Below are 83,336 nucleotides of genomic sequence, written 5' to 3'. Positions count from 1 at the left end.
GACGCGTCGCGCTGTCGATTCACGTAACCACCTGTCCCGTTATGCCGGAATTCTTTCGAGCAGGTGCGTCACCCGTTCCTGCTGTCCCGCTTTTCTCGGGCCGCAGCAACTGCACTGGCTTGCAGTGAAGATAGCGGCGAGGCGCTTACGGGTGCAGTCGCGCAGTACCGGCAATCCTTCCATCGCCCAGTAGACAGAAAGAATCCCCCGCACAGGACCACGCTAATTAACCGATAAGAAAGCAAGGAAAGGCAATGCCGTAGATACACGGAGATAACGCGCCGCGGAGGCAGAGAAAAGCGGGAAAGACCAGAAAAGATAGAAAAAAGGATACCTAACCAAAACAAGAAACCAGAATATGAATGAACCACATGGGTAGACGAACCCGTCTGACGCCCGTATAATCCCGTCATCCTGACCGCGAACATCGCAGCTACATAAGCCAAGTTAGAGGGGATTGAGTGCAAATTAGCAGCAATCCGCATTTAGCCTGCCGCAGGTAACAATCCAACCCCAGGGGCCCCAAACCCCGCCGGCCAAAGCAAGCCCATCGGCAGCTCAAGCCGGCCACATCGATGGATCTGGCACCAGTCGTTACTCACTGGCAAGCCACCGAGGGCAAAAAGCAACCCACCGCCCAAAGCCCTCGCGCCGGGCAAAAAAACCGGCGTCACTCGGTTCACTTCGCGGCACAAGCCGCGTCCCGAACTTCCCATTCGCAGCGTCATCACGACGCCTTTGCGGCGCGGCCATTCCCGCGCGCTGCTCGAACAAGGAGGCGCATCTCCATGATTCAACGTCCTGCCAGGCTGATCGGCAGTCTTGTAGCCATCGGCATTGTCATCGCGCTGTTGTACCGCGCGATCGACCCCGGCGCGCTGCATCAGCACGCGCCCGATCTCGTCTACTACACGAAAAGGCACCTGCTGCTCGTCGGCTATTCGATGGCGCTCGCGCTGCTGGTCGGCATCCCCGCTGGCGTGCTGCTGAGCCGCCCTTCGCTCGCGCGTCATGCCGAACGTTTCATGCAAATCTTCAACATCGGCAACACGATTCCATCGTTGGCGGTGCTGGCGATTGCACTCGGCATCTTCGGCATCGGCGATATACCGGCGCTGGTCGCACTGTTCCTCGCGTCATTGCTGCCTATCACGCGCAACGCTTACGAAGGCATGAAAAACGTGTCGCCCGCCTTGCGCGAAGCGGCGCGCGGTTTGGGTATGACGGGGTGGCAGTCGCTGCTGCGCGTCGAGCTGCCCAACGCGATGCCGATCATCATCGGTGGCGTGCGTACGGCGCTGGCGATCAACGTGGGCAGCGCGCCGCTCGCGTATCTGATCGGCGCTGACAGCCTCGGCACGCTGATTTTCCCCGGCATTTACCTGGACAATCAGCAGCAGCTTCTGCTCGGCGCCGCGGCCACCGCGATTCTCGCGCTGGTGCTCGACGGCATTGTCTCGGCCGGCAGCCGCTACCTGCTCGCACGACGCGGGGTGACGGCATGATGAATCTGTTGAAGCGCGGCCGCTGGATCGCAGCCGGCGCGCTGCTCCTGGCCAGCTTCCACGCAAGTGCGGCCACCTTGGTGCTCGGCGGCAAGAACTTCACCGAGCAATATGTGCTGACCGAAATCACCGCGCAGTATCTGCGCGCGAAGGGTTACACGATCGATGCCCGCACCGGTCTCGGCAGCACACTGCTGCGTAGTGCGCAGGAGAACGGTCAGATCGACGTGGTGTGGGAATACACCGGCACGGCTGCGATCGTCTACAACAAGATCACCGAAAAGCTCGATTCGAATACGATGTACGAACGCGTCAAGACACTCGACGCCAAACGTGGCCTCGTCTGGCTCGATGCATCGCCGCTGAACAACACGTACGCGATCGGCTTGCCCGAGCAGGTGGCGCGGCAAACCGGCATCCGCACGATCTCGCAGCTCGCGGCCAGGATCGACGCCGAGCCGAATAAGAAGCACGTGTTCGCAATGGATGCGGAGTTCGCCAATCGTCCGGATGGTCTGAAGCCACTCGAAGCCGCCTATGGCATTCAGTTCAGCCGCGCGGAAACGCGGCAGATGGACCCAGGTCTCGTCTACACCGCGTTGCATAACAACCAGGTGTCGATCGGTCTGATCTACACGACCGATGGCCGCGTGAAGGGTTTCAATATCACGCCGCTCGAAGACGATCGCCACTACTTCCCCGCGTACAACGCAACGCCGGTGGTGCGCAAGCCGATCCTCGACCGGAACCCGCAACTCGCGACGCAGTTGAACGCGCTGTCCGCCGCGCTGAACAACGACACCATGCTGGAGATGAACAAGCAGATCGACATCGACGGCAAATCGGTGCGCGAAGTGGCGGCGGAATTCCTGCGCACGCACAAGCTGCCTTGAGCGGAGACCTTTGATGAACGTATTCGACTATTTATCGGCCAACTGGCCGGAACTGCTGCAACTGACCGCGCAACACGTGTGGCTGGTGGGTATCGCGGTGGGCTGCGCGATTCTGGTCGGCGTGCCCCTAGGTATCCTGATCAATCGCCACGAGTGGCTCGCGTCGCCATTGCTGGGCGTGGCGACCGTGGTGCTGACCCTGCCGTCGATCGCGTTGTTCGGTTTGATGATTCCGGTGTTCTCGCGCTTCGGCCAGGGCATCGGCGCGGTGCCGGCGATCACCGCGGTGTTCCTCTATTCGCTGCTGCCAATCATGCGCAACACCTACCTCGCGCTGCGCAATGTGGACGCGGGGATCAAGGAAGCCGGCATCGGTATCGGCATGACGGTCTGGCAGCGGTTGCGCCTCGTCGACTTGCCGCTCGCGGTGCCGGTGATTCTCGGCGGCGTGCGCACGGCGGTCGTGATGAACATCGGCGTGATGACGATCGCGGCGGTGATCGGCGCGGGCGGCCTCGGCACGCTGATCATCCGCGCGATTGGCCAAAGCAACATGATGAAACTATTGGTGGGCGCCGTGCTCGTGAGTGTGCTCGCGATCGTCGCCGACCTGCTGCTGCAAGCATTGCAACGCTTGCTGACACCGAAGGGAGTGCAAAAGACATGATCGAACTCGATCAACTGACCAAAACGTTTACGCAGAAGGACGGCCAGCAGGTACGCGCCGTCGACTCGGTGAGCCTCACCGTCGGCGAAGGAGAAATCTGCGTGTTTCTCGGCCCGTCGGGCTGCGGCAAGACCACCACGCTAAAGATGATCAACCGTCTGATCGCGCCGACTTCGGGCCGCGTGCTGATCAATGGCGAGGACACCTCGGGTCTGAACGAAGTCGAATTGCGCCGTCACATCGGCTACGTGATCCAGCAGATCGGCCTGTTTCCCAACATGACGATCGAAGAAAACATCACGGTCGTGCCGCGTCTGCTCGGCTGGGACAAGAAGCGCTGCCGCGAGCGCGCGACCGAGTTGATGTCGATGGTCGCGCTCGAGCCGAAGCAGTATCTGAAGCGCTATCCGCGCGAGTTGTCGGGCGGACAGCAGCAGCGGATCGGTGTGATTCGCGCGCTGGCGGCCGATCCGCCGGTGCTGTTGATGGACGAACCGTTCGGCGCGGTCGACCCGATCAACCGCGAGTCGATCCAGAACGAGTTCTTCCAGATGCAGCGTCAGTTGAACAAGACCGTGATCATGGTGAGCCACGACATCGACGAAGCGATCAAGCTCGGTGACCGCGTGGCCGTGTTCCGCCGTGGCCAGCTGGTGCAATACGATCACCCGGACACGCTGCTCGCGCATCCGCGCGATGAGTTCGTCGGCGCGTTTGTCGGTCAGGACAGCACGCTGAAGCGTCTGCTGCTGGTGAAGGCCGGCGACGCCGCGACGCAACCGGAAACCGCGCGCGCCGACACGCCTGTCGCACGCGCCTTCCAGATGATGGACGACAGCGACAGCCGCTATCTGACCATCGTCGACAACAACCGGCAGGCGCTCGGTTACGTTACGCGCCGCGCGGCGCGCGCCGGGCAGGGCGTGTGCGGCGAGCATCTGAGCGAGTTCAAGGCCACGGTGAGCGCCGACGAGCATCTGCGCATCGTGCTGTCGAAGATGTATCAGTTCAACTCGTCATGGATGCCGGTGATGGACAGTGACGGACGCTATGTCGGCGAAGTCACGCAGGATTCGATCGCCGATTATCTGAGTTCGGGCCGCTCGCGTCGGCAGTCCGGTCAACCGGCCATCGTGTCGCCTGCCGTTGCCGCGGCCGAAGCGGCCGAAGCGGCAGCCGCGCAGGCCGCCGCGGCGCACGCTTGAGGTCCGCCACAAGCTAGTCAGGCCGCCCACCGGCCTTCGCTCGATCTCGGCGCGAAGGCCGCGTATGCCGCCAGAACCGCCGCGCCTGGAAGACGACGCGCGCGCAAAAATCCTGATGTATCGATGGACGCCTTAACGTAGATCAGGCAGATCGCGCTGGGTCCCATCACGAATGGACGGCAGCGCACGATCGGTATATAACAACGTGAAAGATGGCGTGTTCACCGGTGCTTCAACAGGAGAGATGTTTCATCATGACGCAAGACGTAACACCTAAGCCGCCCACGGGCGACCGGCCCGAGCTGGAACACCTCGATGCCGCGCTCACGCATGTGGAGCGGCAAGTATCGTCGGGCAGCATTGCTTCGGGTGCTGCAAAGGGCATTCTGTACAGCCTGATCGAAACGCTCGGCGCGTTCGTCGGCGATCCCGATCTGCCGGAGCATGCGCGTTCGGGTTACGAAGGCCTGCTGGAAACCGCTCGCGAGTTGCGCGCAAGGATTGAGCACTGAGAAAGTGGGGCGTTCACGCTTGCACGCTGCTGTCGGCGCTCAACGCATCGACCCATTCCGGCGGCCCGGAGGTGATTTCCAGCTGCGGCGTGCCGTGCCAATCCGCGCAACGCTGCAACGCGCGGCGCAGATCGCCCGCAAGGCGCGCACTCAGGCGCACGCCGGGTTCGATGTGCAGCGACTTCAGTTCGAACACGCCGCTGGTCCGATGTGCTTTGGCATCTACGCGGCCGACCAGACGGCCTCGGCTCAACAGCGGTAGAACGAAGTAACCGTATTTACGTTTCGCCGCGGGTGTATAGCATTCGATCGCGTAGTCGAAATCGAATAGCGCGGCGGCGCGCTTGCGGTCCCACACGACCGGATCGAACGGCGAGAGCACCGTGGTGGCGCTCGAAGCGAGTTTGCCGTTGGCCGCATCGTCGATCATCGACGCGAATTCGTGGTGGACGAAGGTGTCCTGTTTCCAGCCTTCCACTTGTACGGGAATCAGCTCGCCCTGATCGGCGAGCGCATGCAGTTCGTCGCGATACGGACGGCGCGGCAGCCGGTAGTAATCGGCAACCCAATCGGCCCGCGCGACGCCGAGCGCGCGGCAGGTGCGACGCAACACTTCCCGGGTGACGGTTTCCGCCGGCGGCAGATCGCGTGCGTCGTCCCAGTCCGGCAGCACGCGCTCGGTCAGATCGTAGACACGGTGAAAATTGCGCCGCTCGGCCACCATCAATTGCCCGATCGCGAACAGCACCTCCAGGTGGCGCTTCTCCGGCTTCCAGTCCCACCAGCCGTTGCTCTTGCCCGCTTCGCGAGCGAAATCCGCTGAGCGCACCGGGCCGGTCGCACGAACATGCGCGAGCAGGCGCTCGATGTCCTTGCGATGCTTCTTGTGCCACTCAGCCGCGTATTTCCAGCCCATGCCGCTCGGATCGAGCATGCGGTGGCGCAGCAGACCGTAGTCTTCGGCCGGCACGAAACAGGCTTCATGCGACCAGTACTCGAACAGTTTGCCTTCAGCGAGGTGCTCGTCGAGCCACTGCTGCGGATACGCGCCGAGCCGGCTGAACAGTACGAGGTAAGGGCTGCGCGCGACGACGTGGATCGTGTCGATCTGCAATTGCGCCATGCGGTGAATCGCATCGAGCACGTCGGCTTTGATGGCCTTGCGGCGCGGCGGCGTCAGCAAACCCTGCGCGGCCAGATGCAGGGTGCGGGCGGCGGATAGCGAAAGGGTCTTCACGCGAGTGTCGGTCAGTGAGTGACTGCGTTGGGGAGCGGACGCGAGATCCGGCGCCGGGATCGGCAGTCGCTACTTTAGCGTGAATACGGCAGACGAATCGGAGCAGGGCGGTGGATCAGGGTGCAGGCGCCGGGAAGCCTGCCGAAGCGCGAGCCGGTTCAGGCGCCCAGAGCGACTGCCTCGCCCGCCGATACCGCCAGAAACTGATGGATCTGCGAGACCACGGCTGCGCCTTCCCCGACTGCCGCGGCGACCCGTTTGGTCGACCCGGCGCGCGCATCGCCGATCGCGTATACACCTTCGACGGTCGTGCCGAGATCGCAGGTCGATGCGCCGTCGGCGCTGATGCCAGTCAGCACGAAGCCCTTGGTGTCGAGTTCCACGCCGCAGGTGCGCAGCCAGTCGGTATTCGGGTCCGCGCCGGTAAAGAGGAACAGGTGCCGCGTGTCGAACCGATCGGTGCCGTCGGGCAACGGCTTCTTCAATGCCACCGACGCGAGGCCGCTTTCATCCGCGTCGAGCCTGCCGATCTCCGAGTTGGGATGCACGAACACATTCGGCAGCGAGCGGATGCGGTCGATCAGGTAGCGCGACATGGTGGCTTCAAAGCCGCTCCGGCGAATCAACACGTGGACTTTGGCGGCGTGCGTCGCCAGATAGACGATCGCCTGGCCCGCCGAGTTGCCGCCGCCCACCAGCACGATCTCCGCGCGCTTGCACAGCTTGGCTTCGACCGGCGACGCCCAGTAATAGACGCCGCGCCCGTCGAGGCGTTCGAGGCCTTCGAGTTCGGGGCGCCGGTACACTGCGCCGCTCGCAATCACGATCGCGCGGGCAGCGATGTGGCCGCCGCACTTGAGTTCCAGCCGATGCGGCGACTCCGCGCAATGCAGCGCCTTGACGTGGACCGGAATCGCGACATGCGCGCCGAACTTCTGCGCCTGCACGAACGCGCGGCCCGCCAGCGCCTGGCCGGAGATGCCGGTCGGAAAGCCGAGATAGTTTTCGATTCGCGAACTGGCGCCCGCCTGGCCGCCCGGCGCGCGGCTGTCGAGCACGATCACCTGCAGTCCTTCGGACGCCGCATACACCGCGGTGGCGAGGCCTGCGGGGCCGGCGCCGACGATCGCGACGTCGTACACGACCGAATCGTCGAGATCGGGCAGCAAGCCGAGACAGCTAGCGAGTTCCGGCATGCTCGGATGGCGCAGCACCGAGCCGTCCGGGCAGATGACCAGCGGCAGGTCTTCTTTTTGCGCGGCGAACTGTTCGATCAGACGCAGCGCGTCTTCGTCGCGCTCGTCGATCACCGAATGAGGATGGCCGTTGCGCGACAGGAAGCCTTGCAACAAAACGAGCCGCGAGTCGGTGCTGTTGCCGATCAGGATCGGGCCGCCCGCGCCTTTTTCGATCAGCGCGACGCGGCGCAGGATCAGCGCTCGCATGATGCGCTCGCCAAGTTCGGCTTCGGCGACGATCAGCGCGCGCAGCTTGGCCGGCGGGATCAGCAGCGCGTCGACCGGACCGAGCGCCATGCCGTTGACCAGCGCGGGCCGTCCCGACAGTTGCCCGACTTCGGCGAGAAAGTGCCCGGCGCCATGTTCGGCGATCGAGACTTCACGTCCGATGCCGTCGCGCTGATACACCTTTACGCTCCCGTTCAGCACCACGAACATGCCGGGGCCGGTATGGCCGGTCTCGAACAGCAGATCGCCGGCCTCCCAATGGTGTTCTTCGCCGAACCGGCGCAGGCGCTTGATTTCCTCCGACGTAAGTTCCGGAAACATCTGGTGCTTGCGCGTCGCGAGCGACGAAAACGGCGCATCGGCGACTACGGCTTGTTGTCCTTCAGCTTCTTGAGTCGAAAGCATTGAACCGCTCCTTCTGTCTTCATCCTGATTGTTCGACGGCGAAGCGGCGCGGGCGCACGATGGCGCTAATGCGGGTGCGCGCTGCGCTACACGGCCTTCGGCGCGATATCGTCGACCGCCACGTCCGGCGGCGGCGTATCGGGCAGCGCTTCCACCGCCTTGCCCGAGTCGCGCCAGGCTTCCATGCCGCCGCGCAGCGGCAGCACATCGGCGAAGCCGGCTTCGTTCATCTGCTTGGCCATCCATGCCGCGGAAATCTCGTTCGGGCACGAACAGTAAATCACCACCTTCTGATCGCGCGGGTACTTCGCGACGATCTCGTCGAGTTGCCGCTCGTCGGCGAAGAGCGAGCCCGGAATCACGAACGGATCGAGCTTACGCTTTTCATGCGAACGGATATCGAACAGCACCGGCGTGCGGCCGGCCGCGACCAGTTTCGCCAGCTCGTCGACTTCGATTCGCGCGGACGCGAGCTTCGAAATCAGTTGGCGCCGGCGCATCCAGCGATAACCGGCGTACAACAGCAGCAAAGCGACGGCGACCAGCGCAGCCGTACGGCCGAGGCGCCCGGCGGCGGCGAACAGCATGTCGATCTGCTTCGCGAACAGCGCGCCGACGATCAGACCCGTGCCGGACCATAAAGCGGCGCCGACGCTGTCATATGTGAGGAACGTGCGGTAGCGCGTGCCCATCGCGCCGGCCATCGGAATCGACACGATCGACAGGCCCGGGACGAACTTTGCCACGGCTAGCACGCGCACGCCCCAACGTCCGAAAAATCGTTCTGTCTTTTTCACGCAAGTGTCGCGCGACAGCGAAAGGCGGCAGATCGCCTTCAGCGTGTTGCCGCCGTATAGACGCCCGGCGAGATACCACGCGCTGTCGCCGATCAGCGTGGCGAATATCGACAGCACGAGCACGGGCATCAATTGCGTGCCCACCGAGCCGGGATGCATCGCGGCCATCGCGCCGAACAGGACGAGCGACGGCATTGCCGGGACAGGCAGCCCCAGGGAGGCGGCCAGCACATTGGCGAAAATGAGTGCCGGCCCGTATTGCTCGACGAGATCATGTAGCATCGGCTTACATCCGCAGCCCTTTCAGGAACGGAATAGGTGGGGGAAACAATAGAGAATGCAAGGATTATGGACGCATTTTCAATACGTGCAAACGCTCAGCAACGATACCTGTTATTCGGGTGCGGCAAGTGCTGATGCGGCGCGCCGATTGACCGTCCGGCCGGACCTCCGCCGATTAAAACGGGTATTAAAAAGGTGAATAACTTGAGGTAAGGCCTGCTCGGCGCGCGTGCGCAGCGGCAGTGAAAGCCAGTCGCGAAAGCGAATTAAAAGCGGCGAATTAAAAGCGCGCGTGGATCAGATCGAAATGAATTGAAGCGCGCGGTGGCGCGTGGCCACCCGGCACCCGCGAGACAGCGCGATGCCGGGCGCCAGAGCGTTATTGACGATGATTGTGCTGTTCGCCCGGCAACTCCGCGCCATGCGCGCGAATCGCCGCAATCAGTTCCGCAGGCGTGATTTCGTAGCGCACTTCGCGGTGAATGCCTGGCTTGCGCTCATCGACTTCGATCAGAAGAATGCCTTTGCCGTCTTCTGTCGATTCGAGGCGCAGCGAGCGGAGTTCGCGCGCCGTTGCGTCGTCGTATTCGGTGAGCAGGGCCATTGACCCGGAGGACCCGGTAGTGCGCATCGAGGTTGTCCTTGTTCCGTTGTTGATCGAACCAATTGTACGGGCAGGATGGAGCGCCGTCTGTCGTGCCGCGCTCACATCGGGATATCCGCCCGTTCATTCAACTGCCTGCGGGTGCCGCCCTGCGCGCCCTCTTGCGGGTCGCACGGAGCCGCTCGCCGCGCGGTGCGTGCTGCGCCGCGATGATAGCCAGTTTAACGCGACTCTTCGCAACGGCGGATGCATTTTTCGTGCCCTGCGGCGGTGCAATCCTTCTTCCTGGCTGTCATGTTGCTGACGCGCGCTTCGGTTAGCAAGTTTGCGGACCTGTTTTGATTTATCGCGGCGATCCCGGCGGCTCGTTCAGGCTAGCCAACTCACGCAGGTCGGGCGCGCGCAGCGGCGCGTCGGCGGCGAGGAAAAACTCGTCGAGCTGAGGCGGGGCGGCGGTGGTGCCGCTCAACATCGCGTGCGCCTGGCCGCGATGATGGATCTGATGGACGAAAACATGCGGCAATACGCTGCCGATCTTTTCGCGCTGCACGCCGACAGCCGGGCCGCGGTCGATCCGCACGTCGCGTTGTAAAGCATCGTCGGTCAGCGATTCGCAGAAGGCCAGCAATTGCCGGTCGCTCTCTACTTGTGCATCCCGCAGGTCGGCTGCGCGCGGATAGGGCAATTCGTTGTCGAAAATGGTGAGCCCCTTGCCGCCGTCGACCAGCGCGTCGAAGTAATACCGATCGACCAGCAGAATGTGATTCAACGTGAGCTGCAACGACGGAAAGAAACTCACCCTGCGCCCGGCGAAGGCCTCATCGGTCAGCGTGAGACAGGCGCGGTACAGGCGCAGATTCGACCACGCGTTGTTGCGCGCCATGGCGGTGTAGTGGGAAGACAGCGGATTGATGTGCGGCGCATCGGAAGCGGTCACGTCAGTCTCCGGTGATGGTGGATCGTGTTGCCTGCACCTCGCAAGGCTTACTGGCAAATGCGGGCGAATGCAGGCGCAGTCTGCCTAGCGTAGCATCGCTTCGCGCCGGGTGCGCCTCGGTGCCGCGCCGTGCCGGGTTACAGCGACGCGCCAAACCCGTGCCGATTGCTCCCGTATTTCCTCACCGTTTGCACGGCTGCCTCGATCGACGGCTACGCTCAGCCGCGAGCACGGCCTCAAGGTTCGCCACCGAACAAGCGACCAGGAAACAACGGGCAGAAAACGGACAAAGAACGAGCAGAAAACGGGCAAAAAAAATAGCCCGTCCAGAAAGGGACGGGCCACTAAACGCCGTTGTTACTCGGGTCAGCCAGCCCACACAATCCACTGGGCGCTGACGGTTCCATCCTGGTGTGTCAATACCGGGCTGTCGAGGTGGGAGTAACGCCGATCTATCAGATCAATGTCGTGTCTATCAGATCGATGTCGTTTCTTCCTGCTCGATATCGCGCGCGATGGCGTGTGCAGCATTGCGCGAGACTTCGTGTGCCTCCGCGCGCGCCTGATTGTGCGCGGCGGCCTGGCGCTTAGCCGTTAATGCAGGGATGCTTTATGCGTGATGAATACTCGCGGTGACCTCCGTACTCGAGAAGCGATACGTACCCTTGCCGGCTTCCTTTGCGTCGTACAACGCCGCGTCGGCGCGCTTCATCAATCGTTCGAAGGACTCGCCGCTCACCGCGAACGCGATGCCGATGCTGGTGCCGATGCTGACTGCATCGCCTGTCGATAGCCAATACGGCCTGGCGATCTGGCGGATAACGCGTTGAGCGAGTGCGACGGCGCCGGACGAGGTTGCATTCTCGAAGACAACGGCGAACTCATCGCCGCCGAGTCGCGCCACCAACTCCTCACATTGAAGCAACTCCCTCAACCGGTCTGCAACGGTGACCAGTACCTCGTCTCCGGCATGATGACCGAACCGGTCGTTGACCTGTTTGAAGCCGTCCAGGTCGAGACACATTACCGCCACTGCCGCTTCGCGGTTCGACGCGCAACGGCGGAGAATCCCTTCAATCTCGTCGCGCAGTTCGCGGCGATTGGGAAGACCCGTGAGCGGGTCGTGACGCGCCAGATAGAGGATTTTCGCTTCGGACTCCCGGCGCTCCGTGACGTCTTCGATAATGATGACAGCGCTTCCATCCGGTACCGGGTTTCGGGTCATCTCGAGCTGGCGGCCGTCGTTGAGTTCCATATCGAAGGGACTCCCTTCATTTGCTAGCCATACGGCGCACTGCTCGACAAGTTGCCTTCTGAGCGTTTCTCCAAACTTCGCCAGTCCCACGTGGCCGATAAACTCAGGGAGCGGGACGTTGAGCTTCAACATTTCGACAGTCGCGCCGAACAGATCGGCGGTTCGGCGGTTGGCAATAATCACCTTGCCGGCGCTATCGATCGTGCATAGCCCGTGAGGCATATGCGCCAAGGCGGCGTCGAATCGGGCTGCAAGTTCAGCATGCCGCTGTTCCGCCGTCATCAGGGCAACGAGCACCTCGTAGTGTCGGCGGACAACCGAAGCCATTGCGGCGATGTACATGAGGACCGGCGGCACGAGAATCCACGACCCGCTGCGAGGCGCGAGCAGCGCGCCCAGCGCAATGGGCGATGCGCCCAGGCAAATCTGTGCGATGGCCAGACGGGGCAACGCCGCATTTCTCGACGCGATGCCGCCGAGAATTCCGGCGGTTACCATGACGGCGAGCGAGGCTAACTCCGCATCCGCGGACATGACACACGCCATCGTCCCGATGCCGAACAGGAAGCAGGCCAGCAGCGAAACCGGTGCGTAGTGCATTGCCCACGGACCGGGATGAGCCGCTTCTGTCCGGTTGCGCACGACGTAAGCACGGGCGATGCCGAGCCGTGCGGCGAGGAGGCATAGATCCGCTATCAGCCATAGAGCCGCCCACATCTGATGCAGACGGACGAGGGCAACGAACGCAACAAATGCACTGGCGAGGCCCGACAGGAGCAGTGGCCGCGTACGCTCAAACAAAGTCGATAGCAGTGACGCCCGGAGTGCGGCTGTCACTCGTCCGTGACCCGACGACGGCGTCGCAAGAATTGAATCGAGGATGAACGTCCTGCCTGACATGGTGTGCCCGCGCAGTGAAGGTTAGTTTCCGGGCCGCGTCGATTGACGGCCGCTCCCTGCGTTTACGGCGGGAGCGGCTGTTTTCTTGATGAGTGTAGCTACTTATTCCGCATGCCGGGCTATTCATCTGATCAATACGCGACCGGTCGGCTCTTCTCTTATATTTCCGGTCGACTGCGACGTGCTGTCCGCCATCAACCTGTTCACCGGGCACGGGCCGCGTCGGAAAGGGTCGGCTGCGGGTTTTTGCGCCAACAACGCCCGCAGCTTATCGGGCAATCAAACCAAGCCGGTCATGTAATACACCGAGATCACAAAGAACACCGCCAGCGTCTTGATCACCGTCACCGCGAAGATGTCGCGATACGACTGGCGGTGCGTCAATCCCGTCACCGCCAGCAGCGTGATCACCGCGCCGTTGTGCGGCAGCGTGTCCATGCCGCCGCTCGCCATCGCGACGACCCGGTGCAACACTTCCATCGGGATATGCGCGGCTTCCGCGCCCTTGATGAACACGTCGGACATGGCCGCGAGCGCGATACTCATGCCGCCCGACGCCGAACCCGTGATGCCCGCCAGCGAGCTCACTGAAACGGCTGCATTGACGAGCGGATTCGGAATGCTCTTCAACGCGTCGCTGACCACCAGAAAACCGGGCAGTGCGGCGATCACACCGCCGAAGCCATACTCCGACGCGGTGTTCAACGAGGCCAGCAGCGCGCCCGCCACCGCCGCCTTGGTGCCGATCGCAAAACGCTCGCGCACGCGGCCGAACGCCGTCACCACGACCATCACGACACCGAGCAGCAACGCGCCTTCGACGGCCCAGATTGCAACCACGCTCTTGATCGTTGTCGTGACCGGTGCATGGACGCCCGGCAGGATGTCCGGTGCGACCGTATACGACGCGCCGTACCAATTGGGAATCCAGCGGGTCAGCAGGAAGTTCGCCACGCCGACCAGAATGAGCGGCGCGACCGCCAGCAGCGGATGCGGTAGTTGCTTCGATTCGACGCGCTCCGGTTCGTTGACGAGATTGGTGCCGTAACCTTCGCCGGTCGCCATTGCGGCACGGCGGCGCCATTCCAGATAGGTCAGCCCGACCACGATGATGAACAGCGAGCCGATCACGCCGAGCGTCGGCGCGGCCCAGGACGTCGTCTTGAAGAAGGTGGTCGGGATGATGTTCTGGATCTGCGGCGTGCCCGGCAGCGAATCCATCGTGAACGAGAACGCGCCGAGTGCGATCGCGCCAGGCATCAGGCGCTTCGGAATATTGCTCTGGCGGTACAGCTCGGCCGCGAACGGATACACCGCGAACACCACCACGAACAGCGACACGCCGCCATAGGTGAGCAGCGCGCACACCGCGACGATCACCGCATTGGCGCGCGAGCGGCCGATATAGCGAATCGCCGCGGCCACGATCGACTCCGAGAAACCGGACAATTCGATGACCTTGCCGAACACCGCGCCCAACAGGAACACCGGGAAGTAGAGCTTCACGAAGCCGACCATCTTCTCCATGAAGATGCCAGAGAACACCGGTGCGACGGCGGCGGGTTCGGTCAGCAGCACCGCGCCGAGCGCGGCGATCGGGGCGAAAAGAATGACGCTGTAGCCGCGATAGGCGGCAAACATCAGAAACGCCAGTGCGGCGAGGACGATGACAAAGGACATTGAGTCTCCAAAGCTTGGTTGTTCTACGTGTACGCCGTCCCGAGGGTGCGACGGCCCGGCGCCCGCGAGCGCAGGTTCCGTGCCACGCACGCCGCAGCGGCCCGCTGCCTGATTCCGCAGACCAAAGCTCGAAACGTGACGCGGCCGATTGTACCCAAACGTCTCTAAAGCTGGACGCAAAATAAGCCGACCTGGGTAAACTCCTTATGTGGCGGGATTGCTGGCGATCTCTCCGTTGAGATAAGCTTGTCTACCAAACGAGACAAGCACAAATAAAACGTTAGCCGGAGACAGCGACACCATGATGAACGACTGGGCGGGCCTGCCCGCCGCCTACGGCGACGTGCTGCGCCGGGCGATGGACTCGCTTTTCCGTACATTCGAAAATTTCAGCGAAGGCACTTTCATTGTCGATGCCGACGCACGCGTCGTATGGATCAACAAGCGCTATGCGGCGCGTTTCGGCTTTTCGGATCCGCAGCAGGCCATCGGCCGCGATTGCGAAGCGGTGATTCCCAACAGCCTGATGCGCGAGGTCGTGAAGACCGGCAAGCCGATTTTGCTCGACATCCTCGAAACGGACCGCGAGCCGCTCGTCGTCACGCGGCTGCCGCTGAAAGACGATGCGGGCGAAACGGTCGGCGCGGTCGGTTTCGCGTTGTTCGATGAACTGAAAGCGCTGACCCCGCTTTTTTCCCACTATTCGCGGGTACAGGAGGAGCTGATTGCGACGCGTCAGTCGCTGGCGCAGGCGCGGCGGGTCAAATACACATTCGGCAGCTTCGTCGGCACCAGCGCGGCCAGTCTCGAAGTGAAGCGTCAGGCGCGCCGGGCGGCGCGGGTCGATTCGCCGGTGCTTCTGCTCGGCGAAACCGGCACCGGCAAGGAACTGCTGGCGCACGCGATCCACGCCGGATCGGCGCGGGCGAATCAGCCGCTCGTCACCGTCAACGTCGCGGCGATTCCGGATACCTTGCTCGAAGTCGAATTCTTCGGCGCGGCGCCCGGCGCGTACACCGGCGCCGATCGCAAGGGCCGCGTCGGCAAGTTCGAACTCGCGAATGGCGGCACGCTGTTTCTCGACGAAATCGGCGACATGCCGCTGCACTTGCAAGGCAAGCTGCTGCGTGTGCTGCAAGACAAGGAGTTCGAACCGCACGGCTCCAACCGGATCGTGCGCACGGACGTGCGGATCATTGCCGCGACCTCGGCCGATTTGCCGGCGCTGGTCGCGGCCGGGCGCTTTCGCGCGGACCTGTTCTACCGTCTGAACGTGCTGACGATCCATGTGCCGGCGTTGCGCGAGCGTCTGTCCGATATCGAAGCGCTTGCCTACGCGATGCTCGAGGATCTGTCGATGCAAGCGCGCGGCGGCAGTCACTTCGAATTGCCGGACGACGCGCTGCGGCTGCTGTGTTCGTACAGATGGCCCGGCAATGTGCGGGAATTGCGCAATACGCTGGAACGCGCCGTGATGCTGTCGGACAGCGAGCGCATCGACGCGCGCGCGTTGGCGCCGTTCATCGGTCCGGCGCATGGGGTCTCGCGCCAGCCGCGCGAGTTCGATATGACGACTGGCGCGCGCGCCTCGGCTGAAACGGCCGCTGCGCCCGGGCGGCCATTGTGGAGCGATGCTATGGCGGCGTTCGAGAAACGCTTCCTGAGCGACGCATTGCACGCCAATGGCGGGCGCGTGCTCGAGACGGCGGCGCAGATCGGCATGGGCCGCGCGACGCTTTATAAGAAGATCGCGGCTTACGGCATCGAGGTGTGAAGACATCGACTGACGCAGCGCAATTTGCGCATGGCACAATCGCGTGATCGAAAAACAAGAAGCGATCGGGGTTTCAATGAAACGCAGTCTTTCCTCTTTTGCGCGCCGGACTTGCGCGGCGCTGGCCGTGGCCGGGATCGCCGTGCTGAGCGGTTGCAGCAGCAGCGCGCCGCTGTTTCTCCCGGACGGCCGCGCCACTACGCTGGTCCAATGCCCGGCTGGCTCCGACTCCTGCGTGCAGCAGGCGCGCGCGAGTTGCGGCGGCGCGTTCGACGTGGTGCGCCAGTCCACCGACCGCGGCACGTTCAACCTGATTTACGCCTGCCGGGCGAAATAACCATGCGCCAGCCTGCGGCTGGCTCGGTTTGCTTCACCCCTTCCTCCATTTAGAACCTGCCAGTCGGCCCGCGACGGCGGGCGTCTCCATTCCGGTGAGTGAGTGCTGGCTTCAGCTTGATCTGGGTCAATTCAGCTGGCCGGTGCCTGTCGATAAGCACATTCTCGTCATAAAGATCTGTATTTAATGCGCATTGGCTGATGGTCGGTGATGCGCAATGGATTTTAATGAACGCTTTCGCATTATTTCTTTCGCCGTCCCCGCCAGAATTGGCGGCACTCGGGTTTTCCGATAAGCCGAGTCGGTGCGCCATCTAACGGAACGCGAACGTTAGTCGCAGTATCCTCGTTCTGGCGGCTTGCAGATTAATGCGGCACGCATGTTCTGCCGGTTGGGGTCGGCAACTAGTAGTTAAGAATAAGAGCGATTTTTCGTCTCGAACAATACTGTGGCTCAATTGCGGCACGTTTTATGCTAAGCGATTGTTTTGATTTGGCTTTCCGGGGAAAGAGATGAATCACCACCAACTCGAAAGAGATATTGAACATCTTGAACACGTAATCTCGCACATTTCCGCCGAAGATCGCATCCCGCTGTCATATTGGCGAAACCGGATCGATTCGGTGTCTGGCGCGGTGCTGGTGCCGGCACAGGCTTCCCGCGTGAAACGGCTCAATGCCGCGCTGCTGGCATTGGAGGAACGGCAGAAAGCCTGACCGCGCGCGGTAGTGGATGGCCGCATACGGCCTCTGATCGGGTAGCATTTTTCGCAAAATAGCGGAACATGGTGCGCCAACGCAAAACGGCGCGCCAGACGAACCCACATTCACCGATTCAGGACGATCATGCATCCAGCAGGACTTTCAGCGGCTCGGCTGACGGCGCTCACGAACGCCATGCAAGGCTACGTGGAACGGGGCGAGGTGGCGGGTGTCGTTTCGCTGGTCTGGCGGCGCGGCGAAATCGGCTACTTCGAGCCGCTCGGCTGGCGCGACGAAGCCGGGCAGTTGCCGATGGAGCGCGACACGCTGTTTCGCATTGCTTCGATGACCAAGCCGGTCACCAGCGCGGCGATCCTGATGCTGATCGAAGAAGACCGGCTTGCACTCGACACGCCGCTCTCACAGTGGCTGCCGGAGTTAGCCGCGCCACGCGTGCTGCGCGACCCGGCCGGCCCGCTCGACGAAACCGATGCAGTCCGGGCTCCGCTTACCGTGCTCGATCTGCTGACGCATCGCGCCGGTTTCGCGTATCACTTCACTGCCACCGGGCCGCTTGCCGAGGCGTACGCGTCGGCTTTCAACGGTCTTGACGCACGCGGGGACGCAAATGCCTGGCTGGCTCGCATGGCCGGCTTGCCGCTGATGTTCCAGCCTGGCTCGCGCTGGCATTACGGCATCGCAACCGACGTGCTCGGCGTGTTGATCGAGCGTGTCAGCGGCATGTCGCTCGGCGAGTTCTTCCGGACTCGGATCTTCGAGCCGCTCGGCATGCGCGATACGGCTTTCTGGGTGCCCGACGCGCAGCTTGAGCGGCTCGCGACGGCTTACGGTGTCGAGCAGGGCACGCGGCGGCGCTTGGTCGAGGATCATCCGACGGCGAGCCGTTGGGCGAATCCCGCACGATTTCAGAGCGGCGGCGGCGGGCTCGTTTCGACGGCGCAAGACTACTTGCAGTTCGCGCAACTGCTGCTCGGGCGTGGACGGGTCGGCGCTACGCGGTTGCTCTCGCATCGCTCGGTCGACTTGATGCGCTCGAATTTTCTCAGCCGGGACCAGCGCCGCGTGCCTGCGTTCGGGCATGTGCTATGGGCAGGCCAGGGATTCGGACTTGGGCTGTCCATCGTCGACGATCCGGCGCAGCAGTTGCCGCTCGGTTATCGCTCGATGGGTTCGTTCGGCTGGCCGGGCGCGTATGGCACCAGCTGGTTCGCCGATCCGGTGGAAAACCTGATCGGCCTGATGCTGATCCAGCGCCGCGCAGTCGAACCGTTCCCGATGTCAGTCGATTTCGAGCGGCGCATATACGATGCAATTGACGATTGAGTGTGCCGGTTCCTCCCGCTCGCGGCCTTGGTGGGTACGGGGCCGCGGGTCTCCCCGCGCGGGCCGCTCTATCCGGTGCTTTTTTCGTCTGATAGGGTCACACTGCATGCAGTTAGTCAAACCGATCGGAGCACTGTCATGGCCTCGTACAAGCAGTTGACTGCCCAGCTCGAAAAACTCCACAAAGAAGTCGCGCTGGCGCGTGAGAAGGAAATCGCGCAGGCGATCGCCGACATCAAGCAAAAGGTCGCTGAATACGACTTGACCGCGGAAGAACTGGGCTTTTCGAGCAAGCGTGCGGCGGTGCGCAAATCGGCCTCGGTGGCCAAGTATCGCAACCCGAAAACGGGCGAGACGTGGAGTGGTCGTGGACGCTCGCCCAACTGGCTGGCGGGCAAGAATCGCGAGCGTTTCCTGATCGAAGCCTGAAGTCCTGCACTGCATGGCGGGTTCGCCCGCAACGCGGCTGTTTCTCTCAAGTGAACCTGTGCGTACTTTTTTTCGCACCGCAGCAGTGGTCCCGAAAACGCTCACCTTTCGCGTGAGCCTGAGTTGCGATGCATGGGTTTTTCCGTGCGCCTTGCGCGAGACCTAGTTTGTTCGGTGAACCTGGCGTTGGTGTTTCGCGCACCTCGCGCAAGCGATCGATCGCGCGGATCGCAGCCATACCTGAATCTCCCGCATAACCCGCGTCGGCCTTTGGCAGCAAGCGTTTCCGGGCTTTGCGAAGCATCGCGCCGGCTATCTATTGCTGATTGCGGCGCATCTTCCATGGACACCGGCGGTCTGCCGGACTTGCGCATTGCCGGTGCGTAAGCAAGGTTCGGTGTGTTCACCTTTGATCGCGATTCGATGTCGGCAATCGTGGGTCCCGAAAATTCTCACCTTTGCGTTCGTGGCGCTCTTCCGAGCGTTCCGATTGATCCGCTCGGGACAAACCCGGAGTTGAGTTCGCCTCATACCCCGCATCAAAACTCATCGATACATGGTCGCGGATGCCGAACAGCACAATCGGTCATCCACTCAACCCCGACGGAAAGACCATGAGCGTATCGACGGACAAACAACTCTTTATCGGCGAAGGATTCGAAGGCCCGGGCGTCAACCTCGCGCATATCAACGTACTGGTCGGCCCGCGCAATGGGCCGGCAGGTCAGGCCTTCGCCACCGCGTTGGCGACGCCTTCCGCGGGTCATGCGCCGTTTGTCGTCATCGCACGGCCGGGCGTGCCGACCAAGCCGATGACGTTATACGTGAACAAGGCGCAGATCGACGGCGACTTCCACGGCAACGCGACGTGGGGCGCCTCGCAAGCCGGCATCGCGAAGGCCGTGGCCGAGTCGCTGGAGAACGGCACGCTGCCGCCCGAAGCGGAAAACGATTGGGTGGTGGTGTCGGCGAATTGGGTCAACCCGAACACCGACGATCTCGACGCCGTATTCGAGAACAACTACCGCGCATGCAAGAACGCGATCCTCGCTGCAATGAAGGGCTTGCCGCATCGCGATGAAGTGTTCGCCGCCGCGCGCGATGTGTCGAACCCGTTCTATACGCCCAAACAACGCTAAGACGTGCAAGCGCATCGTGCGCGATCAGGAAGGAGACAACGCTATGGAATACATTCGCCTCGGCCAATCCGGCCTGAAGGTTTCTCGTCTGTGCCTCGGCACGATGAACATGGGCACGCCGCAATGGAAGCCGTGGATTTTCGACGAAGCGCAAAGCGAGCCGATCGTGCGCCACGCGCTGGACGCCGGCGTGAATTTCATCGACCTCGCCGACTTCTATTCGACCGGCGTCGGTGAAGAAGTGGTGGGCCGCATTTTGAAGCGCATCGCGCGTCGCGAGGAAATCGTCGTGACGACCAAGGTCGGTTACGACATGGGCGCGTATCAGAACGCAGGCGGCCATTCGCGCAAGCACGTCATGGATGCCGTCGATGCATCGCTGACGCGCCTCGGTATGGATTACGTCGATATCTACATGCTGCATTTCTTCGATGTGAACACGCCCGTCGAAGAAACCATGGGTGCGCTGAACGATATCGTGTGCGCGGGCAAGGCTCGCTACATCGGCGTATCGACGATGTACACGTGGCAGTTCGCGAAGATCATGCAAGTGTGCGAGCGCAACGGCTGGCACAAGCCGATCAACATGCAATTGCAGTTGAACCTCGCGTACCGCGAGGAAGAGCGCGAAATGATGCCGTACTGCCAGGATCAGGGTGTGGGCGTGTCGGTATTCAGTCCGCTTGCGCGCGGCCTGCTGACCTGCGAGCCGAATTCGACGCGCAACCAGACCGATTTCTTTACCGCGCAAATGTACGGCGATACGGCGTCGCGTGAGATTGCCGCGTCGGTGGCGCGCGTGGCGGCTCGGCGTGGTGTGTCGGCTGCGCAGATCGCGCAGGCGTGGGTGCTCAATCACGGGGGTGTGGCAAGCATGCTGGTCGGCGCGGATACACCGGCGCAATTCGACAGCGCGCTAGCCGCGCTCGGCACGAAGCTCAGCGCCGACGAGCTCTTCGAACTCGAACGCAACTACACACCGTGCGATCTGATCAATGACTACACCGCGGGTAAGCGCATCGCCCGCGAAGCGCGGCTTGCGCAAGGCGTGTTTGTCGATAACCTGGAGAAGGCAGCATGAACGAATTTCTTCGAACCGGACATTACATTGGCGGCGAGTGGTACGAAAGCGCGAGCACGTATCCCGTTCTGAATCCCGCGACGGGCGAGGTCATTGCTCAGGTCGCGAGAGGCGGCGCCGCGGAAACGACGCAAGCCGTCGCCGCGGCGGAGCGAGCCTTTCCGGCGTGGCGCCTGGTAACAGCCAGGGAACGTGGCGCGCGTGTCAGACGCTGGGGCGAGTTGATGCTCGAGAACCGCGAGGCACTCGCCGAACTGCTGACGCGCGAGCAAGGCAAGCCGCTTGCCGAAGCGCGTGGCGAAGTCGGCTATGCGGCGAGCTTCCTCGAATGGTTCGCCGAGGAGGCCAAGCGCAATTATGGCGACGTGATGCCGAGCCCGAATCCGCACGCGAAGATCATCGTGACGCGCGAACCGGTCGGCGTGGTCGCGGCCATCACGCCGTGGAATTTCCCGCTCGCGATGATTACGCGCAAGGCCGGCCCGGCGCTCGCGGCAGGCTGCACGATGGTGCTCAAGCCGTCCGAAGAAACGCCGTTGTCCGCGTTCGCATTGGCGGTGCTGGCAGAGAAGGCGGGCATTCCGCCGGGCGTGTTCAACATCGTCTCCGGCGACGCGGTGGCGATCGGCGGCGTGCTGACCGGATCGGAGGCGGTGCGCAAGCTGTCGTTCACCGGCTCGACGCGCGTCGGCAAACTGCTCGCGAAGCAGTCGGCGGATACGTTGAAGAAGCTGTCGCTTGAACTAGGCGGCAATGCGCCCTTCATCGTATTCGACGATGCGGATATCGACGCCGCCGTGCAAGGCGCAATGGCGTCGAAATTCCGCAACACCGGACAGACCTGCGTATGCGTGAATCGCTTCTACGTGCAGGACGGCATCTACGATGCGTTCACGCAGGCGCTGACACAAGCCGTGCGGAAGATGCGCGTCGGTAACGCGCTGCAAGGCGAGGTCGAGCAAGGTCCGCTGATCAACCCGGCGGCGCTGAAGAAGGCGGAAGCGCACGTCGCCGACGCGTTGCAAAAAGGCGCGAAGATTTTGACGGGCGGCAAACCGCACGCGCTAGGCGGCACGTTCTATGAGCCGACCGTGCTGATCGACGCATCGAAGTCGATGCTGATTGCTGCGGAAGAAACCTTCGGCCCGGTGGCTGCGTGCTTCCGTTTCAAGACTGAGGACGAAGCCATCGCTGCGGCCAACGACACGCCGTTCGGCCTCTCCGCGTATTGCTACACGCGCGATCTTGCTCGCGCATGGCGTGTCGGCGAAGCGCTGGAGAGCGGGATGGTCGGCATCAACGAGGGCATTTTGTCGACCGAAGTCGCGCCGTTCGGTGGCGTCAAGCAATCGGGCCTTGGTCGCGAAGGCTCGCTGCCGAGAGTGGCGGCCTGGAAATCCTGATTGCTCACGCTGTCTCCTTTGTTGTGTGAGCAGCCCTTGCGTGGCCGGTGGATGACCGGCTTCAGATACGCAGGGCTGCATCGTCCGCCTCTCGCACGCGCGACTCGAAGCGGACACATAAACGCTCGATGCAAGAACGAGGGCTAGCGCGCCCACTTTGCCGCCCGCAGCGACAGCGCCTGCGCACGGCCTCATTCCGCTCGACGACGTTCCGCTGAACGCGTTCCACATCAAGATCGCCGGGTTGACGTCGATTGCGTGGGCGCCTGAGACGAAGCATCTGACGTTGAACGAAGCCAGCGGCGCATAGTCCGCGGTTAGCGCTATATAGAAACCCCGCAGTATCGGCAACGATGCGGCGGGGTTTCTTTTACTGTGCGAGAACTTGGTGAAATGACCCCAGGCCGCTTTCGGAAAAGTCTCCATGGCCGATCGCTCATGTGGCCCCAACTCCATTTCCATACGTCCATCCCCATGACGTGTATCATTCGTTCCCTGCGCTGTTCTGTGCCGGCAATTCCCGTATCTTCAAACGCTCGTTCGTAACCTGGTTACGACGCGGCGGACTTGCCGCGTGAAGCGGGTCCCGGACCGGCTCCCGCAGTTCGGCGCCGCCGCGCCAGACATGGCAGACCAGAGGCCACACGCTTCTGAAGACCGCCTGAACCTCTATCCGTGACCGCCAGATCCGATGTCAGTCTCCGAACTCAAACGCCGCCGCACGTTCGCGGTCATTTCCCACCCGGACGCGGGCAAAACCACGCTCACTGAAAAGCTGCTGCTGTTCTCGGGCGCGATCCAGATCGCCGGTACCGTGAAGGGCCGCAAGAGCAATCGTTACGCGACCTCGGACTGGATGGAGATCGAAAAGCAGCGCGGCATTTCCGTTGCCAGTTCGGTCATGCAGTTCGAGTACGGCGACGCCGTCATCAACCTGCTCGACACCCCGGGCCACGAAGACTTCTCGGAAGATACCTACCGTGTGCTGACCGCGGTCGACGCCGCCGTGATGGTGATCGACGGCGCCAACGGTGTCGAAGCGCAAACGCTCAAGCTGCTCGAAGTCTGCCGCAGCCGCAAGACGCCAATCGTCACCTTCATCAACAAGCTCGACCGCGAAGTGCGCGAGCCGCTCGAACTGCTCGATGAAATCGAGCAGCATCTGGGCGTCGCCGCCGTGCCGTTCACGTGGCCGATCGGCATGGGCAAGGAATTCCAGGGCGTCTACGACATCCAGCGCGATCAGGTGCGCCTGTTCCGCGCCGGGCAGGATAAGGCCGGCGGCGAGGTCGAAATGCTGCAAGCGCTCAGCGACGAAGAAGGCGAACGCCGCTTCGGTCATAGCTGGATCAAGGCGAAGGAAGAAATCGACCTGATCACCGGCGCGTCGCCGGACTTCGATCGCGAGCAATTCCTCGCCGGGCAGCAATCGCCGGTGCTGTTCGGCTCGGCGATCAATAACTTCGGCGTGAAGGAAATTCTCGACGCGCTGGTCGATCTGGCGCCGCCGCCGTCGATGCGCATGACCGTGCAACGTCCGGTGATGCCGGACGAGCCGAAGTTCACCGGCGTCGTCTTCAAGGTGCAGGCGAACATGGACCTCGCGCACCGCGACCGCGTGGCGTTCATCCGCGTGTGTTCGGGGCATTTCGAACGCGGCATGGCGGTGAAGGTGACGCGCACGAACAAGACGTTCCGCGCGAATAACGTAGTGACGTTCCTTTCGCAGCGTCGTGAGACGGTCAGCGAGGCGTATCCGGGCGACATCATCGGTATCCCGAATCACGGCACGCTGAGCCTCGGCGACACGCTGACCGAAGGCGAGCAGTTGCAGTTCGTCGGCTTGCCGTTCTTCGCGCCGGAAATTTTCCAGACGGTCGAGGTGGTGGACCCGATGCGCGCCAAGCAACTCGGCGAAGCGCTGAAACAGCTCGGCGAAGAAGGCGCGATTCAGGTGTTCCGTCCGGAAGTCGGCGGCTTGATGATTCTTGGCGCGGTGGGTCAACTGCAGTTCGAAGTGGTGTCGCACCGCTTGTCGACGGAATACAAGGTCGACGTGCGGATGGCGCCGGCGCGCTATCGGATGTCGCGCTGGGTGACCTGCGACGATGCGGCCGAATTGCGCCGGTTCACCGATTCGTACGCGGCGCGGATCGCGCTCGATGCGTCGGATGCACCGACGTATCTGGCCTCGCATGTGTCGGAGATCGAAGTCGCGCAGAAGGCCTGGCCGAAGATTGTCTTTAATGAATTGCGTGAGCACTCGGGCGCGCCGTTCAAGAAGGCGATGTAACTTCGTCCTGCCGCGAGCGCCTGGTGCTTGCGTCGTTAGACGAATAAAAAAGCCGCGTTTTTGAACTGCGCCCAAAAGTCGGGCATCTGTCCACTTTGCGGGGTCAGTTCATTTTCGACGCGGCTTTTTTCGCCTCTGCATTGCTGCTCGCCGCGCCGTGCGGTATACCACCTCACTCCACTCACTCCATCTTCAAAACCTCTTCCCGCATCCAGCTGGCAAACGCCTGCACATGCTCAAGCGCCGCGTGGCGTTGTGCCACGTCGAGCCAGTAGCCAAAGGGACCTGCCACTTCGATATCGGAGAACCGCGCCAGACTCCCGTCCGCCAGTTCCTCGACGATCATGTTCCGATCGACCACCGCCAGCCCCGCGCCTTTACGCGCGGCGCGGATCGCCTGCTCCAGTGTAGAAAACTCGATGCCGTTTTCCGCGTAGCGCGCAGGCAGGCCCGCCTTCGCCAGCCAGTTCGGCCACAGGTCCAGGCGGGCATCGTTATGCAGCACGTGCAACGCGGGCAGATGCTCGAGCAGCATGTCCAGTGATTCACCGAGCAGTCTTGGCGCGCCGACCAGTACGTGGCGCTCGGTCATCAGCAATTCGGAATGTGCACCCGCCAGCACGTCGCGGCCGAAGCGGATATTGCAGTGACAGTCTTCCGTAGGCGAGGTGCGAACGGACAGTTCGACATCGGGCAATTCGTCGCCCAGCGAACCGAGCCGCGGCGAGAACCACTGCGTCGCAAAGGTCGGCGGCACGGCGACGACGAGACGCCGCCGGCCTTCGGCCGCGGTGATCTGACGGAAGCCGCGTTCGGTCGTGTCGAAAGCGTCGGAGAAACAGGGCAGCAATTGCACACCGGCCGGCGTCAAGCGGATGCCCTTGTGATCGCGCTCGAATAGTTTCGCGCCGATCGATTCCTCGAGCAGCTTGATCTGCCGGCTCACCGCGCCCTGCGTCACGCACAGCGCAGTAGCCGCGCGATTGAAGCTCATATGACGGGCGGTTTCTTCGAAAAAGCGCAACGCGATCAGCGATGGCAGGCGCCGCATAAATCACCTTCTGTCTCTTTGATCATCCGGTGCAGGCCGTAGGTGTCGTGCCAGGACCGCGGAATTTATGTTCGTGCTGCGTGGCTGGCTGCGAGTTGTCTCCGACGCACCATGCATGCAGGCAATGATCAGCCGGCAATTCTGAAGCAAAGGTGCCGCGCAGCATGTCAAGGATTGTCGCATTTCGGCTCGTTATTTTGCTTAAGTGCGCTAAAAAAATTCCGATGCACGTTGGCTCGCATCAAGCGGAATGTCGCGCGCATCGCGCCATCCATTCAGAAGCACCGCGCAAGCCCTCGACTTCGCCTATCCTGACGAAGACGCGCGCCGCGCCGCCGGCGCGCCCTTTTCAATCTGCGGAGCGCCCGTGACCGTTCGTAATCTCGACGCCTTGTTCCGACCTCAATCCGTCGCCGTGATCGGCGCCTCCGAGCGACCGGGCAGCACCGGCGCGATGGTGTGGGCGCGCGTGCTGGAAGGCGGTTTCGGCGGTCCCATCTGGCCGGTCAATCCGAAATACGACACGCTCGGCGGCCGCGCGGTTATCGGCGATGCCGGCGATCTGCCGCAAGCGCCTACCGTCGCGCTGATCTGCACGCCGCCCGATACCTGGCCTGGCATCATTCATCGGCTTGGCGGTTTGGGCACGCGCGCGGCGATCATCGTCGGCGGAGTGCGAACCGATGACGACCGGCTCGCGCTGCGGCACGCGCTGTCGGCGGCGCGCCCGCATCTGCTGCGTATCGTCGGGCCAAGCAGTCTGGGCGTGGTGTCGCCGGCGCTGCGCGCGCATTTCGGCGCGCCGTCGTGCACGGTGAAGGCGGGTGGCGTCGCTTGGGTCTCGCAGTCGAATGCGCTGACCAACGCGGTGCTCGGCTGGGCGCACGCGCGCGGACTCGGGTTTTCGCACGCGGTGGCGCTGGGCGGCGAGGCCGACGTGGATGCCGGCGACGTGCTCGATTACCTGGCGAGCGACCCCGGCACGCGCGCCATCCTGCTCGAACTGGATACGGTGCGCGCGGCGCGCAAGTTCATGTCGGCGGCTCGTGCGGCGGCGCGCAACAAGCCGGTGCTGGCGTTGCGCTCGGGCCGCGCCGATCCCGCCGACGCGCTGTACACCGCCGCATTCCGTCGCGCAGGCATGGTGCGCGTCGATGCGCTCGACGATCTGCTCGACGAAATCGAAACCCTCGGTGTGGGCCGAGTCGCGGCGGGCGCAACGGCGACGCTGATCACCAGCGACCGCGGCCTCGCGACGCTCGCCTGCGACGCTTTTGCGGCAGCCGGCGACACGCTCGCGCCGTGGCCCGCCGAAGCCGACGCGGCGCTAACCGAAGCACTGCAATACGCGGTGGCGGGCAACCCGCTGCAACTCGGCGACGACGCCCGTCCCGAGCATTTCGGCACCGCGCTGAAAATACTTGCCGAGCATCGCAGCACGGGCACGGCGTTCGTGGTTCACGCGTCGACGCACGGCGCGCCGGTCGGCGAGGTCGCGCAGGCGTTGATCGCGAATCAGCGCTTCGCCTATCGCGGTTTGCTTGCGTGTTTTTTCGGCGGCGTGGATGCGGCCACGCGCGACGCGCTGCATGCGCAAGGCATTCCGGTTCATACGACGCCGCAGCGGCTCGCGCGTGCGTTCGCGCGGTTGGTCGATTACCGGGTGGGCCGCGAATTGCTGATGCAAACGCCGGAAGGATTGCCGGCGCAGATTCCCGAAGCGATCGACGCGGCGCAGACGCAGGCGCGCGCCGCGATCGCGGCAGGTGAGCACCAACTAACCGGGGAAGCGGCGGCGCGCCTGCTTGAGCACTTCGGACTGCGTGTCGAGCAGCACGGGCAAGGACAGGCGGAAAAGCACTTGGAACAGCCAGTTGATCCCTGCGCGGACCAGGCCGCCACGCAGGCTAGACAACCGGTCGTCGACCTCGCCGTCGAACTTCACGACGACGACAACTTCGGTCCCGTTTTCCGCTTCACGGCACCGTCGGCGGATGGCGTATCCGAACCACTGCGGGTCTACGGTTTGCCGCCGCTCAACCCGATGCTCGCGCGCGACATCGTCGCACGTTCGCGTTATGCGCGTCTGGTCGAGCCGGAGCCGGCATTGGCCGCGTTGACGGCGCTCTCGCAGGCGGTGTGCGACGTCAAGGAGATCGTCGGCCTCACGCTGACGCTGCGGGTGTTCAGCGACCACGTGGTGGTCGTCGAGCCGACCCTGAGCATTGCAGCGACGCGCAGCCGGCTCGCGATCGTGCCGTATCCCCGCCGCTTTGAAGAGACGCTCGACTGGCAAGGCCTGCGGGTGACGGTACGGCCGATTCGCCCGGAAGACGAAGCCGCGCATCACGATTTCGTCGAAGCGATGACGCCCGAAGACTTACGCCTGCGGTTCTTCGGCGCGGTCGGCAGCTTCGACCATTCGCAACTCGCGCGGATGACGCAGATCGACTACGACCGCGAAATGGCGCTGATCGCGACAGTGGCAAGCGAAGAGGGCTTTACGCGGACGCTGGGCGTGGTGCGGGCGGTGGCCGATCCCGATAACGAAACGGCCGAATTCGCCGTCGCGGTTCGCTCGGACCAGAAAGGCCGGCGTCTCGGGCAATTGCTGATGGACCGGATCATCAGGTACGCGCGGGCGCGCGGCATACATTGGCTGGTCGGCGAGGCGTTGCGCGAGAACGGTCCGATGATCGCGCTGGCCAAATCCAGCGGGTTCACCATCACGCAGACGGACGATCCGGGCGTGGTCGGTTTTAGGATGGCGTTGGATGAAACCGCCCAGGAAAGCGCAGAGGCGGCGCGCGGCAAGCATTGAACCGGAGAGGAGCATCGTCACCGCCCGCGCCGATCAATCGGCTGAGGCGGTGATTGAAAAGCAGGAGAACGCTGATGGCCTCAAGCCGGCAGCTTCGCCGCGGCTTCATCGACTTGCGTGCGGGTCACGGCCAGTTCTTCCAGCCATGCCTCAGCGTAGACTGCGCCGGTCTCGCGCTCCAGGCGCGCAATCGTCGCCGCGCAACGGTTCGCGTCCTTCGGCGTCGCGATGAACGGCTTCACCGATTCACCCGCCTTGAACGCATCGAACAGCGGCACGCGAATGTCGTCCGGCAGCGCGCGCGTCGTCCATTGATACGGCTTGCCGTTGAACGTGAACGACGGCGGCAGCACGCGCTCTTTCTTCGCCGCCGGAATCAGGCCGTAGGTGCGCGCGGCGTCGCCGATCTGCTCGGGCGAAAACAGCTCGTCCGGGCTGATGTCGAATTGCTGAATAAAGGTCTCGATGCTTTGCATCGCCGCGGCGCGATCGTCGCGGCGCTTCTGCGCATGAGCTACGATGTCGCGCAGTTCGTCGGCTTCTTCGGGCGTGATCGTGAAGCTCGACTGCTTCTGCTGGAGTTCGGAAAAACGCTGGAATTCGGAATCGGTCAGAAGTTTCGCCATTGCTTATCGAGGGCGCGCATGAGGGAACCCATGCGGCATCATTTTTGAGGGGTCGCCATTCTAAACCATGTGCGGATGGGACTGATTGTGCAGCAGGCCGCTGCACAAATTCGCTCTCCGCCCGCGCCACGCTAGACACTGCTCTCCCGAAACATCGACAACGCCTGCACCGTCTCGCGCAGCAGCGCTGTAGCGGCCTCCAAAGTCGGCGCGACGTATTCGTCGATACGTCGCAAATACGGGCACGTGAGCGCCGCGATCGCCTGGCCGGACGGCCCCCGGATCGGGAAGGTGACGTCGGTTACGCCGACCGTCTGCTGACTGTCTTTCTGTGAAAAACCCGCCGTGCGAATCTGCTCGCACGCCTGTTCCAGCGCGTCGCGATCGATCGTGACTTCGCCTTTCACCTTGGTGTGTTCGGCCAGCATCTGCTCGCGCTGCTCCAGGCTTTGAAAAGCGAGCATCACGCGCCCCGAACCCGTGTCGATCAACCCGACCCGTGAACCGAGCCGCACCGATATGCCCCACGTGCCCGGCCCATCCACCTGTGCGATTACCAGCAGATTGCCGCGGTCGTACACCGCCAGATGACACGATTGCTCGGCAGTGTCGGCAAAGCGCTGCATCAGCGGCAACGCTTCGGAGATCAGCCGGTTCATCGGCGGATGACGATGCGACAGCGCATACAGCTTCAGGCTCAGCGAATAGCGATCTCCCGCCGACGAGCGCACCACGTACTGCCGCGCGACGAGCCGCTCCAGCATCCGGTACATCTCGCTCGCGTTGCGTCCCAGCAGCTTGGTGATTTCGGCGCGCGTCAGTCCTCCTTTCTGCTCGGCGAGCAGTTCGAGGATATCGAGGCCTTTGTCGAGCGCGGGCGCGCGGTAACGGTCGTCGTCTTTGTCTTCCGTATCCATCGTGAGTGTCGTTCCGTGTGCAGTTCGCATTATCTGGTGCACGAGTGTAGTTTGGAATAAAGAGCCAAATACGCGACTAGGCCCGCTGCAGCGCCCCACTAGGGAAAACACGGACGGTTAATACGGTGCACAGTCCTTGACTTCAAAAAATCCGTATATGAATAATACGTTCATTGGTGAATGAACGCCAATACGATAAGAAAGCGCAGGACGAAGTGCCCGTCATCCAGCATGGCCGGTTCACGCAGTTCAACAACGCACTACCGTGCATGGGCCGGAGTAAGTGCTCTGCATGGGACCAGAGTAAGCACCAAAGCGCTAACTCTGGCCGACAGCTAAAGCGCCAACTCCGGACCGACGCCGTGCATGGGGCCGGAGTAAGTGCTAAAGCACTAACTCCGGACCGACAGAGGAGACAACCATGTCGTTCGCAAAAGGGTCGTTCGCGGCTCGCCGTTTTTTCAGGAATTCACTATGTGCCGCAGCGGCGGCAGCTTGCGTTGCGGGCCTCGCTGTAACCGGCACCGCGCAAGCCGCCGAGGTCGGCAAGATCGGCCTCGGTCTGCCGCTTCTCACGTCGCCGTTCTGGCAGTCGTACAACAACTATTTGCCCAAAGTCGCGAAGGATATGGGCATCGATATCCTCGCGCCAGTCAATTCCAACGGCGATCCCGCCCAGCAGATCACCGACATGAACAATCTGCTGAATCTCGGCGCCAAGGGCATTGTGATCGGGCCGCTGGATTCGGCGGCGATCAGCCGCGCGCTCGATGCAGCAGCGGCGAGGAACGTGCCGGTTGTCGCCGTCGACGTCGCGCCGACGCAAGGCAAAGTCGCGATGGTGGTGCGCGCCGACAATCGCGCGTATGGCGAGAAGGCGTGCAAGTACATCGGCGAGCATGTGAAGTCGGGCAAGGTCGTGCAGATCATGGGCGATTTGGCATCGGTGAACGGGCGCGACCGGTCTGAAGCGTTCCGGTCCTGTTTGAAGGGCTATCCGGGTTTGTCGCTGCTGGAGATTCCGGCGAGCTGGAAGGGCGACGTGGCGGCCACCGCGCTCGATAGTCTGCTGACCGCGAACCCTGATGTGAAGGGAATTTATATGCAGGCGGGCGGCGTCTATCTGTCGCCGACGCTGCAAACGCTGCGTCGCAAGCAGATGCTGTTTCCCACCGGTGACGCGAAGCATGTCGTGATCGTCAGCAACGACGGCATTCCGCAGGAGTTCGATGCAATCCGCCGCGGCGATATCGACGCGACCGTGTCCCAGCCTGCTGATTCGTATGCGAAGTACGGCCTGTTTTATATCAAGGCGGCGCTCGCCGGACAGACCTTCAAACCGGGTCCGACCGATCACGGCAGCAACATCATCCAGTTGGCGCCGGGCATTCTCGAGGACCAGTTGCCCGCTCCGCTCGTGACCAGGTCGAATGTCGACGACAAAGCGTTGTGGGGAAATACGGTTAAATGAGCGAGCTCACGCCATCCGTGTCGGCCGTCCCACCCCCCGAGGGGGCTTCCTTCGGGGCGCAGGGACTCCCTCCGGTCGTCGACGCGTTTGAGATCACCAAACGCTTCGGCTCCACGGCGGCGTTGAACGACGTGAGCATCCGCGTGATGCCCGGCGAGTCTCACGCGCTCGTCGGGCGCAACGGTGCGGGCAAATCGACGCTGGTGTCGATCCTGACCGGTCTGCGCAAGCCCGATACCGGCGAGGTGCGTTTCAGCGGCGTGGCCGCGCCGTCGATCGCGGACCGCGATGCGTGGCGCGAACGCGTCGCCTGCGTCTATCAGCATTCGACCATCATCCGCGATCTCACGGTGGCGGAAAACCTGTTCATCAACCGGCAACCGTCGCGGCACGGCGTGATCGACTGGAACGCGATGCGCCGCGACGCCCACGCCTTGCTCGACCACTGGAAAATCGACGTGCGCGAGGATGCGCGCGCCGGCGATCTAACGGTGGAAGCGCGACAACTGGTCGAAATCGCGCGGGCGCTGTCATACGGCGCGCGTTTCATCATTCTCGACGAGCCGACCGCGCAACTCGACGGCGATGAAATCAAGCGCCTGTTCCGCCGTATCAGCGAGTTGCAGCGCGAGGGCGTCACATTCCTGTTCATCTCGCATCATCTGCAGGAGGTCTATGAGATCTGCCAGGCCGTGACGGTGTTGCGCGACGCGCGGCATATCGTCAGCGCGCCGGTTTCCGCGTTGCCGCGCGAACGGTTGATCGAAGCGATGACCGGCGAGCGCGGCGGCCTCGCAGTCGCCGATGCGGCGGCGCGCGATGCGTTGCCAGCCGATACGGCCATCGCGCTGGAGGTCGAGGAACTGGCCGGCTCCGATTATGAAGACGTGTCGTTCACGGTGAAGCGCGGCGAAGTCGTCGGTCTCACCGGTGCGACGAGCAGCGGCCGGACCAGCGTGGCGGAAGCGATCGCCGGTTTACGTGCGGCGAAACACGGTGCAATTCGCGTTGACGGCGCCACACTGCCGCCTGGCGACGTGCCCGCGGCATTGGCACATGGCATCGGCTGCGTGCCCAAGGATCGCCATCACGAAGGCCTGGTTCTGACGCAATCGGTCGCCGAAAACGCCTCGATGACCATCGCGCGCGTGCTCGGCAAATTCGGCATTGCGCCGCCGTCGAAGAAAAACGCCTTCGGCCAGAAGATGATCGACGCGCTCGGCATCGTCGCGCAAGGTCCCGAGCATGTCGTCTCAGGACTCTCGGGCGGCAATCAGCAGAAAGTCGTGATGGCCCGCGCGCTGGCCACCGATCCCCATGTGCTCGTGCTGATCGACCCGACCGCCGGCGTCGACGTGAAATCGAAGGAAGCATTGCTGTCCGTCGTGGATCGCGTGCGCGAAGAGGGCAAAGCCGTGCTGGTGGTGTCCGGCGAACTCGACGATCTGCGCACCTGTGACCGTGTGCTGGTCATGTTCCGTGGCCGCGTCGCGGCCGAATTTCCCGCCGGTTGGCAGGACCACGATCTGATCGCATCCGTTGAAGGAGTCAGTCTCCATGAAGAATAGTGTGCCCAGTCCCGCGTTCGGCACGACGCAAGCTCACGCGCAGCCAGCCGTGGCGGCCACCCGCGGAAAACGCGCGCGGATCGAATTTGCTCGCCTGCGCGACCTGGCGTTGTTGCCCGCACTCGCCTTGCTGCTCGTGATCGGCGCGTTTGTCAGCCCGAGCTTTCTGACGCGAGCGAATCTGATCAGCGTGCTGGGCGCGTCGGCGGCATTGGCGCTTGTCGTGCTTGCCGAATCGCTGATCGTGCTGACCGGCAAGTTCGATCTGTCGCTCGAATCGACGGTGGGCATCGCGCCTGCTGTCGGCGCGATGCTGGTGATGCCGGCGGCGTCAGCGGGTTTCGGCATGCAATGGCCCGCAGCGGCGGGTTTGTTCGCCATCGTCGTAGTCGGCGCGGTGATCGGGTTCATCAACGGATTTCTGGTGGTGCGTTTGCGGCTGAATGCGTTCATCGTCACGCTGGCCATGCTGATCGTGTTGCGCGGCATGCTGGTCGGCGCCACCAAAGGCGGCACGCTGTTCGATATGCCGCCGTCGTTCTTTTCGCTCGCGACCACCATCGTGCTCGGCTTGCCGTTGTCGGTCTGGCTCGCGGCGGCGGCGTTCGCGATTGCGGCGTTCGTCTTGCGCTACCACCGTTTGGGCCGCGCGCTATACGCGATCGGCGGTAATCCGGAAGCGGCGCGCGCCGCGGGGATTCGTGTCGAGCGCATCACGTGGGGCGTATTCGTGCTCGGCAGCATGCTCGCGTCGGTCGGGGGTTTGATCGTGACCGGCTATGTCGGCGCGATCAACGCGAATCAGGGCAACGGGATGATTTTCACGGTGTTCGCCGCGGCAGTGATAGGCGGCATTTCGCTCGACGGCGGCAAGGGCACCATGCTCGGCGCGCTCTCCGGCGTGCTGCTGCTGGGCGTCGTGCAGAACCTGCTGACGCTGGCGCAAGTACCGTCGTTCTGGATTCAGGCGATCTACGGCGCGATCATCCTCGGCTCGCTGATGATCGCGCGCCTCGCGAGCGGCGAAGGCCAGAACTAATGCACACGCATCACGGAGAATTCACTTGACCAGCCGCCCATTGCAAACCGACCCACGCCTGATCCTGCTCAGTCCCGTCGATAACTGCCTGATCGCGGCGGCGCGCCTCGAAGCGGGCGCGCAAGTCGAGATCGAAGGCGAGCGCGTGACGCTCACCAAAACGATCGAACTCGGTCATAAGGTGGCACGCCAGGAACTCGCGAAAGACGACAAGGTGCTGCGTTACGGCGCAGTGATCGGTCACGTAATCGAAGCAGTCGCGCGTGGCGCGCATCTGCATACGCACAACCTCGAAAGCGATTACCTGCCGACTTATACGCACGACGCGGGCCACGCGTTCGTCCATCACTGATTTGTGAACATTGAAGTGGCCGCGCGCCACGCTGGAACGATCATGACCGACACTTCCGTAGCATCTGCCGCCGCGCAGCAGCCGACGCTGCAAGGCTTTCTGCGCAGCGATGGCCGCAAAGGCATCCGCAACGTGGTCGCGGTGGCGTATCTAGTCGAGTGCGCGCACCACGTCGCGCGCGAGATCGTCACGCAGTTTCGTGAGCCGCTCGACGCATTCGACGATCCTTCTGCCGAGCGTGAGCCTCCGGTGCATCTGATCGGCTTTCCCGGCTGCTATCCGAACGGTTACGCCGAGAAAATGCTCGAGCGTCTCACCACGCATCCGAATGTGGGCGCGGTGCTGTTCGTGTCGCTCGGTTGCGAGAGCATGAACAAGCACTATCTGGCGGACATGGTGCGCGCGAGCGGCCGTCCCGCCGAAATACTGACGATTCAGGAAAAAGGCGGCACGCGCAGCACGATTCAATACGGCGTCGACTGGATTCGCGACGCGCGCAAGCAGCTCGCCGCGCAACAGAAAGTGCCGATGGCGCTGAGCGAGCTGGTGATCGGCACGATCTGCGGCGGCTCGGACGGCACCAGCGGTATCACCGCGAATCCGGCTGTGGGCCGCGCATTCGATCATCTGATCGATGCGGGCGCCACTTGCATCTTCGAAGAAACCGGCGAACTGGTGGGTTGCGAATTTCATATGAAAACGCGCGCGGCGCGACCCGACCTCGGCGATGCAATCGTCGCATGCGTGGCGAAGGCGGCGCGCTATTACTCGATTCTCGGGCACGGCAGCTTCGCGGTCGGCAATGCGGACGGCGGCCTGACTACGCAGGAAGAGAAATCTTTAGGCGCGTATGCCAAAAGCGGCGCGTCGCCGATTGTCGGCATCATCAAACCGGGTGACGTGCCGCCGACCGGTGGCCTCTATCTGCTCGATGTCGTGCCGGACGGCGAACCGCGCTTCGGCTTTCCGAACATCAGCGACAACGCGGAAATCGGCGAACTGATCGCATGCGGCGCGCATGTGATTCTGTTCACCACCGGCCGCGGCTCGGTGGTCGGCTCGGCGATTTCGCCGGTCATCAAGGTGTGCGCGAATCCGGTGACGTATCGCAATCTGGCCGGTGATATGGATGTCGATGCGGGCCGCATTCTCGAAGGACGCGGCACGCTCGACGAAGTCGGCCGCGAAGTGTTCGAGCAAACGGTGGCGGTGTCCCGGGGCGCGGCATCGAAATCGGAGATGCTCGGACATCAGGAATTCATTCTGACTTACAAGACCTTCGAACCGGTCGGCCCGGCGTGCTTGCCGTCGAGCGCTGCAGCGCCGCATCGGGTTGTCGCGATCGAGGTGCAGTGAGCAGCGGTCCACGAACGCGCTGGGCAAACCTCGTCCGCGCGTGCTAAAACACGTTTAATCACAGGAGACGCGGTCAATGACGGCAATGATCGGTTCGAAGATCGGGCAGCGGCGCGGCATCGGCCGCCGTGCGCTGCAGGTTAGCGGATTGGGGCTCGGTACGGCGCCACTAGGCGGCCTTTACCGCGATCTGTCCGATGACGAAGCGCACGCAACGATCGCCGCCGCGTGGGACGCGGGCGTGCGTTACTTCGATACCGCGCCGCATTACGGCCATACGAAAGCCGAGCATCGTCTGGGCGACGCGTTGCGCCGCTATCCGCGCAGCGAGTTCGTGCTGTCCACCAAAGTGGGGCGCCGCTTCGTGCCGCGCACCACGCCCTACGACGGCAGCGAAGGCTGGCAAAATCCGCTGCCGTTCGAAGCGATCTACGACTACACGCACGACGGCATTCTGCGTTCGTTCGAGGATAGCCAGCAGCGCCTGGGCATTGTCGATATCGACATTCTGCTGGTGCACGACATCGGCCGTGTCACGCACGGCGACAAGAATCCCCATTACTGGCGGCAACTCACCGAAGGCGGTGGCTTTCGCGCGCTCGACGCGTTGCGTTCGTCGGGTGCGATTAAGGCGGTCGGCCTCGGCGTCAACGAAGGCGCGGTCATACTCGACGCGATGGCGGCGTTCGATATCGATTGCGCGTTGCTCGCGGGCCGTTATACGCTGCTCGAACAGGCCACCCTTGACGACCTGCTCCCAGCATGTGAACAACGCGGCGTCAGCATCCTGTTAGGCGGCGCGTTCAATTCGGGCATTCTGGCGCGCGGCGTCGAAGGCGATCTGAAATTCAACTACGGCGATGCGCCGCGCGAAGTGATCGAGCGCGTCGCGCGGCTGGAAGCGGTGTGCCGCGTGCATGGCGTGCCGCTTGCCGCCGCAGCCTTGCAGTTTCCCTATGCGCATCCGGCGGTCGCCACCGTGCTGACCGGCGCGCGCAGTGCCGATGAATTGCGCGAGAACGTGGCGTCGTTCGAGCAGCCGATCCCCGCGGCGTTATGGTCCGCGTTGCGCGACGAGGGCTTGCTCGACAGCCGCGCGACCGCGCCGGAGGATTGACCGACGATGCATATCGACGCCCACCAGCACTATTGGGACCCCGTTCGCGGCGATTACGAGTGGCTCACACCGGAACTGAAACGCCTGTATCGCCCGTTTGGCCCCGCCGACCTCGCACCGTTGCGCGATAGAACGGGCGTCGAGCGAACGGTGGTGGTGCAGGCGGCGCCGACCGTCGATGAAACACGTTACTTGCTGGATATGGCTCGCGATGAGCCGTCGATTGCGGGCGTGGTCGGCTGGGTGCCGTTGTTGTTGCCGACTGCACCGGACGTGATCGACGCTTTTTCGCTTGAGCCGAAGTTCAAAGGCGTGCGGCCGATGTTGCAGGATTTGCCTGACGATACGTGGATCGCCAACCCCGATCTCGCCCCCGCGATTGAAGCCCTGATCGCCCGCGATCTTGCGTTCGACGCGCTGATTTACGCGCGCCACGTCGAGCACTTCGAAACCTTCGCGACACGTTTTCCCGCATTGCGCGTCGTCGTCGACCATGGTGCGAAGCCGCCGATCCGTTACGCTCGCGCGGGTTGGCAAACATGGGCCGACGCGATCACGCGGCTCGCGGCGTTGCCGCACGTGCATTGCAAGCTGTCGGGGCTCGCCACCGAGGCCGCGCCTGGCTGGACCGAAGAAACCTTGCAGCCGTATGTCGATCATCTGCTGGCGTCGTTCGGTCCGGCGCGTTTGATGTGGGGCAGCGACTGGCCGGTGCTCGAACTGAACGGCGACTATCTGCTGTGGCATTCGGTAGCGAACACCTTGCTCGCGTCCTTGAGCGACGGCGAGCGCGAGGCGGTTTTCGGCGGCAACGCAGCCGCGTTTTATCGGCTTTGACGCAATGAAGACGCGTCGCGAAGACAAGAGAAGCCCATTCAACTGGAGTCGTAGATGACACAAAGACTGGCCGGCAAAACGGCCCTGATCACCGCGGCGGGACAAGGCATCGGTCTCGCCACCGCGGAACTGTACGCACGCGAAGGCGCGCGCGTGATCGCCACCGATATCCGTATCGACGGGCTCGCCGGCAAGCCGGTCGAAGCGCGCAAGCTCGACGTGCGCGACGACGCGGCGATCAAGGCGCTGGCCGCCGAACTCGGCGCGATCGACGTGCTGTTCAATTGCGCCGGCTTTGTGCACGCCGGCACGATTCTCGAATGTAGTGAAGAAGATTGGGACTTCGCGTTCGACCTGAATGTGAAGGCGATGTACCGCACCATCCGCGCGTTCTTGCCGGCCATGCTGGAGAAGGGCGGCGGCTCGATCATCAATATGTCGTCGGCGGCGTCGAGCGTGAAGGGCGTGCCTAACCGCTTTGCGTATAGCGCGTCGAAAGCCGCGGTGATCGGTCTGACCAAGTCCGTTGCTGCGGACTTCATCACGCGTGGTGTACGCTGTAACGCGATCTGCCCGGGCACGGTGGCTTCGCCGTCGCTCGAACTGCGGATCGCCGCGCAGGCTCAGGCGCAAGGCGTGACGCTCGACGCCGTGCAGGCGGCCTTTGTCGCGCGTCAGCCGATGGGCCGTGTCGGCAAGCCCGAAGAGATCGCCGCGCTGGCGCTGTATCTCGCGTCCGATGAGTCGTCGTTTACTACCGGTCACGCGCATGTGATCGACGGCGGCTGGTCGAATTGACGCACACCGAATACCACTGAAAAAGGACGTGTCAGGATGAAACTGCTTCGTTATGGGTCGAAAGGTCAGGAAAAGCCGGGCTTGCTCGACACGCAGGGCAAGATTCGCGATCTGTCGAAAGTGGTCGCCGATATCGACGGCGCCGCGCTGACCGTTGAAGGCCTCGCCAAACTGCGCGCGGTCGATCCGGCTTCGCTGCCGCTGGTCGAAGGCAATCCGCGTATCGGCCCGTGCGTCGGCAAGATCGGCAAGTTCATCTGCATTGGGCTGAACTATGCGGATCACGCGGCGGAATCGAATCTGCCGGTGCCGGCCGAGCCGGTGATTTTCAACAAGTGGACGAGCGCGATCAGCGGCCCGAACGACGACGTCGAAATTCCGCGCGGCTCGAACAAGACCGACTGGGAAGTCGAACTGGGCGTGGTGATCGGCAAGCCGGCGAAATATGTCGACGAAGCCGACGCGCTCGATTACGTCGCCGGTTATTGCGTGATCAACGACGTGTCGGAACGCGAATGGCAGATCGAGCGCGGCGGCACGTGGGACAAAGGCAAGGGCTTCGATACGTTCGGCCCGATCGGCCCGTGGGTCGTCACGCGCGATGAAGTTGCGGATCCGCAGAACCTGAGCCTGTGGCTCGAAGTGGACGGCCATCGCTATCAGAACGGCAGCACGAAGACGATGGTGTTCGGCGTCGCGAAGCTGGTGTCGTATGTGTCGCAGTGCATGAGCCTGCAACCGGGCGACGTGATTTCGACCGGCACGCCGCCGGGCGTCGGCATGGGTGTGAAGCCGAATCCGGTGTATCTGAAGCCGGGGCAGACGATCCGGCTGGGTATCGAAGGCTTGGGCGAGCAGACGCAGAAGACTTATGCGGCGGAGTGAGTTTTGACGAGCGGCCGGTTGGCCGTTCAACCCGCCGGTTCATGCTCGTCACTGATCCGATTGACCGTGCCTTGCGCCACGGCAACCAGCTTCTCGCGATTGCCGTCCATCACGTAGACGTTGCATTGGCAGGTCGCCTGAGTCTGACCCGCGTAGACGACCTTGGCGCGCGCGATCAGCGTGCCGTTGATCGCCGGGCGCAGATAGTTGATCTTGTACTCGCCGGTCACGACCTTCGGTCCCAGCGACAACGCGCCGGCGAACGTCAGCGCATTGTCGGCGAGATAGCTGATGACGCCGCCATGCACGAAGCCATGCTGCTGCCGCAGTTCGTCGCGGATCGGCAGAGACAGCGTCAGTTCGCTGGTGCCCGTGTGCATCAACTCGGCGCCAAGCAGCATGCTGAACGGCTGGGCATGCAGTGCGCCGCGCGCCCGGTCGAGGAGGTCGGTCATCTTGATTCCTTCGGGCATGGCCCGCGGTGGCATCTGCACTGGCGTGCGTTGTGCAGTCCCTACCCACTCTAGGAAGCGTGTGTGCACGACGTCAAGGTGATTCGGAAAAATCCGCCACACATTGTTGTGCAAAACGCCTGCAATTTTGAAATTGGCCGATGAAAAGGGGACGTAGGGCGATTTTTGGGGAAATTGATCTCAAGTCATGCCCGGCGTTGCCGTTAACCCGAAGGTAGCTCCCCGCCATTCTTTTGCAATTCAGGTGTTCACGATGTTCAGCAAGATCAAGGTCGCATCCGGCCTGTTGTTTGTCCTGGCCGCGTTCTGCGTGTTCCAGCTTGTGACTGTTGGCCTGGGGTTCTGGTCGCTCACGCGCACGCACGACGACGTGGGCGATCTGTCGAACATCGCGTTGAAGCAGGTCGATGCAGTCAATGAGACGACACAGCACCTGATGGATGCCCGTATCAACCTGTCGCGCGCCGGTACGCGAATGGTGCGCGGCGGCGCCGAGCCGGCCGACATCGTGCAGCACGCCCGGGAACAGCTGACGGGCGCCGACCAGTCATTCACTGCTTTCATGAGCGCGCAGAAGACCAGCGACGAAAACAGCGCCCGTGCCACGGCGTTGGCCGAGCGCTATAAAAAGCTGCACGACGCGCTCGCGGAGCTGGTGCAGTTCCTCGACTCGAACAATATTCAGGCGTTTCTCGACCAGCCGACCCAGTCGTTCCAGGACGCCTACCTCGCCGAGTCGCGCCTTTTCGTGCAGTTCGGCGATGCGGCGAGCCGCGCGTCGCTCGATTCGATCGATGCCCGCATGGCGATGTTCCGCAGCGTCAGCATCGCCATTCTGGTGTTGCTGGTGGTGGGCACGTTTGCGGTTCACATGACGTTGCGCCGGGGCGTGGTGGCGCCGCTCGAAGAAGCCGGCCGTCACTTCGAGCGCATCGCGCTGGGCCGCCTCGACCAGCCGATCGCATCGCGCGGCACCAATGAAATCGGGCGTCTGTTCTCCGGCCTCGCGAAAATGCAGGCGAGCGTCGCGCGCACCGTGCAGACCGTGCGCGAATCCGCCGACTCGATCCACTTGGGCGCCGACGAAATCGCCACCGGCAACGCCGATCTGTCCGCGCGCACCGAAAACCAGGCGGCATCGCTCGAAGAAACCGCGTCGAGCATGGAAGAGCTGACTGCCACCGTGCGCCAGAACGCCGAGCACGCCCGCGAAGCCAACGCGCTCGCCGAAACCGCGCTCGACGCGACCTCGCGCGGCAGCGAAGTGGTCAACGAAGTGGTCGTGAAGATGCGCGGCATCGCGCAAAGCTCGGACAAGATCGCCGAGATCATTTCGGTGATCGACGGCATCGCGTTCCAGACCAATATTCTCGCGTTGAACGCGGCTGTCGAAGCGGCCCGCGCGGGCGAACAGGGCCGCGGCTTCGCGGTGGTGGCGGGCGAGGTGCGGGGGCTGGCCCAGCGCAGCGCGCAGTCGGCCAAGGAAATCAAGACCTTGATCAGCGAATCGGTCGCCGAGATTCAGGGCGGATCGATGCTGGTCGAGCATGCCGGCGAAGCCATGAGCAACGTTTCGGCATCGATTTCACGCGTCACGCAGATGATGGCCGAGATCAGCGCGTCGTCGCTCGAGCAGAGCACGGGCATCGAACAGGTCAATCAGGCCGTGGTGCAGATGGATGAGATGACGCAGCAGAATGCGGCGCTCGTCGAAGAGGCGGCGGCAGCGGCAGCTTCGCTGCATCAGCAGACGCAACAACTTAAGCAGGCCGTATCCGTGTTCGAAATTTCGGAAAGTGTGTTGCGCACGCAACACATTGATGACATGCGCGGCCGGTCGGAGGCGTTTTCGCTGTCGGAAGCGCGGGCGATTTAAGCCGTGCGAGCGCCTGGAAAAAAGGCGTTTGCCAATGAAAATGGCCCGCTCGCGCGGGCCATTTTGCTTTAGACGCAAGCGCCTAAGGGTGCCAGGCGTACCCGAGGGTACTTAGGCCGGCTGGATGTTCGCAGCCTGCTTGCCCTTCGGGCCTTGCTTAACTTCGAACGTCACCTTCTGGTTTTCTTGCAGCGACTTGAAGCCGCTACCTTGAACTTCCGAAAAGTGAGCGAACAGGTCTTCGCCACCGTCGTCCGGCGTGATGAAGCCAAAGCCCTTTGCATCGTTAAACCACTTCACAGTACCTGTTGCCATTTTTAATCCAGTAAATGTTGTGTGTTGCATTCGCGACCGCTATTTCTCAACACGAGATCGAGCGCGAAGGACGAGTTGTATCACGTCTTTATGATCGACGCCAATCAACAAGTATTCGGGTATTCCCCCGATAGCCCCGTTTTGAGCCCTTCGAGGCATTTTGAAGGGGTGCCCCGCCCGGTAGGGTAAACTGGTTGTATTACTCTTCCAGGAAAAACATTGACACATTATTTGCAAGAAGAACTTACGTCGTTCTGGAGTCGTTTGACCCCCTATCTCGCGATATTGGAGTCTAAATCACCTCAAGAGGGCGCCCTGGATCCGATCGGCCGAATTACCGTCGACACCGAAGATCACCAGGCTTTCGCCCTTCACACCACCGATCAGAAGCCGCTCGGCGACACGTCGGACACCCCTACCGGAAAAAGCGCGACCTTTACGCGATTTAAAACGGCCAACGCCGCTTGGGGACCCTGGCAGCGCGAAGCATATTGATCGACCGGCCGGTCGGCTAAACCGGCCGCGTCCGCTTCATTGACGGCGCCCGGCTCAGCCCGGCAGCGCCTCGTAAGCCGTTGCAAGGTGATAGGGCGTGGTCGACGGCATGTCGTCCCGCACCACAGGACCCGCCGATGTCTTGCATTCGAACCAGCCTTGCGGACGCAGAAAGCGCTGCTGGAAACGTTCTATCTGGCCCGGCAGCGCGGCGAGCGCAGCGGGGTCGTCGTGGCTCGCGAGCGCGCGCAGATATTCGGTCTGCGCCCAGATCCGCTGGGTGGCGTCCTTGATCCGGCCGGTTTCGTCGAGCGACGCGCAAACGCCGCCGGTGTCTTTATCCACGCCGTACCGCTGCGCAAAGCTGAACGCGCGCGTCAGTACGTCGTCGAGACCCGAGGCCTCAAACAGAGCGCCCCCGCGTTTCACCAGCCAGAACCATTCGAACTGATGCCCCGGTTCCAGACGGTTGTCGTCGGCGCCCAGCGGCAACTCGGCGACGCAGCCGGTCGGCGCATGCACGAAATGTCGCGCGACGGCGCCTGCGAGGCGGCTCAACGCCGCGTCGAAGGCGGTATCGTGTGTCGCTTCGCGGGCCGCCAGCCAGGCCTCGGTCAGATGCATCAGCGGATTCTGGATCGGTGTGCCGGTCACGGCAGTGAAGTCGGCGTCCAACGCGGCGTTGAAAAGATCGCCGTCGGCCGCAAAACGCGACTGAATCAGCGCCGACGTGCGATGCATGACTTCCAGCGCGTCGCGGTTGCCGGAACGGCGGCCATATTCCGCGCACGCGAACACGACGAACGCGTGGGTGTATAAATCTTTGGTGGTGTCGAGCGGCGCGCCTTGCGCATCCACGCTGTAAATCCACCCGCCGTTGCGCGTGTCCTGAAACGTGTGCGTCAGCGCGTCGAACAGCACCTGCGCGTGCGCCGCATCGCCGGCTTGCGAGAACACGAACAATTGCCGCGCGCAAGCCATCGCGCGGTAGCGTGCAGCGGGAAGCGGCTGATGATTGTCAGCGCTGACCGCTTCGTACGGCAGCTTCAACTCAGTGTTGAAACCCGGCCCGCGCCACAGGGGCAGCACCACGCGGGCGAAGTGATCGCGCAGCGTGGCAGCCAGGGAGATCGTCGAAGCGGCGGAAGGGTTCATGCTTTGCATAGTTCAGTTCGTCAAACGCGGTCATTCGAAACGCCCAGTGATTCAGGCCGCTCGGCGTGCGGCCAAGCATAAAGCAAACACGTGCCGCTGGCACGCTGGCGCGGGAGCGCAATACGCTTCGAATCGTGCCGGCTCGACCCTCGCCATTCATGACATGGCGGCATATGGGTTCGCCGCAGTGTCGGCCGGCCGACATGTCGTACTCGATCCGTCGCGGATGGTTGCTCAGGTGGTGCCAGGCATTGAATCCGAAGCGACTTTCGAACGCTTGCGTCAACTGCCCGGCGTCAAGCCGTTCCGGCCAGACGGGGAGCCGTCTTAAAATTGGCAGATCGTCGGCGAATGGCTTCGGCAGGTGCATGCGGCCATGCGACAATGCGGTCTCGAAAAATTCCAATGGTATTGACGAGCGGTGCTCGGCGCCCGCTTTTTGGCGACGACCGCTTTTTTCTCTATGGCAGATTCCGCAGCATCCACTCAGTCCCGGCTTCCGCGCGCCGCTTCAAAGAAACGGCGCCAGGCCACTGTCTCGACCGAAACCGAAAACAAGCTGGCGCGCGCCGCGCGCTCGGCACAACGCCTCGCGCAACTGAGCGACGCCTCGCGCGACGATAGTACGCTCGACCTGTTCCCTGACGACCCCACCCGCGCCACGCTCGAAGCGATGAACATCGACGTCCGGCAAGGCACGCTGCATGGTTTCGAATTACCCGATGTGGTGCTGGCGGCGGTCGGCGCGATCGATGCCGACACGCCGTCGGACGCGAAAGCGGCGCGCCGCGCGCCTCGCGCCGCGAAGTCCGATGAACCGGCGCCGGTCGACGCAGCGTTGAGCGGACTGACGGCGCAGGCTGAGGCGACCTTGCCGCTGGACGAATTGGCTTTTGACGAAGCGAAGCCGGCCGCCGAGGCCGCTGTCGAAGAAAAACCCGCAGCAGCGCCGCTCACGTCCGCGATCGCAGCGGCGACCGTGGCGCGCAGTGTGACCGCGCTGCGTCAAGCGGGCGAGCCGGGTGCATCGGCGGATACGGGTTCCTCGACCACGGCCGGTGGCAAACCATCCGTGCCGCCGCAGCGCTTTGCGGCGACTTTCGCCAAGGCGACGACGGCTTCGCGCGACACGGCTGCGGTCGAAGCCGCTCATGCCACAACGGAGCGCACTTCGCCTGAAAGCGGCGCTGTGGCAGCCGCCGAGCCGAAGTCCGACGGCCGGTTGCCGGGCAATATGCCGGCACAGGCCAACGCCGCGTTCGGCGCGCAGTTCATGGCGGCCCAGCGCGCCGAAGCGGCTGCGGCGGCATTGCGTGTCACGCCTGAACTCGACCGCGCGCGCGCAACCGCCTTCGCCGATACCGTCGATGCGCTGTATGGCGTGATCGCCGACCAACGCCGCGCCGCGACTGACCATTCACGCCGCATGAAATGGATGCTGTCGATCGTGGTCGGCGCGTTGCTGGTCACGGTTGCGATCGGTATCACGCAGACGGTGCTGCTGATGCGTCTGACGCGTGAGACCACGGCCCAGCAGCACCGTATCGAACAGATGATGCAAAACCAGCAAGCGGCCATGGCCAGCCTGCTCGACACCCGCATGGCGATGGCCAACGCGGCGGCTGCCAATGCCGCTGCCGCCTCGTCGCCGGCCGCCACTCAGCAAGTCGCCGCCAGTCCGTCCCGTGGCAAGCGCGGCGCGCGAACACCGCACGCGCACAAGCCACAAGCAGCCAATTCGCACTGATTTTCAGTGATCGCCGCACCGGCGTCAGCCGGTTGCGGCGACTCATTCTGCCGCCACCCGCCCGGCCGGCGCTTCTTCCGCTCCCCACGTTTCGCCGAATAGATGCCGTAAGGTGCCGTGGTCAACCCGCGCAAAGGTACGATCAGCGCGAAGCCGGCGCGAATCAGGAAGCCGCAGTCCACCCCGCTCCAATAGGCGGCCCAGTTTTGACCCTGAAAATGAAAGAAACAGGGTCGTTGTCATGATGCAACGCACCATCGACATAAAGCCTGCAACGACGCACCTCATCCAAAAAATTGCTGCATTGCACTAGCTTTTGCCTAGGGAAAAACCCTATAATTCTTCTTAAGGGAAAACCCTAGTAAATTGCAGCAACCAACCGGGAGTCGCCATGAGCTTCATTTTTGCACTGTTCCAAAAGGTCAGCGACCTCTTTGCGTCGCCCCATCTGCCGCTGGATTCGGATTACTCGTACGAAGCGCGCAGCCGCGAAGCACAGCGTGTGCGCCAAGCGCAGGCTACGTTGTTCGGCATCAAGCTGACCGACTAAACAGCCACTTGTACGGCCTGAGCGCGGATCACCGCGCATAGGTGCGCACCTCGGGGTGCGCCTCGCCTCGTTGAAGCCACTGCCCGCGAAACGCGTGCCGTGGCTTTTGTTTTTCTGACGACATATTCGCGAATGTTTCGACGAATGTCTCATCTGTCTGAATATTTCCCAGCCGAAATGAATGTAACGGCGCCTGACATGGCGCCGCTGCGCCGCGCTGCCATTGCGGCGCGCATGACGTTGTAGAAGGGCGGCGAGCGCAAAAAAGCGCGCTGTCCATCGCTCCCCGTGTATGAAATGTATGCTTACAAGTGCTCACGTCTTCACGCGGTTTGCGTCGCTAAAGTTTGTCTCAAGCGTGCGGCGTCTGGTCTGAACCTGAAATCGCAGTCCAAGGCCGACCGGACACGGACGCTAGCACGACACAAAACTTTTGCATGGGAGGTCTCTATGAAAACCTTGAACAAGACATCGCGTTCGACTCTCGCAACCTTGCTGGCCGGTGGCGCTTTGCTCGCCGCGGGCAGCGCTTTCGCCCAGGAGCGGGTTGTCGTCGAAACTGGCCCGAGACCCGCAGCTTACGGTCAGCCGCACGTGATGCCGGTGGACGTCTCGGTCAATATCGGCTGGCATGGCGATCGTTATTACGACGGCCATCGCTACTGGGAACATGATGAATGGATGCGTCATCATCCGCACGGCGACGATCCGCGTCACCATGACCACGAGCAAGACGATCATCGCCCGCCGCCCCAGCGTTACTAATGCGCGGATGACGGCGCCGCTCGAGGCGGCGTGAAGTCCACGAAGCCGGTTTTTCCTCACGGAAGACCGGCTTCGTTACATTCGGCGTTGGAAACCACCAACAACGTGGCTGCTCACCCCCAGGCGGCGCCCACGCGACTGCGGTATAACCACCTTTCCCGACCCACCATATCCAACCTCATCAACCATGTCCCACTACTTCTACGACCCCGCCGCCGGCCACGGTCTCCCGCATGACCCGTTCAAGGCAATCGTCGCGCCACGGCTGATCGGCTGGATTTCGTCGCGCGACACCGAAGGCACGCTGAATCTCGCGCCATACAGCTTCTTCGGCGCGTTCGCCTCGTTTCCGCCGATCATAGGGTTTTGCAGCGAGGGTCGTAAGGACCGCGTCGCGAACATCGAAGCCACCGGCGAGTTCGTGTGGAACCTCGCGAGCAAACCGCTCGCCGAGCAGATGAACCGCTCGTCGGCGCCGGTCGCGCCTCACGTCGACGAATTCGAACTCGCGGGTCTCACGCCGGCGCCGGGCCGCAACGTAGCGGTGCCGCATGTCGCGGAGTCGCCGGCCGCGCTCGAGTGCAAGCTGCTGCAAGTGGTACGTTTGCATACGCTCGACGGCACGCCGATGGACAACTATCTGTCGCTTGGCCAGGTGGTCGGCGTGCACATCAACGAAGCGTATCTGAAGGACGGTCTGTTCGACACGCGCGCCGCGCAGCCTATCATGCGCGCCGGCTACCGCGCGGACTATGCTGAAGTCAGCGCGATGTTCCAGATGTTCCGCCCGACGAGATAAACTTCAAGCGTTCGAACCGCGTCGCCCGGCGCGGCGCGGCATGAACCGCATCGCGTTCGCGGAAAGCCAGGGCCCGGAAACTGGCCCGCTTGATGCTTGCGACACTCCCACGCGTCGTTTTCAAGTACCGGCTCACTCTCCAGGAGCGCGATCATGTCTACCGAATTCGCTACGCAGTTCTCGCATGTCCGTCCGCAAGACACGTCCTACGTGGATCAGGGCTTACGCGACTTTTTTCTCTACCGCGATTTAGGCATCGCCCAAGCGACCGGCGGCAAGGTGCTCGCGCAGCTCGTCAAGGCGAATCACGCACCAGAGCAAGGCACCGGCTGGCACCGTCATGAGGCCGATTTCCACATTGTGATCATGCTGAAGGGCTGGGCTCGCTTCATGTACGGCGACAAGGAAACACTCGTTGCCGCCGGCGATTGCGTGCATCAGGCGCCGGGCATCGTCCATTATCTGTTCGATTACTCGGAAGATATGGAGTACATCGAGATCGTGTCGCCGGCCGATTTCAAATCGATCGAAGTTGAAGGTCCGTGCGACGTGCCCGCGGTGACGCCCTGGAAGAGCGTCGCGGCTTGAACGGAGTAGAGGAGTAGAGCCGGAGTAGAGGCGCCGCGGTCGCGGCGGCTCTCGTGTAACGTGTAACGGCCTTTAGAAGAAACAGCTCATTGCTCCGCCGGCGGCCGTCGCCGCACCGATCGCGCCGCTTGCGGTTTCGCGGCGGCGCCATTCGACACGGCAGCCACCGCGGCGTCCACGTCGACGTCCACCACCGCTGTTGCCGCCGGCGCCGCCGGGGTCACCTCGGCGGCCGTCGCCGCGGGCACGGGCTGAATCGTGCCCGCGCGCGAACTGACCACCACGGCGCGCGGTTCGTTGTCGTAAATGACAGCGCGCACGCGCGGATAAATCTGCCGCTCCCAGCGGTGTCCATTGAACACGCCATAGTGCCCCACACCGGTTTGCACATGATGCGTCTTCAGATACGGCCGTAACTTGTCGCACATATCCTGCGCGGCGAGCGTCTGTCCCACCGCGCAGATATCGTCTTTTTCGCCTTCGACGGTGAGCAGCGCGGTACGCCTGATCTTCGACGGTTCGACCTTGCGTCCGTCCACTTCGAGTTCATGCAACGGCAGCGCGTGCCGCTGAAAAACCGTATCGACGGTCTCCAGATAGAAATCGGCGGTCAGATCCATCGTCGCGAAGTATTCTTCATAGAAGGTGCGAATCGTGTCGGCCTTCGCCGGATCGCCCTTGGCGCGCTCGTAATACATGGTCTCGAACGAGTCGAGATGGCGGCCGAGATTCATCGACATGAACGCCGTGAGCTGCACGAAGCCCGGATACACGCGACGGTGCGCGCCCGCAAAACCGAACGGTACCGCGCTGATCAGATTCTGCTCGAACCATTCGATCGGCTTGCTCTTCGCCAGTTCGTTGACGCGTGTCGGATTGATGCGCGTGTCGATCGGGCCGGCCATCAGCGTCATGCTGGCGGGCTGCGCGGGGTGATCGTCGGCGGCCATCAGCGCGACGGCGGCGAGCGCGGCGACCGTCGGCTGACACACGGCCAGTACATGCGCGCCCGGTCCGATCGTTTCGATGGAATCGATCACGTGCTGCACGAATTCGGCGAAACCGAAACGGCCCTGGCTGAGCGGCACATCACGCGGGTTGTGCCAATCGGTGATGTAGACATCGTGCTCGGCCAGCATCGTGTGCACGGTGCCGCGCAGCAGCGTCGCGAAGTGGCCGGACATCGGCGCGATCACCAGCACGCGCGGCTGCGGAGTGGAAAGCGTGGTGTCCTTACGGAAATGCAACAGCGAACAGAATGGCGTGTGCGCGACGACTTCCTCGACGATCGCCACCGGTTTGCCTTCCGTCACAACACGTTCAATACTGAACGGCGGTCTAACGGGCGTGAGTCCGGCGAGTGTCAAAAGATCGCAGGCCGCGCGTATCGAGCGGCCGTGCGGCGTTTCGCCGAACGCAGGCCATGCGTTCAGCGAATGATTGACCAGAGCCGCGCCGTGCCGCATCGGCAGCATCATGTCGGCAAATGCCTGGTATGTGGGATATGCGAACAGGTTCATAACCTTCGCACGAATGCTAGAAAGGAAGGAAGTCGAATAGAGGCAAGTCATGTGCCAGTCATGCACATTCACTGCCTTATGCTAAGTGTACGTTGGCATAGCATTTGCACCAGTCGCTGAAGCGGGCCGGAATTGCCGTGCTTTGGTGCGCCGACGCACGGCAGCGTGCATGCGCATCGTCAGGCGTCGCGCGAACGCCTCATCAGGAGGAACGTATGACGAATACCACGCTCACCATCAGCAGCAAGAATTATTCGTCGTGGTCGCTGCGCGGCTGGTTGCTGACCAGGTTCAGCGGCCTGCCTTTCGACGAGATCGTGATGCCGATCGACGATCCCGCCGCTCGCGCCGAATTGTTGCTGCTGTCGCCGTCGATTCTGGTGCCGTGCCTCTTTCACGACGGCATCAAGATCTGGGACACGCTGGCGATTGCCGAATACCTGAACGAACTGAAGCCGGAGGCGGCGCTGTTGCCCAGGGACATCCGCGCCCGGGCACACTGCCGCTCGATCTGCGGCGAGATGCATTCGGGTTTCAGTTCGCTGCGCTCGGCGTTGCCGATGAACCTCAAGGCGCATTTTCCCGGCTTCAAGGTATGGGCGCGTGCGCAATCGGATATCGACCGCATCGTAACGATCTGGAGCGAGTGCCTGAAGCAGTACGGCGGCCCGTTTCTGTTCGGCGAGCGCACGGCGGCCGATGCGATGTACGCGCCGGTGGTGACGCGTTTCGTCACCTACGACGTCAAGCTCGATCCGGAGATCGTCGAATATGGACAGCGCATCATGGCGCTGCCCGAAATGCAGGAATGGATTGCCGACGCCCAGCAGGAAGTGGAAGAGATCGACGAACTGGACGTCGAGTTCTGACCACGGCGCGGCGGCGCGCCACGACGAAACGAGGCGCGCCGCACCGGCAACTTAGCCGCGCCCGGCTTCCAGCTTGAACACGCTGACCACCTGTGCGAGACGCGCGGCCTGATCGCGCAACTCGGCCGCCGCGTGTTCCGCCTCGCCGACGATCGTCGCATTCTGCTGGGTCGCCTCGCCGATCTGGGTGACGGCGAGGTTGACCTGTTCGATGCCGCCCGATTGCTCGCGCGACGCGACGCTGATTTCGGCCATGATCGCGCGCACCTGGCCGACCTGGTGAACGATGCCCTGCATCGTCGAGCTGGCCTCTTCGGCGATCCGGAAACCGCTTTTGACGGTCGCTGTCGATTCGGCGATCAAGCCCTCGATCTCCTTCACCGACGCCGCGCTGCGCTGCGCCAGCGCGCGCACTTCCGAGGCCACCACCGCGAAGCCCTTGCCGTGCTCCCCTGCCCGCGCCGCTTCGACGGCGGCGTTCAGCGCGAGGATATTGGTCTGGAACGCGATGCCTTCGATCACGCAGGTGATTTCGGCGATCTTCTGCGACGAGCGGCTGATTTCGCCCATCGTCGACACCACGCGTTCGACGGCGCGGCCGCCTTCCAGCGCGGCGTCGGCGGCGTTCGTGACGAGCGCGTTGGCTTGTGCGGCGTGGTCGGCGTTCTGCTGCACGGTCGAGGTGATCTGCTCCATGCTGGCCGCGGTTTCTTCGAGGCTGCTCGCTTGCGTGGCGATGCGCGCGGCAATGTCGCCGCTGCTGGCGGCAATCTTTTCGGTGCCGTAAGACATGTCGGTCGATGCGTTGCGCACTTGCGAGACGATGCGCGCAAGACCTTCGCCGATGCCGTCGATCGACTGCATCAGACGGCTGATCTCGTCGGCGCGAGCATGTGCGCTTTGCGCCACGCGCACGCTCAGGTCGCCCCCGGCGAAGCGCTCGGACGCTTTGGCGGCTTCACCGAGCGGGCGGCTCACGAGGCGGCGCACCGCGATCAGGAATACCGCCGCGAACACGCCGACCAGCGCGAAACCGATCAACAGGAAGCGGTCGCGGGTAGCGGTGACGTCGGCCATCACCTCGTCGCGCGGCGCGACACCGCCCACCAGCCAGTGCCATTCCGGCACGGTGATGAACGACACGTATTTGTCGCGCGCATTGCGCTCGCCGAGCGTCGCATCCGCCGAGCTGTATTCGAGCTGTCCTTGTTTCATTTCCAGCATTTGCTGATACGGCGCGTTGGCGTTGTCGGCGATCTGGCCGGCGGCGGCCGGATGCACGATCAGCTTGCCGCGCTCCGCGCCATTCGACGCGTTGACCACGAAGTAATAGCCGCTGTCGCCGATCTTCAGTTGGCGAATGCCGTCTTCGACCGACTGAATCTCGCTGTCCACGTTCACGCCGACAAACAGCGCGCCGATCACCCGGCCGCTCGCATCGGTAATCGGTCGGTATTGCGTGATCAAACGCTTGCCGAAGAGCGCGGCAAGCCCTGTATAGGATTTGTTCGCGACGAGCAGCGCGTACGCCGGCGCCTTGCGGTCGAGCAGCGTGCCGATCGCGCGCGAGCCGTCCTGTTTTTTAAGCGATGTCGTCACGCGCACGAAGTCGTCACCGCTGCGCGCGAACACGGTGGCCACCGCGCCGCTGCGTTCGAGAAACTGATCGGGGATCGAGAAGTCCATGTTCAGGACCTTGTCGCCGGCCTTGATGGCCGGCGTGGCGAGTCCGGTGATGTCGACCTTCTGGGTTTCGTCGAGCGTATAGCCGTTGGGCAGGAAGCTCGCGAACAGCGACATCGAGCGATCGACTTCCGTCGATAACGCTTTGTCGAACAGCGTGATCATTGCGGCGATCGAACGGTCTTTATCGGCGATGCGTTCAAGCACCTGATCGCTGATCTGCGTGCCCGCGGCGCGAGTAAGCCCCCACGTAAAGGCGGCGAAAATCAGCGCCACAAGCGCGCAGGAAAGCATTGCCAGCCTGGCGCCCACGCTGGCGCGGCGCAAAGAGAGAAGTTCCATCGGCGATTGCGGAGTAAAGAGGAAGGGTGATGCGCAGGCCACGCTTGGGCATGGCCGCCATCGAAGTCCTGTTTACGACCGCGAGGCCGATTTTCTTTAGCTTATTGAAAGCACCGCGTAATCAAGAATCACGGCGTGCTCCGGCGCTCAGCGCCCCGGCGCGCCGCGCCAGGTGCGCAGCAGCAGCGCATTGGTGACGACGCTGACGCTCGAAAACGCCATCGCCGCGCCGGCCAGCATCGGATTCAACAGGCCGAAGGCGGCAAGCGGAATGCCGATCAGGTTATAAACGAACGCCCAGAACAGGTTCTGCTGGATCTTGCGCCAGGTCTTGCGCGAGATGTCGATGGCGTCGGCCACCAGCGCCGGATCGCCGCGCATCAGCGTGATGCCGGCTGCGTGCATCGCGACGTCGGTGCCGGTCGCCATCGCGATGCCGATGTCGGCGGCGGCGAGCGCGGGGGCGTCGTTGATGCCGTCGCCCGCCATCGCGACGATTCCGGCGCTGCGGAATTTCAGATCGAGGATCACGCGGGCCTTGTCCTCCGGCAGCACTTCGGCGTGGAATTCATCGATGCCGAGCGCCTTGGCAACGCTCGCTGCGCTGCCATGGTTGTCGCCGGTGACGAGCACGCTTTTGACGCCCATCCGCGCGAGTCGCTCGATGGCGGCGCGCGCGGTCGGTTTGACGGTGTCGCCGAAGGCAATCAGCGCGAGCGCGGCGGGTGCTTGCGGATCGCGCTGCATCAGCCAGGAGACCGTGTTGCCGGCGGCTTCCAGTTCTCGCGCGCGCTCGGTGAGTCGCGACGGTAACCGGATGCCCAGTTCGTTGAGCCAGCGCGTGCTGCCGAGCGCCAGGGTGTGGCCTTGAATATCGGCTTCGACGCCACGGCCGGGGACGGCACGCGCGGCGCTCGCGGTGGTTGCCTCAGCTTTTGCGGCCGGCGCCGACGCCACCGCAGAGGACATAGCAAGCTCGTTTGCGTTGGGTCCAGGAACGTCATTGCCGCTCCTGTGCGGCGCTGCCGCGTCACCCGTCGCTAACTCATGCTCGACCTCGGCGTGCGTCGGCGAATCGCCGCTGCGCATCTCATAAGCCTTTACCACCGCCCGCGCCAACGGATGATCGCTATGCCGCTGCACCGCCGCGGCAAGTGCCAGCGCCTCATCGCGACCGATGCCGCCGATCGGTTCGAACGCCGTCATCGACGGTTGCCCGATCGTCAGCGTGCCGGTTTTATCGAACGCGACAACATTCACCCGATGCGCGGTTTCCAGCGCCTCGGCGTCCTTGATCAGCACGCCATGCCGCGCGGCGACACCGGTGCCGGCCATGATTGCCGCCGGTGTTGCCAGTCCGAGCGCGCAAGGGCAGGCGATCACCAGCACGGCGACTGCGTTCAGGATCGCGGTTTCGCCGCCCGCGCCGGCGATCAGCCAGCCCGCCAGCGTCAGCGCCGCGATCGCCAGAATCGCCGGCACGAAGATCTCGCTGACCCGGTCGACCAGCCGCTGAATCGGCGCCTTCTCGGCCTGCGCGCTTTCGACGAGGCGGATGATCCGCGCCAGCGTCGTTTCCGCGCCGATCGCGGTGGTCGTCACCGCGATCGCGCCTTCGCCGTTGATCGAGCCGGCGGTGACCGGATCGGCCACCTGCTTCGGCACCGGCAGGCTCTCGCCGGTAATCAGCGATTCGTCGATATGCGTGCGGCCTTCCAGCACCGCGCCGTCGACCGGCACGCGCTCGCCCGGCCGCACGATCACCACCGTGCCGACCCGCACTTGCGCGAGCGGCACCTCGCGTTCGTCCGCGCCGATGCGAACCCGCGCGCGGTCAGGGCGCAGCGCGTTGAGCGCGCGGATCGCATCGGTGGTCTGGCGCTTGGCGCGCGCTTCGAGCCATTTGCCGAAGCGCACCAGCGTGATCACCACCGCCGACGCTTCGAAATACAGATGCATCACGTCGCCCGGATGGCTCGCCAGTTGGTAGACGCTGATCCCGTAAGCCGCCGACGTGCCGAGTGCCACCAGCAAGTCCATGTTCCCGGCGCCGGCCCGCACGGCACGATAGGCCGCCTGATAGAAGCGCGCGCCGAAGACGAATTGCACGATGGATGCGAGCGCAAGTTGCAGCCACGGTGAAAGCATCGCGTGCAAGCCGAACCACTCGCCGACCATCGGCAGGACGAGCGGCAGCGTCAGCACGGCGGAGGCGAGCACGGCATAGCGTTCGCGGTGCGCCTTGTCGCGCTTGCTGTCGGCGATGGCGCTGTCGGCGGCCGGCGGCGCGTCTGGCGGCGCGATCAAGGTTGCCTCGTAGCCCGCTTTCTTGACGGCTTCGATCAGCGCACCCGGGCCGGAACTTGCCTCGCCAAGATTCACGGTTGCCGTTTCGGTTGCCAGATTCACCGACACGCCCGCGACGCCCGGCACTTTGGCCAGCGCCTTTTCGACGCGCATCGCGCAGGACGCGCAGGTCATCCCGCCGATGTCGAGTTCGGCGGTTTTGGCGGGCACGTCCGAGGGACGCTGGGGAGTGGCAAGTTCGGTCATGGTAGGCAAGGCTCGTGGCGGCATCAGGCCGCATCGTCAACCCAGTATTGACCTTCCCATGATGGGAAGGTCAAGGACGCTTTTGTATGACTCGGGAATGCCGCCGCAAGCGCGGGTCAGAACGCCGGCGGCGCGCCCAGCATCGCCTGGCCGACCGCCTGCTGTTCGTCGCTCGTGCGCGCCAGCAAGGTTTCAGCGGCACCGCGCCGGTCGGCGGCGTCCTTGTTCTGGCTGAGCTTCCATTTGCCGACCAGCTTTGTCACCTCGATCTCGAGGCCGACAATCGCGCCGAGCATCTGGGACAGATAGTCGGCCGGCGCGTCGCCCATTTTCCATGGCACCGCTTCGCCGGCTTCCATCTTGCGCGTGAGCCGCGCGACCAGGCCGCGCACGAAAGCCTCGTCGTCGCGTACGACGATCCGGCCGTGCGCGTGCACCACCATATAGTTGTAAGTCGGCACCTGACGGTGCGCTTCGTGTTTGCTCGGATACCAGTTCGGCGAGATGTAGGCGGCGGGGCCCTGGAAGATCACGAGCGCTTCCGGGTTGGCGGCGACTTCCTGCCAGACCGGGTTGGCACGGGCGACGTGGGCGCGCAGGATGCCGTAAGAGCGCGCGGCCCCTTCGGTTCCAGCGGGGGCTGCGTCCACGATGCCCGCTACGGGGACTAGCTGCGCGTCGAACGGCAGATGGTTCGCATCGAGCCCGTTCGGCCCATTTGTAATCAGCGTGCCGAACGGCTGGTCGGCGATCAGGCGATGGAGAACCTCTGGACGGTTCTCTTCAAAATGGGCGGGCATATACATAAAGCGCTCCGGATGCAAAAAGGGCGGCGAATGGTTGAGAACGGCGGCCGGCCAAAGGACAACATAAGCGAGGCGTCGTAAAAACGGTCAACCGTACCGCAAATGAACCCCGCGCGCTGCGCTTATTACAAAGCTCGATTCTTGCCTTTGCGCTTGCCTGGTAAGTAAGGATACGATACAACCCGATGTTGCCGGCATGGCGGCCCCTGACTTTCCGCGCTTGGCTTGGGGAGGCCACGCAAGCAGGTTCCGCTGCATCCCGACGTATCCCCTGGACCGCACGTTCCGCCACCTGAACGAATGATAAAAAATCGCCGAGAACTGTTTTCGCTTCACTGGACCTGCGCATCGCTCGCAGGCCTCGCATTTCTGGCCGGTTGCGCGTCGACACCGTCCGCCACGCAAAAAACGACCGGCTGGATCAAGGACGAAGTCGCCGATTCGTACGTGTTCGGCTACCCGCTGGTGTTGATGGGTGTCGCGCGCGATGCGGCGGTCGGCACCGATCCGGGCCAGGCGCCGATCAATAGGCTGCGTCATGCGCAGGCCTTGCCGCCGGTCGGCGCTGCCAATCCGCCGCAGCCAGGCCTCGACACGCTCGATTCGACAGGTTGGCTGGACGTCGGCGCCGAGCCGGTGATCGTCTCGTTGCCCGATTCGCATGGCCGCTACGTCGACGCCCGCGTGCTCGACATGTGGACCAACGTGGCCTGGTCGACCGGCGCACAGTTCGCCACGCGCGCAGCAGGCATCAAGGCGCAAACGATTGCGTTCGTCGGTCCGGGCTGGCAGGGCGATCTGCCCAAGGGCGTCACGCGCGTCGATGTGCCGACCCGCAACGCATGGGTGAGCGTGCGCATTCAGTCGAACGGCACGCGCGACCTGACGGCGGTGCGCAAGCTGCAACGCGCGATCCGCGTGGCGCCGCTGAGCGTCTATGCCGGCGACACGCGCTCGGCGTCGATTACGCCGCCGCGCAGCAACGCTGCCGATGCCGCCGCCGCGGCAGCGTCCGGTACGCCGGCCGCGCAGGTTGCCGCGCTAGACGCGAACGGTTTCTTCAGCCGGCTTGCACAGGCGTTGCCGGACAATCCGCCGACACCGGCCGATCCGCATGCACTGAAAATCCTCTCCGACCTCGGCGTGAAGCCCGGCGAGCCGGTGACGCTGCCGGGCGCCACCGAGGCGGTCGCCGCAGGTCTCACCGACGGCCGCGAGCGCGTCGTCACGCCGCCTTCCAATGTGCTGACCGGCAACGGCTGGAGCTGGTTCGGCGACGGCGTGGGCAACTACGGTCCCGACTATTCGATGCGCGCATATGCCGCCTATGCGCAACCGGGCATCGGCACGAAAGACGACGAAGTGCGCGCCGTCGTCACGCAGGACAGCGACGGTCGTACGCTCAACGGCGGGAACCGCTACGTGATCCACTTCGCGCCGAACCAGTTGCCGCCGGTGCGCGGCTTCTGGTCGATCACCGCTTATACCAGGGACGGCGCGCTTGGCGAAAGCGCGCCGGCGCGTCTGGCTGTCGGCGATCGCAATGGCGCGCGCCGCAATCGCGACGGCTCGCTCGACGTGACGGTGTCGCCGGCGCGCGGCAAGAGCGGCAACTGGTTGCCGGCGCCGCGCGCCGATCTGCAACTGGTGCTGCGTCTGTACGCGCCGAAGCCGCAAGTCACCGACGGCAGCTGGCAACCGCCGGCCGTTGTACGTCAGTGATATGACGGTCATCCATGAGTGGTACATAAGCAAGCGCATGTCCGTTGTCTGGCGCAACGGGCACGCGTTTGCCGTATCGCGGATGATTGTGTAAGTCAGGACTTACATTTCTATCCCGCGCAAGGTTCACGACTTATACTCCGGCTTGCGGGATTTTCGTTTTCGCGGCGGGCTTGCCGCCGCATTACCCAAGACCGAGCATGGCAAGCCTCGATAAAGCAACACTGGCATCTTCCATGCGGACCGTGCGCGACGTCGCGCAGTCACGCCGTACCCGGCATGTCATCACAGGTCTGCTGATCTTCCTCGTCGTGTTTGGCCTGCTGGGCTTTTTTGCGGCGCCGCCGCTGATTCGCTACATCGCCGAACAGCAACTCAGCAAGCAACTCGACCGGCCTGCTACGATCGGGCGCATTGCGCTCAATCCGTACACGCTCAAGCTCGAAGCCGATAACGTGCATATCGGCGAGCGTGGCGGCGCGGGCGATTTCGTCGATATTTCACGTCTCATCGTGCAGCCGTCGTGGAGTTCGCTGTTTCGCGCGGCACCGATCGTCGACGAAGTGCAGCTCGATTCGCCACGCTTTCATATCGTTCGCTACGATGCGCAGCGTTTCAATTTCACCGATCTGATCGAGAAGTTCGCGAAGCAGCCGTCCCAGCCCGCCAGCAAACCGACGCTCTTCTCCGTGTCGAACATCCGGCTCGAAAACGGCCAGATCACTTTCGACGACAAGCTGCTCGGCGCCACCCACGTGATCGATCAATGGAAGCTCGGCATTCCGTTTATCGCAACGCTGCCTTCGAAAACCAATATCTTCGTCGAGCCGTTGCTGCGCGCGCGGATCGACGGCAGTCCGCTCGCCATCGACGGCAAGACCAAGCCGTTTGCGGCGTCGCGCGAATCGGAAGTGTCGCTGCGCTTTGACGGGCTCGACGTGCCGCGCCTGATCTCCTACGTGCCGACCAGGTTGCCGGTGATCGTGCAGAGCGGCAAGCTGTCCACCGATCTCAAGCTCAACTTCGTGGTCTCCAACGACGTGCCGTCACTGCGCGTGGCGGGCACCGTCGATATGAGCGATGTGGACGTGCGCGATCAGAGCAAGGCGCCGTTCTTTGCGGCGCACGCGTTGCATGTGGCCGCTGCGACGCTCGAGCCGTTAAAGAGCGTGTATCACTTCGACGAGATCCGCATCGACGCGCCGAGCGCCGATCTTGCGCGTGATAAGGCGGGTGTGCTGAGTGTCGAGCGGATGTTCGCATCTGCACCTTCGGCTGCGGCTTCTGCATCTGAGGCTGCATCTGCACCCGAAGCGCCCGCCACGACGAAGAACCAGGCGAGCGCGCCGGTTACGGCATCCGGCGCAGCCGCTACGGAAAAAGCCGCACCGCCTTTGGACCTGTCGGTCAAACGCTTTGTGCTCAACGACGGCACGGTGAATGTGCACGACGAAGCGGCCTCGCGACCGGTCGACCTCGGCCTGCAAAAACTGGCCGTCACGTTGACGGATTTCTCGACGCTCGCCGCGGCGCCCGCGCATTACACGGTGAACACCGCCTTCAAGGACGGTGCCGGTTCGCTCGGTGTGGCGGGCACATTCGGCCTTGTCGCGAAGACCGCCAGCGCGAAGCTCGACCTGAAATCGTTGCCGTTGCCGCTGCTGCAACCGTATCTCGACGCCGCAACCGCGGCGCAAGTTGTCGACGGCGCGCTGTCCGCAACGGCGGACATCGGCGCGAACTGGTCGAAGTCGCCGGCTGCGGTGATGGTCTCCGACACGCAACTGGATCTGCAATCGCTGAAACTCGCGGCGCGTGGCAGCAAGGAGCCGGTCGTCTCGCTCGCGCAAGGCCGCGTGACGGTCAAGCAGGTCGACGTGGCGGGCCGTACCGCCGATATCGCCGGCGTCGACACGACCGGCCTGGTGGTCAATGCGCAGCGTCTGAAGGACGGCAGCATCGACCTCGCCGCGCTTGCCGGCCCGCATCAAACCGCGCAGCCACGCACGGCGATTCACGCGGTGAAGAAGGCGCACGAGCAAGGGCCCGCATGGCACTACAAGATCGGCGAGCTCAACCTGAAAGACGCGACCGCCAATTTCACGGACGACACCACCCCGCAACCGGTCAAGCTGAGCGTCACGCCGCTGCAACTCAAAGTGCAGCAGATCAGCGACGACCTGAGCCGCCCGCTGCCGATCGATCTGCAAGCAACGCTGAACAAGAAAGGCACGCTCGGCCTGACCGGCAATGTGACGGCGACGCCGCTCAAAGTCGCGTTGAAGGTGAACGCGAACCGGCTCGACGCGGCGGCGTTCGAACCGTACTTCGGCAGCAAGCTGAACGCGGTGATCGCGAGCGCGTTGCTCAACGCGAACGGCGACCTCGCGCTGACCCAGGCGAAGGCGCTGAAAGCGACCTACCGCGGCGATATGGCGCTAGTCGACGTGCGGATGCTCGGCAAGGCCACATCGGACCCGTTCGCCGGCTGGGGTTCGCTCGCGCTGACCAACTTGAAGGCCGACTACGACGAGCATGGCGGTACGGCGGTCGACGCGGCACGCGTGACGTTCACGAAGTTCTATGGCCGCGTGCTGCTCAACGCGCAAGGCAAGCTGAACCTGAGCGACGTGGTCGCGCACGAAAGCGGCGAGGCACAGTCGCTCACGCACGACAAGAGCGGCGCCGAGCCGGTGCGGTTGACGCCGCAGACGGCGTCCGCGCCGGTGCCATCATCGGCTACGCCGGCCACCGTGACCGCCGCCACGCCGCCGCAGAGCCCCGTCAAGCTGCATTTCGGCCAGCTGGTGCTGCAACAGGGCCGCGTGACCTACACCGACAACTTCATCAAGCCGAACTACACCGCGAACCTGGTCGGCATTCAAGGTACGGTCGGTGCGTTCGGCACGCAATCGACCACGCCGGCGCCTGTCGACGTCGCCGCGAAACTGGCGGCCAACGGTCCGATATCGATTCGCGGCACGGTCAATCCGCTGATCGCCAAGCCATCACTCGATTTGACTGCCAGCGCGCACGATATCGAGCTGACCAACCTCACGCCGTATTCGGCGAAATACGCCGGGTATCCGATCACCAAGGGCAAGCTGAACGTCGATCTGCACTACAAGCTCGACAACGATCAGTTGAACGCGGACAACCATCTGTTCATCGATCAGCTCACGTTCGGCGATCACGTCGAGAACGATACGGCGACCAAGCTGCCGGTGCGTCTCGCGATCTCGCTGCTGAAAAACTCGCGCGGCGAAATCAACGTGAATCTTCCAGTGTCGGGCTCGTTGTCGAATCCGGAGTTCAGCATCGGCGGGCTGATCTGGCATGCGGTGCTGAATCTGTTGCAAAAGGCCGTCACCGCGCCGTTCTCGCTGATCGCCAACGCATTCGGCGGCGGTGGCGAGGAATTGGGCTACGTCGAGTTCGATCCGGGTTCGGCGAAACTCTCGGATGCCGGTGAGAAAAAGCTCGATACCGTCGTGAAGGCCCTGGCCGACAAGACGTCGATTCGTATCGACCTGATCGGCCGCGTCGATCCGGCTGTCGACGAACCAGGGTTGCGTGACCGTTACGTCGAGCGGGTGGTCAAGCAGCAGAAGATCAAGGATGTGGTGGGCAATGGCGAGAGCGTGGATTTGTCGACCGTCACCGTCGATCCGAACGAATACGACAAGTATTTGACCAAGGCCTACAAGGCGGCCGACTTCAAGAAGCCGCGCAACTTTGTCGGCTTGACCAAGGGCCTGCCGGACGACGAGATGAAGAGCGCGCTGGCCGCCCACGCGCCGATCGACGACGCCAGCTTGCGCGAGCTCGCGCAGCAGCGGGCGCAACGCGTGCGGCAGTATTTTGAAGGCAAGATCGACAGCAGCCGCGTGTTTGTCGTCGCGCCGAAACTGAATGCTGACGGCATCAAGGACAAGGGCGCGACGACGCGGGTGGACTTTGGCTTGAAGTGATGCGTTGTGGCCGGCACGCCCCTGGTATTGCAAGGGCGTGCGCGTTAAGCGGCGCGCGTTGGCGCTTTCAATGCCGTCTGCTCGATCACACGCGCGAGCGTGTCGAAGGCCGGGCCGATCTTGTCGTTAGCCACGCACGCATAACCCAGCAGCAGTCCGCGCCGCGCGGGCGTTTCGCTGCTGTAGTAACTGGCGAGCGGCCGCACGATCACGCCGGCATCGTAAGCGGCCGCCGTTACCGCGCGATCGTTCGCATAATCGGGCAAGCCGAGCACCAGATGCAAACCGGCCTCGTCGCCCATCACCGGCAGTTCGTCGCCGAAACGCGCGGTGATCGCGTCGATCAGAATCTGCCGCCGCTCGCCGTACAGCGCCCGCATGCGCCGCACGTGCGACGTGAGATGGCCGTCCATGATGAAATCGGTCATCACCGCCTGCTGCATCAACTGCCCCTCGCGATACAACTCGGCAACGCCCGTGCGAAACGTATCCACCAGATGCTCCGGCGCGATCATGTAGCCGATCCGCAAACCCGGAAACAGCATCTTCCCCAGACTGCCGACATAGATCACCTGGCCGGTTTCATCGAGTCCTTGCAGCGACGCCAGCGGACGGCTGCCGTAGCGGAACTCGCTGTCGTAGTCGTCTTCGATGATCCACACGTTGTGCTGGCGCGCGTATTCGAGCAGCGTGCGGCGGCGCGCGAGACTCATCACCATGCCGAGCGGATACTGATGCGACGGCGTGACCAACGCCAGACGCGGCGGCTGTTGCAGATCCTGCTCGCGCGGGTTGAGCCCTTCGTCGTCGACCGGCACCGGTACTAGCGTAATCCCCGACGATTGCAGCACGCTGCGCGCGCCCCAATAGCACGGTTCTTCGACCCACGCGCGATCGCCGACATCGGTCAGCAAACGCACCGCCAGATCGATCGACTGATGAATGCCGGTCGTGATGATGATCTGGTCCGGCGTGCAATTGACCGAGCGCGCGACCCGCAGGTAATCCGATAGCGCTCGCCGCAACGGCCGGTAGCCGCCGCCGGGCGCATAGGTCAGCAGATCGGGATTGGCTTCTTTCCACAACCTTGCCTGCAAGCGGCTCCACGTGCGCGCCGGAAATTCGGCGACGTCGGGCACACCCGGCATGAACGCGCCCCATTGTTTGGCTGACACGCCGGCCTGATCGATCAGCCTTCGTCCGCGGGTCGAGAGGTCGTCGAGCTCGCGTTTGGGCGGCGTCGCAGCCGCGGCAGACGCCGCTGGATTGCCCTCCGGGCCGACACTCGCCACCGGCTTCTTGCGCGCATTCACCGCGGCGCTGTCGGGCCGCGTGTCGGCGACATAGGTGCCGCTGCCGGTGGTCGAGATCACATAGCCTTCGGCGGTCAACTGGTCGTAGACGTGCAGCACCGTATTGCGCGCGATGCCGAGGTCCGCGGCAAGCGTGCGCGAGCTCGGCAGCTTGGTGCCGGGCGGCAGTTGGCCGGTCAGGATGGCTTGCTGCATCAGCCGCAGCGTCTGCCTGTAGACCGGTTCGGCGGCCGCGCGGTCGAGCCGCGCGACAAGCCAGTCCGACAAGATCACGGTGTCCAAGTGGTTCTATCCGGAATAATGAAATGGTTCCATATTGTAGAACCGTAAGGGACTATAGTGAGCCACGCAATTGTTGCAATCCCTCTGTTTCGACGAGGGAGCCAGCCGGAACGTAGAGGAGACTAGTGCAATGAAAACCGATGACGTGATCGTCAGCTTTCGGGGTGTGCGCAAGACATATGACGGCGAAACGCTGGTCGTCAAACAGCTCGATCTGGATATCTATCAGGGTGAATTCCTGACGCTGCTCGGGCCATCAGGCTCCGGCAAAACCACTTGTCTGATGATGCTGGCGGGCTTCGAATTCCCCACCGGCGGCGAAATCTGGCTGGACGGCACGCTGCTCAATACCGTGCCGCCGCATAAGCGCAATATCGGCATGGTGTTTCAGAACTACGCGCTGTTTCCACATCTGACGGTCGAGCAGAACGTCGCGTATCCGCTGACCGTGCGCAAACTTTCGGCCGAAGAACGGGCGCATCGCGTCGATAACGCGCTGAAGATGGTGCGTATGGAGAGCTTCGCAAAGCGTTATCCGGCGCAGCTTTCCGGCGGTCAGCAGCAACGCATTGCGCTGGCGCGGGCGCTGGTGTTCGAACCGAAGCTCGTGCTGATGGACGAGCCGCTCGGTGCGCTGGACAAACAGTTGCGCGAACACATGCAGTACGAACTTAAATCATTGCACGAGAAGCTCGGCGTCACGTTCGTGTACGTCACGCACGATCAGGGCGAGGCGTTGACCATGTCCGATCGCGTCGCCGTGTTCGACAAGGGCATCGTGCAGCAACTCGATACCGTGGACCGTCTGTACGAATCGCCGTGCAACGAGTTCGTCGCGAATTTCATCGGCGACAGCAACAAGCTGCGCGGCACGGTCGCTAACGTCGACGGCGAGTACTGCGAGTTTCATCTGATTGACGGCACACGGCTGACTGGCCGCAATATCAGTGGCGCGCGCGCGGGTACGCCGGCAGTTGCGTGTATCCGGCCCGAGCGCATGAAGCTCGCGAACGGCGTGTCGCGGCCCGGCGCCAACGCGCTAAGCGGCGAGGCACGTGGGTTGATCTATTTCGGGGACCATGTGCGCATGCGTTGTGGCCTGCCGCAACAGGACGAGTGCTTTGTCAAGGTGCCGCTCGGCACGGAATTGCTCGAAACCTTCGCGCCCGGCGCACCGGTGGCGCTGGAGTTCGCGCCCGAGCATCTGCGGGTGTTCGCAGGGGCGTGAACGCATTGGCGCGTGGCTTGTTGAACGCGGGCAGGTCGCATAAGCAGCACAAAAAAGTCGCACTGTATTTAGCTGAAAGTACACCACCAAAGGAGAGCAACATACCATGAGCAAGATCGGGAAATCGCGCTGCGCCATCGCTGTCGGTGCTGTGGCGCTCGCGCTGGGCGCCGCGCAGGTTAATGCCGCTGAACTGACAGTCGTTAATTTTGGCGGCGCGAATGGCGACGCGCAAAAGGTCGCATTCAACCAGCCGTTCGAATCGCAAACCGGCAACAAGGTGACCGCCGTCGAATATAACGGTGAGCAGGCCAAAGTGAAGGCGATGGTCGAAGCGAAGCATGTGAACTGGGACGTGGTGGAAGTCGAATCCGGCGACATCGGCCGTGGCTGTGATGAAGGGCTGTACGAGAAGCTCGACTGGTCGAAGATCGGCAAGAAGTCGGATCTGATTCCGGAAGCGCCGCAAACCTGCGGCGTGGGTTTCTTCGTGTGGTCGACGGCACTCGCTTATAACGCCGACAAGCTGAAAACCGCGCCGACCGGCTGGGCTGACTTCTGGGACGTGAAGAAATTCCCGGGCAAGCGCGCAATGCGCAAGGGCGCGCGCTACAACCTCGAGTTCGCGTTGATGGCCGACGGCGTCGCGCCGAAGGACGTCTACAAAGTGCTCGCCACCAAGGAAGGCCAGGACCGCGCATTCAAGAAGCTCGACGAACTGAAGCCGAATATCCAGTGGTGGGAAGCGGGCGCGCAGCCGCCGCAGTTCCTCGTGGCGGGTGACGTGGTGATGTCCACAGCGTACAACGGCCGCATCGACGCCGCGCAGAAGGAAGGCAAGAACCTCAAGGTGGTGTGGAACGGCAGCATTTACGACCTCGACTACTGGGGGATTCCGAAGGGCACGCCGAACAAGGCGCTGGCGGAAAAGTACATCGCCTATTCGATTTCGGCGAAGCCGCAGCAGGACTACGCGCACCACATCGCGTACGGTCCGGTGAACGTGACGGCGATCAAGGCGCTCGATGCGAAGACGCTCGCCAATCTGCCGAACTCGCCGGCCAACGGCAAGAACGCGGTGCTGCAGAATCTCGCGTTCTGGACCGACCATGGCGATGAACTGGAGCAACGTTTTTCGTCGTGGGCTTCGAAGTAAGTAGCCGGGTGTGAGAAGGCGCGGCTTGCCTGGTGAAGCCGCGTCGTATCGATGCAATAAAACGCGCGCAGGTCTGATTGATATGCGCGCACGGCCTGATGCAAAGTAAGGGACAGGTGTGACTACGATGACGATCGCCGCCGATACGACGCCTGAGTCGAGCGGCAGACTCAAGCGCGAACTGAAGGCCGCCGAAGCGAAAAAACGCGCCATGGCGCTGCTGCTGATCGCGCCGCTCGCAATTTTTCTGCTGCTGATTTTTGTCGTGCCGATCGGCGCGCTGCTCACGCGCGCCGCGCAGAATCCGGAAGTGATCAACGCATTGCCGCATACGCTGAATGCACTCGCCGGCTGGGATCGCAAAACAGCGCCTCCTGACGCCGCCTACGCCGCATTGGCCGTAGATCTCACCGCGATCGCGGACAGCGACGGTATGGGCGCGCTCGCTCGGCGCCTGAACGTCGAGATTCCGGGCTATCGCTCGCTGGTCGCAAAATCGGCCCGCGCCATGCCGTTCGCCGATGACAACAGCAAGCCGTTGACGCTCACGCCGGCCCAGCTTCACGCGAAGTTCGTCGAACTCGACGAACGCTGGAACGACGTCGCTTACTGGCAGGCTATCGCGAAGAACTCGGGCGCCTACTCGCCGTTCTATCTGCTGGCTTCGTTAGACCATAAGCAGGACGCGTTCGGTCACATTATTCCGACCGATCCCGACCAACAGATCTATCTCGCCGTGTTCAGCCGCACCTTTGTGATCGGCGCGGCCGTCACAATTTTCGCGCTGCTGCTCGGTTACCCGCTCGCGTATTGGATCTCCACGCTCTCCGATCGTCGCGCGAATCTGGTGATGATTCTCGTGCTGATTCCGTTCTGGACCTCGATCCTCGTGCGCGTCGCCGCATGGATCGTGATTCTGCAAAGCGAGGGACTGGTGAACAAGGCGCTGATCGGCAGCGGTCTGCTGCATGATCCGCTATCGCTGCTGTTCAATCGTACCGGCGTGTACATCTCGATGACGCATATCCTGTTGCCGTTCATGATCCTGCCGCTGTACAGCGTGATGAAGTCGATCCCGCCGACCTACCAGCGCGCCGCGATCTCGCTCGGCAGCCATCCGTTCGCCGCGTTCTGGCGCGTGTACGTGCCGCAGACCTATCCGGGCATCGGCGCGGGCGCGTTGCTGGTGTTCATTCTGGCGATCGGCTACTACATCACGCCGGCATTGCTTGGCGGACCGAACGATCAGATGGTCAGCTACTACGTCGCGTATTTCACCAACGTGACGATCAACTGGGGCATGGCGTGTGCGCTCGGCGGCTTGCTGCTCGCCGCGACGCTCGTGCTGTATGTCATCTACGGACGCTTTACGCGTTCGTCCCTGAGCCTCGGCTGATCGCCTGAACGGAGCTTACTCGCGATGAAACTTGCCAAGCCCTTGTTTGCGCCGCATACGTCCCTGATTGAACGCGTGTGGTACTTCGCGTTGCGCGCGCTGGCCGTGCTCACGCTGCTGTATCTGATCCTGCCGGTACTGGCGATCGTCCCGTTGTCGTTTTCGTCGAGCACGTTTCTGGTGTATCCGATTCCGGGCTGGTCGCTGCGCTGGTATGAGAACCTGATCGGGTCCAATGAATGGCGCATGGCGGCCAAGAACAGTTTCATCGTGGCGCCGTCCGCGACCGTCGTGGCGACGTTCCTCGGCACCCTGGCCGCAATCGGCCTGACCAAAGCGAACTTCCGCGGCAAGGCGCTGCTGATGGCGATTCTGATTTCGCCGATGATCGTGCCGGTGGTCGTGGTCGGCGTCGGCATGTATCTGTTTTTTGCGCCGCTTGGATTGGCGAATACGTATATCGGGCTGATTCTCGCGCATGCGTCGCTGGGCGTGCCGTTCGTCGTGACGACGGTGGCGGCCACGTTGCAAGGCTTCAACCACAACCTGGTGCGCGCGAGTTTGTCGCTGGGCGCGAATCCGGTGAAGACGTTCTTCCGCATCACGTTGCCGGTGATCGCGCCGGGCGTGATTTCGGGCGCGCTGTTCGCGTTCGCGACTTCGTTCGACGAAGTCGTCGTGACGCTATTCCTCGCCGGTGCGAATCAGACGACCTTGCCGCGTCAGATGTTTACCGGTATCCGCGAAAATATCAGCCCGACTATCGCAGCGCTGGCGACGATTCTGATCGTGTTCTCCACCTGCCTGTTGCTGGCGTTGGAATGGCTGCGTGGGCGCAATGCGGCGCGGGCGGTGGCGGCGTAGCGTGATTGGTTGCCCAGGTGTGGGATGGCTACGGCGTTGAAGTCGTTGTCGCGGCCTGCCACCCACCACCCAGCGATTGAAACAACGCAGCCGTATCGGCGAACCGGTCGGCCTGCGCGCGGGTACGGTCGAGCGCGGTTTGCAACACCTGACGCTGCGTATCGAGCAGGCCGAACTGGCTGACACCACCCGCCGAATACTGCGCGTGCGCGATATCCAGGCTCGCCTGCGCTTGCTGTGCGGCATCATCGCGCGCCTGCAGTTCATGGGCATCGTTTTGCAGTGCCCTCAGCGTGTCCGCCACCTGTTGCAACGCCTGCAGCACCGTCTGCTGATAGTCGGCGAGCGCAGCATCGTAAGCCGCCTGTGCCGAGCGTTTCCTCGCGCGTAGTTCGCCGCCGCGGAAAATCGGTTGGGTGAGATTCAGGCCGAAATTCCAGATGTTCAGCCCACTGACTACGTCCCGAATGTTGGTGCGCTCCGATCCGATCCCGGCGGAAAGGGCGAATTGCGGATACAGGTTCGCCGTCGCCACACCGACATTCGCGCTCGCCTGATGCAGCAACGCTTCCGAAGCACGGATGTCGGGCCGCTCGCGTGCGAGCGTCGACGGCAGCGTGAGCGGCAATGTGTCCGGCAGATGCAGTGAATCGAGCGTCAGCTCGGCAAAGTCCGCCTTCGAGGGCGGCATGCCGAGCAGGATCGCGAGTTGATGATCGGTCTGCGCGAGTTGTGTCGCGAGTGGCGGCAACGACGCACGGGTCTGCGCGAGCAGCGTGCGCTGGCTGCGCACGTCCAGTTGCGAGACGCCGCCTGCCGCGAACCGTCTTTCTGTGATATCGAGTTGCTGCGCCTGGGTGTCCACGAGGTGCTGCGTCAAGGCGATCTGCTGCTTCAAAGACGCGCGCCGAACCGTAGTCGAAACCACATTGCCCGCGAGCGAGAGCCGCGCGGCTTCGAACTCGAACGACTGATAGTCGACTTGCGCCATGAGCGCTTCCAGCGTCCGGCGATTGCCGCCGAAAATATCGAGCGCATACGACACGCTCACCGACGCGTTGTAAAGCGTAAACGGCCCCGGATTGGGCACCTTCGGAATACCGAACGCCGCGATGTCGACCTGCTGCCGCACCCCGGATACCGTCGCGTCGACGGCCGGAAATGTGGCCGCACCGAATTGCGCGTTGTAGTTTTCGCGCGCCTCGATGAGTTTCGCGCGGGCTTGCGCGAGCGTGGGGCTTTGTTGCAAGGCCTGCTCGACGAGACGGTTGAGCGCATCGGATTGAAACTGCTGCCACCACATCGGTGTTGCATGTTCAGCCGCGACAAATGTCTGCGATGCGCCAGCCACACCGCTGGCCGCGACGGTCGCGGCGGGTTGCGCTTCATGCATGTAGGTCTGCGTGTCCGGCGCCGCGGGCGTATGAAAATCCGGCCCCACCGCGCACCCGCACAGCGCGACGACGGATAAGACAGCGAGCGGCTTCATCGACCGATCCTCCTAGTCGAGCGTGCGCCGGTAAAAGCGCAGCGCGATGCCCATCACGACGACCATGAACAGTGCCACGGGCCATACCGACGGCCACAGGTCGGCCCAGTCGTTTCCTTTGAGCAGGATGCCGCGAATCAGCCTGTTGAAATAGGTGAGCGGCAGCAGATTGCCGATGAACTGCGCCCAGCCTGGCATGCCCGCAAACGGGAACATGAAACCGGATAGCAGCAGACTCGGCAGAAAATAGAAGACGGTCAGTTGCATCGCCTGCAACTGATTCTGCGCAATCGATGAAAGCGTGATGCCGACCGTCAGATTCGCCGCGATAAACAGCAGCGCGGCCAGATAGATCGCCAGCAGGCTGCCCGCGAACGGCACATCGAATACGTAGCGCGCCGCAGCGAGAATGATCGACGCCTGCACCAGCCCGATCATCACGTACGGCACGATCTTGCCGGTCATCACCTCGATCGGCAGCACGGGCGTGGCAAGCAGGTTTTCCATCGTGCCGCGCTCGCGTTCGCGTGTGATCGCCAGGCCGGTCATCATCACCATCGTCATCGTCAGGATCACGCCCATCAGGCCCGGCACCACGTTGTATTGCGTGATGCCTTCGGGGTTGTAGAGCCGGTGCACCTGCACGTCGAATGCGGCAGCGGTGCCGTTCAGATGGGCGAGCGGCCCGGTGATGTCCTTGTCCGCGACCGGTTGCACGAGGCCCGGGAGCGCGGCGAGCGCGGTGTTCGTCGCGGTGGGGTCGGTCGCATCGGCTTCGACCAGCAGCGAGGGGCGTTCACCGCGAAGCAGACGTTTCGAAAAATCCACCGGCACCGACAACACGAACTGCACGCGGCCTTGGGCAAGCGCGCGGCGGCCGGCCTCCTCATTGGGCAAGGTTTCGACGATGTCGAAATACATGGAGTTCTTCATCGCCGCGACGAAGCTGCGCGAGAACGTGCTCTCGTCGCCGATGATGACGGCAGTCGGCAGATGCTTCGGGTCGGTGTTGATCGCGAAGCCGAACAGCGTGAGCTGAATGATCGGCAGGCCGACGATCATCGCGAACGTGATCCGGTCGCGCTTCAATTGCAAAAACTCTTTGAGCACGATGCTCCACCAGCGCGCCGGCGAGAACAGGACGCGCGTGCTCACGATTGCGCTCCGTAGTTGTCGGTAGAGTGGCCCATCAGGTAGATGAACACGTCTTCAAGGCCGGTTTCGATGCGCTCGGCGCGCAGCGCCGTGCCCTCGGTCGCGTGTCTGACGGTGGCTTCGAGCGCTGCGTGGTCTTTGCCACTGACATGCAGCGCTGAACCGAATACGACGGTCTGATCGACGCCGGGCGTTTTGCGCAACTGTTCCGAGAGTTTGCTCAGGTGCTCGCCGTAGATGCTCCATGTCGCCAGATTCTGCGAGTCGATCACTTCCTTCGAGGTGCCTTGCGCCAGCAGCTTGCCGTATGCGATGTACGCCAGCTTGTGGCAACGCTCGGCTTCATCCATGTAGTGTGTGCTGACCAGAACCGAAATGCCGCGCGCGGCGAGGCGGTGCAACTCTTCCCAGAATTCGCGGCGTGCGTTCGGATCGACGCCCGCAGTCGGTTCGTCGAGCAGCAGCAATCGCGGCTTGTGCAGCATGCAGGCGGCGAGCGCGAGGCGCTGTTTCCAGCCGCCGGATAGCGCGCCGGTCAGCTGACTCGCGCGGCTTTGCAGTCCGAGCGATTCGAGTGCGCGATCGACCGCTTCGCGCCGGTTTGTCATCTGATAGATGCGTGCGACGAAGTCGAGATTCTCGCGGATCGTCAGATCGTCCCAATACGAGAAGCGCTGCGTCATATAGCCGACGTTGCGCTTGATCTGCGCGCTCTCGCGAACGATGTCGTAACCGAGACAGGTGCCGGTGCCGGAGTCCGGCGTCAGCAGCCCGCACATCAAACGGATCGAGGTGGTCTTGCCGCTGCCGTTCGGCCCGAGGAAGCCAAAGATCTCGCCGCGTGCGACCTGCAACGTCACGTCGTTGACGACATGTTTGTCGCCGAAGTGCTTATTGAGCTTGTGCACGTCGATCGCGTACTGCGGCGCGGGCTGGTTCATTGCAGGCTCACCGCAACGGGTTGGCCGGGGCGAAGCTTGACTGCGTCGGCGGCGGACGGATGGGCTTCGACCATGAACACCAGCTTCGCACGGTTCTCATTGCTGTAGATCACCGGCGGGGTGTATTCGGCCTCGCTCGATATGTACGTGATTTTCGCTGGGACGTCGGCGGTGCAACCATCGCAATGAATGGAAAGTGCACGGCCTGGGGCGAGCTTGCCGACTACCGTCTCCGGTACGAAAAAGCGAACTTTCACGTTCTGCGGCGGCAACATCTGTACGACGGGATTGCCTGCCTGTACCCACTCGCCGACGCGATACAGCGTGTCGTAGACCAGTCCTTCCGCCGGTGCGTCGACGCGCTTCTGGTCGAGCTTCCATTGCGCCTGCGCGGCGGCCGCCTGCGCGGCGTCGACCTGTGCGCTTTGTGCGACGATTTGCTGCGAACGGCCGGGGAGCAAAGCGACATCCACCTGGTTGCTGAGTTCGCGGACCTGCGCGGCGGTGGCGTCGGCGTTGGCGCGCGAATCGTCGAGCTGCGCTTTCGGAATGCCGCCTACGCGGTACTGTGCTTCATCGCGCGTCAATTGCAAGGCGGCCTTGCGCGCGTTGGCTACGGCCTGCGCGCGTTGCGCTTTGGTCACGTTCACTTCGGGACGGCGCTTGCCGGTCTGGATATCGGCTAGCTGTGCGCGTGCCGCGGCGAGTTGCTGTTGTGCCTGCTGCAATGCGGCGGTCTCGTCTACGGATTCGAGCGTGAATACCGGCGCGCTCGCCTCAACCGTCTGCCCTCGTGCGACCGCCAACTGCGTAAGCTTGCCGGACTGCGACGAGCCGAGATAGACGAACTCACCCTCGACATAGCCTTGATAGACGTTGCTGTCGCGATGAGAGCATCCCGCCAATGCCGCCGCGGCGAACAGCAGGCAAACCGACACGCGGAAAAAGCGGTTCATGACTTGCTCCGTGAGACGACGCGGCGCTTCGGCGGCACCGGGCGCGGCAGCGGTTGCATGCCGCCGATCAGCAGCGCGGTCACATGCCGGCGCAACGCATCACGCTCGATGACAGGCAGACCTCGCGCGCTTTGCCAGATCTTCGCGGTGGCGAGCGGCAGCATCACGAGCGCCAGAATTGAGTTGAACAGCAACATGGCTTCCAGTTCGGCGTTGACGGCGCCGTCCTGCTGCGCGTGGGCAACGCGGCTGTTGAAGCGCTTGATGTTGTCGAACGGGATACGCTGCATCATTCGTTCACGCAGCAGGCCGCCTTCGTTGACGATTTCCCGCAGCCAGAGCGGCGGCAACCAGGGCATGCGGTCCGTCACGTCGAACAGGCGCGCGACGAATTCGTGAACCAGCGCGAACGGATCGCTTGCGGCGTCTTCAACGACCGGGCGCCAGACGAATTCCGCCGCACGGGCGAGCCGCTCGTCGGCAACCGCATCGAGCAGCTTTTCGCGATTCGTGAAGTAGTAGTGAACCAGTGCAGACGTGACACCCGCCGCGGCGGCGATCTGCGCGACCGTTGTGGCCGCGATGCCGCGTTCGGAAAAGAGCCGCGTCGCGGTGTCGAGCAGATGTTCGCGTACATCGAAGTCCTCGATAGCCGGGCGGCGACCGAGTGGTTTCGCGGACGAGCGTTTCGGGTTCATCGAATCATGCTAATTGATGAGTTAGTTAAATTCAAGGACGGCTTTTGCCGGGTGTGATCTGGATGCCTGAAGCGTTGCTTTTTTCCGGGCACGAAAGCCAGAATAAACACATGTTCCAACGGGCTTACCGCGGTCCCTTCTTCATCGGTCACGCTTGATGCGATTGCACTGAATGCGGCAATTTTCTGACGTGATTCTAAGAATATTCCCATTCCCGCTCCGTCTGCGTCTGTTCATACTCGGAGCCCTCCCAAAGAACATGCGCACGACGCAGAACATCAATGAAATTTCAGCTAACGATGCTAGCGTTTGCACTGACCTTGTCAGGCTGCGCGGAACATGCCGCGCGTGAACGACTCGGTATTGAAGATGCCACCGTGCTGAAAACGGGCATCGGCGCGACGCAGGACGAGGCGGCGGGTGCGGCGAACTCGCAATGGGTCGCGACCTATGCTCCAGTTGTCAGTAGCCGCAACGCGCTGGCGTCGTTGCAACAGCGGCTAGATCAATTGTCGGGCGATAAGCGTTCTTATTTCCATGCGAAGGCCCAATGTTGGATCGACGCCGGCCGGCAGGCGGACCAGGAGAGCGATCGCTGGGGTTTCGTCGAGGAAGCGATCGGACAGGCCGCGATGATCACTATCGGTCTCGAAAATGATACGCCGCTATCCGCGGCTAACCCCGTTTTGCGCACCGTGTCTACGGTACGCCCCGATCTATGGAAGATCGTCAATACCATCAAGGCTGATCCCGCCGTCATCCAATGTCCGGCCGCGCAGCAACCCTTGGCATGCGCCGAAGTCGAACTGATGCAAACGGGGCATGACGCATGGAAGCGTAGTTTCTCTGCCGCAGAGAAACGCTTGCCGGAGGTTCGGGACAATTTGCGCAAATCCGCTGAAACGGCCTTGCAATGTGCCCAGGTGAAGCCTGAACCGGTGCCTGCGGCGCAGCCGCCGCAAAAAATTACGCTGCGGGCCGACTCTCTGTTCCGGTTCAATGGCGGTAGCGTAGGAGCGATCATGCCAGCCGGCAAACAACGGCTCGACGCTGTAGTGACGGGGTTGAAGCAGGCCGCCACCATACGCGAGCTAAGGGTCACAGGCTTTACCGATCCTCTTGGCAGCAATGCTTATAACCGGCGTCTGTCTTTGCAGCGCGCGCAGACAGTCAAGCAGTATCTGCGCAGCCATGGCGTGACATTGCCGATAACCGTGCAGGGCCTGGGCGATGCGAATCAGGTGGTCGCCTGTAAGGAGACGAAGCGCGGAGAACTGGTGCGATGCCTTGCGCCGAACCGGCGCGTCGAGATCGAATTGATGCACGCTACGCCGTAGCTCACGCGTTAAGGACTTGCGGGCTTATCGGTAGTCTGAATTAGCTCGGCAAGGTAAAAGTTTTCACTAGGAATGCAATATATGTCTACTATCCTGGTTATCGACGACCACCCCGCATTCAGGCTGGTTATCAAGATGCAACTTATGGAACTGCTTGGCGTTGAAGAAGTGATCGAAGCCGACAATGGACAGACCGCTGTCGAACTGGTCCGGCAACACACGCCCAAGCTTGCGATACTCGATCTCGATATTCCGCGCATCAGCGGACTCGATGTCATTCCGCGTCTCAAACTCGCGTATCCGTCGATTCGCCTGCTCGTGCTGTCAGGTCAGGATCCAGCCACGTTCGCGCCACGGGCGATGCGCGCCGGCGTCCACGGTTTCGTCGGGAAGACGCAGCAAATGAAGGAGATTATGCGCGGTGTGGAAGCGGTACTGGCCGGTTATACGGTGTTTCCCGTGGTAAGTAGCGGTAAGGCCGTGGCGTCAAACGCCGACACAGTGCGTGAAGAAGACAAGCTCATGCTGTTGTCGGACAAGGAGCTTGTGATTCTACAGATGCTCTCGAAAGGGATGTCGAACAAGGCGATCGGCGACGCGCTGTTTATGAGCGACAAAACCGTGAGTACGTACAAGAGTCGCATCCAGGAAAAGCTTGGGCTGTCGTCGTTGGCCACGCTGATCGAGTTTGCGACATTGCACAGGCTGATCGACTGAGTTTTGCGGGTTATAAATAAAATGGGCCTGCGCGGTTCTTCAGATGGCGCGCGTAGTCGTGCATCGCGTTTCTCTCAGAATGCCGGGCTCACTTCGATCCGTTTCGCGACGATGTTGGGCGGACTTTGTGCGCTTGTACTCCTATGCATGTTCTCGCTAAGGGCTAACGCGGCATCGTTAGTCGATGGCAGACCGCGCGTGTTGCGGATTCACGATTCGCGTCCTGCCGCGGCGCCGGCCATGCGAGATGCAGTGGCGCAACTCGGGCAGCCAGCCCACGACTTTCATTCTCGCGGCGAGACTGTTGCCAGCGCGCCAATTGTGCTTGCTCCGACCGATGGCCGCTATGTTACGAGCCAATCGGCGACGGGCGCACGTGACACCGCGATCGAGCGGCACACGTGGCTGCTGGCGCTCGCCGCGCCGGCAATCGTTGCGCTCGCTGGCGTGTGCCTGTCTCGCGCTGCGCTGAGGCGCGCTGCTGAGAAACTGCGCCACGCCGACGATGAATGGAGGCGCCGGTGCGATGCAGCCGAAGCGCGGGAGCAGGCGGCACGTGTCGCAGCGTCCACCCACGCGAGTACCGCCGCGAAGCAGGAGCGGCTCTGGTTGCTCGGCGCGATGCGCCGCTATACGGAAGCTCCATTGACCGCGGTAGCGGGTCTGCTCGAATCGCTCGAAACTGCGGCCATGCCGTCCGCTCAACGCACGCAGGTGCCGATGATCCAATCCGCGGTGCGCACGTGGGCTCAAACGCTTCACGACCTGCTGGATATTTCACCTTTGGAGTCGCGCGCCATCGTTCTTGACGAACGCGTGACGAATCCGCGCGACGTCATCGACGGCGTCATCGCGATGTTGTCCCCCGCCGCCGCTCAACGAGGCTTACGCCTGAGCGCGAGCATTGATCAAACGGTGGCTGCGCGGATACTCGCCGACAGCACCCGGTTCGGTCAGATTTTCTTCCACCTGCTAAACCGCATGGTCCAGTTGTGCACCCACGGAGAGATTGCTGTCGTCGTGCGGGCGGAGCCGTTGAATTCTGGCTCGCAGCGTATCTCTATCAATTTGACGAATACCGATGCAGATGCCGCTCACTCTGCCCAACTGCAACCTTTCGGGCCGATCGCTGATGAACCGTTCGCAGGAGCGTGGCTTGGCAACGCTGATGCCTGCTTGCCGCTCTGCCAAATACTCGCACAGCGTATGCAAGGTGAGCTCATAGTCGTAAGCGACTCACAGTCCGGCACTCGCGCGAGCTTCAATGCTCCGTTCAGCGTCGAGCAATGGGAACCATCCGCGGAATTGGCGCGCAATTCGCTGGCGCCCCTGTTCGCCATTACCGCGCAGCCGCAGGACGTTTCCGCGAGCGTCGCGTCAGAACCGTTCGAACGCCGCTATCTCGACGCGCTGTCGGAAGAGGGTATCGATCTTCACGCGTTTTTAGGTACCTGGCGCCGTTCGATGGAGGACGATCTGGAGCGCCTCAGCGGTTGGCGTCACCAGCGCGGCTCCGACAAGCTACACACCTTGCTGCACAGATTGAGTGGAGCCGTAGGTCTCGTCGGTGCGCACAGTCTGATGGACGCGCTGCGGCGCGCCAGCGTGGCACCACTGGAACACGAGACCGGCGCAATCGACGCGCTCATTGAGCGCGCCAGGACCTTGGTTACACAACTTGACGCAGCGATCGAACCACACCGGAGCACCATAAGATGAATCGACCTCTGGCCTTGATCGAAGGCGCTCTGGCGATCCCGAAGCCGCTGCCATTCGATGGTTTGCCGCCACCCTTTGGCTCGCGACGACGTACGGCGCAGGCCGCGGCCGCGGCACAACACGCAGCGCAATACGAACCCCAACCTGTGGCTCAAACCGAAGCACAACAGGCGGTGCAGGACGCGGTGCAACGCCGGCCGCAGCAGACACGCCCAAGTCTGTTTCCTCCGGGTGCGAAGCACGTCTTGTTCTATAAGGCGCCGTCGCGACGTGTGGATTCCCACCGCTTCGACGTGGCGATGGCTGAAGCGAAGCGCTACCTCGAAGCAGGCAGGGTACGTCCGCGCTCGTCGCGTTCGGATCGCGTGCTGGCGGGGGCGATCTTCGTGGTTTGCAGCATTGCGTTGGCCTGGTTGCTGGCTACATGCGTGACGCGAGACGCCAGCAAGGCGAGCGAACTGGCCGTGACGCTGCCGGCTGTGCCGGTGGTCAGCAGCCCGCCCATCGTCGATCCATCTCAAGAGCCGATCAAGCTGGCTCAGTCGGCCATTGAAGAGACGCGGACGATCCAGCAAAGTGTGCCTTCGGTAGCCAGCACGGTGCCTAAGGCGGCCGAGCCAAGCCCCGTTGCCGCTGCGCCGGCGCCTCGAAGCGAGCGCACGCATCTATCACGGCACGCCGTGCAGCAGCCGACTGTGCGAGCTTCCACCCGCGAAGCCACGACAACCCGCCCCGCAAAGGCGGAGCGCAAAGTCGCGGGAGCACGCATGACCGAGGCGTATGTCGAAGAGCGCCTCGCGTTGAGCCGCACCGTTCGTCCTGCCACGCGGCCGTCCGTGTCGAAGCAGCCGGAATGGATCGCACGTTTGTCGGCCGGAAACGACACATTCGACCAGGCCGCGTTGCGTAACTGGGCCTCACAGCAGCGCGCACACGTTGCCACGCGCGCCACCGTGCCGGCACCGGGCGACACTGAGTGGAGCACCCGCATGACCCAACGCCGGATTACCGACAACCCGGATGCTTTCCAAAGTGATCGCGGCCGAAAGTAAAAAACCACAAAAAAAGCCCGACCAAAGTCGGGCTTCAAAAATCAGCTGCGTCCTCCACAGGACGCAGCTCCTGCAAAACCGCTTGCTCTACCGCCAGCCTTAAGCTGCCAGCAGCGAACGCAACACGAACGGCAGAATCCCGCCGTGCTTGTAGTAGTCCACTTCAATCGGCGTATCGATACGCAGCAGCACCGGCACACGCTTTTCCTTGCCGTCCTTGCCACGAATCACCAGCGTCACTTCCTGTTGCGGCTTGAAGTCAGCGCCCAGGCCTTCGATGTCGTACGTTTCTTCGCCGGTGATGCCGAGCGATTGCACGCTATCCGAGCCCTTGAACTGCAGCGGCAGAACGCCCATGCCCACCAGGTTCGAGCGGTGGATCCGCTCGAAGCTGCGTGCGACCACAGCCTTCACGCCCAGCAGTTGCGTACCCTTTGCAGCCCAGTCACGCGACGAGCCCGTACCGTACTCTTCGCCCGCGAACACAACCGTCGGCGTGCCGGCGTCGATGTACTTCATCGCTGCGTCATAGATCGACAGTTGTTCGCCGCTCGGCTGGTGAATCGTCAGGCCGCCTTCCACACGCGAACCGTCAGCCTTCGCCGGGATCATCAGGTTCTTGATCCGGACGTTGGCGAACGTGCCGCGCATCATCACGTCGTGGTTGCCGCGGCGCGAACCGTAGCTGTTGAAGTCGGCCTTCTGCACGCCGTTCGCCTTCAGCCACTTGCCTGCCGGCGAGTCTTCCTTGATCGAGCCTGCCGGGCTGATGTGGTCGGTCGTGACCGAGTCACCGAAAATGCCCAGTGCGCGCGCGTTCGTCACGGCAGCAATGCTGTCGGCCGGCGTCATCGAGAAATCCTTGCCGAAGAACGGCGGCTCGGCGATGTAGGTCGACTTCGGCCAGTCGTAGACTTGTCCTTCTTCGCCTTCGATCTTGCTCCACAGGTCGCCCTTCTTGGTGAGCTGCGAGTAGTTCTTGCGGAACGCGTCCGCATCCAGCGCGAACTTGAGCAGGTCATTGACTTCTTCGCTGGTCGGCCAGATGTCGCCCAGGTAGACGTCCTTGCCGCCCTTACCCTTGCCGACCGGCTCGGTCATCAGGTCGCGCGTGATGTTGCCGGCGATCGCGTAAGCCACAACCAGCGGCGGCGAGGCCAGGAAGTTCGCGCGGATGTTCGGGTGAATACGCGCTTCGAAGTTGCGGTTGCCCGACAGCACGGCTGCCGCGACGATGTCGTTCTTCGTGATCGCTTCGTTCAGTTCCGGCGTCAGGTCGCCCGCGTTACCGATACAGGTCGTGCAGCCGTAAGCGGCCAGCGTGAAACCGAGCTTGTCGAGGTACTTCAGCAGGTCTGTCTTCGTCAGGTATTCCGTGACGATACGCGATCCCGGAGCCAGCGAGGTCTTGATGTGGGGAGCGACCGTCAGGCCGGCTTCCACCGCCTTCTTGGCCAGCAGGCCGGCGGCCAGCAGCACGCTCGGGTTCGACGTGTTGGTGCACGACGTGATCGCGGCGATCAGGACGTCGCCGTTCTTCACGTCGACGCCGTTGCTCGTCGTGTATTGCGCGTCCAGATCTGCTTCCTTCTTCGCAAAGCCGTTTTCTGCAACCGGCTTCGAGAACAGGTCGCTGAAGGTCGACTTCACATTGCCGATTTCGATACGGTCTTGCGGGCGCTTTGGACCTGCCAGCGACGGTGCAACCGTGCCGAGATCCAGCGTGACGACCTTGGTGTAGTCGATCTGGCCAGTCTTCGGAATACCGAACAGGCCTTGTGCCTTGAAGTAATTTTCGAAGGCGGAGATTTCAGCGTCGGTACGGCCCGTGCCCTTGAAGTAGTCGATGGTTTTTTCGTCGACCGGGAAGAAGCCCATGGTTGCGCCGTATTCCGGCGCCATGTTGCCGATCGTCGCGCGGTCCGGCAACGACAGCGACTTCGTGCCTTCGCCGAAGAACTCGACAAACTTGCCGACAACCTTTTCCTTGCGCAGCAGTTCGGTCACGGTCAGGACCAGGTCGGTCGCCGTCACGCCTTCGCGCAGCTTGCCCTTCAGTTCGACGCCAACCACGTCCGGCGTCAGGAAGTACACGGGCTGGCCGAGCATGCCGGCTTCAGCTTCGATACCGCCCACGCCCCAGCCCACCACGCCGATACCGTTGATCATGGTGGTGTGGCTGTCGGTGCCGACCAGCGAATCCGGGTAGTACACGGTGTCCGCGCCTTCGGCCTTCTTGTGCACGCCGCGTGCGAGGTATTCCAGGTTCACCTGGTGAACGATACCGACGCCCGGCGGCACGACCTTGAACGTGTCGAATGCCTGCATGCCCCACTTCATGAACTGGTAGCGCTCGTTGTTGCGCTGGAATTCCAGTTTCATGTTCAGGTCGAGCGCGTTCTTTTCGCGGAAGTGATCGATCTGCACCGAGTGGTCGACAACCAGATCCACCGGGACCAGCGGCTCGATCGATTTCGGGTTCTTGCCGACGCGTTGCGCGACACCGCGCATTGCAGCAATGTCGGCGAGCAGCGGCACGCCGGTAAAGTCTTGCAGCACGACGCGCGACACGACGAACGGGATTTCGTCGACGCGTGCAGCGTTCGGCTTCCAGTTGGCGAGTTGCTCGATGTGTTCTTCGGCGATCTTCTTGCCGTCGTAGTTACGCAGCACCGATTCCAGCACGATACGGATCGAAACCGGCAGGCGGTCGATCTTGATGTTCAGTGCCTTGCCGAGTTGCGGCAGGGAGTAGAACTTGCCTTTGCCGGAACCGCTGTCGAATTCCTTGAGCGTTTTGTGGAGGTTGTGGGCCATGGTGTTTTCCTTGGTTTGATCGCGGAACTACAGTACTTAACTTGACTAGATGATGTACAGATCGACGTACTCATTGACCGGCATGGCTTCGAGCCTTGCCTGATCCAGTGACACGTCGAGAATCGCCAGTTGTTGCTTGACCGGAAAGCGGCGCGCGAGGTTGGTCCTGAACTTCTCGACCAGCAACGGAATCCCGTCTTCGCGACGACGCTTGTGACCGATCGGGTATTCGACTACGACTTCGTCGAACTTCGACCCGTCGTTGAATTCGATCGTCAGTGCATTGGCGATCGAACGCTTCTCCGGGTCGTGGTAATCCTTAGTGAACTGCATGTCTTCGACACATTCCATCCTGGCACGCAGCACATCGATGCGCGGGTCCTGCGCGATCGAATCTTCGTAATCCGCGGCCTTCAGGCGGCCGTGGATCAGCGGCACGGCGATCATGTACTGGATGCAATGATCGCGGTCGGCCGGGTTGTTCAGGGGGCCTTTCTTGTCGATGATGCGGATTGCGGCTTCGTGGGTGCGGATCGTGATCTTCCTGATGTCTTCGACGCGCTTGCCCGCGGCAGCCAATTGCGCGTGTAGCGTCATGGCCGCCTCCACCGCCGTTTGCGCGTGGAACTCAGCGGGGAACGAGATCTTGAACAGCACGTTTTCCATCACGTACGAGCCGTACGGGCGCTGGAACTTGAACGCGTTGCCCTTGAACAGCACGTCGTAGAAGCCCCACGTCTTAGCCGTCAGCACCGACGGATAGCCCATCTCGCCAGTCTTCGCGATCAACGCTAGCCGTACGGCGCGCGAGGTCGCGTCGCCTGCGGCCCACGATTTGCGCGAGCCGGTATTCGGCGCGTGACGGTACGTGCGCAACGCATGTCCATCGACAAACGCCTGCGAAACCGCGTTGATCAACTCGTCGCGGGTCAACCCGATCAGTTGACCGACAACTGCGGTCGAAGCCAGCTTCACCAGCAGCACGTGATCGAGCCCGACCTTATTGAAGGCGTTCTCGAGCGCAATGCAGCCTTGAATTTCGTGCGCCTTGACCATGGCGATCAAAACGTCTTTCATCGTCAGCGGCTTTTTGCCTGCTGCGATGGCCGTGCGCGAGAGCCAGTCGGCCGTGGCCAGAATTGCGCCGAGGTTATCCGACGGATGGCCCCATTCGGCAGCCAGCCAGGTGTCATTGAAGTCCAGCCAGCGGATCATTGCGCCGATGTTGAAGGCGGCCTGAACCGGGTCCAGCTGAAACGACGTGCCCGGCACCTTGGCGCCGTTGGGGACGATCGTGCCCGGCACGATCGGTCCCATCAGCTTGGTGCAGGCCGGGTAGGTAAGCGCCTCGAGTCCGCAACCGAGCGTGTCGATCAGGCAGTTACGCGCGGTTTCCAGCGCGAGCGTGCTGTCGATCGGGAAATCCAGTACGTAATCGACGATATCGACCAGGACTTGGTCCGGGTCAGGCCGTACGTTGGAAATCGGAGCGGACATCGGGGCTTCCCTGATGTAAATGATTAATTGCTGGTCTTGTTGATCGCGTTCGATTGCGTCGGAGCCGGTGCGCCTTGCACCATGGCTGCCGTCTTGCACTCGTCGGCCAGACGCGAGCTGTCGTTATCCGAGAACAACATCGCCTTCGTCGGGATCACAACCAGGTCCATACCCGTGGCGGCGTCGTGGAAACGATCTGCGCCCGTGGTGGTCGCTTCGCGCGGCAGATTGTAGTTTTTGTTCGCCCAGTGAACCGTGACGATCTGGTCACGCTTCATGTCGCCCTTCAGGTCAAATGCCAGACCTTCATTGCACGACCACTTTTCCGAGCCTTCCGGAATCGGATCGACCTTCGCTTCTTTAGCCGGATTCGGCTTGCGTTTGATCAGACGTTTCGGTTGCGGCTTTTTCGGCACAGCCTTGGCAGCCGGGGTGGTCGTTTGCGCAGCGGCGTCGGTCGCAACGGTCAGCATCGTCGTGGACAAAGCGCCGATTACGGCGGCGATCAACAGCTTATTCATGGAGAAAAACCTTTCTATCTAATTTCAGTTGAACAGTGCGCGGGCCGGTGTTGGCGACCGCGAGGGTTGAACTGCACGCGCTTTGAAAGCGCACAGCGAGCGCTATTTTCTCCTATTTAGCGGCACGTACTTCAAATTCTCGGGGCCGGTGTAATTCGCGCTCGGACGAATGATCTTGTTGTCGATCCGCTGCTCGATAATGTGCGCGCTCCAGCCAGCCGTGCGGGCGATCACGAACAGCGGCGTGAACATCGCCGTCGGCACGCCCATCATGTGATACGACAC

At 62.8% G+C, this 83,336-nt stretch carries 71 protein-coding genes and 1 pseudogene; 44 read left to right on the top strand and 28 right to left on the bottom strand.

Annotation, left to right across the window (positions count from 1 at the left end; genetic code table 11):
• The first annotated feature begins 788 nt into the window (after window positions 1–788).
• The 5 genes from SB772_RS36120 (at window position 789) to SB772_RS36100 (ending at window position 4,782) form a co-directional block, all read left to right on the top strand.
• A complete protein-coding gene (locus SB772_RS36120; protein ID WP_410837906.1) occupies window positions 789–1,505 on the top strand; it encodes an ABC transporter permease in 717 nt (238 codons plus the stop codon).
• The gene (locus tag SB772_RS36115; protein WP_410837905.1) at window positions 1,502–2,398 is read left to right on the top strand and encodes a glycine betaine ABC transporter substrate-binding protein; all 897 of its coding nucleotides are present in this window, start codon (window positions 1,502–1,504) and stop codon (window positions 2,396–2,398) included. Before SB772_RS36120 ends, SB772_RS36115 begins: the two co-directional genes overlap by 4 nt.
• Before the next feature lie 13 nt (window positions 2,399–2,411).
• Entirely contained in the window at window positions 2,412–3,065 is a 654-nt protein-coding gene (locus tag SB772_RS36110; protein ID WP_341317250.1) for an ABC transporter permease, read from the top strand.
• Complete coding sequence (locus SB772_RS36105) at window positions 3,062–4,270, top strand: betaine/proline/choline family ABC transporter ATP-binding protein (protein WP_410837904.1); 1,209 nt, start codon at window positions 3,062–3,064, stop codon at window positions 4,268–4,270. The genes SB772_RS36110 and SB772_RS36105 overlap by 4 nt, the downstream gene beginning before the upstream one ends.
• A 254-nt stretch (window positions 4,271–4,524) precedes the next feature.
• On the top strand, window positions 4,525–4,782 hold the full coding sequence (locus SB772_RS36100) for a hypothetical protein (RefSeq protein WP_410837903.1): 258 nt from the start codon (window positions 4,525–4,527) through the stop codon (window positions 4,780–4,782).
• 13 nt (window positions 4,783–4,795) lie between these two features.
• Here SB772_RS36100 and SB772_RS36095 read toward each other — a convergent pair whose 3' ends face one another.
• The 7 genes from SB772_RS36095 to SB772_RS36065 form a co-directional block, all read right to left on the bottom strand.
• Window positions 4,796–6,019: a winged helix-turn-helix domain-containing protein gene (locus tag SB772_RS36095; RefSeq protein ID WP_410837902.1), complete on the bottom strand. Its 1,224-nt coding sequence runs from the start codon at window positions 6,017–6,019 to the stop codon at window positions 4,796–4,798.
• A 158-nt stretch (window positions 6,020–6,177) separates the two neighbouring features.
• Window positions 6,178–7,890 (bottom strand): FAD-dependent oxidoreductase, encoded by a 1,713-nt coding sequence (locus SB772_RS36090; protein ID WP_410837901.1) that lies wholly within the window; start codon window positions 7,888–7,890, stop codon window positions 6,178–6,180.
• Between the two features lie 86 nt (window positions 7,891–7,976).
• Window positions 7,977–8,969, bottom strand: coding sequence for a DedA family protein/thiosulfate sulfurtransferase GlpE (locus SB772_RS36085; RefSeq protein WP_410837900.1), 993 nt, complete (start codon window positions 8,967–8,969; stop codon window positions 7,977–7,979).
• A gap of 379 nt (window positions 8,970–9,348) precedes the next feature.
• Entirely contained in the window at window positions 9,349–9,600 is a 252-nt protein-coding gene (locus SB772_RS36080) for a hypothetical protein (RefSeq protein ID WP_007178686.1), read from the bottom strand.
• A gap of 316 nt (window positions 9,601–9,916) precedes the next feature.
• Entirely contained in the window at window positions 9,917–10,510 is a 594-nt protein-coding gene (locus SB772_RS36075) for a DinB family protein (RefSeq protein ID WP_410837899.1), read from the bottom strand.
• Between the two features lie 610 nt (window positions 10,511–11,120).
• Window positions 11,121–12,665, bottom strand: a complete 1,545-nt coding sequence (locus SB772_RS36070; RefSeq protein ID WP_410837898.1) for a diguanylate cyclase domain-containing protein — start codon at window positions 12,663–12,665, stop codon at window positions 11,121–11,123.
• Between the two features lie 279 nt (window positions 12,666–12,944).
• Entirely contained in the window at window positions 12,945–14,345 is a 1,401-nt protein-coding gene (locus SB772_RS36065) for a GntP family permease (RefSeq protein ID WP_410837897.1), read from the bottom strand.
• A 301-nt stretch (window positions 14,346–14,646) separates the two neighbouring features.
• Here SB772_RS36065 and SB772_RS36060 point away from each other — a divergent pair, with 301 nt between their 5' ends.
• From SB772_RS36060 to SB772_RS36015, 10 genes are all read left to right on the top strand, one after another.
• Entirely contained in the window at window positions 14,647–16,119 is a 1,473-nt protein-coding gene (locus SB772_RS36060) for a sigma-54 interaction domain-containing protein (protein ID WP_410837896.1), read from the top strand.
• Between the two features lie 76 nt (window positions 16,120–16,195).
• The gene (locus SB772_RS36055) at window positions 16,196–16,456 is read left to right on the top strand and encodes a hypothetical protein (RefSeq protein WP_410837908.1); all 261 of its coding nucleotides are present in this window, start codon (window positions 16,196–16,198) and stop codon (window positions 16,454–16,456) included.
• 512 nt (window positions 16,457–16,968) lie between these two features.
• Entirely contained in the window at window positions 16,969–17,172 is a 204-nt protein-coding gene (locus SB772_RS36050; protein WP_410837895.1) for a hypothetical protein, read from the top strand.
• Window positions 17,173–17,301: 129 nt separating this feature from the next.
• Window positions 17,302–18,501 (top strand): serine hydrolase domain-containing protein, encoded by a 1,200-nt coding sequence (locus SB772_RS36045; protein WP_410837894.1) that lies wholly within the window; start codon window positions 17,302–17,304, stop codon window positions 18,499–18,501.
• A gap of 138 nt (window positions 18,502–18,639) precedes the next feature.
• On the top strand, window positions 18,640–18,930 hold the full coding sequence (locus SB772_RS36040) for an H-NS family nucleoid-associated regulatory protein (RefSeq protein WP_410837893.1): 291 nt from the start codon (window positions 18,640–18,642) through the stop codon (window positions 18,928–18,930).
• 614 nt (window positions 18,931–19,544) lie between these two features.
• The gene (gene fae / locus SB772_RS36035) at window positions 19,545–20,069 is read left to right on the top strand and encodes a formaldehyde-activating enzyme (RefSeq protein ID WP_410837892.1); all 525 of its coding nucleotides are present in this window, start codon (window positions 19,545–19,547) and stop codon (window positions 20,067–20,069) included.
• Window positions 20,070–20,112: 43 nt separating this feature from the next.
• Window positions 20,113–21,150, top strand: a complete 1,038-nt coding sequence (locus SB772_RS36030; protein ID WP_410837891.1) for an aldo/keto reductase — start codon at window positions 20,113–20,115, stop codon at window positions 21,148–21,150.
• Complete coding sequence (locus SB772_RS36025) at window positions 21,147–22,553, top strand: NAD-dependent succinate-semialdehyde dehydrogenase (protein ID WP_410837890.1); 1,407 nt, start codon at window positions 21,147–21,149, stop codon at window positions 22,551–22,553. Before SB772_RS36030 ends, SB772_RS36025 begins: the two co-directional genes overlap by 4 nt.
• Before the next feature lie 157 nt (window positions 22,554–22,710).
• Window positions 22,711–22,863 (top strand): hypothetical protein, encoded by a 153-nt coding sequence (locus SB772_RS36020; protein WP_410837889.1) that lies wholly within the window; start codon window positions 22,711–22,713, stop codon window positions 22,861–22,863.
• 381 nt (window positions 22,864–23,244) lie between these two features.
• On the top strand, window positions 23,245–24,846 hold the full coding sequence (locus tag SB772_RS36015) for a peptide chain release factor 3 (protein ID WP_410837888.1): 1,602 nt from the start codon (window positions 23,245–23,247) through the stop codon (window positions 24,844–24,846).
• Window positions 24,847–25,027: 181 nt separating this feature from the next.
• Here SB772_RS36015 and SB772_RS36010 read toward each other — a convergent pair whose 3' ends face one another.
• Entirely contained in the window at window positions 25,028–25,897 is an 870-nt protein-coding gene (locus SB772_RS36010; RefSeq protein WP_410837887.1) for a LysR family transcriptional regulator, read from the bottom strand.
• A 367-nt stretch (window positions 25,898–26,264) separates the two neighbouring features.
• On the opposite strand from SB772_RS36010, the gene SB772_RS36005 reads away from it, so the two are divergent.
• Window positions 26,265–28,718, top strand: coding sequence for a GNAT family N-acetyltransferase (locus SB772_RS36005; RefSeq protein WP_410837886.1), 2,454 nt, complete (start codon window positions 26,265–26,267; stop codon window positions 28,716–28,718).
• Between the two features lie 80 nt (window positions 28,719–28,798).
• Here the strand turns inward: SB772_RS36005 and SB772_RS36000 are convergent, their stop codons facing one another.
• Window positions 28,799–29,344 carry a hypothetical protein gene (locus SB772_RS36000; protein ID WP_410837885.1) on the bottom strand — a complete coding sequence of 182 codons (546 nt, stop codon included), beginning with the start codon at window positions 29,342–29,344 and terminating at the stop codon, window positions 28,799–28,801.
• A 131-nt stretch (window positions 29,345–29,475) separates the two neighbouring features.
• Window positions 29,476–30,261: an IclR family transcriptional regulator gene (locus tag SB772_RS35995; RefSeq protein ID WP_410837884.1), complete on the bottom strand. Its 786-nt coding sequence runs from the start codon at window positions 30,259–30,261 to the stop codon at window positions 29,476–29,478.
• Between the two features lie 421 nt (window positions 30,262–30,682).
• On the opposite strand from SB772_RS35995, the gene SB772_RS35990 reads away from it, so the two are divergent.
• The 9 genes from SB772_RS35990 to SB772_RS35950 all read left to right on the top strand — a co-directional run bounded on the left by SB772_RS35990 (window position 30,683) and on the right by SB772_RS35950 (window position 39,684).
• Complete coding sequence (locus SB772_RS35990) at window positions 30,683–31,732, top strand: sugar ABC transporter substrate-binding protein (RefSeq protein ID WP_410837883.1); 1,050 nt, start codon at window positions 30,683–30,685, stop codon at window positions 31,730–31,732.
• Window positions 31,729–33,300, top strand: coding sequence for a sugar ABC transporter ATP-binding protein (locus SB772_RS35985; protein ID WP_410837882.1), 1,572 nt, complete (start codon window positions 31,729–31,731; stop codon window positions 33,298–33,300). Before SB772_RS35990 ends, SB772_RS35985 begins: the two co-directional genes overlap by 4 nt.
• Window positions 33,290–34,339: an ABC transporter permease gene (locus tag SB772_RS35980; protein WP_410837881.1), complete on the top strand. Its 1,050-nt coding sequence runs from the start codon at window positions 33,290–33,292 to the stop codon at window positions 34,337–34,339. The genes SB772_RS35985 and SB772_RS35980 overlap by 11 nt, the downstream gene beginning before the upstream one ends.
• A gap of 25 nt (window positions 34,340–34,364) precedes the next feature.
• The gene (locus SB772_RS35975) at window positions 34,365–34,691 is read left to right on the top strand and encodes a UxaA family hydrolase (RefSeq protein WP_410837880.1); all 327 of its coding nucleotides are present in this window, start codon (window positions 34,365–34,367) and stop codon (window positions 34,689–34,691) included.
• Window positions 34,692–34,733: 42 nt separating this feature from the next.
• The gene (locus SB772_RS35970) at window positions 34,734–36,047 is read left to right on the top strand and encodes a UxaA family hydrolase (protein WP_410837879.1); all 1,314 of its coding nucleotides are present in this window, start codon (window positions 34,734–34,736) and stop codon (window positions 36,045–36,047) included.
• A 76-nt stretch (window positions 36,048–36,123) separates the two neighbouring features.
• Window positions 36,124–37,164, top strand: a complete 1,041-nt coding sequence (locus tag SB772_RS35965; RefSeq protein WP_410837878.1) for an aldo/keto reductase — start codon at window positions 36,124–36,126, stop codon at window positions 37,162–37,164.
• A gap of 6 nt (window positions 37,165–37,170) precedes the next feature.
• Complete coding sequence (locus SB772_RS35960) at window positions 37,171–38,001, top strand: amidohydrolase family protein (RefSeq protein WP_410837877.1); 831 nt, start codon at window positions 37,171–37,173, stop codon at window positions 37,999–38,001.
• A gap of 54 nt (window positions 38,002–38,055) precedes the next feature.
• Window positions 38,056–38,799, top strand: coding sequence for an SDR family oxidoreductase (locus SB772_RS35955; protein ID WP_410837876.1), 744 nt, complete (start codon window positions 38,056–38,058; stop codon window positions 38,797–38,799).
• A 36-nt stretch (window positions 38,800–38,835) separates the two neighbouring features.
• On the top strand, window positions 38,836–39,684 hold the full coding sequence (locus SB772_RS35950) for an ureidoglycolate lyase (protein ID WP_410837875.1): 849 nt from the start codon (window positions 38,836–38,838) through the stop codon (window positions 39,682–39,684).
• A gap of 26 nt (window positions 39,685–39,710) precedes the next feature.
• On the opposite strand, the gene SB772_RS35945 is transcribed toward SB772_RS35950, so the two are convergent.
• A complete protein-coding gene (locus SB772_RS35945; protein ID WP_410837874.1) occupies window positions 39,711–40,139 on the bottom strand; it encodes a PaaI family thioesterase in 429 nt (142 codons plus the stop codon).
• 271 nt (window positions 40,140–40,410) lie between these two features.
• Between SB772_RS35945 and SB772_RS35940 the strand changes: the two genes are divergently transcribed.
• Window positions 40,411–42,033, top strand: a complete 1,623-nt coding sequence (locus SB772_RS35940) for a methyl-accepting chemotaxis protein (RefSeq protein ID WP_410837873.1) — start codon at window positions 40,411–40,413, stop codon at window positions 42,031–42,033.
• Between the two features lie 111 nt (window positions 42,034–42,144).
• Here the strand turns inward: SB772_RS35940 and SB772_RS35935 are convergent, their stop codons facing one another.
• Complete coding sequence (locus SB772_RS35935) at window positions 42,145–42,348, bottom strand: cold-shock protein (RefSeq protein ID WP_007178724.1); 204 nt, start codon at window positions 42,346–42,348, stop codon at window positions 42,145–42,147.
• Window positions 42,349–42,567: 219 nt separating this feature from the next.
• Here SB772_RS35935 and SB772_RS35930 point away from each other — a divergent pair, with 219 nt between their 5' ends.
• Window positions 42,568–42,843, top strand: coding sequence for a hypothetical protein (locus tag SB772_RS35930; protein WP_410837872.1), 276 nt, complete (start codon window positions 42,568–42,570; stop codon window positions 42,841–42,843).
• Window positions 42,844–42,897: 54 nt separating this feature from the next.
• On the opposite strand, the gene SB772_RS35925 is transcribed toward SB772_RS35930, so the two are convergent.
• Window positions 42,898–44,007: an AGE family epimerase/isomerase gene (locus tag SB772_RS35925; protein WP_410837871.1), complete on the bottom strand. Its 1,110-nt coding sequence runs from the start codon at window positions 44,005–44,007 to the stop codon at window positions 42,898–42,900.
• 130 nt (window positions 44,008–44,137) lie between these two features.
• Between SB772_RS35925 and SB772_RS35920 the strand changes: the two are divergent.
• From SB772_RS35920 to SB772_RS35895, 6 genes and pseudogenes are all read left to right on the top strand, one after another.
• A pseudogene (locus tag SB772_RS35920) lies at window positions 44,138–44,251 on the top strand (MgtC/SapB family protein); the annotation flags it as partial.
• Window positions 44,252–44,461: 210 nt separating this feature from the next.
• On the top strand, window positions 44,462–45,745 hold the full coding sequence (locus tag SB772_RS35915; RefSeq protein WP_410837870.1) for a hypothetical protein: 1,284 nt from the start codon (window positions 44,462–44,464) through the stop codon (window positions 45,743–45,745).
• A 391-nt stretch (window positions 45,746–46,136) separates the two neighbouring features.
• The gene (locus tag SB772_RS35910) at window positions 46,137–46,295 is read left to right on the top strand and encodes a hypothetical protein (protein ID WP_410837869.1); all 159 of its coding nucleotides are present in this window, start codon (window positions 46,137–46,139) and stop codon (window positions 46,293–46,295) included.
• 450 nt (window positions 46,296–46,745) lie between these two features.
• On the top strand, window positions 46,746–47,060 hold the full coding sequence (locus SB772_RS35905; protein WP_410837868.1) for a hypothetical protein: 315 nt from the start codon (window positions 46,746–46,748) through the stop codon (window positions 47,058–47,060).
• A gap of 187 nt (window positions 47,061–47,247) precedes the next feature.
• Window positions 47,248–47,859: a flavin reductase family protein gene (locus tag SB772_RS35900; RefSeq protein WP_410837867.1), complete on the top strand. Its 612-nt coding sequence runs from the start codon at window positions 47,248–47,250 to the stop codon at window positions 47,857–47,859.
• A 153-nt stretch (window positions 47,860–48,012) separates the two neighbouring features.
• On the top strand, window positions 48,013–48,447 hold the full coding sequence (locus SB772_RS35895; RefSeq protein WP_095422038.1) for a cupin domain-containing protein: 435 nt from the start codon (window positions 48,013–48,015) through the stop codon (window positions 48,445–48,447).
• Between the two features lie 86 nt (window positions 48,448–48,533).
• On the opposite strand, the gene SB772_RS35890 is transcribed toward SB772_RS35895, so the two are convergent.
• Window positions 48,534–49,967 carry a polyhydroxyalkanoate depolymerase gene (locus SB772_RS35890; RefSeq protein ID WP_410837866.1) on the bottom strand — a complete coding sequence of 478 codons (1,434 nt, stop codon included), beginning with the start codon at window positions 49,965–49,967 and terminating at the stop codon, window positions 48,534–48,536.
• A 215-nt stretch (window positions 49,968–50,182) separates the two neighbouring features.
• On the opposite strand from SB772_RS35890, the gene SB772_RS35885 reads away from it, so the two are divergent.
• Window positions 50,183–50,836, top strand: a complete 654-nt coding sequence (locus SB772_RS35885) for a glutathione S-transferase family protein (RefSeq protein ID WP_410837865.1) — start codon at window positions 50,183–50,185, stop codon at window positions 50,834–50,836.
• A gap of 51 nt (window positions 50,837–50,887) precedes the next feature.
• On the opposite strand, the gene SB772_RS35880 is transcribed toward SB772_RS35885, so the two are convergent.
• The 3 genes from SB772_RS35880 to SB772_RS35870 form a co-directional block, all read right to left on the bottom strand.
• Window positions 50,888–52,861 carry a Cache 3/Cache 2 fusion domain-containing protein gene (locus SB772_RS35880; protein WP_410837864.1) on the bottom strand — a complete coding sequence of 658 codons (1,974 nt, stop codon included), beginning with the start codon at window positions 52,859–52,861 and terminating at the stop codon, window positions 50,888–50,890.
• Between the two features lie 147 nt (window positions 52,862–53,008).
• Window positions 53,009–55,414 carry a heavy metal translocating P-type ATPase gene (locus tag SB772_RS35875; protein WP_410837863.1) on the bottom strand — a complete coding sequence of 802 codons (2,406 nt, stop codon included), beginning with the start codon at window positions 55,412–55,414 and terminating at the stop codon, window positions 53,009–53,011.
• Window positions 55,415–55,530: 116 nt separating this feature from the next.
• Window positions 55,531–56,220 (bottom strand): FMN-binding negative transcriptional regulator, encoded by a 690-nt coding sequence (locus tag SB772_RS35870; protein ID WP_410837862.1) that lies wholly within the window; start codon window positions 56,218–56,220, stop codon window positions 55,531–55,533.
• A gap of 300 nt (window positions 56,221–56,520) precedes the next feature.
• Between SB772_RS35870 and SB772_RS35865 the strand changes: the two genes are divergently transcribed.
• A complete protein-coding gene (locus SB772_RS35865) occupies window positions 56,521–57,942 on the top strand; it encodes a DUF1254 domain-containing protein (RefSeq protein ID WP_410837861.1) in 1,422 nt (473 codons plus the stop codon).
• Between the two features lie 200 nt (window positions 57,943–58,142).
• Window positions 58,143–61,913, top strand: a complete 3,771-nt coding sequence (locus SB772_RS35860) for a DUF748 domain-containing protein (RefSeq protein WP_410837860.1) — start codon at window positions 58,143–58,145, stop codon at window positions 61,911–61,913.
• Window positions 61,914–61,957: 44 nt separating this feature from the next.
• Here the strand turns inward: SB772_RS35860 and SB772_RS35855 are convergent, their stop codons facing one another.
• Window positions 61,958–63,508, bottom strand: a complete 1,551-nt coding sequence (locus SB772_RS35855; protein ID WP_410837859.1) for a PLP-dependent aminotransferase family protein — start codon at window positions 63,506–63,508, stop codon at window positions 61,958–61,960.
• A gap of 130 nt (window positions 63,509–63,638) precedes the next feature.
• Here SB772_RS35855 and SB772_RS35850 point away from each other — a divergent pair, with 130 nt between their 5' ends.
• The 4 genes from SB772_RS35850 (at window position 63,639) to SB772_RS35835 (ending at window position 68,152) form a co-directional block, all read left to right on the top strand.
• A complete protein-coding gene (locus SB772_RS35850; protein WP_410837858.1) occupies window positions 63,639–64,736 on the top strand; it encodes an ABC transporter ATP-binding protein in 1,098 nt (365 codons plus the stop codon).
• A gap of 106 nt (window positions 64,737–64,842) precedes the next feature.
• Window positions 64,843–65,892 carry an ABC transporter substrate-binding protein gene (locus SB772_RS35845; protein WP_410837857.1) on the top strand — a complete coding sequence of 350 codons (1,050 nt, stop codon included), beginning with the start codon at window positions 64,843–64,845 and terminating at the stop codon, window positions 65,890–65,892.
• 127 nt (window positions 65,893–66,019) lie between these two features.
• On the top strand, window positions 66,020–67,288 hold the full coding sequence (locus SB772_RS35840) for an ABC transporter permease (protein WP_410837907.1): 1,269 nt from the start codon (window positions 66,020–66,022) through the stop codon (window positions 67,286–67,288).
• Between the two features lie 24 nt (window positions 67,289–67,312).
• Entirely contained in the window at window positions 67,313–68,152 is an 840-nt protein-coding gene (locus SB772_RS35835; protein WP_410837856.1) for an ABC transporter permease, read from the top strand.
• Window positions 68,153–68,180: 28 nt separating this feature from the next.
• On the opposite strand, the gene SB772_RS35830 is transcribed toward SB772_RS35835, so the two are convergent.
• The 6 genes from SB772_RS35830 to SB772_RS35805 are packed head-to-tail and all read right to left on the bottom strand — an operon-like array spanning window position 68,181 to window position 73,603.
• Entirely contained in the window at window positions 68,181–69,641 is a 1,461-nt protein-coding gene (locus SB772_RS35830; RefSeq protein WP_410837855.1) for an efflux transporter outer membrane subunit, read from the bottom strand.
• Between the two features lie 12 nt (window positions 69,642–69,653).
• On the bottom strand, window positions 69,654–70,796 hold the full coding sequence (locus tag SB772_RS35825; protein WP_410837854.1) for an ABC transporter permease: 1,143 nt from the start codon (window positions 70,794–70,796) through the stop codon (window positions 69,654–69,656).
• Entirely contained in the window at window positions 70,793–71,737 is a 945-nt protein-coding gene (locus tag SB772_RS35820; RefSeq protein ID WP_410837853.1) for an ABC transporter ATP-binding protein, read from the bottom strand. Before SB772_RS35820 ends, SB772_RS35825 begins: the two co-directional genes overlap by 4 nt.
• Window positions 71,734–72,693: an HlyD family secretion protein gene (locus SB772_RS35815; RefSeq protein WP_410837852.1), complete on the bottom strand. Its 960-nt coding sequence runs from the start codon at window positions 72,691–72,693 to the stop codon at window positions 71,734–71,736. The genes SB772_RS35820 and SB772_RS35815 overlap by 4 nt, the downstream gene beginning before the upstream one ends.
• Window positions 72,690–73,391: a TetR/AcrR family transcriptional regulator gene (locus SB772_RS35810; RefSeq protein ID WP_410837851.1), complete on the bottom strand. Its 702-nt coding sequence runs from the start codon at window positions 73,389–73,391 to the stop codon at window positions 72,690–72,692. The genes SB772_RS35815 and SB772_RS35810 overlap by 4 nt, the downstream gene beginning before the upstream one ends.
• The gene (locus tag SB772_RS35805) at window positions 73,388–73,603 is read right to left on the bottom strand and encodes a hypothetical protein (RefSeq protein ID WP_410837850.1); all 216 of its coding nucleotides are present in this window, start codon (window positions 73,601–73,603) and stop codon (window positions 73,388–73,390) included. The genes SB772_RS35810 and SB772_RS35805 overlap by 4 nt, the downstream gene beginning before the upstream one ends.
• Window positions 73,604–73,672: 69 nt before the next feature.
• Here SB772_RS35805 and SB772_RS35800 point away from each other — a divergent pair, with 69 nt between their 5' ends.
• The 4 genes from SB772_RS35800 to SB772_RS35785 all read left to right on the top strand — a co-directional run bounded on the left by SB772_RS35800 (window position 73,673) and on the right by SB772_RS35785 (window position 78,216).
• Window positions 73,673–74,728, top strand: a complete 1,056-nt coding sequence (locus tag SB772_RS35800; protein ID WP_410837849.1) for an OmpA family protein — start codon at window positions 73,673–73,675, stop codon at window positions 74,726–74,728.
• A gap of 81 nt (window positions 74,729–74,809) precedes the next feature.
• Window positions 74,810–75,445, top strand: a complete 636-nt coding sequence (locus SB772_RS35795) for a response regulator (RefSeq protein WP_410837848.1) — start codon at window positions 74,810–74,812, stop codon at window positions 75,443–75,445.
• Between the two features lie 609 nt (window positions 75,446–76,054).
• A complete protein-coding gene (locus SB772_RS35790; RefSeq protein WP_410837847.1) occupies window positions 76,055–77,164 on the top strand; it encodes a sensor histidine kinase in 1,110 nt (369 codons plus the stop codon).
• Window positions 77,161–78,216 (top strand): hypothetical protein, encoded by a 1,056-nt coding sequence (locus SB772_RS35785; protein ID WP_410837846.1) that lies wholly within the window; start codon window positions 77,161–77,163, stop codon window positions 78,214–78,216. Before SB772_RS35790 ends, SB772_RS35785 begins: the two co-directional genes overlap by 4 nt.
• Before the next feature lie 99 nt (window positions 78,217–78,315).
• On the opposite strand, the gene acnA is transcribed toward SB772_RS35785, so the two are convergent.
• The 4 genes from acnA to SB772_RS35765 form a co-directional block, all read right to left on the bottom strand.
• Complete coding sequence (gene acnA, locus SB772_RS35780; protein ID WP_410837845.1) at window positions 78,316–81,033, bottom strand: aconitate hydratase AcnA; 2,718 nt, start codon at window positions 81,031–81,033, stop codon at window positions 78,316–78,318.
• A 45-nt stretch (window positions 81,034–81,078) separates the two neighbouring features.
• Window positions 81,079–82,530: a bifunctional 2-methylcitrate dehydratase/aconitate hydratase gene (locus tag SB772_RS35775; RefSeq protein ID WP_410837844.1), complete on the bottom strand. Its 1,452-nt coding sequence runs from the start codon at window positions 82,528–82,530 to the stop codon at window positions 81,079–81,081.
• 23 nt (window positions 82,531–82,553) lie between these two features.
• On the bottom strand, window positions 82,554–83,051 hold the full coding sequence (locus tag SB772_RS35770; RefSeq protein WP_410837843.1) for a hypothetical protein: 498 nt from the start codon (window positions 83,049–83,051) through the stop codon (window positions 82,554–82,556).
• 102 nt (window positions 83,052–83,153) lie between these two features.
• Window positions 83,154–83,336: citrate/2-methylcitrate synthase (locus SB772_RS35765; RefSeq protein ID WP_410837842.1), on the bottom strand; the 183-nt coding region annotated here is incomplete at its 5' end.

Source organism: Paraburkholderia sp. SIMBA_030, assembly GCF_046535245.1.
Classification (GTDB): domain Bacteria; phylum Pseudomonadota; class Gammaproteobacteria; order Burkholderiales; family Burkholderiaceae; genus Paraburkholderia.
The sequence above is the reverse complement of the archived record's forward strand: the minus strand, read 5'-3'. Positions and strand labels throughout refer to the sequence as shown.

Excerpts from the sequence above, each read along its gene's own strand:
- SB772_RS36120 (WP_410837906.1), top strand. The coding sequence starts at position 789 with ATGATTCAACGTCCTGCCAGGCTGATCGGCAGTCTTGTAGCCATCGGC.
- SB772_RS36115 (WP_410837905.1), top strand. The coding sequence starts at position 1,502 with ATGATGAATCTGTTGAAGCGCGGCCGCTGGATCGCAGCCGGCGCGCTG.
- SB772_RS36110 (WP_341317250.1), top strand. The coding sequence starts at position 2,412 with ATGAACGTATTCGACTATTTATCGGCCAACTGGCCGGAACTGCTGCAA.
- SB772_RS36105 (WP_410837904.1), top strand. The coding sequence starts at position 3,062 with ATGATCGAACTCGATCAACTGACCAAAACGTTTACGCAGAAGGACGGC.
- SB772_RS36100 (WP_410837903.1), top strand. The coding sequence starts at position 4,525 with ATGACGCAAGACGTAACACCTAAGCCGCCCACGGGCGACCGGCCCGAG.
- SB772_RS36090 (WP_410837901.1), bottom strand. The coding sequence starts at position 7,890 with ATGCTTTCGACTCAAGAAGCTGAAGGACAACAAGCCGTAGTCGCCGAT.
- SB772_RS36085 (WP_410837900.1), bottom strand. The coding sequence starts at position 8,969 with ATGCTACATGATCTCGTCGAGCAATACGGGCCGGCACTCATTTTCGCC.
- SB772_RS36080 (WP_007178686.1), bottom strand. The coding sequence starts at position 9,600 with ATGCGCACTACCGGGTCCTCCGGGTCAATGGCCCTGCTCACCGAATAC.
- SB772_RS36070 (WP_410837898.1), bottom strand. The coding sequence starts at position 12,665 with ATGTCAGGCAGGACGTTCATCCTCGATTCAATTCTTGCGACGCCGTCG.
- SB772_RS36065 (WP_410837897.1), bottom strand. The coding sequence starts at position 14,345 with ATGTCCTTTGTCATCGTCCTCGCCGCACTGGCGTTTCTGATGTTTGCC.
- SB772_RS36060 (WP_410837896.1), top strand. The coding sequence starts at position 14,647 with ATGATGAACGACTGGGCGGGCCTGCCCGCCGCCTACGGCGACGTGCTG.
- SB772_RS36055 (WP_410837908.1), top strand. The coding sequence starts at position 16,196 with ATGAAACGCAGTCTTTCCTCTTTTGCGCGCCGGACTTGCGCGGCGCTG.
- SB772_RS36050 (WP_410837895.1), top strand. The coding sequence starts at position 16,969 with ATGAATCACCACCAACTCGAAAGAGATATTGAACATCTTGAACACGTA.
- SB772_RS36045 (WP_410837894.1), top strand. The coding sequence starts at position 17,302 with ATGCATCCAGCAGGACTTTCAGCGGCTCGGCTGACGGCGCTCACGAAC.
- SB772_RS36040 (WP_410837893.1), top strand. The coding sequence starts at position 18,640 with ATGGCCTCGTACAAGCAGTTGACTGCCCAGCTCGAAAAACTCCACAAA.
- fae (WP_410837892.1), top strand. The coding sequence starts at position 19,545 with ATGAGCGTATCGACGGACAAACAACTCTTTATCGGCGAAGGATTCGAA.
- SB772_RS36030 (WP_410837891.1), top strand. The coding sequence starts at position 20,113 with ATGGAATACATTCGCCTCGGCCAATCCGGCCTGAAGGTTTCTCGTCTG.
- SB772_RS36025 (WP_410837890.1), top strand. The coding sequence starts at position 21,147 with ATGAACGAATTTCTTCGAACCGGACATTACATTGGCGGCGAGTGGTAC.
- SB772_RS36015 (WP_410837888.1), top strand. The coding sequence starts at position 23,245 with ATGTCAGTCTCCGAACTCAAACGCCGCCGCACGTTCGCGGTCATTTCC.
- SB772_RS36010 (WP_410837887.1), bottom strand. The coding sequence starts at position 25,897 with ATGCGGCGCCTGCCATCGCTGATCGCGTTGCGCTTTTTCGAAGAAACC.
- SB772_RS36000 (WP_410837885.1), bottom strand. The coding sequence starts at position 29,344 with ATGGCGAAACTTCTGACCGATTCCGAATTCCAGCGTTTTTCCGAACTC.
- SB772_RS35995 (WP_410837884.1), bottom strand. The coding sequence starts at position 30,261 with ATGGATACGGAAGACAAAGACGACGACCGTTACCGCGCGCCCGCGCTC.
- SB772_RS35990 (WP_410837883.1), top strand. The coding sequence starts at position 30,683 with ATGTCGTTCGCAAAAGGGTCGTTCGCGGCTCGCCGTTTTTTCAGGAAT.
- SB772_RS35985 (WP_410837882.1), top strand. The coding sequence starts at position 31,729 with ATGAGCGAGCTCACGCCATCCGTGTCGGCCGTCCCACCCCCCGAGGGG.
- SB772_RS35980 (WP_410837881.1), top strand. The coding sequence starts at position 33,290 with ATGAAGAATAGTGTGCCCAGTCCCGCGTTCGGCACGACGCAAGCTCAC.
- SB772_RS35970 (WP_410837879.1), top strand. The coding sequence starts at position 34,734 with ATGACCGACACTTCCGTAGCATCTGCCGCCGCGCAGCAGCCGACGCTG.
- SB772_RS35965 (WP_410837878.1), top strand. The coding sequence starts at position 36,124 with ATGACGGCAATGATCGGTTCGAAGATCGGGCAGCGGCGCGGCATCGGC.
- SB772_RS35960 (WP_410837877.1), top strand. The coding sequence starts at position 37,171 with ATGCATATCGACGCCCACCAGCACTATTGGGACCCCGTTCGCGGCGAT.
- SB772_RS35955 (WP_410837876.1), top strand. The coding sequence starts at position 38,056 with ATGACACAAAGACTGGCCGGCAAAACGGCCCTGATCACCGCGGCGGGA.
- SB772_RS35950 (WP_410837875.1), top strand. The coding sequence starts at position 38,836 with ATGAAACTGCTTCGTTATGGGTCGAAAGGTCAGGAAAAGCCGGGCTTG.
- SB772_RS35945 (WP_410837874.1), bottom strand. The coding sequence starts at position 40,139 with ATGACCGACCTCCTCGACCGGGCGCGCGGCGCACTGCATGCCCAGCCG.
- SB772_RS35940 (WP_410837873.1), top strand. The coding sequence starts at position 40,411 with ATGTTCAGCAAGATCAAGGTCGCATCCGGCCTGTTGTTTGTCCTGGCC.
- SB772_RS35935 (WP_007178724.1), bottom strand. The coding sequence starts at position 42,348 with ATGGCAACAGGTACTGTGAAGTGGTTTAACGATGCAAAGGGCTTTGGC.
- SB772_RS35925 (WP_410837871.1), bottom strand. The coding sequence starts at position 44,007 with ATGCAAAGCATGAACCCTTCCGCCGCTTCGACGATCTCCCTGGCTGCC.
- SB772_RS35915 (WP_410837870.1), top strand. The coding sequence starts at position 44,462 with ATGGCAGATTCCGCAGCATCCACTCAGTCCCGGCTTCCGCGCGCCGCT.
- SB772_RS35910 (WP_410837869.1), top strand. The coding sequence starts at position 46,137 with ATGAGCTTCATTTTTGCACTGTTCCAAAAGGTCAGCGACCTCTTTGCG.
- SB772_RS35905 (WP_410837868.1), top strand. The coding sequence starts at position 46,746 with ATGAAAACCTTGAACAAGACATCGCGTTCGACTCTCGCAACCTTGCTG.
- SB772_RS35900 (WP_410837867.1), top strand. The coding sequence starts at position 47,248 with ATGTCCCACTACTTCTACGACCCCGCCGCCGGCCACGGTCTCCCGCAT.
- SB772_RS35895 (WP_095422038.1), top strand. The coding sequence starts at position 48,013 with ATGTCTACCGAATTCGCTACGCAGTTCTCGCATGTCCGTCCGCAAGAC.
- SB772_RS35890 (WP_410837866.1), bottom strand. The coding sequence starts at position 49,967 with ATGAACCTGTTCGCATATCCCACATACCAGGCATTTGCCGACATGATG.
- SB772_RS35885 (WP_410837865.1), top strand. The coding sequence starts at position 50,183 with ATGACGAATACCACGCTCACCATCAGCAGCAAGAATTATTCGTCGTGG.
- SB772_RS35880 (WP_410837864.1), bottom strand. The coding sequence starts at position 52,861 with ATGGAACTTCTCTCTTTGCGCCGCGCCAGCGTGGGCGCCAGGCTGGCA.
- SB772_RS35875 (WP_410837863.1), bottom strand. The coding sequence starts at position 55,414 with ATGACCGAACTTGCCACTCCCCAGCGTCCCTCGGACGTGCCCGCCAAA.
- SB772_RS35870 (WP_410837862.1), bottom strand. The coding sequence starts at position 56,220 with ATGTATATGCCCGCCCATTTTGAAGAGAACCGTCCAGAGGTTCTCCAT.
- SB772_RS35865 (WP_410837861.1), top strand. The coding sequence starts at position 56,521 with ATGATAAAAAATCGCCGAGAACTGTTTTCGCTTCACTGGACCTGCGCA.
- SB772_RS35860 (WP_410837860.1), top strand. The coding sequence starts at position 58,143 with ATGGCAAGCCTCGATAAAGCAACACTGGCATCTTCCATGCGGACCGTG.
- SB772_RS35850 (WP_410837858.1), top strand. The coding sequence starts at position 63,639 with ATGAAAACCGATGACGTGATCGTCAGCTTTCGGGGTGTGCGCAAGACA.
- SB772_RS35845 (WP_410837857.1), top strand. The coding sequence starts at position 64,843 with ATGAGCAAGATCGGGAAATCGCGCTGCGCCATCGCTGTCGGTGCTGTG.
- SB772_RS35840 (WP_410837907.1), top strand. The coding sequence starts at position 66,020 with ATGACGATCGCCGCCGATACGACGCCTGAGTCGAGCGGCAGACTCAAG.
- SB772_RS35835 (WP_410837856.1), top strand. The coding sequence starts at position 67,313 with ATGAAACTTGCCAAGCCCTTGTTTGCGCCGCATACGTCCCTGATTGAA.
- SB772_RS35830 (WP_410837855.1), bottom strand. The coding sequence starts at position 69,641 with ATGAAGCCGCTCGCTGTCTTATCCGTCGTCGCGCTGTGCGGGTGCGCG.
- SB772_RS35820 (WP_410837853.1), bottom strand. The coding sequence starts at position 71,737 with ATGAACCAGCCCGCGCCGCAGTACGCGATCGACGTGCACAAGCTCAAT.
- SB772_RS35815 (WP_410837852.1), bottom strand. The coding sequence starts at position 72,693 with ATGAACCGCTTTTTCCGCGTGTCGGTTTGCCTGCTGTTCGCCGCGGCG.
- SB772_RS35810 (WP_410837851.1), bottom strand. The coding sequence starts at position 73,391 with ATGAACCCGAAACGCTCGTCCGCGAAACCACTCGGTCGCCGCCCGGCT.
- SB772_RS35805 (WP_410837850.1), bottom strand. The coding sequence starts at position 73,603 with ATGGGAATATTCTTAGAATCACGTCAGAAAATTGCCGCATTCAGTGCA.
- SB772_RS35800 (WP_410837849.1), top strand. The coding sequence starts at position 73,673 with ATGAAATTTCAGCTAACGATGCTAGCGTTTGCACTGACCTTGTCAGGC.
- SB772_RS35795 (WP_410837848.1), top strand. The coding sequence starts at position 74,810 with ATGTCTACTATCCTGGTTATCGACGACCACCCCGCATTCAGGCTGGTT.
- SB772_RS35785 (WP_410837846.1), top strand. The coding sequence starts at position 77,161 with ATGAATCGACCTCTGGCCTTGATCGAAGGCGCTCTGGCGATCCCGAAG.
- acnA (WP_410837845.1), bottom strand. The coding sequence starts at position 81,033 with ATGGCCCACAACCTCCACAAAACGCTCAAGGAATTCGACAGCGGTTCC.
- SB772_RS35775 (WP_410837844.1), bottom strand. The coding sequence starts at position 82,530 with ATGTCCGCTCCGATTTCCAACGTACGGCCTGACCCGGACCAAGTCCTG.
- SB772_RS35770 (WP_410837843.1), bottom strand. The coding sequence starts at position 83,051 with ATGAATAAGCTGTTGATCGCCGCCGTAATCGGCGCTTTGTCCACGACG.